Raw genomic sequence first — 104,454 nt, forward strand, 5'->3', positions numbered from 1 at the left:
GTTGTTGGTGGTACAACCTCGGAGTTAAGTGGCGGAAAGTTTGCCAATGGTGCCATTACGGCTGCAATGCAGTATGTGATGAATTGGCAGGGAGGGGGTGAAAGTGCACAAGAGAGTAATAAAGGATGGCTTTTTGATGAAAAAGGAGAAGAGCTATTTATGAGGTGGTTAAATGGCTCAGGAGAAACTCTTATTACCAATGGTGGAAGTTGGGGTGAATACATGAAAGCGAACCAGTTCCTAACTAACCAGATTAACCTAGCCTTGTATGGTGATGCGGCCAATAGATTAGGTTCAGGCTTTGTGAACCTTACAGTCCACGGAGAAATACAAAACGGGTATTCGACTGGATATGAAATGTTGCATGGCACTCATCGTGGTTTAGGGGACTTATCCATAATTGGATTTGCTGAGCTGTTGTCAACTGGCGGATATGCTTACAATGTTACCGTTACTTGGAATGATAGAATCGACCCCAACCCAATCTATCTGGGTGATAGGGTTAGGGCTGGTATTTTAAACACGATATTTAGCCCTGCAGATTACGATGTTCATATTAGCTGGCAGCATTCAAGGGATACAAGATATACTGGAGGGAATTAATGTGCGAAGAATAAAAAGCAACCTTCTTTTTTTTGTTTTATTTTTACTGTTGGTTGTTGGCTGTAACCAAGTGGTTGCCAGTGGAAAGGCGATAACAGAATTTGGAGAATATGCACTTAATGATCGTTTGCAGCTACAGGTTGAAAATGTTTCAGGTATAGTTAAATACCACCTTGTGAATAATAGTGGTGAAACACTTATTTTATCTAAAGATAGAGCTAGCGTATACCAGCGTTGGGTGATTGTTTGGGATGGTGATCGTTTGTGGTTTTCTAGCAGTGATATTGGGGGGGTTGTTTGGATTAAGGAAAAAGACGGAAGTTATAGCTCTACCGAATATTATAAAAATTCAGTGCTTCAGAAAGAGATCCCTCAAGCTATCAAGGAGTTTGAGGGCTAGTTTGCACAAAAGGGGAATGAGGTGGTCGGTTACGACGAAAATGAAGTCCCTAGTTTTGACGAGTCTCATCCAAGATTTCACCATTCGTACGACTCTAACTCTTGTGCAAAGGCGATTGTAATAAATGCAAGGGCAAATACAGCTCCCATTGACGTTCATACCATTAGTATATATTCAGATAATTTCAAAAGTGAAGGGTTTTTTACTGGCAAACAGTATTATCAAGATCCAATATATATTGATTATGGCGACAATGTTTTCAAGTATCAAACCAACGAGTTTGGAGTAACTAAGTGCACCGTCTATTCTGCTTCATCATGTTAGTTCTTGCAGGATGTTCTGACAAAGGTTCAACTAATAACGTAGTGTCAGTAGATTATTTGCTTTCTGAACCGGAGAAATATTTTTCTAAAGAGGTTGCTGTGCGGGGGTATTTAGCTGCACATACTGCTGGAGGAATATTCCTTTATCCAAGTAAAGAATATTCTGATATCGATGGAAGGTTTTTATGGGGCAGCGCTTTGTATATGGCCGATAAGCCGCCTAGTAAGTATAAACCCTGCCTAGGCAATTACGTTGTAGTGTATGGTAAGTTAGGAACCTTAAGTGGAAATATTGTTATGAAAAAACCGAGATTGACTGAAACATTGGAGCACAATGCAAAAATTTGCCACTAATTATAATAACTAATAATTGGGGTCAGAGTAGAGTGACACTTACTTACGTGCAAGGTATTAAAATAATTGAAGAAAGTTGATCGACTGGGTGGTAGGTTTTCCATCGCAAGCAGCGGCTTATGCGGAGAAGCCTATAGTCATCGATGATTGGATCTGGGCCCAACGGGCCAGTTGCCAACTCGTGCCGTTTGGTACCAACGCCCGCACTTACTTGAACCTTGGTCAATCTCTACGTCCTATAGCAGGACCAAATTTGGTTTGCTGAAGCGGATGAATTGCGGTCCTGGTCCTGTGAGCCGTTACCAGAGTTGGGCATGGACATAGTAGTGTGTCGGCTACTGTCAGGCTTTACCGGCGCCGTGCAGACTCTGGACCTACACCAGAATCCATACATGACTGGCTTGTCCGGTGACCTTACGCCACCTACCTGGTGAAGGCCGGTCGATGATTGGTCATGGAATCCATCACGGCAGCTTGTTGGTGGTTGACCGCAGTTGTGACCTGTATGACGGTGCTATTGTCATCGCGGGTTCTGCTGATGGTTTTTTGATCAAACAGTATCGTGCCAACCCTGCCCGCCAATATTCCTATATCAGGTCACTCAGTTTCGGTAGTTTCAGTGATCCAAACCAACGAAGGCGCAATACGGTGATGGGTTGCCTGTTCATAGCCGTAGGCTGCCTCGATCAATAGCGGCTCGGTATTTGCACCGGAGAAAAAGGAGATACCGACGGGCAAACCCTCCACAAAACCCATTGGCACCGTGATATGGGGGTAGCCGGCTACCGCAGCGGGGCTGCCGGCCGAGCCCTGAAATTTATCGCCACTCTCATAATTGGTCTGCCAGGCCGGCCCCACGGTGGGTGCAATCAACAGGTCTACATCGCAACGATCCAGTGCGGCATCGATTCCCTCTTTACCGGCCAGGCGCTTGGCGCTTTCCTGCGCCTCTATATAGGCGGAATCGGTTAACGCTGGCGCTTTAAGTGAATATTCGAACAACTCCTGGCCGAAGTGGACAAGTTCCCTGTCGGCTAGCTGCTTATTGCCCTCCACCAGCGCCTCAAGATTATTCACCTCGGGCAGGTCCGCCTGAGCCAGATACCCATTGATACCCGCCTTGAACTCCGATAACAGTACGGTGAATTCCTGTTCCGAGAACTGGCCAACCGTGGTGATGTCACAGTTGTCCACCAGCTGTGCGCCTTGCGCCCGCAGTGCTTGTAATTCCGCATCAAAGGTATTGTCCAGATCTTGGTTGTAGCCCATCAGGTTGCGGACCACACCAATACGCTTGCCCTGCAAGCCGTCTTGCTTGAGTGCCGAACTGTAGTCAACACTATTGTCGGTCATGGATTCCAGCAACAGGGTGGCGTCGGCAACGGTGCGCGCCATTGGCCCTGCGGTATCCTGACTGTGGGCGATAGGTATAATACCGCTCTGGCTGATGAGGTGCAGGGTTGGTTTGATAGTGACAATACCGTTGATGGCTGCCGGGCAGGTCAGAGAGCCATCAGTCTCGGTGCCCACTGATACTGCTACTAAGTCGGCGGCCACGGCAACCGCTGAACCACCGCTGGAGCCACAGGGGTTTGCGCCCTCTTTATAGGGGTTGAGCACCTGTCCACCCATCGCGCTCCAGCCACTGCTGGAGGGATGGGCGCGAAAATTGGCCCACTCACTCAGGTTCGCCTTGCCCAGGATAACCGCACCCGCGGCGCGGAGCTTTGCTACCAGTGGGGCGTCCTGCTCGGGCAGGTTATCCTTCAGCAACAGAGACCCGGCTGTGTTTGGCATCTTATCGGCGGTATCAATATTGTCTTTTAACAGTACGGGGATACCGTGGAGAGGGCCCCGGGGCCCTTTTTGTGCCCGCTCCTCATCCAGTTGCCTGGCGATATCGAGGGCGTCGGGATTGACCACAATGATTGAGTGTAAGCCCTTTTCACCAGTATCGTATTTGGCGATACGCGCCTGATAGTACTTCACCAACTGCACTGAGCTGAGTTGCCCTTCGGACATCATCGTCTGTAGTTCGGTGATGCTCTGCTCACTCAAGTCTGGCGTCTTGAGCCCACTGCAGGCTGCCAGTGAGAATACTGCCCCAGCTGCTATCACTTTTATCCACTTAAACACGACATAACCCTCCTCTTGTTATGATTGGCTCAAATCCTGCCCGCGCTGCTTGGATCATATCCGTTGCAAGCTACTTGATTTTGTCGGTTTTGTCGATAAGAGGGATTTTCGCCTGAACAAATACGGGCGTTGACGAAAATGGTACAGGAACCCGGCTATGCAGGTATACAGATTTATTGGGGTCGAAGTAAAATTCTGACATCAGCTTCATTTGAAGGTTGGGCGTTGGATAAGACCCGATTCGCAGTGGGAATTGCACAAAATCCCAGAAAAAATGCAGGTGAGCGAGTTAAGATTGAGCGTGATAAAAAAGATGTCAAAATAGTACTCTGACTGCAGCAAAAATGTAGCGGCAGTACGAATAGATTACTCTGCCGTTTTATATATCTAGAAATACGAAATTCTAATAAATCCAGATTTAACTAGTCAGTGTAACTCAACCGATCGGAATGGAGAGCAAACTTCGGTAACATCACCGCTTTTCGTACCGGCAAGGAAGAGAAGGACAGTGGCAGCTATGATCGCCGCGGTCATCTTCGTCACCGGGTCTCTATCGAAGAGCCTCCGAAAATTGTAGAGCCCCCGAAGATTGTAGAGAACCGTGCCGACCTCGGTGACTGGGAATTCGATACCATTATTGGCAAGCATCACAAGTGAGCCATCGTTTGGTTGACAGGGCGCAAATCGCGATTGGCGCTCACCGCCAAAGTACCCGCCCAAGAAGCCAAGGGTATCTAGGGTACGGTGATAGCGATGCTCTTACCTTGGTCCGAGCATGTCCATACCATCACCTCGGACAACGGCAAGAAATTTGCTTGTCACCGAGCCATTGCCGAAGCATGCGACATCAACTTCTACTTTGCGCACCCTTATGCCTCCTAGCAGGCTGTTGAAATTCGCAGAATTTCGACGCCTGGTACCGGAATATGGATGTTCCGGCAAAATCGACGACGCCTAAGTCGTTGATTTTGGGAGAAAAGTGAAAATCACATTTTTCGCTTTTCGTGTTTTGAAACAGGCAGGATGCCTTTTTCAACAACCTGCTAGGACCGTGGATTAAATGAAAATAACAACGGTCTTATCCGGCAGTATTTTCCCAAGGATTGCACTTTAATCACTATCCCTAGTCAGCGTATAGAGCGCGTTGTGGGTAAACTCAACAAGTGAGCGAAGAGTGCCTTGGCATGAAAACATCAAATCAGATATTTTTTGGCACCAACTTACCTACTGCACTAGCAGGCTGTTGAAAAAGTCCTTTTCAGCAGCCTGCTGTCTCGAACAGGGATGTTCGGGCCGCAAATCAAGCATGTAACTGCTTGATTTGTCGTGGAGGGTTTGCGGACATGAGCCGCAAACCCGGGTTGAGGGAAGCCAGGGAGGGCTTTCTCAACAACCTGCTAGGGAGCTGTATCCAAGTAACCAAATACTTGTCAAAAGCCTAAAGAATCGCAAAAGGGCTAAGAAAGCATGGGTCCCTCTTCATGCAACGCAAGTCGATCACTTGATCCGCAGTAAGGGGCGTTCATATACAGTCGCTATAAAAAAAGTTTTTTATCATTAAAAAAACCAATTGGATATTTGTGATCTCTATCACATTTAAGTATTGAAAAACACATAAATAGCTATATTGTTATTTATGACATGTTAGACATATTGAGCAAGAGAGTAACTGAGCAGGCTAAGTCTTAGTCATTAAGTCGATCGCCCTGTATTGCCATCTCTTGTCTATTTTTCTCGCTGCTTAACTGACAGCACAGTAGGAAAAAAACAGTTCGCATATGATCTATCAACAATCTGGAGGAGATCTTGCAATCCTAAAGATTAATTATTAGTCAAAAATTTCATTACGCAACTTTACGAAGAAATCATATTTGTAATCAGTTTTTAGGCGCTCGTATATTTCTTGGTAATGCTGAATCCTCGTTCAGTCGAGGTATACCGAATCCAGGCTAAGGCAGCGCTACTTGAATTTTTCAGCATGGATTGATCAGGGTGTTAATAGAGTTGGAGAAAATGCGTAAGCATAGGTTGCAAATTAAAAAGAGAGATTCAAAGTTTTCTTTGTATAAGTACATGTTTTTTTTGGAGCGCCAGAAGTCGCATTTCAAAGGTTGTTTTTTATGGGGTGAATATTGTTGAATAGCTAAGAGTAAGGGCAAAGCATGAATAACTGTAATGATTCATTTATTCCGTTCAATACCGCAGGTAAAGCAGAAGTTAACAAATCAAGACGTGCCTTTTTAAAGCAATCCAGCATTGCGGCAGCGACGACGGGCCTTGCCTCGCTTGGTATTGCCGGTTCACGGCCTGCGATCGCTACAGAGCAAAGTGGATTCAGCCGTTTGTCGACAAATTCAATGGGATATAATGGCCATCGCCAGGATCCTGTGAGTGGATTGTACCATTTAGGTAACGGCTATCGGGTATATAACCCGGGATTAATGCGGTTCCATGCCGCAGATTCGATGAGTCCTTTTGGTAGAGGTGGCGTAAATAGTTATGCCTATGCATTAGGTGATCCCATCAACCTACGTGACCCCAGTGGGCATTTTGCGTTTTTCAGTTTGCTCATTGGTGCCATTATAGGCGCGCTGGTTGGAGCAGCAGTCTCCGCTGTAGCGGAAGGAATCAGGTCGGCAGCTACGGGTGACGAATTTGATTTAAAACAAGTCTTTATCGGCGCGGCTCTCGGATTTATCAGTGGCGGGTTTGGTGCTGCAGCTATTGGAGCTAAAACAGGCGTTCAGGTGGGCTTAGCGGTGGCGGATGCTGTGGTTTCGGGTGCTGCAGATTTTGGATTAAGTACGGCCACAGGCACAAACATTAAAGATGCTGGTATTAACGCAGGGATAGGTGCGGCTATCGGCTTGATTACATTTGGAGTTGGACTGGGAGCTAAACGAATTGGACAGGGAGCTAGAAAATTAGCCCATCGGAGTATAGGAGTCGGACAGCAAGTTCAAAAGCTAGCACAGAGAGCTAGAAGAGCGAACTCCTCCTCTCCCTACAGGATAACACAAGAATCCATTGCTAATTTAGAAAACGGAGCCATGGGGAGATCTTTTGTTGGACTTGTTGATATTGAATCAAGGAAAGTTGCCTTGGCGCCGTTAGCGTCAGCAGAATACTTAGCAGATTTCCCTGGGATAAGCGCAGAAAGACACCTAGGAAGAGGCTTTGTAGTTATGGAACCAGATCTAGGAGCTTTTACAATAGGTAAAAAGAGCATTGAACCCATTCTGCATATGGAGGCAGGGATAGCATCTCATAAACAGTTGTTTGGCCAGCTTAATCTCAGAGGTGTTAGTGGTTTTCGGCATCGCACAAGTCGAGGTTTTGCACTAACAAAGTTTGGTTTAAATGAATATTTGATTAATTTTAACTCCCAATCATATAATGCTGTGGGTACAAGACTTCCGGAAATTTCTGTAAGAAGAAATTTAATCGAAACCTTATCTGCTCGCTATGGCATTGTAGACTTTTAAATAAGAGCGATATCGAGCGTAAGCTCTTCAACCATAGATTGTGACTGCCTCAGCTTATAGAAAAAGGGATTTATAGGTTTTGATAAAAATCTGGATTAAAAGAAGAAATCCTAGTGTTTTCCTATAAGGAAAAATCTGACAGCAGCGAGACGGAATTATATTATGGAGATAAATTCAAGAAAAATTCATTACAGATTGAAAGAAATGAAAGGGGGTAAAACCGTGGATTTTTATGGTTTTCATTCTGCTCCTATCAATTAGTCTGTGCAATTTACAATAACCACTCATTTGTTGCCAACAGTTTTTGGCTGGCTGTTGGTATTGTGTGCCTTAACTGGTCTGGGTTTGCGAAAATAAAATACACGATTTTTAAATCCAAAGAGGGAAATATTTTCGTAATTCAGGATAAGTTTCACGATAAAATTTTAAATGAAATTTTACTAAGACGTAAAGCACAGATGTTGCAATGGTATGGGGAAGTAAATACAGAGAATGAATTGGAAAAAGAGATAGAAAAATTTAAGTGGCTGGGAGAGCAGGAGGTTCTTTCTGAAGCCGAGGTTATGCAAAAAATCTCTGAGGCGGAATACTTGTTGAGCAAGGAAGACACTGCTCTCACTTTACAGTAAACTAAAATTAATTTTTTACAAAAGAGCATTGTAAGCTGGTATCAGCAACCTATTTCCGAAGGGCTAATCTTTTGTATTTCACGGAGTATGCCACATAAGGAATTCACTTAGCTACCAAAAGTAACAATAACCTTTTAAATTTAATCATATCATTTCTTGGGATTTGATTGCGCACTGAATAATGCGGCTGCAGATTGTGCTGTAATAGATTAAGATAGATCTCTTAACCAAATAACTAAAACTTTCATTTTTAACGCAAAAGGATGGGGCAATGAATGCTGATATAGCCAGGCAGATATTACTATATGCATTATTATTTATTACGTTTAGCATCTGTGTTTGGGTTGGTTGGTCAGACCATGAATTTATCAAGCCGGAAATTTCACAGGAAGAGATACGGGAAGGTATCCGGTATTATATAAGAAGGGGAATTCAGGTTTTTATCCAATTTCTCATTCCATTGGCAATTCTCGGCTACTTTGGTAAAAAAATATTTGGCCATCAAGATGATTCTTAAAGTAACTATATCCGAAGATGTCGTAGTATTAAAAACCAATTTATTTTTTGGCGGCAGAATTTCCTCAGACGAAATTAACTAAGATTGTGCAAAACTTAATCTGCTTTTGTGAAATTTTCGTAAAAAAATTTCTGATTATTTTTAGATATATGGACAAAATTTCTTTAATTAATGTAATTCGCTGGTTGCGCCGTTCGGTTATTAGTTTGGGCTGTTTGATTTTTATAGCCTTCCTGCCTGGGTGCTCCTCAATGATGGGGCACTATTTGGCAACTTCGGATAGCTACCCTTATGCAGACATTGGAGAGGTAGATCGCATAGAATCATTGGGGTTTGTCAAACAAAAATATTGCCAAACATCTTCAGGCATCTGCATGAGTTATTTTTTGGGTCAACCATTGGGTAATAGAAAGCTCAGTTATAATGTTGAGTTGGATGGTGGGTCGACGGCTTCCCAAGTGCAATTGGCGCTGGAGCGGGAGACGGAATCACCACAAGAGAGAGGCACTGTGGTATTGATTCACGGATTCCGTATCTCCAAAGAATTCATGATAAGTTCCGCACTCTATTTCCGTTTCCTGGGCTTTGATGTAATCCTGCCCGACTTGCTTGGGCATGGGGAGACTCCCGGTGAAAAAGCCTATGGAGTAGGGGATAGCTATATTATCAATGATTTGATCAATATTGAGGTTGAGCAGGGGGAAGCTCTCTATTTGGTAGGGAATTCCATGGGGGCTGTCTCCGCGATGTATATTTCGTCGATGCGGGAGGATATCAATGGCATAGTTCTGCAGGCGCCAATGATTGCTTTTGATCAGGCAGTATTGAGTTATATGCACAGCAATCACCCTTTTCTCTCGTTGTTTTTAAGTGATCAGGATATTCTGGATGCGGCCAGTATTGCGCTTGAGAAGGCGGACTTAACGGTCGAGGAAACAGATATAGGTCCATTTTTGCGGCGCTCCAAAACGCCGGTACTAATTCTGGCTTCAGAAAGCGATCCTGTTGCGCCTTACAGTGGCTTTACTCCTTTTGAATCTGATGTTGTTTCTGTAATGAAATTTTCCGATCGGAACCACCCGAGTATGGCGGTAATTGGTAATCGAGCCCATCAGCGCATAGCGCAATGGCTTGCCGGCAAGTAGAGGCCTATCAGGCGTTAGATTGACTGGTCAGACTAAATCGAACAATAGGGGAGTTTCGGGCACTAAAAGACAAACCCCGGCGCGTCACTCCTTGAATAACAGTTATTTTTCACCAGATCAAAAAGTGATAAAAGTCTATTTAGGCAGGGTAATTTGTCGGGTTCAAAGGTGTTAGTTTAAATTGAAATGCCGTCCAGAAACTCTATTGATTAAGCAATCAAATCGCCATAGACTGTCATTTAAATCAACATTCAGATTTTGAGCCTTTGGGGAGACTGGATGTGTCATCGCTGGAAGAAAACTTTCGACCAGTATAAGTCAGAATTAACCAAGCTGAGTGAATAGATAAATATGAATGCCAAAAATCTTTTGACCCCATCCAATATTTTTAAGGTCGTAGTAGTCCTTTTGGCCTTGATGGCAATTATCAATTCCTATTATATCGTGATTGAGGGGCATGTGGGTGTGGTAAAGCGGTTTGGGGAGGCCAAGGATCAGCAGAACCCGGGTCTGCATTTTAAGATTCCCTTTATCGAAACAGTGGAAATGATCGAGGTAAGAACCAGGAAAAACGCTGAGAAGATGGCATCCAGTACAAAAGAACAGATGCCCGTAACCGTGGAAGTATCGGTCAATTGGACGGTGAACAAAGAAGCGGCGCTGGATTTGTTTAAGAGATACGGTGGTCTGAATCAATTTGAGCAGAGGATTCTCGATCCGCGCTTTCGTTCCGCCACTAAGGATACGATTCCCCAGTTCGAGGCGGAGCAGCTGATCCAGGACCGGGCATCAGCGATTCAGGGAATAGAGCGCAGATTGACTGATGAAATGGAAGGCTTTCCGGTGGTTGTAGACAATATTCAAATTGAAAATATCTCACTGCCGCAGAAATATATCAATTCTATTGAGATCAAGCAGACTGAAAAGAATTTGGCGGCAGCCGAGGAACACAAGCTGGAGCGCCAGCGTCTGGAAGCGCTGCGGGCGGTGAACACCGCGGATGCCAAGGCCAAGGGCATTTTAAAAGTTGCAGAGGCGGAAGCACAGTCGATATTACTAAAAGGTAAGGCGGAAGCCGAGGCCATTGAAGCGAAGGCCAAGGCGCTTAAAAATAATCCTTTGATTGTAAAACTTACGGAAGCGCAAACCTGGGATGGCAAGTTGCCCTCTACTGTATTCGGCCAGGGTACCATGCCGATTATGGATATGCGCACCGCCAAAAACGAAAATTGAGAGGTCTATATAGGGTAATTTTCGATTTAAGACTAAAGCTAAAGTCTTAATTGCGGAGAATCTTGGTGGTGCAGCAGTGGGTGGATGCCGATTGTGAAATAAGGTATAGGCATTCGCCCGGCTCTCCGCCATTACCGTCAGTTGACTAAAGACTGTATCGCCGCAGTTTCAAGGGCAGAGTTTGGATTCCGGGAAATTGACCGGCAAGGTATTAATTTAGCTATTTAAGTGGGGTTTGGACGTGAGAGCAATCGTCTTTATTTTGATGCTAATGGTGGGTTTTGCTTATGCTGAAGAGTCCTGTGAGCTAAAGGATATTGGTTTAAATCGGGGGTCCCCCCTCATAGAAAAGTATTATTACCTGGGGACATGTCAGTTTCGCAATGAGGAATATGCCAAGGCAGCGCAAAACTGGACTGAGGTTGCCGAACAGACTGAAGTCAAACCAGGTTTCGTTGAGCTTCAGCTCAATGCCTTTAATAATCTTGGGTACCTGATGTTCTTTGGGTACGGTGTTGATAAAAACCAAGAGGAGGCTATTGAATATTGGACCAAAGCGATTGCACTTGGTCATGAAGAAGCTGAGTACCATCTATGTCATGCTTATGGCGATGAAAAGCAGAGCACCTATGATCCCAAAAAAGCCATTCCCCACTGTGAAAAGGCGAGATTTTTATATCAGGGAGATCAGTCAATCGATCAGACTAATGATTTTATTCTTAACCAAATCAAAGGTTATTTGGCTGAATTAAAAGCTGTTAATTAGAGGTAAGACTTATAAATTGGTGTCTGAGTTACTACAAATTAAAGCTCTGATGCCCACTTTCTACCAATCTTTTGGCAATCTGGGATCTTTTCTTCTTATATGCCTGTACTTTTCATTCCTGACTCTGCGCTCGACTTCCTCGCGTCTTTTTTCCACTAAACCCCTGTGCCACTTATCGCTGATTTTGCACTCCAGGCTTGTCCACATTCTATACAAACCGGTGACGCGTAAAAAAGATCGTAAACCAAAACCTAAGAAAAGCAGGAAACCAAGGTAGTAAAGAAATTTATCGGGCCATATAAAGGGTACGATAATCGTCAGGGCTATAAGAGCGTGGAATATGCCTCTTGCGACTGGGCCATATTCGAATTCAACTTCTTTCATCTCCTTCCCCGCCTAAGTTTTGCGCAAAAAACTATTGGTAGAATAGCAACGCGGTCAATTACCTGTATCGTTGCCCTTGAACACTACTGCGATTAGGTGATATCGCTTGTTGATCAGGGGTTCGCCGGGTTAAGAATACACTGTATTTAGTGTGTGGATTGCCAACTGTATAGGTCATCAGGTTTTATACCGCTATTATAACAGCTGCACTCTTCCCTTGATTCCCGTCGTCTGACCCGTTTCTCCGGCCTGCGCTGGGAGTTATCGATCCTGCCAAAGATTGGCATTAGACGCCACTCGACGGAAGTTACAGGTCAGTAGCGTTAATCCTGATTTTCGTCTCTTTAATCACTTCTGTGGCATAGGGTGCCGAGTTAACAATGTATCGGCTATTGGTAGATTAGGTCACTGTTTTTGGTCTATGACCGGCAGGGGGCTAGGGTCTATACTGCTTTGTGACCGAAATGTTACAGCGGTTCAAAAAATAATAAACAACAGACATTGGTGAGAATAAAATGAAAAACACACCTCTAGTGGCGCTACTCTGTGGCGTCCTGCTGTCAGCGCATGCCTGGTCGGCCCCCCAGTATATCGCCGATGTGGATATCGCTTCATTTGACGGTACCCTGCTGGACGCCAGCCTGTTTATTCCCGAATCACCCCCGCCGGCGGACGGCTACCCCACAGTGATTTTTACCAACAGCTGGGCCCTGGAGAAGAACCAGTACTATTTTCAGGCGAAGGAATTGGCGCAAAACGGCTATCTGGTGTTGAGTTACTCCACCCGGGGTTTTGGCTTTTCCGGCGGCCTGGTGGATGTGGCGGGCGACAATAGCATTGCGGATGTGGGGGTTCTGATCAACTGGCTGGAGGACCGCTACCCGGTGGGCAGGTTGGGTTTGTCGGGTATTTCCTATGGGGGCGGTATCTCCCTGTTGAGCGCGGCCCGCTATCCGCGGGTGAATGCGGTGGCGGCCCTGTCCGGGTGGGCGGACGTGATTGAGGCGCTCTACCCAAATGAAACGGTGAACCTGGTGTGGGGCAGCCTGCTGGTCAATACCGCCATGCGTAAGGAACCGGTGATAGATCAGATATGGGGTTCTTTGCGCAGTGGTCAAAATCTGCCCCAGGTATTGGCATTCGCGGCTCAGCGTTCGGCGCTCAGTTATGTGGATGAATTAAACCGGAATGGTACTGCGGTACTGGTATCAAATAATTTTGCCGATTACCTGTTTAAGCCCAACAGCATGACGGATTTTTATTCGCTGCTGGAAGGTCCGAAAAAGCTGCTGCTGAATCCGGGTACCCACGCCGTTACCGAGGTGCTGACCGGCAACGACGGCCATATCTGGTCCACCAGTTTCCGTTGGTTCGACCACCACCTGAAGGGTGAGGACAATGGTATGGACCGGGAACCGAAGGTGGATATGACGGTGCGTATCAGCAATAAGCTGGAGCGATACGAGGATTATCCGGTCACGGAGAAGAGCACCACCTGGTATCTGCGCCCGCGCCTGACCCTGTTCGACAGCGGCAGCCTCAAAGGCAGCCCTTACTGGGGCTGGGGCTGGACCAACTCGTTTAACGGCGGCTGGGATACCTTTGCCGGCACCGGCATTCCGCTGCTGTCCGATGCCCTGGAAGGGTTCGGCATTCCGGTTTACACCCCGATGCTAGCCATCAATGGCTACTATGCCATCGACTACGAATCCCCCTATCAGTGGCAGACCCTGAAGATTCGCGGGGCGCCCAGACTGGAAATGTGGGTTGAGCCCACCAAGGCGGAGGCGCAGTTGAATATTCATCTCTACGATGTGGGCCCCCTGGGCCTGGGCCGCCTGATTACCCATGCGCCGGTCACGGTGCACGGTGAGCCCTACAGGGCACAAAAAATCGACGTGGAGCTGTTTACCACCAGTTACGATGTGCCCTTCGGCCACTGGCTGGTTCTGGCGATCGATACGGAGGGCCTGTTGTACCAGAAGCCGGCAGATACCAATTACACTGTCCGGGTGCCTTACAGCAACAGTAAGTCCTCCAGCCTGACGGTACCGCACCTCTAGCAGCTTGTCGAAAAAGGCTACTGCCTGTTTCAAAACACGAAAAATGTGATTTTCATTTTTCTCTCAAAATCGACGACTTAGGGTCGTCGATTTTGCCGGAACCTCCATATTCCGGTAGCAGGCTAATGCAATTCTTCGAATTGCAACAGGCCCTAGCAGGTTGTTGAAAAAGGCATCCTGCCTTTTTCAAAACACGAAAAGCGAAAAATGTGATTTTCACTGCTCTCTCAAAATCGACGACTTAGGGTCGTCGATTTTGCCGGAACATCCATATTCCGGTAGCAGGCGCCGAAATTCTTAGAATTTCAACAGCCTGCTAGAACAGGTGGCTGTTAAAAGCGCAGTGAGACGCCGACACCGCCTTTATATTCATTGTGATAGCTGGCGGTAAAGGACAGGAAATCCGAGTACCAGTAATTGAATTCAATCACATACTCCGATTTGGAGAAGGAATCATATTCGTACTCGAAGCCGGCGAAAAATCTGTCGGTGATCATCACTTCCCGGTCGAGGGTGATGCGGCCGTTGCCGCGGTCATCCGCCCAGAGCAGGCTGTTTATTTTGAAGGGCAACAGGTAGTAAAAGCCGGCCACGGCGCGAGTGCGGTCCGGTGCCAGGCCGCTATCGGTATTTACCCCGACAAAACCGGAGAAGAAACGGTTGTGGTAGCGGTAGTAGCCCAGTGTTGCCTGATAATCGTCGTTCCAATCGCTCTCCCAGGTGAGGGCCAGGTCGTTGCGATTGTTGCGCGTTAGAATTGTGCCGGTATTCATATTGGTTTGCAGGCTGATATCGGCCCAGGCATACCTTAGGTCCTGCAGCGCCTTGTAGCGGATTGCCTGAATCTCCGGCGACACCTGGGTGCCCTCGTAATGCACGATGCGCGCCATCCCGGATTCCAGGTGATAGAGTATGTGGCAGTGGAAAAACCAGTCTTTCTCTTCATTGGCGGCGAATTCGATCATGGTGGTACTCATGGGTGCCACGTCCACCGTGTGTTTTAGCGGTGAATAATCCCCCTGGCCGTTGACCACCCGGAAAAAATGCCCGTGCAGGTGCATGGGGTGCCGCATCATGGTTTTGTTGATCATTACAAAGCGGACATTTTCCCCCTTTCTGATACGGATATAGGCATCCTGGTTGAGGGTCTTGCCATTCATGGACCAGACATAGCGTTTCATGTCGCCGGTCAGCGTCAGCTTTACCACGCGGGTGGGGGCATGCGCGGGCAGGGCGGTGGAGGCAGGCGAGCGCAGCTGCCGGTAGGGGGCTGGTGGGCGCTGTTCCACGTTGCCGCCGGTGAATACCGGACCCTCAATGGTGGTGATGGTGTCGGCATCCGGCATGTGCATCCCCTGCGGGTGCCTGCGCCGCATTTTGATGCCCTTGATCATCTGATCACTCATCCTGGCGGCGTATCTGTAGATGTTCGGCCTTTCGATATCCGGTGCATGGACTTTGGTGCCGTGCCCTATCCAGCTGGAGGTGTGGTTGGAGCCATCGAAGTTGGTGGCCCGAAATTCCAGACTCCTGCCGTGGGGGACCGTGACCAGTATGTCGTAGGTCTCCGCCACGGCAATCAAAAGGCGATCCAGTTTGACCGGCTCCAGGTCCTGGCCATCTGCGGCAATCACTTCCATGGGGCCGCCGGCGTAATTCAGGTAGAAATAGGAGGAGGCGCTGCCGTTGATAACCCTCAAGCGCACTTTGCGGCCCGCCGGTTGATCCAGGTACCACTCCGTTGCGCCATTGGTGATGACGGCGTCGTAGGCGATATCGGAGACCTCGGCATTTATCAGGGAATAAAGGTTGCGCCGGAAGACGCTGCCCATAGTGCCGGCCTCTATGGCTCCTGTCAGGGTCTGTGCATTTCCGGTGCGGATGGCAAAGCCTTCGTTACCGCGCTTGAGTTTCCTCATAGTCTCTTCGGGGCGCTCATCATTCCAGTCCGCCAGCATGATGATCTCATCCGCGGGTGTGTCCGTGGACGGCTGCCTGGGGTGGATAATGATGGGGCCGCTGAGGCCATACTGCTCCTGTAAACCAAAATGCGAGTGATACCAGTAGGTGCCGGCCTGCCGGATGGGAAACTCGTAGGTGAAGGAGTGGCCGGGCATTATGGGGGCATTGTTGACGTAGGGCACACCGTCCATATTGTCGGGCACCAGTAGGCCGTGCCAGTGGATGGTGATGGGCTTGGGCATGCGATTGACCACATGCATCACCGCGTAATCGCCTTCGATAAACTCCAGTGTCGGCCCCGGTAGCTGGCCGTTGATGGTGATGGCCTGCACTGGGTTTCCGGTGATGTTTCTGAGCTGGCGATCCACCACCAGGGTGTATTCCACACGCTCTGCTACTACCTGTGGTGACGCTAATATCGACAAAAACCAAATTATCGCCAGCGGCAGAGCTTTCATATCCCGCAATCAGTTGGTAACTACATACTTTTTTATAGACTATCGGGACTGCCGACCCGGTTGCGGGGTCAGGGCGGCGCGGGAATATTCGCTGAAAAGCCGGGACCGGCGGAAACTCCCGTTTTACGCGGCTGCGATGATATCACCAGGGAATCTCGGATGAATTCGGCTTGCTCGCGCCGGAAGATTTCCTGGCAGGCTGAAAAAAAGTGTTTTTCAGCAGCCAGCTGTTCCGAACAGGAATATCTGGGCCGCAAACCCGGGTTGGGGAAAGCCGGGGAGGGCTTTTTCAACAAGCTCCTAGCAGGGCCAACTCAGTTAGTGTCAACAGGCCCTGGCGAAAGTCTCCGCTTGCGTTTGCCGCGCGCGACCTCGGTGGCCAGGGCGTCCAGCTTGGGTTCCCAATGGCTGCGGAAGCGGTCGAGCCACTGGTCTATCTCCCGCAATGGCCCCGTCTCCACGGCATAGATGCGCTTGGCGCCTTCAGGCCGCACACTGGCAAACCCGTTTTCCCGCAATACGCGCAAATGCTGGGAAACCGCCGCTTGTGTGATGCCGAACTCGGCGTGGATGACTTCAACGACTTGGCCGGATGAATGTGCATTTTCGGCCAGAAGCTCCATAATTCTGCGCCGAACCGGGTCGCCGAGAATGTCGAGGGCGTGCATATGTGGTCTAGTCCTGTTGCGAGGTTTCGCCGGTGTAGAAGCCCGCAGTCCGTTTTGATGCAGCCTCTGCCTGGGCCGGGTCTTCGCCGCGTGCGATATCCGCCTCGCCCCAGGCCGACGCACTGTGTTGCATGAATGCCTTACCTTCGGGGGACTGCGCGAACACTTCCTCGTCGATTTTGGGTGTTTTGGGGTCGATCAGGTGCAGAGCGAGGCCGGCGAGGCCGAGTTCCCAGCCAATGCCGGTTGCCCCGGGTCCGTACTGATCCCAGAACGGATCGACAATGGCTGTATGGGTCAGGGTCAGGCGGGTCCGGTTGTCGCCTTGGGCCGCCAATTGGACATGGACCCAACTGACATTTCCCTGCCATATCCAGGTCACCGAGAGATACTTAGGCGGTTCACATTCGCTGATCTCGCCCCCGGCATTGCCTTTGAACTGGTACCGGCCGCCTAACCGCAGATCGCCCTCGATGGGCAGGAACCAGCGGGGAATGCGTTCCGCCGTGGTCAAGGCGTCCCAAAGATCGTCGATATCGGTGTCATAACTGCGCGAGAGTGTAACCGCGCGCGCAGGCTTTCCTTCTTTCTGCAGATCGGCGACCGAGCGCTCAACGCAGCCGAGATGATGCTCGATATCAAAGTTCATGCCTGCCCCCATAACTCTATACGAATATAAGCAAAAACTTATATCAGGGTGCAAAGGAATTCAAGTCAAGGCATCCCTGGATTTGATCGAACGAGAATGCCCTATGGTCAGGCCACAGAGGCCGCCCGCTGCGTTGCAGTCGATTGAAAGGCAAGCAGCATTCCTACGCGATTCCGTCGAAATCATGAAACGTGTGGAGGTTCCCGCGCCCACAATGGTCGCTGAAAAACAGCAGGTTTGGAATTTAGAAGGCGGGTCCGCGGAATGGCCCACCCGAGAGGATTCGAACCTCTGACCTCTGCCTCCGGAGGGCAGCGCTCTATCCAGCTGAGCTACGGGTGGGTAATATTGAAGGCTGTGGGCCGCTGGCCCTTTTACCGCCGGTCGGAAGACTCTGGCGGAGACAGTAGCCCCTTAACCCAACAGCGCTGCACCGCCTCTGGCGATCGCGCCGGCGGATTATACAGAAGGGCCGGAGTGCGGCAAAGCGGAGATTTGGCATTTGCCCCACTGGCGCCTTTCGCAGCGGGTCGCGCAAAGACTATAATGCGCCACCACCAATGGGGCGACTTTGAGGCGATCAGGCTGATCGCCGCCTGTGTAATAGCGGGCCGGCCGCCGGAACCATTGGTGCTTCAAGGGCTAGCGCCAGCCGGCCACGGCAGTTCCCGTGCCGCTGGTATCAACAGTAGTCGTATAAGTATGCGGCCCATTTGGAAGGTGTTGCTAGCGGAGGTCCAGAGGCGGCGCCGGCAGTTGTTAGGAGGATTGGGAATGAAAGCGGTTTTGAGTTTTGTAGTGGCGCTGGCCGTCGGTTCTGCCGTAGCCACAGCGCAGTCGGTGGATGAACAGATCGCCGAGCGTATCGCGCCGGTGGGCGAGACCTGTATGCAGGGCGACGAGTGCGCCGCGGCGGCACCGGCCGCGGCTGCCACTGCCGGTGGCGGTAGCCGCAGTGGTCAGGAGGTATACGATAGTTCCTGCCACACCTGCCATGCGGTGGGCGTTGCGGGGGCGCCGAAATTTGGCGACGCGGCATCCTGGCAGAAGCACATCGACAAGGGCCTGGAAACCCTGTACACCAATGCCATCAACGGTATCAATGCCATGCCCCCCAAGGGCCTGTGTATGGATTGCAGCGACGAAGAGATCAAGGTCGCCGTGGACTATATGGTGAATAACAGCCAGTAAGCCAGGGGTCCAGCGACCCAATCGGTGTCTGATACTCTTTGCAAAGCCGCTCCTGGAGCGGCTTTTTGCTTTTTTAGGGCGGCGGTCCACTGCTGCGCCCGCCGTCGGTTTCCACTCCCTGGCTCTGAAGGGGTAACCTGTGCTGATGGGCTTTCCCACCGATCAGTCAAACATGCTGAGCAGCGACCCCAGGGTTTCCTCCCCCTTGGCCTGATTCTGCTCCGGGGTGGTCTTGCCGAACCCCTCCAACACTACGTCCTCCTCCGGCAGTTCATCCAGAAAGCGGCTGGGTGTGGTGTCCTGGGTCTCCCCGAACTGTTTGCGCCGGCTGGCCAGGGTCATGGTGAGGGTGCGCTGGGCGCGGGTGATGCCCACATAGGCGAGGCGGCGCTCTTCTTCAATATTGTCGTCGTCGATGCTGTTGCGATGGGGCAGCAGGTTTTCCTCCATGCCGATCATAAACACATGGGGGAATTCGAGACCCTTGGCGGCGTGCAGGGTCATCAGGCTGACTTTGTCGATGGCCTCCTCTTCCTCCTGGCGGTCGAGCATATCCCGCAGGATCAGTTTGGCGATGGCCTGCTCCAGGCGCAGATCTTGCTCCAGCTCGTCGTCGGAACCCTGCATGGTCTTGTTGAGGCTTTCCAACAGCCAGTAGACATTCTCCATCCGCTTTTCCACCACCTTCTCACTGCTGGCGTTCTGGGCCAGCCAGCCCGGGTAGTCGATATCGTCCAGCATCTCCCGCAGGGCACTGTCGGCGCTGGACTCGCGGCAGTTGCGCTGCACACTCTGGAGCCAATGGGCGAAACGGTTGAGGCGCTCATAACCCTGCTCGTTGATATGTTCTTTGAAGCCCACCTCGGTGCAGGCGGCGAACATGGAGATTTCCCGGCCCTTGGCGTAGTGCCCCAGGGCTTCCAGGGTGCTGGTGCCTATCTGGCGGCGGGGCGTGTTGATAATACGCAGGAAGGCATTGTCATCGTCGGGATTGACCAGCAGGCGCAGATAGGCCATCACATCCTTGATCTCGGCGCGGGCGAAAAATGAGGTGCCGCCGGACATCTGGTAGGGGATCTGGTGCTCCTGCAGCTTCAATTCCACCAGGCGCGCCTGGTGGTTGCCCCGGTAGAGCACGGCGAAATCCATGAACTTGCAGCCGCGGCGACTCTTTTGCAGGTAGATCTCGTTGGCGATACGTTCCGCCTCCTCATTTTCGTTGGCCACCTTGAGAATGCGGATCTCCTCCCCCAGGCCGCGATCGGACCACAATGCCTTGTCGAACTCGTGGGGATTGTGGGCGATCAGGTGGTTGGCCACCTTGAGGATACGGCTGGTGGAGCGGTAGTTCTGCTCCAGCTTGATCAGGCGCAGGTTGGGGAAATCGGTCTTGAGGCCGCTCATATTCTCCGGTCGCGCGCCGCGCCAGGCGTAGATGGACTGGTCGTCGTCCCCCACCACTGTGAGGCCGCCACGGCCCCCCACCAGGAGCTTTACCAGCAGGTACTGGGAATTGTTGGTGTCCTGGTATTCGTCCACCAGCAGATAGCGGATCTTCTTGCGCCAGCGTTGCAGCAGTTCCGGGTCGCTTTCGAAAAGCTGCACCGGCAGCAGAATCAGATCGTCAAAGTCCACCGCATTGTAGGCCTTGAGAGCCTCGCAGTAGCGGTGGTAGGCGATGGCGATGCTCTGCTCACCGGGGCTCTGGGCCTGCTCCAGGGCGAGACGCGGGGTGAGCAGGTCGTTCTTCCAGTTGGAGATCTGGTGCTGCACCCGGTCCAGCAGATCTGTGTCCAGCTCGCCGTCCCGCAGCATCAACTCCTTGATCAGGGCGCGGGCATCCTCGGCATCGAAAATGGAGAAGCCGGGCTTGAAGCCGGCGGCGCGGTGCTCTTTGCGGAGGATATTCAGCCCCAGATTGTGAAAGGTGGACACGGTCAGGCCGTGGCTCGCCCTGGAACGCTTGCCACCCGGTCCCGCCAGCAGCCTGCCAACCCGCTCCTTCATCTCCCGCGCGGCCTTGTTGGTGAAGGTGAGGGCGGCGATATTGCGCGCGGCGTAGCCGCACTGCTCAATCAGGTAGGCAATCTTGCGGGTGATCACGCTGGTCTTGCCGGAGCCTGCGCCGGCCAGTACCAGACAGGGGCCGTCCACATATTTCACCGCCTCAGACTGGCGGGGGTTGAGCTGGGTCATGTTCGGGACTGCATCTTCGCATGGCGGGAAAGCGGGGGATTCTATCAGCCTTGGCTCGGATACTCCCAGCACCGGTGGGAAGCCATGGCCAGGCGTATACTTTGCGCTTAGGATTGGCTATAACTGCGCATCTTTTCCGGTTATCCCCATGCAGCAACCCATCACCGGTTATCACCTGGACCAGGAGCACCACTGGGTGGCCGAACTGGCCTGCGGCCACTTCCAGCATGTGCGCCACGATCCGCCCTGGACCTGCCGGACCTGGGTCATCACCGAGGCGGGTCGAAAGTCCATGCTGGGCCATCGGCTCAGTTGCGGCAAGTGCGATGAGGGTGCGCCGCCGGACAGACTCGAAAAGGCTGTACAACCATGACAAAACTCTGGGTCGATGCCGATGCCTGCCCGGTGGCTATCAAGGAAATCCTGTTCCGCGCCGCCGAGCGCACCGCCACTGAACTGACGCTGGTCGCCAACCAGGCGGTGCGGGTGCCCCGGTCCCGCTATATCCGCTCGCTGCAGGTAACCGCGGGTTTCGATGTGGCCGATAACGAAATCGTGCAGCGCTGCGACCCGGGGGACCTGGTGATTACCAGCGATATCCCCCTGGCGGCGGAAGTGATCGACAAGGGGGCCGAGGCCCTGAATCCCCGCGGCGAGCGCTACACCAAGGCCAATATCCGCGCGCGCCTGAATATGCGCGACTTTATGGATACACTGCGTTCCAGCGGTGTGCATACCGGTGGCCCGCCGGCACTCAGCCAGGCGGACCGCAAGGCCTTTGCCGATCAGCTGGACAGGTGGCTCGCAAAGCGTCGCCAACAGACCTGAGGGACTGACGGTGACGGGGATCAAGCTGGAGCCGATGGGGGAAGGGCAGATCACAACCCTGATGTCCTGGCTGTCGGACCGGCAGCAATGCCTGCAGTGGGGCGGTCCGAATTTTCGCTACCCTTTCGACAGGGCGTCCTTTTTAGAGGATTGTTACTGGCGGGAGTTGCAGGGTTATGTGATAAGCAATCCCGAAGGCGAGATGTTGGCTTTCGGGCAGTATCACGAGCGTCGGGGTCGCTGCCACCTGGGCCGCTTGATCGTCGCCCCGGAGCACCGCGGAGCCGGGCTGGGGAAAATTCTGGTAACCCTGCTCGCGCAAACCGGCAGCCGGGCCCTGAATGCCGCCGAGTGCTCGCTGTTTGTACTGCGCGCCAATTTGCCGGCGAGGGGGCTCTACGAAAAACTGGGCTTTGTTGAAACCGCCTGTCGCGAACAGAGCGAGCGGCCCCATCTGTGTGATTTTATGGTGGCTCCGGTTGAAGCTATATGCAATAACGAAAAACTGTTAACCGGGCAACTCAATAAGTTGCCGGGTTAACAGGGTACAAGGGTGTACCACCGTCGGACGGAGGCCGCCGCGAGTTCTTGAAAGGCCAGCGACTCCGCGTAATTACGCAGGTTTTTAATGAGGTCAATCCATTGGATGAGAGGGCTATCCACTGGATTGCCAGGTTAATGGCATCCAATGACTACTTTAATACAGCCAATCACTGAACGTCTGCAGTTGCGCCAGTGGCGCGAGGAAGACAAGCCCGCTTTCGCTGCGATGAATGCAGATCCCCGGGTAATGGAGTTTTTCCCCGCACCGCTTACACGAAAGGAAAGCGATGCAGGTGTCGACCGCGGCCGCAGCTATATTGAAAAGCATGGCTGGGGTTTCTGGGCGTTGGAGCTTAGGGAGACCGGCGAATTTCTCGGTTTAGTGGGTATAAAAAACGTAGGCGATGAGCTGCCGTTCGCCCCGGCCGTAGAGATTGGCTGGCGACTGGCCCACCCTTATTGGGGGAAGGGTTACGCTGTGGAAGCCGCACGCGCCTCTCTGGAGGTGGCTTTTGCGGTGTTGCGGCTTAGTGAGGTGGTGTCCTTTACGGCGTTGCAAAATAGTCGCTCCATGCGGGTAATGGAGCGGCTTGGTATGCAGCGCGATCCCCAAGTGTTCGAACATCCTCAAGTGCCGGTTGAAAGCCCTTTACTGCGCCATTGTTTGTACCGGTTGCGTGCAGATCAATGGTACAGGGATAACCCTGAAAAATAATCCGGCCGCTGTATCGGGTTGAGCCCCGATGGAAATTGGAAAAGCAAAACGAGACATTTAAATGCCTATTAAAATCCTCCCCGCTATAGCTCTGCTTGGAACAATTTCCGGGCTGGCTGGCGCGGAAGAACTGGGTCCCCTGCCGCAATTGGAAGCCTACCAGGTGCCCGAGTCCTGGCTACAGCCGGTTCCGCCGTTAAAGATAGCGGACAATAGCTGGCAGATTGGTACGGAAGCTATCACGTCCCTGTTGCTCAAAGACCCTGCAGGGGCCGTCCTAATCGACGGGGGCATGGCGCAGACCGCGGATCACCTGCTCGGAAATCTCAAGGCGTTGGGATTGCAGCCTTCGGACCTGAAATTGATTCTGCACAGCCATGCCCATGCGGACCACGTCGGCTCGCTCGCGGCTTTACAGCGCGCGACCGGCGCCCGGGTGGTGACAAATGCGGAGTCCGCGATGTTGCTGGCCAGCGGCGGTGCCGATGATATTCACTTCGGCGACAACCTTTTGTATCCCCCTGTACAGGCGGACCGCATTCTACACCATGGGGAACTGGTAACGCTGGGCAAACTCAGGCTGCAGGTGCATTTTATTCCCGGTCACACGCCCGGGAGCATGGCCTGGACCTGGCAGGATAAGGTGGATGGCAAAACCATGAATATCGCTTATGTGGACAGCCTCAGCGCGCCGGATTACCAATTGGTTGATAATCCCCGTTATCCGGATATTGTGCAGGATTATCGCCTTAGCTTTGAGCGGGTGGGCCAGCTGCCCTGCGATCTGTTGATCACTCCCCATGCCGGCGCAAGCGGTTGGCACTATAAGGCCCGGGCGGAACAGGAAAAGCCCATCGGTTGTCGCGCCTATGCGGAGCGGGCGCATAAAAAACTGGAGCGGCAAATCTCAGCACAAAAGGTAATGCAAAGTGCCAGGGGGCAGGCCGGGCCCTAAACTGGTGAGCGGTGGTAATAGAATTCAGGGAGAGGGTATACGGTCCTGCTAATCCGGTAATCCAGCGGCATTATTCTGCGATGAGCAGCCTGTAGCCAGCTTCCGATTAGCACCCTCGACAATCACCTGCCAGTCGTCGTCACCCTGTTGATGCAATTGTATATCTGCTCCCAATATGTCCCGGATTACCTGGATATTGGTGAGTAGGTGCTGGCTGGGCTTCAGAGTCCGAAAACAGCCACCAGAGCCCAGGACCATCGGCAGTAACAGCTGGTCAGCGAGGTGCTCACCCACCGGAACCCCCGCATGGCGGTAGCGCTGCATCTGCCCGATGGCCCTTCGGGCCACATTTTCCGCGGTTACACCCAGTTCGGCCATCGCGTCGAAGACTTCGCTCAGATGTTCCCAATGCAGCCGCAGGGAAAGGACATTGCCGGGGCCTGCAGAGGAAACAGACTGCTGGTGCAGACACTCCGGTGCCCAATCGCATTTCTTCCGCACCTGGGCCAGTTCCCGTTGGGCAATATGGCCCGGAATGTTGGCGCTAGTGGCGACGGCTTCAAAATCCAACAAGGTACCGCGCTCACTCAAATCGAGTGAAGACAACCGGGGCAGGGGCTGGATATGCGCAAAGATGCTGCCACCACCAGCTGGGTAGAAGCCATACTCGTGCAACTCCACGGATACCTTGGCACCCATACGCGCCAGCAGCGGTAGATAGGCGCGGGCGATAAAGTCGAAGCTGGGTGCTTTTTTATTGTGCGTGCCGCCTTCGAAGTGAATCTCGCTGACACCATCAGCATAGAGCAACGGCAGCAGCACCGTCTGAAATACCAGACTGGTGCTGCCGGCGGAGCCCACCGCAAAATGGTATTTGCCGGACTCGACCTTCCCCGGCATAAAAACCACCTCGCGAGAGCCCAACTGCTCGCCGCTGACTTGGGCGTGACTGATGGCCTTGGCAGCCCTCAGGCAGGCCAGGTGCTGGCGCAATAGCCCGGGCTTTTGCCGACCCGCACGAATATTTTTTATCCTTACCGGCTCTTCCAGGCATAGGGACAGGGTCAGGGCGGTCCGCAGGATCTGCCCGCCACCCTCACCCTGGGCACCATCTATCTCAATCATGGGTCAATTCCCTTATACAAATACACAAATTTGCGGCATGCCGCACAGCTCATTTGCCAGAGCCCAGGTTCACCAGGTTATTCAGCACACTATCGAGTCCGCCGTATACGGAAATCTTGTCGATGCGCGTACTGACCCGCTCCAATGCCTCCAGTTCCTTCAGGCGCAAGAGCACCGGGTTGTTGTCCATCATCTTGGCTGTGTTGTGCAGGGCGCGCATAGCCTGGGTTTCCTCCCGGCGTTTGATAAGGTTGGCCTCCGATTCCTTTTGTGCCTCCACCACCTGATTCAGGATCAGCTTCATATCACCGGGCAGGATAATATCCTTCAATCCAACACTGGCAACCTCGATACCGTATTGCGCCAGTTTGTCGCGGATACCCGTAGCGATGGCAATATTCAGGTGGTCCTTGCCCGCAAGTAAGCTATCCAGGGTATGAGTGCCGACTGTTTCGCGTAAATGCAGTTGTAACCCCCGATAGATAAACGCCTTGCTGTCATTGAGCTTTAAAGACACCGTTTGCGGATCGGTAATTCTATAGGTTCCGGTCAAATTGATGCGCAGGCTGACTCGGTCCTTGGTCAGGATCTCCTGGTCATTTACCTCGACAGTGTGCAGCCGCAGGTCCAGCAATTTTACGGTCACAGAGCGGTTGTATTTCCAGTAGCCGTAACAGCCCGGCTGGAGCAGTTGTTCCAGTTTGCCGTTGACCGTGAGCAAACCAACATGTTCATCGGGGACTTCGTTATAACTGATGGCGTAGGCGGCCGTGCGAATCTTTCCGATCGCTAAACCCCGGCCGAGGAGGCCCAGCAGTTTTTTGTCGATCGTGTAGTCCTGGGTAATATCCACTATGTCCACACGCACTGAGTCACCGCCTTTCCAAATAGCGCGGAAACTTCCGGGCGGCCAAATATCCACCAGGTGATTGTCCCGGTAAAAAAGCCCGACTTGATGGTCGGACAGTTCGTAGGCGTGCAGGTGATCGGCAAAGAGGTCCCCATAGGTTTTTACCAGAAATTTTGCCATGGCTTCATCGAAGGCACCTTGGGTGATATCGTGGGTCTGCACCCGCACAGGACCGCCGAACAGTGGAATCCTACTGCGCCCTGGGCCCAATACTTTTTCGAAGCGGTTGCGGCGAAAGACCAGCGCCCGCTCGTGATCCGCCACATCGACGGTTTTCCAGAGTTTGAATAAAGACTTCATAACAGAGTTCTTTTTTAGTAATTATATGTTCGGGTGGGGCCCGGCCGGCTACAGTGTGGCCTATCGCTTGTACAGGATGGAACCTGGAAACAGCGGTTTTAGAGGGACTCCCGCTCGGCTCGTCCTGAGCCCGGGAGTTGCTATCCCTGGCCTCAGGAGTCCCTTCTTAAAACGTATCGCCAGGTCGCATCGTGCAAACCCACGAAAGGCGACACTGCAGCCAGCTGGCCGCTTCATATGGGCCGCCAACCTGTGAAGGTTGGGTTTCCAATACTGAAAACGGCATCCGGGCCCCGGTTAGATTTCAACAAGATATTTCAGCTTGTGGGGATTCGAACCCCAGGCTCTCGCCTTTACCAGGGAGTCGTTTTTGAGACGACGGTACTTTGGCAGGAATTGAACCTGCGACAGATCGATCCAAGTCGATTGCTCTACCCAACTGAGCTACAAAGTTGATGTTTGAGGACTTATCCCATCGGTACACCCGCTGTCAGTGACAGTGGTGCCGGGCCGGTATACAGAGCCGGTTCCGCTGACTGAACAAGGCCGCCCAAACGCTGTTGTGGGAGCGGTAACCCTAGCAGGCTGTTGAAATTCGAAGAATTTCGACGCCTGCTACCGGAATATGAATGTTCCGGCAAAATCGGCGACGTCTAAGTCGTTGATTTTGGGAGAAAAGTGAAAATCACATTTTTCGCTTTTCGTGTTTTGAAACAGGCAGGATGCCTTTTTCAACAACCTGCTAGTGACTGCCCGCTCCCCCATTCCTGCTGTCTATGCCCCTGTGCCAACAGGCGGGGGGTGGATTAACCTTTGACGCAAACCACCTGCTTTAGGGTGTAAACGATTTCCACCAGATCCCTCTGTGCCGCCATAACTTTCTCGATGGGCTTGTAGGCTGAAGGGGTCTCGTCGATCACGCCGGCGTCCTTGCGGCATTCCACATCGGCGGTGGCGGCGAGGTGTTCTTCCAGTGACACCAGTTTTTTTGCCTTGGTGCGGGACATGACCCGCCCGGCACCGTGACTACAGCTACAAAAGCTCTCTTCGTTGCCCAGCCCGCGCACAATAAAAGATCTTGCGCCCATGCTACCGGGAATAATGCCCATTTCACCGGCGCGCGCCCGCACCGCGCCCTTGCGGGTCACCAGTACGTCTTTGCCGTAGTGGTGCTCTCGGGACACATAGTTGTGGTGGCAATTCACCGCTTCCTGTCGCGCGTCGAACTGCATACCCAATGCCTGGGTCACGGCACCAATCACCCGTGCCATCATTACTTCGCGGTTGATGCGGGCGAAGTTTTGCGCCCACTCCACTGCCTGCACATACTCGTCGAAGTGCTCTGTGCCCTCGGGGAAATACGCCAGGTCTCTGTCCGGCAGCTGAATATGCCAGCGCTCCATATCCCGCTTGGCCTGTTCGATAAAGTAGGTGCCGATACGGTTGCCTACGCCACGGGAACCGCTGTGCAACATCAGCCATACACTGCCGTGCTCATCCAGGCACATCTCGATAAAGTGATTGCCGGTGCCGAGCGTGCCCAGATGGTTGATGTTGTTGGTATTTTTCAACACCGGGTGCCGCTCCTTCAGCGCTTCAAACCGGGCCGCCAGGGGTGCCCAGCCAGCTGACACATCTTCCGGCACATCGGCCCAGGCGCCCTTGTCCCGCCCTCTTTTTCCCCGCAGGCCCGCGCTGCGGCCGTGGGGCACGGCGCGCTCAATCGCACTGCGCACCCCGGCCAGGTTGTCCGGCAGCTGTGCCGCGCTGAGACTGGTGCGGACCGCCATCATGCCGCAGCCGATATCCACGCCCACCGCGGCGGGGATCACCGCACCCAGGGTCGGTACCACGCTGCCGATAGTGGCGCCCTTGCCCAGATGCACGTCAGGCATAGCCGCCACCCATTTGTGAATAAACGGCATGCGTGAGATGTTGCACAGCTGCGCCTTCGCCTCCTCCTCGAAGGGCACACCCAGGGTCCAGGACTTAATGGGTACCCCACCCGCCTGCATGACCTCATACGACATGGGTGTCATGGTGTCTCTCCTTTTGATAATGCTCTGCTTGTTCATAGGTTTGGTTTGTCACTGATATAGCGAAAAGGATGCCAACCTGCGCAGTTATTTTCTGATTGACCATAACTATATGTTTTTTATGGATATTTTTTTCATATGAAATTACGTAGAGCAATTTGTAGACAGGTGATAAGTCCTATAAATATATCTTTTTTGATAGATGTCTTATATTCTGGATAGCATGAAAACAATAGCTATCAGTATTCTCGGCACCAGTAAGGACCGGCGCGGTAAGGGCGACAAGCGCTGGGACAAGTGGCGACCCAATATTTCCATGTGCCAGCACGATGACCTGTTGATCAATCGGCTGGAACTCCTGTTCGACAACCACGCTCAGGGCCTGGCAAACCAGGTTACTGAAGATATAGCGCGGGTCTCCCCGGAAACGGAGGTGGTCCACCACCGGGTGAACTTCCGCGACCCCTGGGATTTTGAAAGCGTTTATAGCAACTTACTGGATTTCGCCCGCGCCTATACCTTCGAGCCCGAATACGAGCAATACCTGGTGCATATCACCACTGGCACCCATGTGGCTCAAATCTGCCTGTACCTGCTCACGGAAGCCGGCTATTTTCCCGGGCGTTTGTTGCAGACTGCGCCGGCGCGCAATAACAGTAATCTGCCTGGGCAATACCAGGTGATCGACCTGGATTTGTCCAAGTACGACCAGATCGCCTCCCGTTTCCAAAAGGAGCACCGTGAGGGCACCAGCTACCTGAAAGGTGGAATCGAGACCAATAACCCGGCTTTTAACCGCATGATCGAACAGGTGGAGCAAGTGTCCATCCGTTCCGATGCGCCCATCCTGATCACCGGCCCCACCGGTGCGGGCAAGTCCCAGCTGGCGCGGCGAATCTTTGAGCTGCGCAAACAGCGCGGGCAGCTGGAGGGCGGTCTGGTGGCGGTTAACTGCGCTACGCTGCGGGGTGAAAATGCCATGTCGGCCCTGTTTGGCCATCGCAAGGGTGCCTTTACCGGCGCCACCACCCAGCGCCCCGGTTTGCTGATGGAAGCCGATAAAGGCTTACTGTTTCTCGATGAGATCGGCGAAATGGGGTTGGATGAGCAGGCGATGTTGCTCCGTGCACTGGAGCACAAGTGCTTTATGCCTTTTGGCGCAGACCGGGAAGTGACAAGTAACTTTCAGCTTATTGCCGGCACCAACCGGGACCTGGCCCAGCTCAGTTGCGAGGGGAAATTCCGTGCGGACCTGTTGGCACGTATCGACTTATGGACCTACCGGTTACCCTCCCTGCGCGAACGTATCGAAGACCTGGAGCCCAATATCGAGTTTGAGTTGGAGACCTTCGCAAGAAAATCCGGTTATGCTGTGTCCTTCAGCAAGGAGGCGCGGGCAGCTTACCTGCGCTTTGGTTGCTCGCCGGAAGCCACCTGGCCCGCCAATTTTCGCGATCTCAATGCCAGTATTGTCCGTATGGGCACCCTGGCTGACGGCGGTCGCATCACTACCGCCGTAGTGGAGGAGGAGATTCAGCGGCTGCGGCACAAGTGGCGAAGGCGCGATCAGTCCCCGGCGGATTTGCGGCAATGCATCGAGAGTTTGCTCGGTCCCGGGTGCTGCGAGACTATGGATTATTATGACCAGATCAAGCTCGCCGGTGTTATCCAGGTATGCCAGGCGTCCAACTCCATGGCGGAGGCCGGAAGAAAACTCTTCGGGGTGAGCCGGATTGCGAAGAAATCCAGTAACGACTCCCACCGGGTGCGTCAGTTATTGGAGAAATACGGGCTCAGGTTTGAACAGCTGTCAAAAGCCAAAACTGATGGCTGAGTGGGTTTGCGTCGGCATTCGCCCGGCAGCGGTACATCTTTGTAGCAGGTTAAGCCGATAACTTATGTAGCAAGTCAATATTGGGGAAGTTCTGAAATGACCAACTATGGTAGCGCTGGCGATTTTTATCCGCTATAGTTGCAGCGATTTTTTGGAGGAAGTTAGTGAGAAATTTACGTACGCATATAAATTCAGGTGTTGACACCGCCCCGGCCGGGCAGCGGTGGCACCTGATATGTGTGGAGATAAATCCGCGTTAACTGCCTTCTGTAACTCGGGAGGCTGCGAGCCTTTTGGAGTTGGTAGTAAAAACCCCCGCAGGTTCGCCTCCGGGGGTTTTTGTTTGTTAAGGTCCGATAGCTCATCGGGTAAGAGCGCCCGCCTCATAAGCGGGGGGAAGCAGTTCGAGTCTGCTGCGGACCACCAATTTTTAAGGACACAATGCCGACGAAAATATCCAAAACGGGACAAACCTGAGCGCATGAATCAGCGCCGCAACTGGCCCCGAGCCCAATTTTCAAGATGCTGGATACGGTAGGTTATTATTCGGCTTGCAAATGATTAACTTGTTGAAAAATATATATTTTTTATAGAAAACTGTTGTTCGGTGGAATTTCTGTGTTAACGTAAAAATAGAAATCGGAGACTATAGGTTCAGCGATTTGAAAATGAAGCCGAGGCCGAAAAGAAAAAGTGCTTTAAAAGCCTCGCAGCAACTTACATTGAGAAAGTTAATGAGAAGTTTATCTGTGCATATAAATTCAGGTGCTCGAACCGCCTCGTCCGGGCAGCGGTGCTGTCTGAGATGCGTGGAGATAAATCCGCGTTAACTGCCTTCTGTAATTCGGGAGGCTGCGAGCCTTCTGGAGTTGGTACTAAAAACCCCCGCAGGTTCGCCTCCGGGGGTTTTTGTTTGTTGAGGTCCGATAGCTCATCTGGTAAGAGCGCCCGCCTCATAAGCGGGGGGAAGCAGTTCGAGTCTGCTGCGGACCACCAATTTTTAAGGACACAATGTCGACGAAAATATTGAAAACGGGACAAACCTGAGCGCATGAATCAGCGCCGCAACTGGCCCCGAGCCCAATTTTTCGAGATACCGGATACGGTGGGGTAGCACTCGCTTGTAAATAGTTAAATTGTTGAAAAATATAAATTTTTTTATAGAAAAACTGTTACCAGGCAAAATTTTTGTGGTAACTTAAAAAGCAATTGACAGCAAGTGGTTGGCTTGCTGGAGTAAAGTTGAAGCCGATATCGGCAGCGCGAGTTTTTAAGGTGACAGCAGTGTTTAACAGACATCAGAAATTATGCGGTAAGACCCGGGGCCTGGGGCTAAACTCCTGTACCCGTTTGCTGCCCAATCGTTTTATACATTGGCCATCTAATCCTGGGAAAGGGATCAGGATTCAGAATGGTTTTCACATAGAAGTGTAGCTTGGCCTGTCCGGTCGGCTATACGCCAACCGGATAAGATCGCAAAAAACGATTGAACCCGGTTGGCTCCCCGCCATCCGGGTTTTTTGTTGGCGGGCTAAAAGTGCGCTGGCACTGACACCCAGCTGTTTTTTTACAATTTGGTCGCTTTTTTAGTATGGGGCATTGGCCTGTTATGCCCGGTTCGCGTAGAGGCTTTTCGCATCTACCCGTCGAACAGGATACCGCGGGTTCGAATCCCGCGCCGGGCATCATTTTAGAGCGCAGCGTAGGAGGTTGGCCGATCGGCGCTAGGCACCGGAGTTTTAATCCGGCACAGGCGGGTTCGATTCCCGTGCCTCCTACAGTGTGATTTAAATTACGTCGGTAGTTCAATTGGCGGAGCGGCGGTTTCCAAAACCGCAGGTTGCAGGTTCGAGACCTGCCCGACGTGCCAATTGTTGGCGAGTAGCAGAGTGGTAATGCGTCCGGCTGTTAACCGGGAGATCGGCGGTTCGATCCCGTCCTCGCCAGCCAGTTTTGTGGTGACCTTGGCCGAATGGTTAGGCGCGGGATTGTGGCTCCCGTATACATCGGTTCGATTCCGGTAGGTCACCCCATATTTTCGTTTGATCTCGTGGCCAAACGGCAAGGCACCAGCGTGCGAAGCTGGAGATTGCAGGTTCGACTCCTGCCGGGATCGCCAGATTAGCAGCGAAGTGCTTCTCCCGAAATTGTTGCCCGGGGGATTGCTGATGAGCAGAAATCGTTTTTCGCATTGGTGGGGCGAGGGCAAAATCTACACGAATAGTGGAGCTGGGAGGTCCGCTGGATCCTTTACGGATACAGTAATTTAGAGCATATAGGTTTCATTGAATGGTGGATAGGTCTATGAGGCTGACTCAAGCCTACTATTTTGGGACAAATTTCCCCGCGCAAACAATTTAACAGCCCCGGTGGTGGAATTGGCAGACACGGCGGTCTTAGAAACCGTTATTTGAGGGTTCGACTCCCTCCTGGGGCACCAGACAACTGTTTGTTGTCCCGAACAGGGATGTTCGGGCCGCAAATCAAGCGTGTAACCGCATGATTTGTCGTGGAGGGTTTGCGGACATGTGCCGCAAACCTGGGTTGAGAAAGCCAGGGAAGGCTTTTTCAATAACCTGTAATGGGCAACACACGAGGCTTTGACCCTCGAATTTCCGGTTCAAGTCCGGAACCGCCAGCCAATTTCCTGTCCGGTTGGGTGAGAGGCATAGCCGATGGACTGCAAATCCATTCTACGTCGGTTCAAATCCGGCACCGGACTCCAATATTTGGACTTGTCGTGTTTTCAACAGAATGCCTGCTTTGAAGGCAGGAGGTCGCGAGTGCGACTGCCTCGGCCCCAATTATTTTCGGTGCATAGCGCAGCCGGGTAGTGCGTCGGCCCTGGGAACGGAAGGTCGGAGGTTCAAGCCCAGCTGCACCGATCAATAATTACGCTCTTGTTCCAGTAGCTGAAGTGACTGGCTTTAAGTAAATTCGATTCTCTAGCAGGTTGTTGAAAAAGGCATCCTGCCTATTTCAAAACATGAAAAGTGAAAAATGTGATTTTCACTTTTCTCCCAAAATCAACGACTTAGGCATCGCCGATTTTGCCGGAACATCCATATTCCGGTACCAGGCGTCGAAATTCTTCGAGTTTCAGCAACCTGCTAGGTTCACTTGAATCTATTTGTGGCTCGGCGTGGTGGCAATATGTCATTCCTGTTAGCCCTACGATCGTCCCCTTTTCTATACGCCCATGTAGCTCAATTGGCAGAGCGCCTGATTTGTAATCAGGAAAATGCGGGTTCGAATCCTCGCCCTGGGCTCCAATTTTTATAGCCCCGTACCTCAATTGGTAGAGACCTTGGCTTCGAACCAGGTGGTTGGGAGTTCGAGTCTCCCCGGGGCCGCCATTCCAGATCTCGTGGAGGATTTGTCATGCGTCTTGTGATCACTTCTTACTGCGACGGCAGTGAGCTTCAGGTTACCAATTATGTAACCGCAAAGCAGTTATTGAAAGAGCGACCAATTTCGGTGGTGCAAATCCTGCAGCCGCTAACCTGTCGGGAGAACCTGGTGGAATTTCTATCCTGGGCGAATGGTCAGCATCGATTGCCCCGTCAGGTCATTCTCAACCAGGTCTCGCCAGCAGAGCGGAGACTGGCGGCACTGTACCTACTTAACCAGGGATACCACAGCGTGGACCAGGTGACCTTCTTAAAACTCCCGTAGCGCAATTGGCAGCGCAGCGGCCTTCTAAGCCGTCGGTTGCAGGTTCGAGTCCTGTCGGGAATGCCAAGCAACAATCGCATTAAGAATAATTGACAGGGCCAAGGTGATGGAACAAGTACTCTATCTAGACGCCGCTGGAATGCCACAGTCGTGGATGAGGCTCGAAGAGGCTGCCCGCCTGTACGCCAAGGATCAGGTTTTGTGGGAACTGGGCACCTTCACTACCGTACTGCGCGGTGGTACTCGCCGCTGTGGCACCCGTTCGGAGTTGGCCGTTGCGTCAGTGATTGCCGGTCGCGGAATCCAGGGCCGCAGTTTCCGCAAAACACCGACACTGACCAACGCCAATCTTTTCGCAAGGGATCAGTATTTGTGTCTCTATTGTGGTGACAAATTCCCAGCCAGGGCATTGACCCGCGATCATATCATCCCCACTTCGCGCGGGGGTGCCAACAGCTGGGAAAATACATGTGCTGCCTGCCGTCGGTGCAACAATGTAAAGGCTGCGAGAACACCGGAAGAAGCTAAGATGGAACTGCTGGCATTGCCCTTTACGCCCAACAGGTTTGAGGCATTACTGTTGCAGGGTCGAAATATCATTGTGGACCAGATGGAGTATTTGCGTGCTGGCCTCAGTGACAATCGCAACTGGCTGGCCAGCTGACCCTTCCATCGCACTATGAAGTGTTGTCACAACAGGGCCCAAACAGCTGTGGCTACCTAGCAGGTTGTTTGGGCCCTGTCCAGATTCCGGTAGGCCAGTGCCTCTGCAATCTGCTCGGTGCCGATATTTTTCATATTGATGAGATCCGCCAGGGTGCGGGCGACTTTAAGCACCCGGTGGTAGCTGCGGGCAGACAGTCCCAGTTGCTCCAGCGAACGGCTTAGCAATGCCCGCTCTCTGGGCCCCAGTGGGCAGTACTTATCCAGTTCGGCGCCGGCCAGTTGGGCGTTGATTTTCCCCTGCCGTTCCAGTTGCCGTGTCCTCGCTCGCGCGACCCGCTCCCCTACGCTTGCGGAGGGCTCACCGGGTGGCGCCTGCTGCAATTCACTGGCGGGTAAGCTGGTGACTTCGACATGCATGTCGATGCGGTCCAACAAGGGCCCTGAGAGTTTGCCGCGATAGCGCTGTATCTGGTCCGGTGTGCAGCGGCAGCGGGCTTCACCCAAATATCCGCAGGGGCAGGGGTTCATGGCCGCCACCAGTTGGAAATCTGCGGGGAAGGTGACCTGGGCCCGCGCCCGGGAAATCCGTACTTCGCCACTCTCCAGCGGTTCCCGCAGTATCTCCAATGCGTGACGGGGAAACTCCGGTAATTCGTCCAGAAATAATACGCCCCGGTGGGCCAGGGAAATTTCTCCGGGTCGCGGGTCGCTGCCGCCACCAACCAGGGCGGCGGGTGAGGCACTGTGATGGGGCGCGCGAAAGGGCCGCTGGCGGAGCTCCGCCAGTCCCGCACTGGAATAGACCGCCGCGACTTCGGTCAGCTCGCGGCGGCGCAGGGGCGGCAGTATGCCCGGAAGACGGCTGGCGAGCATGGTTTTGCCGGTACCCGGCGGACCGAAAAACAACAGGTTGTGACCGCCCGCGGCGGCCACTTCAAGGGCGCGCCGGGCGCGCAACTGGCCCCGGACCTCGGCCAGGTCAGCACATTGGGGTACAGCTTGAGTGTCGCGCGCCGCCGCAGCGGGGAGGGCTTCGCGCCCATGTAGCTGTGCGCAAACCTGCAACAGGGATTGGGCGGTACGGCATTCACCTTCAGCGAGGGCGGCTTCCGCACCGGATTCCTCTGGGACGATCAGGGTTCGCCCGGTTTGGGCGCACGCAATGGCAGCGGGCAGTGCGCCGGGCACGGTGCGCAGAATACCGGTCAGGGCGAGTTCACCGATAAATTCGCATTCCTGTAGCTGTTCGCCGGGCACCTGCCCGGAGGCCGCGAGAATTCCGAGTGCTATGGCCAGGTCGTAGCGGCCACCCTCTTTGGGCAGGTCAGCCGGGGCCAGATTGACAATAATGCGGCGCTGGGGAAATTCGAACTGGCTGTTGACGATGGCGCTGCGCACCCGGTCGCGGCTCTCGCGTACTGCCGCTTCGGGCAGGCCGACGATATTAAAGGTGGGCAGGCCATTGGCGAGGTGGGTTTCCACGGTCACCAGTGGGGCGGAAACCCCGTGCTGTGCGCGGGCGTAGGTTATGGAGAGACTCAAAATGTCTTTCCCGAGTGTTGCCGGGCAGCGGCCCGTACCGGTTAGGTTTTGGGCGACGACTCCTGCCGCTGGTCGGCCAACGCCTGCTCAAGGGTTTTCAGCTCTTCTTCCATTCGCGTCAGCTTTTCCCGCGTTCGCTCCAGTATGGCCACCTGGGTGTCGAACTCCTGCTGTGATACCAGCGGCAATTTTCCCAGTGCCACGGAAAGTGCGTCGCGCAGGTCGCCGCTGACCACTGTGCCCTGCCGGCGCAATTCGTCGAGTAGTTGTTGCAATTTGTCTGTAGGCACTGGTGGATCCCGGGCAATAGAAACAGAGATGTCGCTGTGGGCGATGAGACGCTGTGATTGTAGCCCAGGGAGGCGGTGGCACAAAGAGATGCGGCCAGATTGGGGCGCGCCCGAGGCAATGCCGCACTCTATGGCCGCTCTGCAACGCGACTGCCTGAGGTGCCTGAACCCAGCGCTCCCCTTTTTGGGGCGGCAGTCGAATCCTTATCACGATTTTGGTGCGTTTGTCCCACCGTCACTTTTTCCCGTTGCCCCTCCTGTTGCCAAATCGAAATTCAACTTATTGATTTTTATCAACTTTGCGGAATTGGCATCAAGTCTGCAACTACACCAGTGCAGGCGGCTTTCAGCGACCGGGCATTGCCGGTTCACACGGAAAGAGCTTTCGGTAGGGCGATATGCCCGTGGCCGACCCCCGAGCTGAAGCCGGCTGTAAACGTAAAAAAGTTACCGCAATCTCAGAGATGGAGGAGAACCAAAGTGGCACACACGATAAAAAAAGCCGCTGTTGCACTGGCGGCAGCGATCCTGACTACAGGGGTATCCGCCACTGCAACCGCTGCCGAAAGCGGTATTTCCGTCAGCGCCAATCTGGGGCTGGTGACGGATTACAAGTTCCGTGGTGTATCGCAGACCGATGGCGGTGCGGCCATTCAGGGCGGTGCCGACCTGGAGCTGGAAAACGGCTTCTACCTGGGTACCTGGGCCTCCCAGGTGGATTTCGCCTGGGGCGGGGATGAGACCGACTATGAGCAGGATTTTTACGGTGGTTACACCGGTGAATTCAGCACGGGTGTGGGCTACGACCTGGGTTATATCTACTACGCCTATCACGGCAGTGACCGGGACGAGGATTACCAGGAAGTCTACGGCAGTATCGCTATTTCCAACCTGACACTGGGCGCTGCCTACTCCGATGACTACTGGGCCGGTACCGGCAAGTTTTTATACGCCTACGGCGAATTTGGCTTTGAGCTGCCTGCTGCCTTGAGCCTGGATTTCCATCTGGGGGCCAATCTGTTCGAAGAAGAAGGGTTCCTGTTCGGGGCGGATTCTTATGTGGATTATTCCTTAACGCTGAGTCGGGCCTTCGGCGGCCTGAGCCTGAGCGCGTCACTGGTTGGAACCGATATCAGCGACCGTGAGTGTTATGGACTGGACTGGTGCGAACCATCGGTCCTCGCCGGCGCCACCTATAGCTGGTGACTGCTGGGGAGTTGAGCGGCGGTCAAACACCTGGGGGAATACTGATGAAACTGGTTACGGCAATTATAAAGCCTTTCAAGCTCGGCGCTGTGCGCGATGCCCTGGCCGAGGCGGGGGTCAAGGGTATCACCGTGGGCGAGGTGAAGGGGTTTGGGCGGCAGAAAGGGCACACGGAACTCTACCGGGGCGCCGAGTATGTAGTGGATTTCCTACCCAAAACCCTGTTGCAGATAGCCGTGCAGGAGTCACAGCTGGACACAGTGCTGGACGCTGTCAGCCGGGGGGCGCACAGCGGCAGGATCGGCGACGGCAAGGTTTTCGTCACTACCCTGGAGCAGGTGGTACGAATCCGTACCGGCGAAACCGGTGCGGACGCTATTTAAGCTTTCCATCCGGCCCTGTAAGCGGGCCGGCCAACAAGGGTTCAATAATTTTTTACCACTCTGGGGACTGAACGGAGCAAAAGATGGAAAATCAAATTTTTCAATTGCAGTACGCAATTGATACGTTTTATTTCCTGGTGTGCGGCGCACTCGTTATGTGGATGGCAGCCGGTTTTGCCATGCTGGAGGCCGGCCTGGTGCGCTCGAAGAACACCACTGAAATTCTAACTAAAAACGTGGCTCTGTTCGCCATTGCCTGCATTATGTACCTGTTGAGTGGATACGCGATCATGTACGATGGCGGCTGGTTGCTGGCCGGTATCGAGACCTTTGATATTGAAGAGGTGCTGACGGAATCCGCCAAAAATGGTTTTTCGGGGGACTCGGTTTACTCGGGCGCTGCCGATTTCTTTTTTCAGACGGTTTTTGTGGCGACCGCCATGTCCATCGTGTCCGGAGCGGTGGCGGAGCGGATGAAGCTGTGGAGCTTTCTGGCCTTCGCCGTGGTCCTGACTGGTTTTATCTATCCGCTGGAGGGTTCCTGGACCTGGGGAGACCGGGATGTGTTCGGCCTCTACAACCTCGGCGAGCTGGGTTTTTCGGACTTTGCCGGCTCCGGCATTGTGCATATGGCCGGCGCCGCCGCTGCCCTGGCCGGGGTGCTGCTGCTGGGCCCCCGCAACGGCAAGTACGGTCGCAACGGGGAGGTCTATGCGATCCCCGGTGCCAATTTACCGCTGGCCACTCTGGGCACTTTTATCCTGTGGATGGGATGGTTCGGCTTCAATGGCGGATCCGTGCTGAAGCTGGGCGATGCCTCCAGCGCTCATTCCGTCGCCAGGGTATTTCTCAACACCAATGCCGCTGCCTGCGGCGGCGCCATAGCCGCGCTATTTACCGCGCGCATCCTGTTCGGCAAGGCGGACCTGACCATGCTGTTGAATGGCGCCCTGGCCGGGCTGGTGGCGATCACCGCCGAGCCGGCCACCCCGACCCCAGTACAGGCGACCCTGTTCGGAGCCTTGGGCGGTGTGCTGGTGGTGCTTTCCATTGTCGCCCTGGACAAACGCAAAATCGACGACCCGGTGGGTGCCATCTCGGTGCATGGGGTGGTGGGTTTGCTGGGGCTGATGCTGGTACCTGTTACCAATGACAGTGCTTCGTTTGCCGCCCAGTTAATCGGCGCCGCCACTATTTTCGGCTGGGTATTTACCGCCTCCTGGGCGGTGTGGCTGCTGCTCAAAACCGTCACCGGTATCCGCGTTGGCGAGGACGAGGAGCAAGAAGGTGTTGACTTGCTGGAATGTGGAATGGAAGCTTATCCGGAGTTTATGGGCAAGTAGTCCGCCTGGGGCAGTGCGCTGGCCGGCCCGGTCGGACAAATCCTCCATTGGCGACAAGGGCGTCGCCGGGTGCGGCAAAACCAACGGGGTTCGAGAGCGAGAGCCCGGAGCAGGGGAAAGATACGCAATGAAATTGATTACTGCGGTAGTTAAACCTTTCAAGCTGGACGATGTGCGCACTGCACTCTCGGAGGTGGGAGTGCAGGGTATGACCGTGACGGAAGTGAAGGGCTTTGGCCGCCAGAAGGGGCACACCGAGCTCTACCGGGGCGCCGAGTATGTGGTGGATTTTCTGCCTAAGGTGAAACTGGAACTGGCAGTTGACGACAATATGGTGGACAGCGCGGTGGAGGCGATCACCAAGGCGGCACAAACCGGAAAGATCGGTGACGGCAAAATCTTTATCACCGCACTGGAGGAAGTGATCCGGATTCGCACCGGCGAAACCGGCAGCGAAGCGGTGTAGACACCAAACTTCAAAGCTGACTGGCTGGGCGTGTATTGACACGCCAAATTTCCCAAAGCCCCGTCCGGGGTTTTTTCATTTCGGAATAATCTTTCCCACCACAGCTGCGATTGATGGAGTTGTTTTCTCTGTCTATGGGCAGTGGCCTCCGCAGGCATAACCAAGCGCGATAAGCGTCGCGGCAATCAATGAAAAAAGCTCTACGCCAGACGCGGCGAGTCGCTGGCGCTACCGGCTGAATCCGCCTATATATTATTCGCCGTGCGGGGTGACACAGTGCAACTCCATTGCACAGACGGCGCGTGGCATTGAGGTACCTCCCCAAAGGCGGGAGCGGTAGTGACAAGGTATCAGTGATGAAAGATGGTAATGATGATCAGAGCAGTAACCCACGCAACAACAAAGGTGGCGATGATTCGGCTGAAGAGCGCAGCGTCACTTCCCGCAAGCGGGCCCGACACAGGTTGAGTGAGGATGTGGAACAATTCCTTGCCAGTGGTGGCGCCATCCGCGAAATCGACCCGGATGTGACCGCCGATCCGCCCCGCAAACCCCAGCCAAAATACGGTAGCCGCCCGATTTGAGACTCGCAGTGGAGCAGCGATAACCACCTTACTGCGGTCGGATAGCTGCTCCCCGGCTCGCTGTGTGGTTGCCGCGGGTAATCCCGGAGGACTTCAACGGCGACAGGGTAATCACAAGATCCGTGGACTGGGCGGTGCGGGGACAGTTTTAGCGCGACGCCGGGGTCAGCAATTGTGGCAGCAGTCGCTCCAACACCTCTCCGATATAGGTGAGAAACAGGGTGCCGAGGCTGCTGCGGTAGTGTTGTGGATCCTTCGATCCCACCGCCAGGACGCCCAGCTGGTTGGCCAGGGGCACCACTGCGGCGGAGGCGATCCAGTCGGCATCTCTGGCAAACAGGAACTCCGTTTCCGTCGGGCGCAGCACGCCGCAGACGGTGCGTCCGTTGCGCAGTATGGAGCCGATGGCACTCTCGGCAGCGGTGCGCGAGCTGGAGACTACCTCGCCGATGGGGCCGTGCCCCGCCGGCAGGGGGGTAAAGATTGTGAGGGCAACGGCCTCCACGCCGAAATCCTGGCGAAAGCTCCGGTAAAGCGCCTCTCCCGCTGAGGCCACACTGTCGGCTTCCAACAGTTGCAACACCAGATGGCGAATATGCAGAAATAGCTGATCATTCTCCCGCGCATTGTGCAGCAACTGGTCGAGACGCTGGCGCATCTCGATATTGCGTTCGCGCAGCAGATTGGTCTGGTGGGTCATCAGCGATACAGTTTTGCCATTTTCCCGCGGCAGCTGGATGGTTTCCAGCAATTCCATATGTTCTGCGAAAAACTCCGGATTCTGCGCCAGGTAGCGAGCCACCCGCCGCGCCAGCAATTTCTTGTCGCGCTGGCTTTCGCTGCCGTCGTCTGGGGTGAGGGTATCCCGGTTTTGGGTGGCGTCGCTTTGTTCTGTCATTGCCGCAGTGCTGTCGCCCTTGATCAGAGATTGATATGCCCGTGGTACACGGTGGTTGCGGGCCCCGCCATGGTAACCGCCTGGCCGGGTCCGCTCCAGTGAATTGTCAGGGCACCGCCGGGCAGGCGGACCTTGACCTCTTCGTCCACCAGATCGCACAGGCGCGCGAACACCACGGCCGCGCAGGCGCCGGTACCGCAGGCGCGGGTTTCGCCAACACCCCGCTCGAATACGCGCAGGCGCACTTGGTCAGGGGATTCAATCTGCAAAAAACCCACGTTTACGCGTTGGGGGAAATGCGTATGCCGCTCTATTTTCGGGCCCAGGGTTTCGACCGGTGCCCTTTCCACGTCGTCGACCAGCAGTACCGCGTGGGGGTTGCCCATGGATATGGCACCGATGGTGAACACCTCTCCGTCTACTTCCAGGGGGTAGGTATCGGCGCGATGCTCGGCCGCGAAGGGGATATCGGCCGGCTCTAGAACAGGCGCGCCCATGTTGACGCTGACACTGTTGTCATCCAGGAGGGTGAGGTGCAGCAGGCCCGCGGCGGTTTCCACGCCCAGCCGGTCTTTGCCGGTCAGGCGCCGCTCGCGCACGAAGCGCGCAAAACAGCGCGCGCCATTGCCGCAGTTTTCCACTTCACCGCCATCGGCGTTATAGATGCGATAGCGGAAATCCGCATCCGGGTTGCGCGGCGCCTCCACCACCAGTACCTGGTCACAACCGATACCGGCACGGCGGTCGGCCAGGCGGCGGATCTTATCGCGCGATAAATTGATGCGCTGGCTGATGCCGTCGAGTAATACGAAGTCATTGCCGAGGCCGTGCATCTTGCTGAATTTCAGGCGCATGGGGTTTCCTGGGGTCTAGCCGAAAAAGCGTCACTGCTCATTAGCCAACGCTTGTTTGTAGCAACCAAATCTCTTTCCCCTTGTCTCGATTGGCACTTCTTGTATCACAACAGGGCCAGCTGAGTGAGTGCGAACAGGCCCCGATTTGCTGTCAGGTTTTTTCCGGTGCTGCGCTCTCCCCGCGCACCAGGTCCGCCAGTGTCTCCCGCGCGCGCACCTGATAAAAGCGATCGCCGTCCACCAGGATTTCCGCTGCGCGGGGACGGGAATTGTAGTTTGAACTCATGGTAAATCCATAGGCGCCGGCGGACAGCACCGCCAGCAGTTGTCCCGTCTCCAGCGCCAGTTCGCGGCGCTTGCCGAGGAAGTCGCCGGTTTCGCACACGGGTCCGACAATGTCCCAGGATGCCTCCTCTCCATTGCCCGGGCACACCGGGACGATATTCTGCCAGGCCTGATACAGGGCCGGGCGCAGATTGTCATTCATGGCCGCATCGACGATGGCGAAGTCGTGTTCCTCGGTGCGCTTGAGGTACTCGACCCGGGTCAACAGGAGTCCGCCGTTGGCGGCGATGGAGCGGCCCGGTTCGATGATCAGCGCCAGCTCACGGCTGCTGAGGCGGCTCTTGACCGCGGCCAGATAGTCGCTCTCCAGAGGTGGTTCCTCATTGCGGTAGCGCACGCCCAGGCCGCCGCCCAGATCCAGGTGGCGCAATACAATGCCTTCCTCCGCCAGCTGGTCAATCAGTGCCAGCAGTCGTTCCAGGGCGTCCAGAAAGGGGGAGAGTTCGGTCAGTTGCGAGCCGATATGACAGTCGACTCCGATCACATCGAGGTGCTCAGAAGCGGCGGCCAGCCGGTAGACATCGATGGCACCGGCGATGGCGATACCAAATTTGTTTTCCTTCAGACCGGTGGAGATATAGGGGTGGGTTCCGGCGTCCACATCCGGATTGACCCGCAGCGAGACAGGGGCGCGCACACCGGCCTCGGCGGCGACAGCCTCCAGCCTTTCCAGCTCCGCGCGGGACTCGACGTTGAAGCAGTGCACCCCGACCTCCAGTCCGCGACGCATTTCCGCCGCTGTTTTGCCAACACCGGAAAACACCACCCGCGCGGGATCGCCACCGGCCATCAGCACGCGCTCCAGCTCGCCGCCGGAAACTATGTCGAAGCCGGCCCCCAGCTGAGCCAGCAGCGATAATATGCCCAGGTTGCTGTTGGCCTTGACGGCATAGCAAACGAGGCCCGGATGATCGCCAAGGGCGTCCGCATAGGCCCGATAGCGGGCTTCGAAGTGTGCGCGGCTGTACACATAGGTGGGGGTGCCGTACCGGGTGGCAATCTCTTCCAATGGCACCTGTTCGGCCCACAGACTGCCGTGGTTATAGTGAAACTCACTCATTTTTCTATCACTGGCTCACGGTCTTCGGCGCTTTGTTGGGTATCCTCCGCATCGGTTTCGTCCTGGGTCGGCTGCTGTTCCCCGCCGGGTTTTGGCGCGCTCGCTGCGGGGGCTCCCAGCGATGGCGAGCTGCCGGCCGGCTGCGCCGGTACGGCGGCGTCCTGGGGCAGATAGAGGGGACCTTTCTGTCCGCAGGCGCTGAGCGCGGCGGTGACAAGTATCACGGCTAGAGCGGAAGAGACTGGGTGTGGCATCGGCGTAGTCCCGCAGCTTGGTGGGTGGAAAAGCCTGCTAGTATAGCGGTCTACCGGACGTCGCACAGTACACCGTAACAGAAGCAACAAATTATGAGTCAAAGCGAATTCGACACTGCCATCGAACAGACCCTGATCGCGATTGAGGATGCAATCGATGAGTGCCGTTGGGATATCGATTACGAGCGCAGCGATGCGGTGCTCACACTCACATTGGAGGAGAATGGCAGCCAGGTAATTCTCTCGCGCCAGTCCGCCAACCGCGAACTCTGGGTGGCGGCCAGGTCCGGCGGCTACCACCTGGCCTTCTGCGCCTCCGGTACCGGCTGGAAGTGCACGTCCACGGGTGAGGACCTGCCGACCCTGCTGCAGCGGGTGCTGACAGAACAGCAGGGGGAGCCGGTTGTTCTGAATATTCAGTGAGCCCCCTGACCCCCGCCGGGTTGTATCAGCGGGCGGCGATCAGCGCCCGGGCGCGCTCACAGGCGGCGCGCACCTGGCTGGGGGCGGTGCCGCCAATATGGTCCCGTGCCGCTACAGACCCCTCCAGGGTCAGCACGTCGAAAACATCCGCGTCTATGGCGGTGGAAAACTGTTGCAGCTGCGCCAGGCTGAGTTCCGCCAGATCCTTTTGCTGTGCGATAGCAAAGGCCACCGACTGGCCGACGATTTCGTGGGCATCGCGAAAGGCGATACCCTTGCGCACCAGGTAGTCGGCGAGGTCTGTGGCGGTGGCAAAACCCCTGGCGGCGGCGGCCAGCATATTTTCTTTTTTGGCGCGCAGTGATGGCACCATGTCGGCAAAGGCGCGCAGGCAGTCCAGTGCCGTGTCGGCGGAGTCGAACAGCGGCTCCTTGTCCTCCTGGTTGTCTTTGTTGTAGGCCAGCGGCTGGCTTTTCATCAGGGTCAGGAGTGCGATCAGGTGGCCGTTGACGCGTCCGGTCTTGCCGCGCACCAGCTCCGGCACGTCCGGATTTTTCTTTTGCGGCATAATCGATGAGCCGGTGCAGAAGCGGTCCGGCAGGTCGATAAAGTCGAACTGGCTCGAAGCCCAGAGTACCAGCTCCTCGCCGGCGCGGGATAAGTGTGTGAGCAGCAGGGCGCTAAAGGCACAGAATTCGATGGCGAAATCCCGGTCGCTGACCGAGTCCAGGGAATTTTCCGTGGGCGCGTCGAAACCCAGCAGCTCCGCGGTGCGGGCGCGCTCGATCGGGTAGCTGGTGCCGGCCAGGGCGGCGGCACCCAGGGGCGAGCGGTTGAGCCGCTTGCGACAGTCCTGCAGCCGCTCGTAATCCCGCTGCAGCATTTCGTTCCAGGCCAGCAGGTGGTGGCCGAAAGTTACCGGCTGTGCCGATTGCAGGTGAGTGAAGCCGGGCATGATGGTGGCCGCTTCACGCTGTGCCAGTCCCACCAGGCCGCTCTGCAGGCGGGTCAGCTCCGCGGCGATTTCGTCGATGCGCCCGCGCAGCCACAAGCGTATGTCGGTGGCCACCTGATCGTTGCGGGAACGCCCTGTGTGCAGTTTCTTGCCGGTGGCTCCGATGCGCTCCGTGAGGCGCGCCTCGATATTCATATGAACATCTTCCAGTGCCAGCTCCCAGGGGAAGTCGCCGGCGGCGATTTCGCCGGCAATGTCATGCAGGCCGGCAGCTATGCGCTGGTATTCATCGGTGGTGAGCACGCCCACTTCGGACAGCATCCGCGCGTGTGCCAGTGAGCCCTGTATATCCTCCAGCGCCATGCGCTGGTCGAAAGTCACTGAAGCGGTGAAGCGCTCTACGAACGCATCGGTGGCCTCGGTAAAGCGGCCGCCCCACAGTTTGGGGGCGGGTTTGGCACTGGAGGAATCGTCGTTACTCATACTGTGCTTCCCGGTTGCAGGGTGGATAAGGGCGATGGATGGCGGTATTGTCGCAGACAGCTTTCGAGGGCCGGTTAAAACAGATAACAAACCAAATTAAGACTGGACGCGGTATGACGTACCCGGAACCCGCTCGGTCGGCGGGCATTATAAAGCAGCAGGTTGGCAATGGTGGCGGTCCCGGCAAAAAAACTGTACCGGCCCAGTTTCTGCCGGATCTCTGCAGTGTGTCCGCCCTGGCGGTGCTGGTATTGACCGGGGAACTGCTGGCGCTGGTGCTGGTGCTGGCGATGGGGGGGTTGCGGGACTTCAGCTGGCAGCGCCTGGGGGCCGTGTCGCTCACGGTCCAGTGGGTGGTGCTGCCGGGGGCGGCGCTGCTGTGCCAACTGCGCCCACTGCTGGCGCGATTGCCCCACAAGGCGGCGGGCGGGCTGAGTTTTGCGGTGACGCTGCTGGTACTGGTGACGGTACTGTCGGCCCAGGAGTGGTGGCGGGCGAGTATCAGCCGCCAACCCTTCGACAGCTGGAGTCTGGCAGCCAATGTACTGCTGGGGGCAATCTGTGCCGGGGTGGTACTGCGCTACGCCTATCTGCAACAGCTGCTGCACAATCAACAGCGCGCGGAGCTGGAGGCGCGTATCAATGCGTTGCAGTCGCGCATTCGCCCACACTTTCTGTTTAACAGCATGAACAGCCTCGCCAGCCTGATCGCCGTCGACCCGCAGCGGGCCGAGCGACTGGTGGAAGATCTGTCGTCGCTGTTTCGCGCCAGTCTGGCAGACGCGGGTCTGGTGCCGGTACAGCAGGAGGTGGCACTGGCCAGGCGATATCTGCAAATCGAGTCCCTGCGCCTCGGCGCCCGGCTGCGACAAAGCTGGCGCCTGGACGACGACCTCGACGGCCTGCGGATGCCGTCCATGATGCTGCAGCCACTGTTGGAGAACGCTGTGCTGCACGGTGTGGCGCGCCTGCACGAGGGAGGGGAGATCTCGGTCACGATATCCCGCGACGGTGGGCGGTTGCGGCTCAGGGTTGAAAATCCGATTCCACCCGCCGGGGTTGCCCGGCCGCAACGGCCGGAGGCCAACGGCATTGCCACCGAGAATATCCGCCACCGTCTGGCGGCGCATTACGGCAACCGCTTTCGGTTTAGCGCTCTGGTCGACGGCGACCGCTATCGGGTGGAACTGCTGTTCCCCGGGGATATGGGCGCGGTGGAGAAAACCGCGGAGGCGGAATTGTGATGCCACTGGGTGTTTTGGTTGTCGACGACGAACCACTGGCCCGGGCGCGCCTGATCCGCCAGCTGCAGTCCGTGCCGCAGTGCCGGCTGCTGGGGGAGGCGGCGGATGCACGGGAGGCCATGGCACTGGCGGTGTCGCTGGCCCCGGACCTTATCCTGCTGGACATAGAGATGCCGGGGGACAGCGGCCTGGATCTGGCGCACCAGCTTTCTACATTCGATCCGCCCCCGGCGATTGTCTTCTGCACTGCCCACGACCAGTTCGCCCTGCCGGCCTTTGCCACGGCCGCGGCCGGCTACCTGCTGAAGCCTGTGTCTGGGGAACAGTTGTGCGCCACCATAGACAGGGTGCAACAGCTTAACCGGCCCCAGCGGCGCCTGGTGGAGCCGGCCCGGGAGGGCCCTTGTGGGCGCAGCCGAATCCAGGTGGTCAGCCGCCGGCGGGTGGAGTTACTGGATGTGGCGCAAATCCGCTGTTTCGTCGCCGACAGTAAATATGTGGTCGCCCACCATCCGGGAGGCGAAACGATCCTGAGTGAATCGCTGAAAGAGCTGGAAACGGAGTTCGGCCGGCAGCTGCTGCGGGTGCACCGCAATGCCCTGGTGGCGGTGGACTTTATCCTCGGTTTGCACCGGGATGGCGCCCACTACCGGGTGGAGCTGGACGGGGTCGACTGGCGGCCGCTGGTCAGCCGCCGTCTGCTGCCGTCGGTCAAGGCGTTGATCGCGGGCATGGCTTGAGTCCACCCAAGTGGTTGATAGGGTGGAGACATAAGCGGGAGGACCCCTCTATCCGTGTGCCGCTGCCAGGCACTCCCAAAGTGCCGCCACTATGCGGGACGGCTTTGGCGATAACCGCTGGATGGCGACAAAGTCACACTGGTAGTGGTATTCCTGTGGGCTCACCGGGCGGATTTCCCCCTTGTTCACAAAGGCTTGGGCGTAGTGGTCCGGCAGATAACCCAGATAGCGGCCCGACTGCAGGCAGTGGACTATGGCCTCCTGGTCGTTGACAGTGATATCCCGTTCCAGCCCCAGGCGATTGCCCACCTCCATATTCGGCGAGTGATAGCCGAGACCGGCGTACTTGCAGCGGCGGACCTGGTCGTGGGTAATTGCGCTGCAGCCAAACAGCGGGTGGCGGTGGCCACAGTAGAGATACATCTGCTCGTAGAAGAGGTGCCGGTAGTCCAGGCTGGGTGAGGTGCGGTGGGCGGGGATCACCCCCAGCGCAAAGCGGCCTTCCATCACCCCGCGCTCAATCTCGTTGATAGGCTCGATATGGATATCCAGGCTCACTTCCGGTGCCAGGTCGTCGAATCTGCGCAATGCCTCGCCGATGCGCGCGGCCGGGTTGGTGGCGGTCTTGTCGAACAGGGCGATGGCGATATGCCCGGTCATGCGCCGGTGCACATCCGCCACCCGGCCGCGGAAGCTGTCCAGCGCCGCCAGCAACTGCAGTGTCGCCGCGTAAATCTGCCGCCCTTCGTCAGTGAGGGAGAATCCGCCGCGGCCGCGCTGGCACAGGGTCACGCCCAGGCGCACTTCCAGATCCTTGATATGCCGGCTGATGGTGGAGCGGCCCACATTCAGTTCCAGCTCGGCGGCGGAGAAGCCGCCGGCCTCCGCCACCGCCCGGAAGACCTTGAGCAGGCGCAGGTCGATATCGCTCAGCTGGCCAAGCAGCGCGGCTTGTTTGCGCCCCATCGTTGAATCACTCCCACCGGCTCCAGCCCCAGGTATCCGGTATAGGTAAGTTGTGGTTTTATGAAACTGAAGATCGATAAACTGCAGTTTATGCAACTTTAATGCCGACCTAAAGTGCTTCCTTTCAGCGCAAACCCGGGTTCTCTGGGGAAATCTGAAGGGGAATGGGAATGAACGACAAGTTCGCGGGGCTCACCCAGGCACAACTGGACGCCCACTGGATGGCCTATACGGGCAACCGGCAGTTCAAGAGGGATCCGCGCATCGTCACCGCGGCCGAAGGGTGCTACTACACCAGTGCCGACGGCCGCCGTATCTTCGATGGCCTGTCCGGTCTTTGGACCTGCGGCGCCGGTCACAACCGTGTCGAGATCGCCGAAGCGGTGGGCCAACAGCTGCGCAGCCTGGATTACGCGCCGGCATTCCAAGTCGGCCACCCCGGGGCATTTGAGCTGGCTGAGCGCATCACCCAGTTTATGCCGGAGGGGCTGGACCGTGTTTTCTTCACCGGTTCCGGCTCCGAGTCGGCGGAGACTTCACTGAAGATCGCCCGCGCCTACTGGCGCAAGCGGGGCATGCCCACCAAGACCAAACTGATCGGCCGCATCAAGGGTTACCACGGGGTCAATTTCGGGGGCATCAGCGTCGGCGGTATTGCCGCCAACCGCGCGCTCTACGGCAATGCCGTGGAGGCTGATCACCTGGCCCATACCCTGCTGCCGGAAAACCGTTTCAGCAAAGGCATGCCGGAAGAGGGGGCACACCTGGCGGAGGAGCTGCTGGAGCTGGTGGCTCTGCACGATGCTTCCAATATCGCCGCTGTGATTGTGGAACCCATGGCCGGCTCCGCCGGTGTGCTGCCGCCACCCAGGGGCTATCTGCAACGCCTGCGCGAAATCTGCGATGAGCAGGGGATACTGTTGATCTTCGATGAGGTGATCACTGCCTTTGGCCGTATGGGCGCGGCTACCGGTGCCGAGGCTTTCGGGGTGACACCGGACATCCTCAACACCGCCAAGCAGCTGACCAATGGCGCCGTGCCCATGGGGGCGGTGGTCGCCAGGCGGGAGATCTACGACACCTTTATGGAGCAGGGCGGTCGCGAGTATTTACTGGAGCTGCCCCACGGTTATACCTATTCGGCACATCCAGTGGCCTGTGCGGCGGCACTGGCCACGCTGGATATTCTGCAGCGGGAAAACCTGTTCGCCCGCGCCGCACAACTGGCGGTGGTACTGGAGGAATGTGTGCACCAGCTGCGGGGCGCCCCCCTGGTCGCCGACATCCGCAACTGTGGCCTGGCGGCCGGCCTGACCATTGAGGCGGCACCGGGCGAGCCGCTGCTGCGTCCATTTCAGATCGCCATGAAAATGTGGGAAAAAGGTTTTTACGTGCGCTACGGTGGTGACACGGTGCAGTTGGGCGTGCCCTTCGTGGCGCAACCGGAAGAGATAGATACGCTGGTGAGCGCACTGGCTGACACCATTGCCGATGTCGCCACCGGCTGAGTCCCTCGGCATTGCCGATGCGCCCGGGGGAGTGCGGGGAAAAGCTGCACAAGAAATTTTCAATCAGTTTTTATCAGTTTAAAGAACGGAGAGATCCGACCATGAAGATTGTGGGACACCATATCAACGGCCAACTCAGCGAAGCCGCCGAGCGCACTCAGGACCTGTTCAACCCGGCTACCGGAGAGGTCATCAGACAGGTGGCCATCGCCGGCGAGGAAACGGTAGAGGAAGCTATTACCGCCGCCCGGGCCGCCTTCCCCGCCTGGCGCAGCACGCCCCCTGCCAGGCGCGCCAGGGTCATGTTTCGCTTCAAGCAACTGCTGGAGGAGAACGCCGGGCAGATCTGCGCGATGATCGGTGAGGAGCACGGTAAGATTTCTCACGACGCCATGGGTGAACTGACCCGTGGGATCGAGAATGTTGAATACGCCTGCTGTGGGCCACAACTTCTGAAGGGCGAGCACAGCCGCAACGTGGGTCCCAACATCGACTCCTGGAGCGAAATGCAGCCGCTGGGGGTTGTGGCGGGAATCACGCCTTTCAATTTTCCCGCCATGGTGCCGCTGTGGATGTTTCCGCTGGCGATTGTTTGCGGCAATACCTTTGTGTTGAAGCCGTCCGAACGCAACCCGTCCGTGGCCCTGTACCTGGCGCAGCTGATGCAGGAGGCGGGACTGCCGGACGGTGTGTTGAATGTTGTGAACGGTGACAAGGTGGCGGTGGATACCCTGCTGACCGCGGTGGATGTGGAAGCGGTGAGTTTCGTCGGCTCTACGCCTATAGCATCCCATGTCTATACCACAGCCAGCGCCCACGGCAAGCGCTGCCAGGCCCTGGGTGGGGCAAAAAATCACGCTATCCTCCTGCCCGATGCGGATATGGACAATGCCGTGGCGGCGCTGACCGGTGCCGCCTTCGGTTCTTCCGGTGAGCGCTGCATGGCGCTCTCGGTGGCGGTGTGTGTCGGCGACAGGGTCGCGGATGCGCTGATTGAGAAAATGTGCGGCGAAATGCGCAAGCTGAAAGTGGGCGCCTACACGGACAGCAGCAATGACTTCGGCCCACTGATCACCGCTGCGCACAGAGATAAAGTGAACGATTATATTGCCAGTGCCGCCGAGCAGGGTGCCACCATCGTGGTGGATGGCCGCAACCCCAAATTGCCGGGTGGTGAAAAAGGTTTTTTCGTCGGCGGTACTCTGATCGACAATGTGAAGCCCGGCATGACCTGTTACGAAGAGGAGATTTTCGGCCCGGTGCTGCTGGTGGTGCGCGTCGACAGCATGGCCGAGGCCATGCAGATGATCGACAGGCATGAGTATGGCAACGGGACCTGTATCTTCACCCGCGACGGTGAGGCAGCGCGCTACTTCAGCGACAATATACGGGTGGGCATGGTCGGCATCAATGTGCCCCTGCCGGTGCCTGTGTCCTACCACAGTTTTGGCGGCTGGAAGCGCTCTCTGTTTGGCTGCCTGTCCGCTTATGGCCCGGACGGTGTGCGCTTCTACACCAACCGCAAGACCATCACCCAGCGCTGGCCGTCCAGCGGCGTGCGCGAGGGTGCCCAGTTCTCCTTTCCCAGCAACTGATGTGATGGACTTGGCGTCGCGTGTTATAAACGCTGCAGAGCAAGCGTTAATAACGATGTATGGGAGGGCGCGTGGATTTCCATATCAGTAATTTTTTACCGGTTTCGGAGATGATCGCCACCTCGGGACAGCCGGAAGAAAATGATTTCGGCGATATCGCAGAACAGGGATATCAGGCGGTGGTCAACCTGGCCATGAGCAGTTCTGAGGGCGCCCTGCCCAACGAGGGGGATATAGTTACCAGCCTGGGTATGGGCTATGTCCATATCCCGGTACCTTTCGACCGGCCAACCCCACAGCACTTTGAGCTGTTCGCGGCAGTAATGGCCCACTACCAAAACAGGCCGGTCTGGCTGCACTGCGCGCTGAATATGCGCGTATCCGCTTTCGTTTATTTGTACAACCGTATTTACCGCGCCCTGCCGGACAGTGATGCCGGGCCACTACTGGCCGCCATCTGGCGGCCGGACAGTACTTGGCGCGCATTGATTGAGGAGATTCTTAGCAGCCATGGACTCACTTTGCGTTGATACTTTGCAGGTCGGCCTGGTCGCCAGCGATGGGGAATTGGAGGCGGCGGCCGATGTATTGCTGCAACTGCGCAGTTTTCTGACCCGGGGGCAGATACTGATACGGATCAGACAGCAGATGAGCGCCGGTTACCAGCTCGCTATCGCGACACGGAATAATCGGGTAATAGCTGTTGCCGGTTTCGTTGTCGTCCGCAAGCTGGCCTGGGGGAAACACATCTATGTGGACGACCTGGTCACCAGCGCAGACTGCCGTTCAGGCGGCGCCGGCAAAGCCCTGATCGACTGGTTAAAAGCCTTCGGCAGAGAGCAGGGCTGCGAACAATTGCACCTGGATTCCGGGGTGGAGCGCTTTGCTGCACATCGCTTCTATCTGCGTGAGGGCTTCGCGATCACCAGTCACCATTTCGCCCTTTCGCTGTAATGAACACCGCGGCTCAAGCGCGGCAACCGGTCGCAATGCCGGGATAAATGCCCTTACCCCAGACGGCAAACATGTTATAAGTGGCGGTTTGCAAGCCCGGCACTGTGTGCTGCCGGGCCGGCAACACGTCTGCCACTAAAATTTCATGGGTCTAATAAGCAATTCGCTTGGGGGGGATATGAACAGAAGCGGGAAATTTACTGCGGTGCTGCTGTGCAGCGCGATTCTCGTGGCTTGCGGCCAGGATACAGACCAGGAGTTGGTCGCGCCGGGCGCTGGCCAGGAAACGGTCGTTCGCGCGCAGGTACCCGGCCTGTCCGAGGACTACGCCAAGCTGCGCAAACAGCAGGTGGCGTCCGTGGACTACCGGCTGTCGGTCACCCTGGATGCAGAGCGGGATCACTTTTCCGGCCAGGTGATCGCGGATACCAGGTTAAACGGCAAGCCGACCCAGCCCCTTACCGTGGATTTCAGTGGTGGCAGCGTGGACTCGGTCCGCGTGAACGACAGGGAAGTGCCCTTCACTTACAACGATTATTTCATCAGCATCGCGCCGGAGTACCTGCGGGCAGGGGAGAACGCCATTGCCATCCGCTACCAGCACCCCTATTCCACTGACGGTTCCGGGCTGCACCGGTTTAGGGATCCGGAGGATGGCAATGTCTATATGTATACCGACTTCGAGCCCTACGATGCCAACCGCCTGTTTCCGCACTTTGACCAGCCCAACCTGAAAGCGCACTACACCCTGGATGTGACAGCGCCGAAAGACTGGACCATCATCACTTCTGTGCGCGAGCAGAAAGTGGAGGAAAAGGGTGACAAGAAGCTCTGGCAGTTTCCCCAATCGGCCAAGTTTTCCTCCTACATTTTTTCCCTGCACGCGGGGCCCTTCAGGGTCTGGGAAGACGAGACGGACGGTATTCCGCTACGTCTGATGGCCCGCCGGACGCTCGCGGAGTATGTGAAGCCGGAGGACTGGTTTAAATTTACCAAGCAGTCGTTCGAATTCTTTCAGCCCTATTTCGACATCGATTATCCGTTCGTCAAGTACGACCAGGTGATTGTGCCTGACTTCAACGCCGGCGCCATGGAAAATGTGGCCGCGGTAACCTTTAACGAGGCCTATGTGTCCCGCGGGGAGAAAACCGAGGCCCAGCGTATGCGCCTAGCCAATGTTATCGCCCACGAGATGGCCCATATGTGGTTCGGCGATCTGGTCACCATGAACTGGTGGGATGACCTGTGGCTGAATGAGAGCTTTGCCACCTATATGGCCAACCTGTCGCTGGCCAGAAACAGTGAATTCAAAAATGCCTGGGAAAACTTCTACCTGGGTACCAAGCAGTGGGCCTACCGGGCCGATCAGTTGCCGACCACCCACGCGATTCAACTGCCGGTGCACAATACCGACGAAGCGTTTGCCAACTTCGACGGTATCACCTATGGCAAGGGTGGTTCCATTCTCAAGCAGCTGCCTTACTATCTGGGGGAGGAGAAATTCCGCCTGGGGGTGAGCAATTATCTGAAGGACCTGTCCTACAGCAATTCCACACTGGATGATTTTATGGGCCACCTGGGCAAGGCTGCCGATAAGGATTTACAGCAGTGGCAGCAGCAGTGGTTGTACCAGCCGGGCCTGAACACATTGAGCGCACAGTTCCAGTGTGACAACGGCAAGGTGGCCGGCCTCACCCTGATCCAGACGGGGCCGGAAGAGTATCCGACCCTGCGCGAGCAGCGCACTCAACTCGGCTTCTACAACCTGGAAGGCGGGAGTATGGTGTTGAAGGAGGTACTGCCGGTGATGTATAGCGGTGCCAGCACTAACGTCGCTGCCGCCAAAGGTCTCGATTGCCCGCAGATTCTCAATCCCAACGAGGGCGACTGGGCGTTCGTGAAAGTAAATCTGGACTCCACTTCGGTGGACAATATGAAACGGCACATCAACGATATTGAAAAGCCGTTCACCCGCCTGATGCTGTGGCAGAACCTGTACGACAGCTTTTACGATGGGAAACTGCCGCTGAATCAGTACCTGCATTTTGTGCTGGAAAACGCCGGTACAGAGCGCGATATCAATGTTATCCGCCTGGTGGCCCGCCATCTGGGTTCCACCTTCAGATACCTGAATCAGGTGGACATGAACGAGAGCCGCCGCGAGGAACTGCAGCTGGCGATTGAAACCTTCGTCTGGCAGCAGTTGCAGCAATCCGAGGCGGGCAGCGACGCCCAGAAAACCTGGTTTGGTACCTTCACCGACGTAGCGAAAAGCGACGGGGCACTGGCCAACGCCCGGGACCTGCTGTTGGGCGAGCGAAAGTTGGACGGTTTAACGCTGGACCCGGACCGGCGCTGGGACCTGATTTATCTGCAGAATGCACACCTGTATTCCGACTACCAGCAGGCGATAGATCGCGAGCTGGCCCGGGATAATTCCGACCGCGCGCAGCTGAAGGCAATTGCCTCGGAGGCCGTGCGCCCCCTGCCGGAAGCCAAGGCCAAATGGCTGCAGAATATCCTGGAGCACCGTGAGGATTTCAAGCTGAGTCAGCTGAGGTATGCAGCCGACAATTTGTTCCCCGCTTCCCAGGTCACACTGTACGATGACAATGCCGAGCAGATCATCTCCGCTATTGGCGCCGTCAATGCCACCGCCAGCCCGGAATATATCGGCACCTTTACCGATCTGTTTCCTCTCAACTGTAGTGAGGCGGGTGTGCAACAGCTGACGGCTATTCTGGAAGGTGGCGAGCAACTCAATCCGTTGATGGAGAAATCCCTCAAGAACCGCCGCTACGACAACCAGCGCTGTGTCGATATGGGCCAGCTGCTGACCCATGCCAGCGCAGATTAAAATGCGGCTGCTAGGGCCAACTCAGTTAGTGTGAACAGGCCCTAATCCGACAATCCAATCGTTGGCTCCCCACCGATTGGATCGTCGCCCTAGCTGCCGGTGCTTTTCACTTGTTTGTGTACCAGTCGGGCAGATGCTTTAGCTTCCTGTCGATGACCCTGCTGTGCCCGCATCTCTGCCAGCATGGCTTTGATCTGCCGGTGGGATTCCTCGTCTTTCAGCTCCAGCAATAAAGGTTGTGCAACGGTGGTAAAATACTCGGCGTCTTTCTTTTCGTAAAGCTCCCGTGCCAGCCACTCGGCGATGTAAATTTGTCGCGGTGCGCGAAAATAAGCCTGCTCCAGCATCTCTACGTATTTGTCCCGGGGATAACCCAGCATATCCATTGCCAGCGCAAGGCCATACCAGTGGGATGCGTTGTCGGAGTCATTGTTGACCAGATAGACGAACTCATCCCGCGCTCGTTTCAGCGACTCGCGATCGCGTGATTTTTCCGGTGTGTGTATCTGACGGGTGAGTTCGAGCCAGGCGTCTACGCCCTGATACCAAAATTGTTTGCGCTGCTGGGGCGGAATAGTCTCCAACAGCCGCTGCGCCTGGTCAAAGTTGCCGAGACGGGTTTCGGCGTCGGCCTGAACAGCAGTCAGTTGATGGCTGTAGATACCCTTCTTGTGCGCATAGTGCAACAAGTCGTCCAAGCCACCGACGTTGTAACCGGACATCACCAGAAAGCCGGCTATCTCGGTAACGGCGCTCTGCTGGGAAAGCAGCTGCACCTGCGGCTGCGCCTCGCGGAAACCTGCTGGGATATCGCCGGTTACCATGGCGAAATTGCCGTGTTCGAACAATTGCTTGTAGCGCTGCTTCACATCGGCCAGCTTTACTCCCAGGGCAGTCTCCAGTGTTTTGACCGGATCTGCTCCGCGGTTGTAGCCGCGCACATAGTCTTTGAATTCTTCCGTCTTGCCACTTTCCATGATCAGCCAGTGGGCCAGCATCCAGCCGCTGGCGTACAGGCGCGCCTTGTCGTCATTGGAGGTGTTGTAGATAGTGGCGGTTAACAGCCGCTCCAGCGGCATAGGGGCCATATAGTAGAGGGTCGCGGCGCGCTCCGACGGGACTGCGCCCAGTTGATAGCGACCCGGTGCGGGGAAGGTCATGGTGGACATGAATTCCGCGAAACCTTCACTGTACCAGTAGGGGTAGTAGGTGGTATTGCGGTGATAGCTGAGAAAATGTGTGTATTCGTGAAATAGAAACTCCCGCGCACGCTGCTGCGAACCGCCCTCATCGCTCTCCAGGTTCACAAGGGCATAGCTACCCTGGGCGGTGGTGTCGAACAGGCCATTGGTAACGTCGGCCAGTTCATCCCCCACCAGACTGGCGTAACTGTCGCGGTCAGCGGTGGCATAGATTGTCAGCTTCTGTCCGTCGCCGTTGGCACCCAGTAACTGCAGGGCGACAGTCCGGTAGCGTTCCAGGTCCTGAACAAGGACTCTTACCCTGGCCGCATCGCCATTGGTAACAACGCGGAAATTGGCACTGTCGATCTGGTGCCAGCTATCCCGGCCGGGATTGTGGGATGCTGCCACAGCAGACAGCGAGAAACTGAACAACGAAACCAATAGGGCGAGTGTGCGAGCGAGCATAGTTTTACCACTGCGTCAGCGACCGCTGACCCTCCATAGAGGAATAAATCAGACGCCACACTACAGGGTTTTGCTGTACAAAAAAAGAACAGCTAGAGGCCGTGTATGGAGACCTGGGAGAATCCTGTTGACACATATCCGGCCTTTCGCCGAATAATTTCCGCATTGAAATTTCCCCAGCGCAATTCCATCCAGTGAATTTCGTTTTCTATTGGGATGGGGTTTCAAAGCGGTTTTACGTGACTGTCGCGACATTTTATGACTGATTGGTCATCCCAAGGCTGACCTTATGGGCACAGAGGGGAGCGGGTGGATGATTCCGTTAGGGAGCCTCTGATTAAGTCAGTACTGTCTCAGCGGAGCCTGTGGCACCGCTTGGCAAGGCGCTGCGCGAAGGTCAAGGCTGGTTGTCTTTGATGAGCGCAGCAACAAAGTCCAAGTGGCGCCACAGGCCCGCCCTGCGGGGCTTTGCGTCGAGTCCGCCCGCTGCGTTGCAGCCCCTACAAAGGTAGCCAGCATTCCTGCGCAACTGCGCCTAACTGGCAAACTCGACGCAAAGCCTGAGATTGCACTGACTTAATCAGAGGTTCCTTAGGATATCCGTCGGTATATAGACCCGAGCCGGCGGTAAAAGGGCGGCAACAACCGTTACAATAAGCCTTTTGCCACGCGACGATCCACTATGACCAATCATCCTCTGCTCTTCCTGCTGGCGATTCTTGTGCCCATGCTGACCGCCTGCGGCCCGGCTGAAAATACCGGCAATGGCCCCGCACCTGCCGCCACTGCCGATGCTGCGGCGCCCCCGGGCCGGCTGCCCGCCGGGGTGACCCCCCTGTTCTATCACCTGGATCTTTTGCTCGACCCGCGTCGCGACGACTTTTCCGGCAGTGTGGCAATCGATATTCAGCTGGATGATCCGGCACAGCAGATCTGGCTGCATGGCAAAGACCTGCGCGTAAATAGCGTCGTCGCAACCGTTGCCGATGGCCGCCGGATCACCGGAAAATATGAACAAGTACTGGACAGCGGTGTTGCCGAGGTGAGCTTTGCGGAGACACTGCCCGCGGGAAGGTTCAAGCTGCGAATGGACTATGAAGGGGACTTCGATCGCAATCTGGCGGGCCTGTTCAAGGTAGAGGAGCAGGGCGACGCCTACGCCCTGGCAAAGTCGGAATCCATTCAGGCGCGCCGGTATCTGCCGGGATTCGATGAGCCGGGACTCAAGGCGCCGTTTGCTATCGGTCTCACCGTGCCCGAGGGCTATGCGGCCATCAGCAACGGCCGCGAGATCAAGCGGGAGTCCATTGGGAACGGGCTTGAAAAGATCACCTTTGCCACCACGCGTCCCATGTCCACTTACCTGCTCTCCCTGTCGGTGGGTCCTTTTGACAGGGTCGAACGGCCGGCCATACCCGCCAGTGAGTTCCGTCAGGAACCAATTCCACTGACTGGATATGCCCGCCGGGGCCGGGGTGCGGACTTGAACTATATCCTCGACATAACGCCGCGCATGGTGGAGATTTTCGAATCCCAACTGCGGCGCCCCTACCCCTTCGAAAAACTGGATATCGTCGCTGCACCCCAGTGGCCCAGCGGTGCCACAGAGCTGTCCGCCGCGATTACCTATCGCGAACAGCGGATACTGGTAGAGGGGCAGGAGCCCGCCCCCGGGGCGCGCCTGGCACTGCTGGGAGTTCACGCCCACGAGATTGCCCATATGTGGTTCGGCAACCTGGTCACGCCGCCCTGGTGGGACGATCTGTGGCTCAAGGAGGGTTTTGCCACCTGGGGCACGCCACTGGCGCTGACGCTGTTTGAGCCGCAAGGCGGTCACGACCTGAATGCAAGGGTGCGGGCTATCGGCGCCATGCAACTGGATTCGCTCGCCAGTACCCGCGCCATCCGCGAGCCAATCGAAGATAATAACCAGATTCGCAATGCCTATGACGCGATCACCTATGCCAAAAGCCTGGGGGTCATCGGCATGGTCGACCAGTATTTTGGTGCGTCGCGCTTTCGTCCCGCCCTGGGGCGTTACATCGAAGCCTTTGCCGATGGGGTGGCCGCATCGCCGGATTTCTATAGCGTCATCGGTGAGGAGACCAATACCCCGGAACTGACCGAGACTTTTCGCAGTTTCGTGGAGCAAAAAGGGGTACCGCAACTGGAGCTGGCACTGGACTGCAACCGGGAGGAGGCCGTAGTGGCAATCAGTCAGGCCCGCTACAAACCGCTGGGCTCTCCCATTGGCGACGCCCCTGTGCAGTGGAGTATTCCGCTGTGTCTGCGCAGCGAGGCCGGCACTCAGTGCCTGATGCTGACTGAACCGCAGCAGACGGTTGCACTGAAAAACGGGCAGTGTCCCAACTGGCTGCTCCCCAACGCCGATGGCAGTGGTTACTACCGCTGGAATTTGGCGGCTCCGCAGTGGCTGGCACTGCTGGATCACTTTTCCGAGTTGACCCCGGCCGAGACACTATCGGTTATCGACAGCGCTTTTGCCGCTTTTGAAGCTGGCACCCTGGCAGAGGACACGTTGCTGGATGTGGTGCGAAAGTCCGCCGCCAGCGACAAGCGCCAGGTGGTTGTGGCGCCGCTAACCTATTTGCACAAGTACCGCAGCAACTATGTCAGCGGCGCTTCCGCAGCCGCCTTTCGTCAGTTCGCCAGTGCGCTTTACCAGCCGGTGCTGGACAGAACCGCCGGTAGTGCAGACAACGAGGATAAATTGCTGTACAGCGAGCTGCTGAGTTTTATGGCACTCAGTGCAGGGGATCGGGCAGCGCGCCGGCAGTTGACCGAAAAAGCGGCCGCCTTTACCGGCTTTCAACGCGACCGCGAGCCTTCGGCGCTCGATTCGGATCTTTACCAGGCGGCCCTCAGCGTCGCGGTGCAGGATGCCGGTCAGGAGTTTCTGCCGCATCTGCTCAGGATGCGCAGCCAACTGGATGACCCGCGCTTTGACAACGCCAGTGCCAATGCCATCGGCGCTGCTGACAAACCTGCGCAGCTGGACACAATCCACCAGTTGGCACTCGGCGATGCCGTGGGTGCGAGGGAGGCCTTTGGATTGATAGCCCGGGCGATGGCGGAGCCCACACTGCGACAACAGCACTGGCGGTGGCTGAGAGACAATTTCCCCGCGGTTCTCAACAAGATCCCCGTGCAGTGGCGCCGGCAGGCCCCCGCCTTCGCCCGCAGCTTCTGCGACCGCCAGGCACTGGAGGAATTGCGGCAACTGTTCGAGCAATATGGCGACCTGGCCCCTGGATATCAGCGCAGCCTCGCGCAAACGGAGGAGAGAATCCGCCTGTGTATGGCCCAGAGGGAGCAGGGGGCAGCTCTGGTTGCAGCGCTGTGATCAAGCGATCAATCCAGTTGATGGCCCTTTATCGATTGGATTATCACCCTTGAGAACCTGCGCAATTGCGCGGAGGTAGGGGCTTGCCCTGGCCTCCGCCCGGCGGGGCACGCCTTTGTGTCACATTAACCCGGTAATTTATTTAGTTGCCGGGTTAGCAACCGCCGGCGAATAACCCGGCGCGGTTATTAGGGCGGATACCCGTCGGGATTCTGGGATTGCCAGCGCCAGGTATCCGCCACCATCCGCTGCAGGTCATACTCAGCCCGCCATCCCAGTTCCCGCGCAGCCGCCGAAGGGTCGGCGAAGCTGGCGGCGACATCCCCGGGGCGGCGCGGCAAAATAGCGCAGGGTATTTTACGGCCGATAACCCGCTCGAAGGCGCGCACCACCTGCATCACTGAGCTTCCGCTTCCGGTGCCCAGGTTATAGGTGTAGCAGCCGGCAGGGGTCCCGGGTTGGCTGAGCTTGCGCAGCGCCGCCAGATGGCCGCGGGCCAGGTCCACCACGTGAATGTAATCCCGCACGCCAGTGCCATCCAGAGTGTCATAGTCGTCGCCAAAGACGCGTAGTTCCGGCAACCGGCCCACCGCCACCTGGGCGACGTAGGGCAAGAGGTTATTGGGGGTGCCGCGTGGATCCTCACCGATAGTGCCGCTTTCGTGGGCGCCGATGGGGTTGAAGTAGCGCAACAGGCTTACCTTCCAGGGATTGTCCGGCGTTGCACATAGGTCCCGCAGAATATTCTCCACCACCAGTTTGCCGGCCCCATAGGGGTTGGTGGCGCCGGTGGGAAATTGCTCATCCACTGGCACCGAGGCGGGATCCCCATAAACCGTCGCCGAAGAACTGAAAATCAATTGCCGTACACCGAATGCCTGCATGGTTTCAAACAGGGCGAGACTGCCGGCAACATTGTTGTAGTAATAGCGCAAAGGTTGCGCCACTGACTCGCCAACGGCCTTGAACCCGGCGAAATGCATCACTGCCTCTATGGGGTAGCGGGAAAAAACCTCTCCCAGAGCCGCCCTGTCCCCGATATCCACCCGGTGAAACGCCACCGGTTGCCCGGCGATGGCCGCGACCCGTCTTAGTGATGTCGCGTTGCTGTTACTCAGGTTGTCCACCACCACTGGCTCCATGCCTGCAGCCAGCAGCTCCACGCAAATATGGCTGCCGATATAGCCGGCACCCCCGGTGACCAGAATTTTCATTTGCGTCCGCCAAATCGATCCGGGTTTCTGTAGAGGCCATCAGTAGAGCGTAAAAGTGCCACTTAATTCAACCCGTTGTCAGGGTCCGGCGGCGCCTGAATCTTAGGGAAAGCTATGCTGATTAAGCGGGATAAATGTATCTGTGCCCAACCCAGGACTGCACAGCGGCCCGCTGCAACTGGTGATAAAGATAGTATTTTGCGCGCAGGCGCAGCCCGGCAGGCGCACTCGCTGTCCGGCGGAGCTGCGCTAATGTCGGCGACCGGTCGAAGTGAATGCCATTTACGTTGCAGGGCATTTACTGCAAAGCGTCGCCAGACACGCCACAGGGAGCCGTGCACCATGACGATTTTCAATCATTATCTGGAGAGATACGAGGCCATTAGAGAGGAGGAGCTGGGTATCCAGGATTATCTGGAGCTGTGCAGATCCGATCCCAGCGCCTATGCCTGGCCGGCCGAGCGGATGCTGATGGCTATTGGCGAGGCACAATTGGTGGATACTTCCCGCGATCCCCGCCTGTCGCGTATTTTTTCCAACAAAGTGATCAAGCGCTATGAAGCCTTCAGCGAATTTTTCGGTATGGAGGAGGCGATTGAGCAAATAGTGTCCTTTTTTCGTCACGCCGCCCAGGGGCTGGAGGAAAAGAAGCAGATTCTATACCTGTTGGGCCCTGTAGGCGGTGGCAAGTCCTCCCTGGCCGAACGCCTCAAGGCGCTAATGGAGAAAGTGCCCATCTACGCCATCAAAGGTTCGCCGGTGTTTGAATCGCCTTTGAGTCTGTTTTCACCTGACGAAGACAGCCGGATATTGCAGGAGGACTACGGCATAGCGCCGCGCTATATCAACACCATCATGTCACCCTGGGCCGTCAAGCGCCTGCACGAGTACCGGGGCGACATCAGCCGGTTCCGGGTGGTCAAGCTCCGGCCATCTATTCTGGACCAGATCGCCATTTCCAAAACTGAGCCCGGCGATGAAAACAACCAGGATATTTCATCGCTGGTGGGCAAGATAGATATTCGCAAACTGGAGGATTTTCCCCAGAATGACCCGGATGCCTACAGTTTCTGCGGCAGCCTCTGCCGGGCCAACCAGGGCCTGTTGGAGTTTGTCGAAATGTTCAAAGCACCTATCAAGGTGCTGCACCCGCTGTTGACTGCCACACAGGAAGGTAATTACAACAGCACCGAGGGCCTGGGCTCCATTCCCTTTACCGGCACAATACTCGCTCATTCCAATGAGTCGGAGTGGCAGTCTTTTCGCAACAACCGCAACAACGAGGCGTTTCTGGACCGCATTTATATCGTCAAGGTTCCCTACTGTACCCGCGTCCAGGAAGAAATAAAGATCTACAAGAAGCTGCTGGAAAACAGTTCCCTGGCCAAAGCGTCCTGTGCTCCTGACACGTTGCGCATGCTGGCACAGTTCTCGGTTTTGTCCCGGATCAAGGATCCGGATAATTCCAGCGTTTATTCCAAAATGCGTATCTATGACGGAGAAAATCTCAAGGACACAGATCCAAAGGCAAAAACCATCCAGGAGTACCGTGATAATGCCGGTGTCGATGAGGGTATGAGTGGGCTTTCCACCCGTTTCGCCTTCAAAATACTGTCCAAAGTATTTAATTTCGATGCAACCGAAGTGGCGGCCAACCCGGTCCACCTGCTTTATGTGCTGGAACAGCAGATTGAACAGGAACAGCTGGCTCCGGAGGTGCAGGAGAAATACCTGGGATTTATCAAGGAATACCTGGCCCCACGCTATGTGGAATTTATCGGAAAGGAAATCCAGACCGCATATCTGGAATCCTACGCTGAATACGGGCAGAACCTGTTTGATCGCTACGTCACCTATGCGGATTTCTGGATCCAGGACCAGGAATACCGGGATCCGGAGACTGGAGAAATTCTCGACCGCGGTGCCCTGAATGAGGAATTGGAAAAGACGGAGAAGCCCGCGGGAATTTCCAACCCGAAGGACTTCCGCAATGAGATTGTCAATTTTGTATTGCGCGCCAGAGCCAACAATCAAGGTCGCAACCCGGACTGGCGCTCCTATGAAAAACTGCGTGCGGTGATAGAGAAGAAGATGTTCTCCAATACGGAAGATCTATTGCCGGTCATCTCCTTTAATACCAAAGCATCGGCGGACGACAAGAAAAAACATGCGGATTTTGTCGCCCGTATGGTGGAACGCGGCTATACCGAGAAGCAGGTCCGCCTGCTGTCGGAATGGTACCTGCGCGTGCGCAAGTCCCAGTAGGGCGTTAAGCCAAGGCAGTACAGCGATGAGCTATATCATAGACCGCCGCCTGAACGGCAAGAATAAGAGCACCGTAAACCGACAGCGTTTTCTGCGACGTTATCGGGCGCATATCAAGAAGGCGGTTGGAGAGGCGATGAACAGCCGTTCAATCACCGATATGGACAAGGGCGAGCAGATAGGTATTCCCACGCGGGATCTGGGCGAGCCGGTATTCGCCCACGGCTCAGGTGGCCATTTGGAACGTGTGCTGGCGGGCAACCGGGAGTTTGTCACCGGTGACTGTATCCCGCGACCGGAACAGCAGGCGGGCGGTGGCGGAGCTGGCAGCGATGCCAGTGACAGCGGGGAAGGAGTCGATGACTTCGTATTCCAGATTTCCCAGGAGGAGTTCCTCGATTTTATGTTCGAGGGCCTGCAGCTGCCGAATCTTATCAAGCGCAAACTGACTGGTAATGAGGCGTTTCAGGTGGTGCGCGCCGGTATCAGCAACGAAGGGACACCGGGGCGTATCAACGTCATTCGCTCACTGAGGGCTGCCAATGCGCGACGTATCGCCCTGAGCAGCGGCAAGAAGCGCAACATTCGCGCGATGGAGCAGCAATTGGCGGCGGAGGAGGAAAAAGATCCGGTACTGCGCGACCAGCGCGCGGTTGAAACCCTGAAGCGCAAAATCGCCGACCTGCACGGCCGCATCGAGCGAATTCCGTTTCTGGATGATTTTGACCTCAAATACAATCTTTTGCTGCGGCAGCCCAAGCCCCGCTCCAAAGCCGTCATGTTCTGCCTGATGGATGTATCCGGTTCCATGAACCAGGTCACCAAGGACATGGCCAAACGGTTTTTCCTGTTGCTCTACCTGTTTCTCCAGCGCAGTTATGAATATACCGAGGTGGTGTTTATCCGCCACCACACCAGTGCCAAGGAAGTGGACGAAGAGGAATTCTTCTACTCACGGGAAACGGGCGGCACTATTGTTTCCAGCGCTCTGAAACTTATGCGCCGCACCATGGCGGAACGTTACCCCGCCAGCGAGTGGAATATCTATGGAGCACAGGCATCCGACGGCGACAACTGGAACGACGACTCCAGTACCTGTCACAAAATCCTGATCGACGAAATCATGCCCCAGGTGCAGTATTTTTCCTATGTGGAAATCACCCCCCGGGACCACCAGGCCCTGTGGGAGGAATACGAGAGTGTGCGCACCCTGTTTCCGGACCATTTCGCCATGGAGCAGATTGTTGATGCGCAGGATATCTATCCCGTATTCAGGCAGTTGTTCAGCCGCAAGGTGGCCAACTGATGCCCGGTCTATCCCCTTCATCGCAGCAAACAGCCAAGCCCAGCGGCCCCATCTCCACCAGTTCCGAGTGGACGTTTGATTTGATCCGGGACTATGACCAGGCGATCTCCGAACTGGCCGATGCATTTGGACTGGATACCTACCCCAACCAGATAGAAGTCATCAGTTCCGAACAGATGATGGACGCCTACTCTTCAGTTGGCATGCCGGTCGGCTATCACCACTGGTCATTTGGCAAGCAATTTATCAGCGTGGAGAACAACTATCAGCGGGGGCTGATGGGCCTGGCCTACGAAATCGTCATCAATTCCAATCCCTGCATCGCTTACCTGATGGAGGAGAACACCATGGCCATGCAGGCGCTGGTGATAGCGCACGCCTGTTACGGCCACAATTCCTTCTTTAAAGGCAACTATCTGTTTCGCAGCCTGACCGATGCCGGCAGTATCATCGACTATCTTATTTTCGCCAAGAATTACATTGCACGTTGCGAAGAGCGTTACGGGATCGATGAAGTTGAGGCCCTGCTCGATTCCTGCCACGCGCTCATGAACTACGGTGTGGACCGCTATAAGCGGCCCTATCCCATATCTGCGCTGGAGGAGGAGCGCCGACAGAAAGAGCGCGAGGAGTATCGTCAGCGACAGCTCAACGACCTGTGGCGCACCATTCCCAAGCCGGCCGCCGGCCAGCAGCGGGATTCCGAAACGCGTTTTCCCGAGGAGCCGCAGGAGAACCTGCTTTATTTCATCGAAAAAAACGCACCCCTGCTACATAACTGGCAGCGGGAACTGGTGCGTATAGTGCGCAAACTCGCGCAGTATTTTTATCCCCAGCGCCAGACCCAGGTGATGAACGAGGGCTGGGCCACCTTCTGGCATTACACCCTAATGGGTGAATTGTACCGGTGTGGTCGTGTGACCGAGGGTTTTATGCTGGAGTTTTTGCAGAGCCACACCAACGTAATTTATCAGCCACCGTTCGACAGTCGCAGCTACAGTGGCATCAACCCCTACACTCTGGGGTTTGGTATTTTCTCCGACCTGCGCAGGATCTGTGACCAGCCGACCGCCGAGGACCGGCAGTGGTTTCCGGATATTGCCGGCAGCAACTGGCGGGAGACACTGCAATTCGCCATGCGGGATTTCAAGGATGAGAGCTTCATTCAGCAGTTTCTGTCGCCCAAGGTCATACGGGACATGAAGCTGTTCAGTGTCTGCGACGATGATCGCGAAAAGGAGATCCGGGTCAGTGCCATTCACGACGAGGAAGGGTATCGGGAGCTGCGCGCTAATCTCGCCGGGCAATACAATCTGGGCGACCAGGAGCCCAATATACAGGTGTACTCAGTGGACACCCGAGGCGACCGCTCCCTCACTTTGCATCACACCCAGCACCGGCGCCGCCCTCTCGGCAGGGACACCAGTGAGGTGCTGAAACACTTGCACCGGTTGTGGGGCTTCGACGTTCATCTGCACAGTCTGCACGGTGGAGAAATCAGCGCCAGCTACCATTGTCCAGATCAGGGCCCGGGCATCCGCGACCAGGAAGAGGAATCGATGTTGGTGCCCAAGCCAATCTGACCTTGTGTGCCGCTGCTGGCTTTACTGTGTTTCCAGCAGCAACTTCACTTTGCCGGCGAGTTCATTACTGTCCACCGGACTCGCCACCGCGGCATCCGCACCGGCCTTCAGCCAGCGCTGCAGGTCGTTCTCACCAGCCGGGGCAATCAGCAGGATACGCACGCTGGAACTGTCGCTGCTGGAGCGCAGGTGGTCGAGAATCTGGAAGCCGTTTACACCCGCCACATTCGTGTCCAGTAACACCAGCGCCGGCTTGCAACCCGCCAGGAGTGTCCCGGCGACAAAGCTGTCGCCCGCCACTTCGACCTCGCAGCCCGCCTGCTGCAGGGCCTGGCGCGCTGCTCCCGTCAGCTCCGGGTCCTGGGCCACCATCAGGACCTTGCGACTGGCCGAAGCCAGTTCGCCCGGTACCGGCATGGCGTTGTTGCGCAGAAAACCGACAAAATCCTCGACGCATATACGGTGATCGCCGCGCCCGGGCAGCTTGTACGCCTTGAGCTGTCCCCGCTCGATCCAGCGGATAACCGTGCGGAAATTGACTCCACAGTACCTGGCGGCCTCGCCAGTGGTGAGTACATGCAACTGATTCATTCTCTTTGATTCCCCCAAACAATCCATGGTTTGTGCAGACATGCCGGTGAAATCCAGTGCTCGCGCGAATCGCTGGCAATGACAGCTTTCCGAGAGAAACCCTAAAATTTCCCGCCACCCTTACTAATTATCCTGCCTGCACCTGTAAACCCAGGTTGAAACTCGGCACTAATAGCCTGTTAACGAACGAGGGGGAAACTACCTCAAAAAAACAAAAGCAACAATTGACATCTTAGGCAGTTTGAGTAGTATGGCGACTATTGAAGACCTTTCAGACGCACCTGCCAGCCGCACCTGAGCGCCTGGCGGTGATCGAGAATCTTTGTAACGGCGAGTGGTTATTTTCCAGCCACACTAATACCCTAAGACCCTGGGCCCCCTTGTCTTTTTGGGGCCCTTTTTTTATCTTGTCAAAACTCCTTTAACCTGCCGCGGAGCGGAAAGCGACGGCGTGGACATATTTGCGGCCGCAGTCAGCTTCGACCGGTATCTCGTCCCGCAACGAGCGGTGGTGTCGTCGTGAAAGTCTATCTGGTCGGCGGTGCCGTGCGGGACAAACTGCTGCGTCGCCCCGTCTGTGAGCGGGACTGGGTGGTTGTCGGTGCCGACGAAGAACAGATGCGGCGGCAGGGCTTCAAGCCGGTAGGGCGTGACTTCCCGGTATTTCTACACCCGGACACCGGCGACGAGTACGCCCTGGCCCGCACTGAGCGCAAGCGGGGGCATGGCTACGGCGGCTTTGACGTGCAGGCTGTACCGGAAGTCACCCTGGAGCAGGATCTGCTGCGCCGCGACCTCACCATCAATGCCATGGCCGAATCCGGCGATGGCGAACTGATCGACCCTTACGGTGGCCGGGCAGACCTGCAGGCCCGTATCCTGCGTCACGTATCCCCCGCGTTCGCCGAAGATCCGCTCCGTATACTGCGCGTGGCGCGTTTTGCCGCCCGCTACCATCATCTGGGATTCACCATTGCCACCGAGACCATGGCCCTGATGCGCCAGATGGTGCGGGCCGGCGAGGTGGAGTATCTGGTGGCAGAGCGCGTATGGAAAGAGGTCAGTCGCGCCCTGGTCGAAGCGGACCCGGATGTTTTCGTGCGGGTATTGCGCGAGTGCGGGGCCCTGAGCGTTCTGTTGCCGGAACTGGACCGGCTGTTCGGTGTGCCGCAGCCGCGGCAACACCACCCGGAGATAGACACGGGGGAGCATGTCCTGTTGGCCCTGAGCGCCGCCCCTGCGGAGCTGCCGGTGCGCTTTGCCGTGTTGCTGCACGACCTGGGCAAGGGAGTGACGCCGCCGGAGATGCTCCCGGCCCATCGCGGCCACGAGGTGGCAGGCCTGCCTCTGGTGCGGGCCGTGTGTGAGCGCTGGCGCACTCCCAGGGAGCTGACAACTCTGGCCCTGGGAGTTTGCCAGTACCACTTGCACTGCCACCGCGCCCTCACCCTGCGCCCCCAGACCCTGATGAAGCTGTTGCGCGGCCTGGATGCCCTGCGGCGCTCCCAGCGATTCGAGAACTTTCTGCAGGCCTGCGAGGCGGATGCCCGCGGGCGCCGGGGGCTCGGGGAGCGGGATTATCCACAGGTGGACTTCCTGCGCCGCGTGCGACAGGCTGCTGCCGAAGTGACCGCCGATGCCCTGATTGCGCAGGGCTGCCAGGGCGCGGAGTTGGGCAGGGCCCTGGATAGGGAGCGGGTGCGGGCTATTGCCAAAATGAAGGAAGCCTATCTTGCGTAATGTACTGATTACCGGCGCCGCCGCGCGCCTTGGCAGTGCCATGGCCCGCGAAATGCACCGGGACCACCGCATAGTGATTCACTATCGCAGCTCCGGTGACGCCGCCAAAAGACTGGAGCAGGCGCTGAACGCCATACGCCCGGACTCCGCCGCGGCCGTGCAAAGCAACCTGGACACTGCTGACGACTGCACACAGCTCGCCAGGCGCGCCGAAGAGGTGTGGGGCGGGATCGATGTGCTGGTCAACAATGCCTCGGCTTTTCACCCCACCCCGGTCGGCAGTGCAACGGAGGCAGACTGGGACCAATTGGTGGGCAGCAATCTAAAGGCGCCTTTTTTTCTCAGCCAGGCACTGGCGGAATCACTGGCGCACAACGGCGGTTGTATTGTCAATATGGCCGATATCCATGCCGAGCGTCCCATGCCTGGGCACACCATCTACTCTGCAGCCAAAGCCGGTCTGGTGATGCTGACCAAGAGCCTCGCCCTGGAGCTGGCCCCGGGGGTGCGGGTCAACGCCATAGCCCCGGGTGCCATCCTGTGGCCCCAGGGGGGGGCCGGCGACGAGCAAAACAGGGCGCAAATCCTACGGCGCATACCCCTGGGCCGCACCGGCTGTGCAAGCGACATCGCCAGTACCCTGCGCTTTCTCGCCTGCGACGCCCCTTATATCAATGGGCAGGTGATCGCGGTCGACGGTGGCCGCAACCTCACCACCTGACTGCTATCCCCTCTGTTTCGCCACCTTGGAGGGCTGTTGAAAAAGCCTCCCCCTGGCTTCCCTCAACCCGGATTTGCGGCACAGGCCCGCATCCCCTCAAGGACAAATCAAACAGCTACATGCCCGATTTGCGGCCCGAACATCCCTGTTCGAGACAGCAGGCAGCTGAAAAATACTTTTTTCAACAGCCTGTTAAGGCCTGGTGACAGCAGCTTCACTTCAATTTCACCACCGGGATGGCAGAATGGTCCGCATTTGCGCAACCATAAGATTTACGACGGTGCACCCGCTGAAAATTCTTCTGATTGAGGACAACCCCGCGATCGCCCGCCAGATTGCCGAGTTTCTGCAAATACAGGGCTGGCAGGTCGATTTCGCCCATTGCGGCGCTCTGGGGGTGCAGCTGGCGGTACAGCAGATTTTCGACCTGGTTATCCTCGACCTGGGGCTTCCAGACCTGGATGGCCTGCAGGTATGTGAATCCATCAAAACCCAGGCCAGCGTGAATATGCCCGTACTGATGTTGACGGCGCGGGATGCCATAGCGGATAAGGAACTGGGTTTTGGTATCGGTGCCGATGACTATCTGTGCAAGCCCTTCGACCCGCGGGAACTGGTTCTGCGTTGCGGCGCGCTGGCCCGCCGCCACCAGTTGCATCGATGCGATTTGATTCGGGTGGGCAGTCTGCAGATAAGCCACCGCAACCGGCAGGTTCACAGAAACGGGCAGCCACTGCGTCTCACTGCCATCGGATTTCGTATTCTCAGCACTCTCGCCCAGGCATCTCCCGCCCCCGTGAGTCGCTCCGCCCTTATCCACCAAATCTGGGGCGACGAGCCCCCGGGAACCGACGCGCTGAAGTCCCATATTTACAGCCTGCGCCAGGCTGTGGACAAACCCTTCGACACCCCCATGTTGAAGACTATCACCAACCTGGGGTATCAGCTGGAGCCCGGCGATGAGGGCTAATAGCAAATTACAGCGGCGCGTGTTTGCGGTTTTTGGTGGCTTTACCCTGCTACTCTGCCTGATATTTTTTGCTATCTGCCTGCTGGCAGCCTATGTGATTGAGGACCAGTTGCTGGACAACCTGCTGGAGGGGGAGGTGCGCTATATAGAGCAGCAGCTGCAGTTGCACGGCCGCCTGCCCGAGCCGCGGCTGCCCTATCTGACCCTATACACCGATCCGGAGGCAGTGCCTGCCGGCCTGCTCGGCGCACTTCCGGGCGATACCGTCAGGGCCGAGTGGTTCAGTGACGCTGAACATCACTTCCATCTGCGCAGGATTTTGCAGCCGGACGGCGGGAGGGCAATACTGGCGGCCGAGGTGAGTGGGCTGCTTACTGTTACACGACAGTCGACCAAACTGCTGTGGTTGTTTGGCGCTGCGTGTATCGTCACCATGCTATTGGCGCTCTGGTGTGCCTACCGCATTTCCTGCAAAACCATAGCCCCGGTCATTGCCCTGGCCGAGGCTATCCGGCGGCAGAAGTCCCTGGGCAGCCAGGTGCACCTGCCCCACAGTGGCGACGACGATGAAGTCGGCTATCTGGCCGCAACTCTCGAGCAAACCATCAACCAGTTAAAACAGGCTCTGCAGCGGGAAACGGAATTTACCCGCGATACCAGCCACGAGCTGCGCACGGCGCTGACGGTTTTACGCGGCACACTGACACTCTGCCAGCAGCGGGAAATGACAGCCGCTGAGAGAGAAGAACTGCTGCAGACAGTCGCCGACATGGAAGAGACGGTGGCGACTTTGCTGGCATTGGCCAGATCGGAATCCCTGCAGCGGCAGGCCTTCGAGGTTCGCCCATTGCTGGAGGAGCGTCTGCTGGCACGGCACCGGGAGATTACCGGGGTAAATTTCAGGGTGTGCCTGAGCCTGGGGAGGGATGTGAGGATTGTTGCCAATCGCCATTTGGTGTCGCTGCTTTTCGACAACCTTATCGGCAATGCCCTGCAACATGCATCCACGCCCAAACTGCGTATTTGTTCCGCAGGGGATTCACTGCTGTTTGAAAATTCGATCGCTGATGGCTTCGACGCCAGTTCGTCCCTGTTGCCCGGTCACAGGGGAAGCGGCAGTCGCGGTATTGGCCAGGGGTTGTTTCTGGCAAAAAGAATCTGCTGCGCATTGGACTGGGAAATTACTGTCCGGTGCCACCGGGGGATTTATCAATGCCGGATTTCCCGCCTTAACCCGCCCGCCACAGATCGCTCCCAGCAAGAGAATCTCACCTGGATTTCACCTGCAGGCCATTAATCTCTCCAGTGAAAAGCCGGGCATCTGCCTTGTCTTCAGAAAATCACTGTTGCGGAGATTGTCATGTTAAAAAAATCCTTTATTGCACTGCTTATGGTGAGCGGCCTGTGTTTGGGATTATTTCTTTGGCTCAAGAGTCTGATCCCCCAGCCTGATCAGGATTTTTCCCAGATACAGCCCGGCGAGCTGCGTTACTTAAAACAGAAGCCCAGTCAGTCTCGCGGGAAGGTGCTGGTAGTGGTGACCAGTACCGGGACCATGGGTGCATCTGGCAAAGCGGCCGGCTATGAGTTGACCGAACTGGCCCGCCCCTATTATGTATTTCTGGCCAACGGGTTTGGCGTCGATATCGCCAGTCCTCAGGGCGGCCAGCCACCGGTGGTGATCGACCGGGACGATCTGGGGCCTTTCGACTATGCCTTTCTCAATGATCCCCAAGCCCAGTACAAGGTCAACTACAGCATTCCCATAGCGCAGGCATCCGCCAAGGACTACCAGGCGATTTTTTTTGTCGGGGGTAAGGGCACCATGTTTGATTTTCCCAACAATACCAGTATTCAAGTATTAGTCCGGGATTTTTATCGCAGCGGCAAAGTGATTGGCGCTGTCTGTCATGGACCTGCTGCACTGGTCCATGTTCGCATGGAAACTGGTGAACCGCTGATTGCCGGCCGCCGGATCAGCGCTTTTACCAATGAGGAGGAGCTGTTCCTCATTCCCGACGCTGAGCAACAGTTGCCCTTCCTGCTTGAAGACCGCCTGCGTGCCCAGGGCGCTATTATGCAGCCTGGTCCCGCCTACCTGGAACAGGTCAGTGTGGATGGACAATTGATTACTGGGCAAAACCCCTGGTCTACCTGGCAGACCGTCGAGCGGATGGTGGAGGCAATGGGTTACACCCCGGTACCGCGCCAGGTTACGCCGGCGGAGTATACCGTAGAGCTGCTCTTGGCCTATGAACAGGGTGGCTTCGCGCAGGCGGCGCAAAAGTTACAGCAGTTGAACAGTGATCAGAGCACTGAAATCGATCGTCGCTTGTTGGCCATGCACGGCATAGTCGCCGCCATGCGCTGGGAGCTGGGTAAAACCCTGGATCTGCTCAGGCTTTTGCGGCGCAGCAAAAAGTAGCCGGACGATTCAACCGGTCCGGTCCAGCGGCTGGCCATTGGCGACCGTTAACAGTATATTCCGGATGGTCAGGGCGTCTTCCTGCGCGCTCTGGGCCTTCCCTTTCGTTCCAGCGCAGCTTCCCCACCCGCATAAAAAATAAAGCCCTCCCTGGATTTCCTTGGCCCGGTTTTGCGGCGCATTTTCGCAAATTATCCACGACAAATCCGGCAGTTATACGCTTGATTTGCACCCTGAAAATTGGGGCTGCAGGCAAAGGCTTTTCCTTTGCCTGCTGGTAAATCAAAGACCTGGGGTTTCAGAAATTAAAAAAGCTGCTTGGCTGCTATATAAATGTCTTTGCCAAGCCGGCTATCAAGGCCAAATAAACTCCACCGGCCACAGCTTTTGTGAAGCCTGGTCGTACTCGCTCCACAACTGGTGATAGGTCTTGTTCTCGACAGGGTGCACCGCATCCGGTGCCAGTTCCGCCAGAGGCTGTAACACAAAGGCATTCTTGGTGATTTCCCGTCGCGGTAGCCTTACTCCGTCGACAGTACCGGTGAGGTCGTTATAGACCAGAATGTCGATATCCAGGGTACGCGCACTGAACTTAGGGCCAGCCCGCAGGCGGCCGTTTGCGTCCTCGATCCCACGCAGCTGGAAAGCCAGCCGTCCTACCGGCAGGTCCGTGCGCAGTCCTACCACCAGGTTGTAAAAATTATCCCCCTGAAACCCCACTGCCTCGCTCTCGAACACACGGGAAACCTGCAGTTCACCGAATTGCGCGGCCAGGGCGTCCAGCGCCGCGCGAATGTGTTGCCCTCGATCGATATTGCTGCCGAGGCTCAGATACACCTGTGCCACTGTCATAGCTCCGCGGCGGCGCCACGCTGCGGGCGCTCACCGCGCTCGATGATCACACCCACGTCCCGGGAACCCCGCACGGCTCCGGGTTTGGACAGCCGCAGGCGCAGCCAGGGCACCTTGAATTCCTGCCGCACTATACCGGCGGTCTGCTCTGCCATGGTTTCCACCAGCAGAAACTCGCTGTTTTCGATAAAGGCGATCAGGCGCTTCGCCACCGCCTTGTAATTGAGGGTATGCTCGATATCATCCGTGCGCGCCGCTTCACTGATATCGAAAGCCATTTCCAGGTCGAGGCTCACCGTCTGGCGAACCTCCCGCTCCCAGTCGTAGATACCAATGATGGTATCCACCTTCAGATCCCTTATGTAAACAATATCCACCGTCAGTCCAAAAGCTCAGTTAGATGCCGCTAGCGGCCAGCGCGGCCGCACTTCAACCGCCAGATCCTCACATTCCCCCGCCGTTAAGCGCAGGCAGCCGGCATAGGCGATCATGGCCCCGTTGTCGGTACAGAATTCATGCCGGGGGTAGAAAACGCTGGCGCCCTCCCTGCCCAGGCTGGATTCCATCTGTGCGCGCAACCGTTTGTTGGCCGAAACGCCGCCCGCCACTACCAGGGTTTTGTGGCCGGACGCCCGTATGGCGCGGCGGCACTTGATCACCAGTGTGTCCACTACCGCCTCCTGAAAGGCTGCGGCAATATCCGCGCAGGTCTGCTGGTCCGGCAGGCCGTCGTCCCCGGCATGCTTGCGCACTGTGGTCAGGGTATAGGTTTTGAGGCCGGAAAAGCTGAAATCGAGGCCCGGCCTGTCGGTCATGGGGCGCGGAAAGGAAAACCGCCCGGGGTCGCCGCTCTCTGCCAGTGCCGCCAGGCGCGGGCCCCCAGGATATTCCAGGTCGAGCATCTTGGCCGCCTTGTCGAACGCCTCTCCGGCGGCATCATCCAGCGACTCCCCCATCAATACATAGTCTCCCAGACCTCTCACCTCCACCAGCTGGGTGTGGCCACCGGAGACCAGTAGGGCCACAAAGGGAAAGGCCGGGGGGCTGTCCTCCAGCATTGGCGCCAGCAGGTGACCCTCCATATGGTGCACAGCCACTGCCGGGACACCCCAGCCGTAGGCCAGGGCGCGGCCGGCACAGGCGCCCACCATCAGTGCACCGATCAGGCCCGGCCCGGCGGTATAGGCCACACCACCCAGGTCTTGTGGACTGGTATGGGTCTGCGCCATTACCTGCCGCACCAGCGGTAGCAATTTACGCACATGGTCCCGACTGGCCAGTTCCGGCACCACACCGCCATAGTCGGCATGCAGGTCGACCTGGCTATAGAGGGCGTGACCCAGCAGCCCCGCACGGTTGTCATACAGCGCGACGCCGGTTTCATCACAGGAGGTTTCTATGCCGAGGACGCGCACTTCGATTCTCTTGGAACAGCTCCGGGGGGCGCTATGATACCTGAAAAGAGGCTTGCGATTGCAGCTCCTACTGTTTAGAATCTGCGCCCTCGCTGTAAACCGGCCGCCGGAATCTGCGAGAGCAATTGCCGGAATGGCCGAGAGAAACAAATTTTTACAGGTAACCTATGCCCTCTGTACGGATTAAAGACAACGAGCCCTTCGATATCGCCCTGCGCCGCTTCAAGCGCTCCTGTGAGAAGGCAGGCGTGCTGTCTGAGGTGCGTCGTCGCGAGTTCTACGAGAAGCCCACTACAGTGCGCAAGCGCAAGGCTGCCGCGGCGGTGAAGCGCCATGCCAAAAAACTGCAGCGCGAAAACCGCAAATTCCAGCGCCTCTACTAATCGCCTGAAACGGCGACCTCATCAGGGGTGAAGGTCCCGGACAGCCAGGCTGGCTCCGGTGGCGCCAAGAGCGGCGTGCGAGTGTAACTCGTGCGCCGTTTTTCGTTCTACAGCCGCATTTTCCGCAGGGGTCGGACGCGCTATGCTTAGCAGCCCAAACCCGTCATCAACGCAACCCCGGAACCCCCACTATGAGCACCCTCAAGGAAACACTGGCTCAGGCCACCAAGGACACCATGAAAGCGAAGGACAGAGCGCGTTTGGCGACGATGCGGCTGATCAACGCTGAAATCAAGCGGGTCGAAGTGGACGAGCGTATCGACCTGGATGACGCCCGCATCCTGGCGCTACTGGACAAAATGACCAAGCAGCGCCGCGATTCCATTGCCCAATATGAAAAGGCCGGGCGCGCCGAACTGGCTGCCGTGGAACAGGCGGAGATCGAGGTTATCCAGGAGTTTCTACCGGAGCAGCTCAGCGATAGCGAACTCACCGAAATCGTTGCCGCGGCGGTGAGAGACACCGGGGCCGGCGGTATGGCGGACATGGGCAAGGTGATCGCCCAGGTCAGGCCGCAGGTACAGGGCCGCGCGGATATGGGCGCTGTGAGCAAACTGGTCAAGGCACAGCTGGGCTGATTGCCGCCACCAGCGCCATGTCCAGCAAAATACCCCAGCACTTTATCGACGACCTGCTCGCCCGGGCGGATATCGTCGAGCTGGTGGACAGCCGGGTAAAGCTGCGCAAAACGGGCAAAAACTACTCCGCCTGCTGCCCCTTTCACGACGAGAAAACCCCGTCCTTCACCGTTAGCCCCGACAAGCAGTTCTACTACTGTTTTGGCTGCGGTGCCAACGGCAATGCCATCGGCTTTCTGATGGAGTATGACCGCCTCGGTTTTCCCGAGGCAGTGGAGAAGCTGGCCGCGACCCGCGGCCTGGAAGTGCCGCGCGAGCAGCTGGCACCTGGGCAGGAGAAGCGCCAGCGGGAGAGCCAGCCCCTCTACCAATTCACGGAACAGGCGGCCGACTTTTACCGCGCTCAGTTGCGCAGCCATCCCACCGCCGGCCACGCCGTGGCCTACCTGCGCAATCGCGGATTGTCCGGGGAGGTTGCCCGGGCTTTTGGCATCGGCCTGGCACCGCCGGGTTGGGACAACCTGCTGAACGCCCTGGCGGATACCCCGGGCAAAGCCGAACAGCTCGAACTGGCGGGTCTCGCCATCCGCCGCCGGGATAGTGACGGTAATGCCAGGCCCGGTATTTCCAGGCACTATGACCGCTTCCGCAACCGCATCATATTCCCGATCCGGGACCAGCGCGGCCGCACCATCGCTTTTGGCGGCCGGGTACTGGGGGACGAGAAGCCCAAATACCTGAATTCCCCGGAAACGCCTATCTTCCACAAGAGCCGTGAACTCTATGGCCTCTGGGAAGCGCGCCAGGCCAATCGCGAGCTGCAGCGCCTGATTGTGGTGGAAGGTTATATGGATGTGGTGGCGCTGGCGCAGTTCGGCATCCGTTGCGCCGTGGCCACTCTGGGCACCGCCTGCGGCGAAGAGCATATCCAGTTGGCCTTCCGTCACACTGCGGAGATTGTTTTCTGTTTCGATGGCGACCGGGCGGGTCGCGCCGCCGCGCGCCGCGCTCTGGAGTCCGCATTACCGCAGATGCAGGACGGCCGCAGCGTGCGTTTTCTGCCGCTGCCGGAAGGTGAAGATCCCGACACCCTGGTGCGCCAGCTGGGTGGCGAGCGCTTCGAACAGTTGGTCGACCAACAGGCGCGCCCCCTGGAGGACTTCCTGTTCGACCTGCTCGGGGAAGGTATCAACCTGCGTACCATGGACGGCCGCGCGCGGCTGTCCAAACTGGTGGCGCCGCTGCTGGACCTGTTACCCGCCGGTGTCTACCGCCAGCTGATGTTCCAGCAGCTCGCCGCCCGCACCGGACTGGAACAGGCCACACTGGAAGAGGTTATCAGTGCCGAGCGGGCCCGCGCTGCCACTGCCGCCTCCCAATCCGGCGCTCAGTCTGCACCCGCTCCAGTAGCCGGGGATGCACATCAAAGCGTCGGCGATTCTATCCCCTCTGGACAGCCGTCGCCCTATGATCCGCAAGTTCCCAGTGGCGACCCCGCGCCCCCAGACACTACGTCGGTGCCGGTCAGGCGGCGCGGCAGTTATCGCCTGCCCAACGAGCGGATGCTGGTCGCCCTGTTATTACACCATCCGCAGCTGGCGGCACAGATTGCCGACTGCACGCCCTACCTCAACCACAGCGACCCGGATCTGCGCCTGTTTGGCGAAGTACTGGAAGTCATGCAACAGCGGCCCGACTGTAACCGCAATCAGTTTTTTGGTTTCTGGATGGCGCATAAGGACAAAGCATCTCTGGAAGTTCTCTCCCGACTGGCGGGGAGCCACCCGGTGGCCGGAGTACAGGGTCAAAGGGTGGAATACGACCCCGAAGCGGAGTTCGCCGGCTGCCTGGAGCGACTGGAAAACCGGGCCGAAAAGCAGCGTAATCGCCACCTCCTGGCGCAACTGCGCGACTCAGATGGCCAGTTGAGTCCCGAACAGCTCGCGCTTCTGGCCAACTGGCGCCGCGAGCCCTAGCGGCTGTGACACCAGTTGGTGGCAACGGCAGGGTACTCGCGACCTTCAGCTTTGCAGCCCTTGACTTTCCTCCGCCCGCCTCCATATTCTGCTCCGGGTGATGTGGACAGGGGGCCCTCGACCTGTACCTGTCACGAGCCCCGTGTCTCCGCAGATGCAGTGGTTACTGGCATCGCAAGTGCGCTATAATCTCCCGTCTTTGTCCCGTTTTTTTCCACTTTTCAGGGTTGTGCATGACTGACAAAACCCAGCAACAGACCTCCCGTATTAAGGAACTGATCGCCCGCGGCAAAGAGCAGGGCTATCTGACCTATGCCGAGGTGAACGACCACCTGCCGGAAGATATTTCCGATCCCGATCAGGTGGAGGACATCATCGGCATGATCAACGACATGGGCATCAAGGTGTTCGAAAGCGCGCCAGATGCCGAAGAGTTGTTGATGGCCGAAGGCGATAGTTCCGCCGATGAAATTGCCGCTGCCGAAGCCGCCGCCGCGCTGGCTGCAGTGGAATCCGATGTGGGGCGCACCACCGATCCGGTACGCATGTACATGCGTGAGATGGGCACTGTCGAGCTGCTCACCCGCGAAGGCGAGATCGCCATTGCCAAGCGTATCGAAGAGGGGCTGCGCGAGTTGATGGCCGCGCTCGCATACTGGCCCGGCGCTGTGCAGCACGTGATTGACGAGTATCGTCTGATCGAAGGGGGCGAGCGCCGGATACCCGATGTGGTCGCCGGCTGGCTGGACCCGGCCGAGGATGTCCCCCCCGGCGCACAGGCAGGTCAAGCCAGCGCTGCTGGCGAGGACACCAAGGGTAAAGACAGCGAGGGCGGCGACAGCGACTCCGATGAGGAGGAAGAGGAAAATGTCGGCGGAATAGATCCGGAAGAACTGGCCGAGCGGATGGACAAACTGATTGCGGCGCAGAAGAAAGCTGACGCCGCGATCAAAAAGCACGGCCGGGATTCGAAAGAGGCCGGTGCAGCAATGGAGGCAGTGGGGGATGTATTCCGCTACTTCAAGCTGGCGCCGCGGCAGTTCGACCCCCTCTATATCGAAGTCCGCAGCATTCTGGACGATGTGCGCGCCCAGGAGCGCAGCATCATGAATCTGTGTATCCGTCGGGCGCGCATGCCCCGCAAGACTTTCATCAAGGAGTTCCCCGGCAACGAGATCAACGAAAGCTGGATTCCCGCAATCATCAAGAAAAAGCGCGACTACTCCGACAAGCTGCGCCAGGTTGCAGAGGATATTATTCGCGCGCAACGTAAACTGGCGCTGTGCCAGGAGCGCGCCGGCCTGGATGTGGGCCAGATCAAGGAAATCAACCGCCGCATGTCTATCGGCGAGGCCCGTTCGCGCCGCGCCAAGAAAGAGATGGTAGAGGCCAATCTGCGCCTGGTGATTTCCATCGCCAAGAAATATACCAACCGCGGCCTACAGTTTTTGGACCTGATCCAGGAAGGCAATATTGGTCTGATGAAAGCCGTAGACAAATTCGAATACCGCCGCGGCTACAAATTCTCAACCTATGCCACCTGGTGGATTCGCCAGGCGATTACCCGCTCCATCGCCGACCAGGCACGCACCATCCGCATACCGGTGCATATGATTGAGACTATCAACAAGCTCAATCGCATCAGCCGCCAGATGCTGCAGGAAATGGGCCGCGAGCCCACCCCGGAAGAGCTTGGTGAGCGCATGGATATGCCGGAAGACAAGGTGCGCAAAGTCCTCAAGATCGCCAAGGAACCCATCTCCATGGAGACGCCCATCGGCGATGACGAGGACTCCCACCTGGGGGATTTTATCGAGGACCAAAATCAGTCCTCACCGGTGGATACCGCTACCCAGACCGGTTTGGATGAAGCCACCCGCTCGGTGCTCTCGGGTCTCACCGCGCGAGAGGCCAAGGTGCTGCGTATGCGTTTCGGTATCGACATGAATACCGACCATACACTGGAAGAGGTGGGTAAGCAGTTCGACGTGACCCGCGAGCGTATCCGCCAGATCGAGGCCAAGGCACTGCGCAAGCTGCGCCACCCATCCCGCTCTGAGCATCTGCGCAGTTTTCTCGACGAGTGAGCGACAAAGACTACCCGGCTTAGCCGGGTTTCTTTTGCCCTGTATCACGGCCGCCGCGGATCACCTGTGCAGCGCAAACACCTATAGGGAAATAAATCCATGGGGGACCAATTCGTCAACAAGCCAGGGAAAACCGGTATCTCACGGCTTATCGATGCCACCAGCTACTCCTGGCAGGGGCTGCTGGCCACCTGGCGTAACGAAGCGGCCTTCCGCCAGGAAGTCACTCTGGCTATTTTCCTTGTTCCCGCCGCCATCTGGCTTGGTGAATCCGGTGTGGAGCGCGCACTTCTGATCGGCGTCACTTTTCTCGTGATGATTGTCGAGCTGCTCAATAGCGCGGTGGAAGCCGCCATTGACCGCATCGGGCCTGAACATCATCCGCTGTCCAAAGTCGCCAAGGACACAGGTTCTGCAGCTGTTTCAATTTCTCTATTGTTGTGGCTGTTCACCTGGATTTGCGTTCTGCTGCCGCGCTGGCTTCCCTAGCAGGTTGTTGAAAAAGGCATCCTGCCTGTTTCAAAACATGAAAAGCGAAAAATGTGATTTTCACTTTCTTCCAAAATCAACGACTTAGACGTCGTCGATTTTGCCGGAACATCCATATTCCGGTACCAGGCGTCGAAATTCTTAGAATTTCAACAGCCTGCTAGCAGATTGTTGAAAAAGTCCTCACTGACCTTCCTCAACCCGGGCTTGCGGCACAGGCTGTAGGAAAGCAAGCGCTTCCGCCTAATTACGCAGGTTTTCATGGGCGACGATCCAATCGGGAGAGGTTTTCTATTGGGTGGCCGGGTGAATAAATCCCACAGGCTGGTGAATAGTCATCCCTGCGCTGGTGATAGTCCAACACCATTGGCGGTGTCAAAACCCGCAACATCTGGCGGCAGAGTTTGTGCAACGCAGCATACAACCGACTTCCCCGTCTAAACTTTGCATCTCGACGACCAATTAATAAACCGGGGATCTGTTTATGTCGCCACCGAGTATTGTCGCCGCGCAAACGCTGTCAGCCCTCTGGCTACTGGTATATTTGTCGGTCCCTGTTGCCCGCGCCGGGACCGCCGAACCGCCCGTGTCTGTTGGGCTGATAGCCCCTGCGCAAATCAAGGCGCTGGCCCAGCAAATCTCCCTGCAGGAAGTCAGCGGCTACCAACAGCGGCGGGGGGAACAGCGAATCGGTTACAGTGGCATCAGCAGCGGTAGTGCGCACATCTTTCACCGTGCATTGAACCTGGGTTGGCGCGGGACTGTGGAAAGCCAATTCGATGGCCGGTTGAGCGGCCTCCAGCTAAACAGGAATTTTTATGCCAGCCCAACCTGCCGGGGATCCCAGGAGCTAGGCCTGTTCGCCGGTACCAGTAAGGCCCGTGGTGATACTTTCGGTGGTATACCCAAGGGGGCGGATTTCGACGGCGGCCGCATTGAGCTGACCAGTTACTATGGCGGCGTTTACTTCAGCGACTATCGTCACGATCTCAGTTATTTGGATGTGGTGGCAAAAGTTGGCTATGTCACAGCCTCCATGCAGCCCCCTTCTGCAAGTCGCAGCCGCGTTACCGGCCCCCAGCTCACCCTGTCGGCAGAGCGCGGTTTCGTACTATCGTTCTCGCCTACGTGGAAACTCGAGCCCCAGGCCCAGTTAGTTGCGAATTACACCGGCTTTGGCACGGTTCAGGCCCTCACCGGGCCCGTGGGTATCGATAAAACCCCTGAAGTGAGCTTTCGGGGCGGCTTGCGCGGTTATCCATCCCAGAGTGCCTTTGAACTGTACCTGTTTGCCAATCTATGGCATACATTGAGGGGTAAGGATGACCTCAAATTGCAGGAGGGGCCCAGGGAAAGAATCGAACGGGGTGTTACCTGGGGCGAATTTGGTGGCGGCGTGACTCTGCTGGACAGCGCAGTTGGCAGTGTGTTCCTGAATGCCAGCTACCGCCGATCCGGGAATCGTGAAAACTGGAGCGGTGGGGGTGCCAACCTGGGCTTTAACTGGCGCTGGTAACTCATGTGAAATCCCGAAAGCCATTGATTCAAAAGGCAACATTGATTAGCATACCACCCGCTCGCAGCACCTCGGGGAAGCCGCAGGAACTCCCCACTCGGCAGAGTGGCACCAGCCCAACGATTGAGGGACGCCATAGGACCTCCATGGAGGTGTTTGCTGCTTTAGCAGGGTGTTGAAATTCGCAGAATTTCGACGCTTGGTACCGGAATATGGATGTTCCGGCAAAATCGACGACGCCAAAGTCGTTTATTTTGGGAGAAAAGTGAAAATTACATTTTTCGCTTTTCGTGTTTTGAAACAGGCAGGATGCCTTTTTAAACAACCTGTTAGGGGCCTTTAGCTCAGTTGGTTAGAGCATCCGACTCATAATCGGCAGGTCGCTGGTTCAAGTCCAGCAAGGCCCACCATCTTTATTAGCCACGCGAATCTGTGCGTGGTTAATATTATATGGCTCCCTAGCGCTCGACCGTCTCTTTTCTAGGGTGAAAAGTCCAGTTCAGCCTGAACTTCTCAATTGGTTTCATGCTCTGGCCTGCCATTCCGTGGGGGCCTCCCTTAAATGCTAATGCGAACCCTTAGGGGAACATTCGCAATCGAGTCTGCCGATAAAAAACCATGTAAAAGCGGCCAAGTTATTATTTATGCCCGTTTGTACTTCCTCCGGGGAGCTGAAGTGACTGGCCTTTACTTGCAAAAAACAAAGTATAAAAGGGTCTAATTCGGCGGGGTATCACCCTTTCCCGGCACTTGTTCTTCCAACTCATTCAAGTTGTGCTTGATAGCATCAACCTGGCTTTTGTCAAACAAGACCGCTAAATCCAACGCTTTTTTAAAAACTGAAATTGCTTTATGGCTATCGCCATTACTCGCATAGGCCTTTGCCAGTTGTCTGTAGGCAATTATAGAGTTTGGCCTGTATTCCACCCATCTCAGCGCCACGGCAATGGCCTCCTGAGATCTATTTTCTCTTAATAGCATAGTTGTTATGTAACTCAGCTTGTTTACGCTCCTCCAGCGCGTCGCTCTTGGTAGAATAGAAAAGCCGTATTCACCTGATAACGCTGTGTAAAAATTATCAATATTTTGCATAGCGTCGCCGGGCTGGGCTACTAAATCCCTATATTGAGGAGACCATTTCCTCTTTGGATAAATAAGCTCAAGAGCCGATAGCATGGCTTTGATAAAGGCATCATAGTGACCTTCATTCTCGATAACTTCGATCTTCAGTTTGAAATTATGCTCTGTATACGGCTTTAGCAGTATCCTTGCTTTGTTCAATAGTGTTGAGTATCTTTCATTTTTAGCGATGTCGCTATCTGCGATACCGAGATAAAAATTGGCATTCCTTGTGGGATTTTTCTGCATACTGTATGCAATTTTGTCGATAAAGCGCTTATCGGGAGACAAACCCATTCCCAACATATCCGCGGCGGCTAGGAAAACATGAGATTGAAAAAGTTCTGGGGTATGAAAAAATGTATACAAAGGGAATAAGCTACTGGTGGAAATACCAATAATCATTCTGTTATCCAAAGCCCTATATTCTCTTTCGAGGTAAGGAAATAACTCGTCTTTTAAAAAGTTGATGTATGCCGAAGAATCTCCTTCAGATTCGAATTTGTCAACATCTGTATGCGCCCACATGCCATTCAAGTATATGTCAGGCATGGGTCCACCGTCATTTAAACTTACAACAATGCTTTCAGGCATTCTTTCCACACTACTCAAATGCTTTACTATTCCTGTCAAAGTAAGAAAGAATTCACGTCCGTGGATGCCATTAATAAAAATAACAGGATATCTTTGATGCTTCGAAGCCTCATAAAAATTTCCAGGAAGATATATGTTCAAGGAAATATCTGAATCGAGAAAAGCAGAGTTAAAATTGACTTCCTGCGCATAACTTAGGGCTTTCTTGGCAGTGATAGTGGGAACATCTGAAGCTATTGCTTGCGCAACATCTGCAACTGATGAAATTAGAAATAAAGATAGAGATAGTAGTTTATATGCTTTCATTATTAGTTTTACTGTAATTGGTTGAATACATTAGTAAGCTGAATTGGTCAATAAAACTTAGATTGCCTGAGTTAAGATGGTTGACAGGGAGTCAACAGTCCCAGGCATTTATAAGATACTAAATTCTATCTATAGTAATTAAAAGTTTGTATTGAAACTTTTCATTCTTTCGGGCAAAAGCCCGGGGCATCAACACTCTCAAAATATATGTGCCACCGGTTTCGATAATGATAGGTTTATTATTTTCCATCACAGTATTAACAGGAGAATATATAATGACATCAAGCCTGTCTATGTCTATGCTAGTGGTGAGTTGATCATTTTCCGACAGGCTCAGTGAATACTCATCGTAGCTATAGCCCGCAATTTCTCCGGTATGCACCTCCCGGTGTATCCATTTATCCGGGTTTGACATACATCCGCTAAGTAAGAACCAGATTAACACAAGAGGAGTCAGTTTCATCTGGAATTGATCCTATACTAAAAGTCCATTACAGAATAGCGTCTCTGGTATAACCGAAGAGTTTCGACCCTGATCTGGAGCCTCTAACAGGCTGTTGAAATTCGAAGAATTTCGACGCCTGGTACCGGAATATGGATGTTCCGGCAAAATCAACGACGCCTAAGTCGTTGATTTTGGGAGAAAAGTGAAAATCACATTTTTCGCTTTTCGTGTTTTGAAACAGGCAGGATGCCTTTTTCAACAACCTGCTAATGTTATATTGATTCATACCTCGATTTTACTCTTACTTATGCTCCTCTTGGGTCGGGTAACCCAGTCGACTCTCGGAAGCCGGCACTGAGTTTGGTTAGCCAAAGTAGTTTCTGTGTCCAGGCCACAAGTCACGCCCACGGGAAGAGAAACCGAATTTATCGTCAACTATATATGGCGTTGAAATTATCCATAACTAACTACACTTGCTTGGGTGGTCATAAATCAGGCAATAAGATTTGATTGGATAATCCCAGAAGAGTCATCAAGTGCCAAAGTAACATGCTAGCGACTTTGGGCCGAAAAGAATCTAATACTCTATTTGAGGACAAGCTAAGTTTAATGACGAAATTGAGCAGGGCTAATATGAAAGAAAAATGTCAGGCTGGGCGTGGATTTATTTAGAGGCAGCTAACCTAGGTCATATATTAGAGGCTATCTATTTGTCGCAAAAAGGCAAATTGCTGAATTTCAGCAGCGGACCAGGGATTTTTCTTCGAGATTATTTGATAGATCGGCTAATGCAATAGTGCCACAAGTTTTTAAAAAAATCCCTTAGGCAGAAACCCTGTAGGTTTGATTCCTGGTCAAAAATTGTTGTGGCATTAGAGCACCGCCGGACAGCTAAGCTGCACCTGTCAGCTTCTATTGCTTGGAAGGAATTGCCAGACTTGCTCACTGTACACGGATAAGCTGCATCTATTTCGAGGATTCTGTCATAAATCTGAAACTACTGTAAAAATTTTCATTCCGAACAGCCTGTAGCCCTCATACGGGAAAATAAATGGTGATCAAGGGTGCCATTGTGGTCGTGTGAAATTGACTAGGAGCGCAAACTCCTGTAGAAATTGCACCGACATTGTGCTCTCACAATCTCGAAATTGAATTTGTACGCTGGATAATCAAATTAGTACTCAAAGCGCAGCGTACACTCAGAGAGGTGGGAAGGAATAATCAAAAAAACTGTAGGGCATTTGTGGTATGGTAGGAGAGAGTTTTTCTTGGTGGCAAAGGCGAAGTCGCGCCATTAGGGGAGCTATCCCTCGCAAACCCAACCGGTTACCTATGGTAGAAGGCAACTGCAGTGGTTGTAATTCAGGAAAGTCGGCCTGCGTGGCCGCAGTGGTCATTGACTATTCCCATAGTGCCTCAACCAATTACGACTATGAACATGGACCACTCCGTTTCAATAGCAAAAGCTCTGCCGATGAATCCAGTTCGCAGGTTGCCGCTGCAAGCCTGAGTCACAATAGGGCGGATATCTACTTGCAGTTGATGCCCGGCTGTGCCTTAGCGGGTGGCGCTAACTCCAAGCAGCTGAATAAACGTACGATCATTCAGCAGCACCCTATGGCATCAATTTATAACTTAGAGAAAGTCCTCATAAGTAGTGGATCTGTTACGGGCATAAAACCAGCTTGCTATGGGAGCAATCTAATGCTTCGTTACAGAAATAGATTCAGCTGCGGCAGCACGGGGTCATCCCAAAGGTCTTTAGATCCCAATATAAATAGCGCTAGTTCAGCCGGATTAGAGTATGCGCTTTCTGAGTTGTTGCAATCTGAACCAATTGACAAGTAAAGCATTAATGTCCGATGGGAGGTATTTTTAAATGTATCAATATGACATAGCGCTTCAAGTATTTGGTCCTCTGACTTGTAAACACGAATGTATATCATTACATATGGACGCTGAATTCTCCGATGGCTAAGCAGGACTCCAATGAGTTTGGCCGCGATAGGCTTCAGCTGAAAAGATTGGTAATTCCGAGCTGACTCAGCAGGAGTGATTGGTGTAAAACCAGCTTTGAACATAATGACATAAAGGGATGCTTAGTGCTTTTAACAGGAGGGAGTCTGTCAACGATATTTTTGGGGTGATTGAGGTATGGGGCGGTGGTATCTGCTGGGCTGCAAGCGACAACTCGAACAGCAAGCAGCAAATTTCTTAGAAAATCAAAATCACAAGATTTACTTGCCGATGATTAGTGTCAATAGATCAAAAACATTGACACCAAAAATGAAAAAGGAGCCTCTATTTCCAGGATATATGTTCATTTGGCTTAATAGTGACGAGGTCAACTGGACTGCGATTCGGTCAACTAGAGGAGTGCGGGATTTTGTCCGCTTTGGTCAATCATTGGCCACTGTGGGCATTGAAGTCGTAGAAAATATCAAGCAGCGGATCATGGTTGACAGTGCGTCAAAGCCTATGACGGCGAAGGACTTGAAAGCGGGAGATAAGGTTGCCATAGCAACTGGAAGCTTTGAGGGTGTCGATGCAATATTCCAGTGCAGCCGCGGCAATGATAGGGTCATTGTGCTTATCAATATGATAGGCAGTCTGCACCAGGTCAATGTAAGTGTTGACTCACTACGGCTATCAACCGCTTGACTACTTCACTCATATGTTGAGTCGATTATGACAGGCCATTAATTACTTAATTGCCATCAATGTATAATGCTCATTACTTGAAGCACAGCTGTCGGTTGGTATGGAAAGCTTCCTGTGCAATCAAAATTGCAGTTTTGCTTGAAGAAAGTAAGAAGTACGTTGTACTATGGCACTGATAAGCCGTGCCTAGTTGCTGGGGAGCCAAGCCCCCCCCGGCGGAAGCGTTGCCTTCAATAAAAATAGTGTAGAGCTGTGTCCTGTTGCATCACTAGATTCCACTGACCGCGAAAATCACCATTTTCGCTCTTCCAAACAATTGCCGCTTTAAGTGTCGCCTCATGAGAAAAACCAATGAAAGCAAAAGGCGGCATTCTAAGCTTTGAGCTCTAAATCACTAGCGATTCTTCTACAGGAATACCTGAGTAATTTTAGTGGTGTTTTTGAAACAGTGTCACTTTAGAACAAATAAAATTTCCAGTTAAGTTTAGTTGAAACCCTATGGAGAGGTTTAGGTTATGAATGAATTAGTGCAGCGCCTGTGCAAAGGTGAACACCCAATTGCCGCCGAGCGAAGTGAGTCCGCTATTGAACTGAAAGAACAAATTGATAGAGGGTTTGTTCTGCTGAAGTTCACAGAGACAAAGGGTGGAACAGAACTCGGAAGCCAGTTGGACAAGGAGTCCTGCAAGCTGGAGGAGGCCGACTTCGAAAACAGTACTGGACAGGTGCATTTGGTTGGGGATTTGATTCTTAACTATGACCGCGTTCGTTTGATTGCTGATGTTGATCTAAAGACTTTGAAAGGCAAGGGGCGCCTGGAGTTAGTGGAAAGTGAAGAGGAGATACTGGCTCGTGAGGCATCTAAAGGGGCAACTTCCCATTAACCGAACCCTAAGTCTTGCCCTGGTTGTGCGAATGCTGTAATAGAATTAATTGTTACATGGTAATAGTTTGAATACCTAAAAAGGGGATCTTATGTTTGGTGATGACGACGAAAGCAGAATTTTTAAAGTGGTGATGAATCACGAAGAGCAGTATTCAATTTGGCCGGCTGACCGGGAAAATGCTTTGGGCTGGAACGATGTGGGAAAAGAAGGGCTTAAGGCCGAATGTCTGGCTTACATTGATGAAGTCTGGACTGACATGCGGCCCTTAAGTTTGCGTAAACACATGGAAAAAATAGAGCAAGAAAAACAGGAAGCGTAAACCTGTTATGTATTTGGCGCCGATGTACACCTAACGCAACGAATAAGGATGATTAATAACTACATGGAAGCCAGAAGCAGCTGCTGTGTCAAATGCTCCATCAGATAAAGGGATCTCGCAGCCAGCCGCTGTTTAGTGATTGGTGTAAAAATGGTTTCTGCTATAGCCTCAGGAAGAAGGTTAATGGATCTGGCAGCGTATAGCTTCACAAATGGCGAATACCAGCAAGTCAGAGGTGCAAGTACTTCAAGGTCTCCATAGTATTTGCCCGTCATCAATAAATATTTAGCCATGACAAGCTTGGGGCGAAAAAATTCGGTTGGATCAAGAGCCTGCTGAAGTGCAGTAATTCACTGCCGCCACTCCAAGAGTGAATAGATCCATGATAAGTAGAGCGGATCTAAGTCTTATCTAGTCGGTTTATATTTACAGGTACCAAGCGGTTAATGCTTTCTCTAAAGTCGAAGAGATTCATGAAGCTAGAGGTTTGAATGTCAGTGAAAAACAATCCCTGGCTGGTTAATTACACTAATCGGCCGACGGCTGAAGTACGTCTGATCTGTTTTCATTATGCTGGCGGTAGTGCGTCAGCTTATAGAAACTGGCCAAAATTTTTGTCTGCTAATGTAGATCTTCTGGGAGTGCAACTTCCGGGTAGGGAGGGCCGGTATCAAGAGGACTTTATAACCAACTTTGATGAATTGATTGGCAAAGTGGTGGTAGCCCTTGAGCCTGTGATTGACAAGCCATATGTGGTATTTGGGCATAGTATGGGCAGCCTAATGAGTTTTGAATGCCTACGCCAGATAGGTAGCAAGGGGCTACCGTTACCATTATTCTATATCCCCGCAGGTCGTCGGTCACCGCAGTTTCCTGAAGATGAGCCACCAATTGCGCACCTTCCGGAGGGGGATTTCCTGACTGCTTTGCTGAAAGAGTACGAAGATAATCTTGGAGACGTTCTAAGAAATAAAGATCTTCGTGAAGTATTTATTCCTCAGCTCCGGGCGGATTTTAAGTTATGTGAAAATTATTGCTATAGAGAAAAAGAAAAATTAAACTGCCCAATATACGCTTTTGGAGGTGAGCAGGAGCAAAAGTTGGGGGAGAAAGAGATTCAAGGATGGGCAGCACATACGAATTGTGAATTTTTTGCTAAACGTTTTCCTGGGGATCATTTCTTTATACATAAATCAGAGTCCATGGTAGTCAGGGAAATCAATCGTTACCTGGCAATGTATAGTTTTGACCAAGTTGCAAGTTAATTTTCGCCCTAAAAGTATAAGATATAATTAGTTTATTGGAATAATTACAAGTTAACTTGATTGTATAAAGAGTTCGGGATATCCCCTGCTTTCACCAGTTGATTTTAATAGAAATGGAAATATGAAAAAATCAATTGCAATTGTCAAGAAATTCTCCTCGGGGGTGTTCGCAAGAGGGTGCGCCACTAAGTGATGTGGTTATTTCTAGTCAAAAAAGCTGTCAAATGTCGCGATAGTATCGATACGCTAAGCCACAATCGAGAAGAAATCAGGAAAGTTCTGCATAGCATTTGTATTTTCTTTTGATATGAAATTGCAAGTTTTATCATCAAGCGGGCAAAACCAGGCTAGAGTGTTATACCTATTGGTAAAGCCCGACAAGTGTGGTCGAGCGAAAGAATTCTGCCTACACTTTTCTTTGAATTATTCGAAAGCTCCGGCCAATGCGTATTGAGCGTTGAGGTGGCGACGTCAAGAATCAGGTATTTCCAGTTGAAGCCACCAACTATGCTTGACGATGCGGAACCTCGGCGGACCGCTGCAAAGTGCGTTGCTCTCCAAGCCAATAAAGCAGAACGGGTTCGGCCGTTGCGGTTAAGACCCATAGATTTGCTTGCGTCCCGTCAGTCTCCAACTGAAATAACTTTGACACTGCTGCCCAGTTAATACCGGCATACGTTAAAAACGAAAATAATTTGCTAATAACGGATGCTCCGAGTGGCTGAGCACTAAGATAGTACAGCCCCATATTGTTCCAAATCGGTTTACTATCGGCCTAAATATTCCTATCAATCGGAATTGTAAGTTGCAAATAAAAGTAATAGAACAACTAAACTTAAACAAAGCGAGGCATAATAAAATGCAAAGAGAAGAAGTATATGAGCTTATAAAAAGTTCTTTCAATGAAAAAGAAGCCATGAAGGGTATTTCGGATGACGAAAATTTTTTTAGTCGTGGCGTATCTTCCCTAACAGTAGTTGAACTGCAAATAGCTATAGAAAAATCACTCAATGTTACAGTGCAAACCAGTGACTTGATGCGAGCGCCTACTATTGGAGAATGGGTAGAGCTGTATGCATCGCAAAACGGTTAGCGCTCAAGTTCAGCTAAAATGTTCAAGCTAAATACAGTGCAATAATAAGGTTATAAGAAATGAAAAAAAAATTCAGTCTTTCAAATGTCGATCTGGACAAGTTTCGTCGTGATGGATATATAGGCCCATTTGACCTATATGATTCTAACGAAATTAAAGAATTGTATAATGCATCTCTGCGTGCGGACATGTTTGATCGTTCCAAAGCGATCTACGATTTGGATCATACCAGCAGACTTGCGGGTTATGATCGTCATTTGGATATAGACTTTTTCAGCCAGCATGTCATGCGTCGAGAAATTGTTGATAAACTGGAGCCGGTATTAGGGCCAGATATAATCTGCTGGCGTTCAGAAATGTTTCCAAAATACCCTGGAGATGAAGGCACTGATTGGCATCAGGCCGATAATTTTGGCCACGCCTCGGGCTCGGCGCAAATTGAATGGCCCAATGGCTCAGATTTTGGTGGTGCAGTGACTGTATGGACGGCGATTACCGACGTAACGGAAGAGACCGCGTGTCTGCGCTTTATTCCAGGTACACAGGAAGAGATGTTCTACGACGAATCCAAGGAAATGATCTATTCGCCAGAAAACGAGAATAAATTAGAAAAAGGTGGAATGAAACGGGGTTTCTTTGGTTACGATTACCGTAATTTACAAAAGGATCCAGATTGGACTCCGGACGACAATTTGGCAGTATCTATAGAGATGAAGGCCGGACAGTTTGTAATATTCTGGTCCACTTTGATGCATTCTTCTATGCCCAATTCATCAAAAGACAAAAGCAGACTCGGATTTACTGCGAGATATGTGCCTACAAGCGTTAAAATCTACCCAAATACGAAGACGATCTCAGAGTATGGTACTACTTTGAGTTTGGATAAGTATGGCGTGGTCGTTGTCTCCGGTGAAGATAAGTTCAAACAGAATCGTGTGGTTGCAGAAAGCAATCGTGGTTACAAATTTGCACTTTAAGAAGAATCAAAGTCATTAGAAGGGATGCAAAGGCTTGCAAACTTCAATATTTACCGGCGGATAGCTGGAGGTTATTTTGCCGTTATCCCAATTGAATTGACCTGCCTGTATAACTAGGAATCGGAAGACCATCGCGGCGATCAAATACCATATATTGGAAGAGGTCGTCGCGAAGTATGGCAGGTTAATATATAAAGCAGTCAGGTGACGCGGTATAAAGGTATGATGGGCCAAGTCGAGATAGCTAGACAGATATTCTGTTGTCAATGTAAGCCGTAAGGCGGCAAAAGGCCCGTTTAGCTAAAATCATCCAAGGGACATGAAAGCGCGTATTTCCTCCCGCCTAGCATGTCATCTTTCAAAACAGTATAAATCCATGTAAGGAAGCCTTTAGGTTGGTGGTTCTGACAAGAAATGTTTGGCTGTCTAGATGATTGACCTTCCAAGAAACTATGTTTTATAAAGTTATCGTCAAACTGCGGCTTAAAGAAGCGGCAAGCTTTTAATTAAAAATTCTTAGCTATGTTGGTAGGAGTATATTAATGTTTAATGATGAAGATGAAGATCGTATCTATAAAGTCGTATTGAATCATGAAGAACAATACTCGATTTGGCCTGCCGACAGAGAGAACGCTTTGGGTTGGAGGGATGCAGGTAAAGAAGGTAAAAAGTCCGAGTGTCTCGACTACATCGAGGAAGTCTGGACCGATATGCGCCCCTTGAGTTTGCGTAAACATATGGAGCAGTTAGATAGTAAAAAGGAAGTTGCTGAAAAGTAAGCTGCTTCAAAGTGCAAATAATAGACGCGGTCACTTATGAGATATTGCCAGAAGGCCCTAAATAGTTTTTTTGCCGCAATGGAATGGAAAAATTTTATTCCCGTTTCACCGAGAAAAATTATTGGGTCAACTAAGCGTAGTTAAATAAACTGCCGTATAGATGGAAACCACAGGACACAGCTACCTGAGCGGAAGCTTGCTTTACCGAGGCTTGTGTAAAGAATTTAAGCTCATCGTCTTTAGCCTTATAGATATCCTAAACCTTGTTCGAATAAATCATGTACTATTTTTGACATACGGTATGAGCTGCGTGCTTAGCTAAAAATGGCTTAGAAAAATAAACGGCAATAGGTGACGTCACCTCCACAGTTTATCGTCACCGATCGACTGGCATATCATTCCCCAAACTTGGCACCTACTATATAAAGCTCTCCGGTGAGTTGCTTTTCTAAAGCTTTACTGAAGGTTTAAAAGGTCGAATATGCGCTAGCCCCCAGTAGTCAAATACTTAATCAGGTTGTAGCCACCCCAATCAGAGTTGCCATTGATCCGTGCTAAGCACGCAATCATCGACTTAACGCAAACTATTCGATCTTTGCCTATGCGGAAGAAGAGATAGAGAAAATGTCTAAGGAAAGGTCGCCGGCTAGAAAGCAGCATAAATCCACGATTTGGCAAGCGGCACGCATTCTCAACCCTAATTTATCGATTAAGAGTGAGGAGCGTCTGGTGTTCCATATTATGCATTGGTGGGTTTAACGCAGTTACTGATGAGTAAATTAAAATATATAGGTCGAAATAAAATGAAACAAGATGCAATAAAAAGCCATGACGGCATAGAACTTCATTATGCCGTAACTGATATCAAAGAAGACAAGCCCTGGATTGCCCTTATTTTTCCTTTTGGTTTAAAGTTGGACCTGGCCACACCATTTCTGCAGTTTTTTGAACCCCAATACAATGTAGTCGTGTGGGAAACGCGCTCAATCCTGGAGGATTCAACACGTGAAGTTGGGAAGGAAGAATTTTCTATAGAAAATCACCTATCGGATATGAAAACTATCCTGGACTTGTTCCCCAGTGAAAAATACATTGTAGTGGGTTACTGTTCAGGTGCTGGTATTGCATTGGGTGCTGCAAACCGGTATCCCAACCTGATTAATGATCTGCTGTTGGTCCACGGTGAATACACGATGCTAAAGCTCGAAGAGTGTACAACCAATTTTGCCAGGGAAATCGACAGCTTGCTTTCCATGGCTGGAAAGGATGAAAGTTATCTACAGTCCGTATTCGATAAGATAAAGCAGGAACGTTTGGAAGAGACATCCAACCGGCCAGATGGCATAGACATGCCATTTACCCGTCTTGAATTTTTACGTCGCCATTCGGCAAACTATTTATCTTATAAAGCCAATGATTTTGAGCATCTCGCTCAATGGGTGCCTCATAAAACTTTGTTGATGAGTGGAGAGCTGGATGCTCAGGCAAATGTTGAAAGCACCAAAAGGATTGCATCGCTCATTCCTAATGCGGAAGTCTATATCGATCCCGACGCAGATCACTATGGGTTGTTGCGCGAAGATTCCAATACATTAATCACCATTTGGAATTATCTGTATGGACAACAAGCAAATGCAGCTTGAGCGTTACCCTTCGATTCCTGAGCGTTTTAATTGGATATGTGCGCACAAACCCGATAATATCGCGATCAAATACCTCAATCGCAGTTTGAGTTATCGAGAGCTCGAAAAATGTTCGAACTATCTGGCTAAACACCTGTCTGAATGTGGCGTTACTTCTGGAGATATTGTCGCTATCGCCTTGCCGAGAAGTTTTGAGATGGTAATTTCAATGATAGCCATTCTCAAATGCGGTGCCGCCTATTTTCCGCTAGACGAATCCAATCCCATTGCCCGGAACCATTTATGTCTCACAATTTCCAAGGCGAAACTGGTTGTGTGCAATGCAGCTTCAAGAGTTCAATATGCAAAGCATTGTTCTGTAGTCAACATCGACGACGTTGATGTCTTTCAATCTCAATATGAACTTGGTCCTGAACGAGATATTCACGAGGAAGATAAAGCCTACGTCATGTTTACCTCGGGTTCCACCGGGAATCCAAAAGGCGTTATTGTGCCTCATCGAGCTGTATCGCGGCTGGTCATCAAAACCAACTTTATTGAAATCAACGAGTCCGATGCTATTTTGCAATTCGCGCCTGCGTCGTTTGATGCCTCGACATTCGAAATCTGGGGCGCGATACTAAATGGCGCCACGCTTGTATTGTATTCAGGTGCCGTATTGGACCCTAATTTACTCAAACGGGAGCTTCTGGACAATAAAGTCACGATAATGTGGCTCACAGCGGCGCTTTTCCATTTGGTATCCGAGAGATTTATCGAAGCGTTGAAGCCTTTGCGAGTAATGCTCGCTGGAGGTGATGTGTTAAATAGCAAAAATATTTTAACCGTTCTTGAGAGTATTCCTAATATTACTGTTGTGAATGGCTATGGACCTACAGAAAATACCACATTTACATGCTGTCATAGAATGACTGCTAGCAACCCTCCGGGGATGCATGTTCCTATCGGTAGAGCCGTTAGTGGTACATCTATTCACATCTTGGACGAACAGGACAGGGCGGTTAACCCGGGTGAGGTGGGCGAGCTAATCGTTAGCGGTGCCGGAGTAGCACTCGGTTATCTTGGTGACAGCAAGTGTGCTAATGCATTTTTTACTAATAGCGATATTGATGAAGGCTTACTTTATCGAACGGGTGATCTTGTGTGCGAAAATCCGTCGGGTGAGCTCTCATTTATTGGTCGCCGGGATAATCAGATAAAGATTCGTGGCTATCGCATATCGCTAGAGGAAATTCGCAGTGCCATTGCCGCTATCTCTGAGGTTATTGATGCACTTGTGATTCGAAAGGTAATGGATTCAGGAGACCAAATCTTAGTTGCATATATCGCTATTGGTGAAACTAGCGAGCTTACAATAAAAATAATTCGCGAAAAATTACTTAAGATTTTGCCCGCATATATGATTCCCGATCAAATTATAGTGAATTCCGATCTCCCTATAAATTCCAATGGTAAAATCGACAAGGCAAAGCTTCAATCCGCCGATATGAATTGAAATTATATAGCCTAAAATGATTAAAAAGGAGTGGGCACATAATTGTTTCAATTTTTAATGACAGGGAAGCAATGCTAAGGTTGCTGATAAAACTAATTTTTTAGAACTCGACGTACCATCATTGAAAATCGTGAGATTTTAAAAAAGCCATCTTCCGTGCGCCTAAACTATGGAAGAGTAAAAATTGCTCTATTTTTAAAAGAAAATTACCCTAAACTTAAGGCTGTGGCTTGGCTGACTCCGTATCCACTGCAGAGCAGAGCATCAAGATAATTTTTTGGGCATAAGATGGCAATGGTGACTTGGTCTTCTACTATGAGACCGCTTTGAGCTGCGATAAATACCGTATGATGTTGGTTTAAGCTAGAACAAGTTCGATCATAATCGGATAGTCAGCAAGGGCGCACACAATTATGTTCTTTTTAAAGATCCCCTAAACCCATTAGAAATCTGCTATGTCAACATCTCGTAAATCGGTCTACTTGCTGGCAGATAGCCATCAATTGTTCTGGCCGCCCCAGGATAATTCACTTATTTCAATGATTAGAGAAGATCTCGATGTCAACAGTGATAAGACATTTAAAGCCGCCTACTTAGGTATGTCAAACGGTGATCAAACAGAGTTTTACCAATTATTTCAGGCAGCAATGAATAATATTGGCGCTCACGAAGCACGTATGGTAAAAGCCGATGCAGCGGATGAAGATCTGGACTTTCTTAAGGAGGCGAATTTACTACTGCTCGCTGGAGGCGAAGTCGGTCTAGGATGGTCAGTTATGCAAGAAGCGGGCTATGATGCGATTTTTACTGAGCGATTTCTGGCAGGCTCAGTACTCGTGGGAGTATCGGCGGGAGCGGTGCAACTTGGTATGGGATTTAAGGAAGAGGGACAGTCTTTTATTTCCACAACAAAAATTGTTCCCTTCTATATCGATGCACACGACGAGCAGAGGCAGTGGTGCCGTCTGAAGTCTCTGCTTGGCGGTCAGGAGGATTTTGCAAAAGGCTATGGTATCCCTAAGGGAGGTGCTATGGTAGTCCATGCAGATACGATACTGGAGCCTATACAAATACCTGTAGAGGAATTTTTCCGGGAACCTTCCGCCGATGCAGTTCTGCGGAGCAATATATTGATGCCGAGAGGAGTGCGGTCTGACGATGTCAGTTAATTGGACCGAGTGCAGCTTTAGACAGGCAGCATGGTACGAGAGCAGATTTGCTAGCCCGCTATATGCATTTCCCCTTTTATTTAAATGTATCCTATAAATCCAGAATATCATGATTAACTCTCGTTGTTTAACAATAAGGTCGCGATTATGAGCGCAACGGCAAAACCCGAAGTGGTGGTCCAGGAAGGCATCAATACGTTAAAAAAGCTGCTTCCCTATTTTTCAAGTCATACGTCGCTACTGGTGATCGGCCTGTTGTCCATGTTAATTGGTATCGCAATGTCGTTCAGCGTGGGTTTTTTGATCCGCTATGTAGTTGATGCATTTCCGGAAACCCAGTCAGAAGCTGTGCAATTTCTTGATAACGCACTGCTGGTAGCCTTTGCCTACATTATTGTGTCAGGTATTGCTGGCTTTGTTGCCGGTGTGTGTTTAAGAAGATTGTCACAGAATATTGCCCGTGATGTACGCAAGGATATATTTAAGAATTTAATTAATCGAAGTATGGCCTATATTGGTCAACAGTCTAGTGGTGACATTCACACAAGAGTAATCGCGGATGCCGGTGCGGTTGGTCGTTTTCTTGCTGAGCAAGTGCCAACGATTATTACGGCAGGATTGACCATGTTAGTGGGCGTAGTGGGTGCATTGTTCATCAGTACCAAGCTGACCTTGATCGTGCTTTGTGCTTTGCCCTTTGTGTTTCTCCCCGTAATTTTTGTTAGCAAACGTTTGCGCATACTCGGGCGGGAGGTGCAGACGGCAATAGCAACACTGGGATCCTTTACCGGTGAAGTGTTTCGCAATATTAAAGTTGTGCGCGCCTATAACCGGGGTCGGGAAGAATCGCATATTTTCGGAAAAAAAGCGCAGAATGTTGTCGATTTTCGAATGAAAACACTGCACGTAGAGCTCAGTGTTTCACTTTTGGTTGAATCTCTTGCCTTGATGGCTTTTGTCGTACTGTTGTGGTCTTCTGGCAAGGATATTTTTACTGGTGGTATGACTGTTGGCCAGCTTATAGCCTTTGCTTACTTTTCACTAATGATCGTTCAGTCCGGTATGCGTTTTTTGAAGGTGGCTACCTCTTTAAATGTTGCTGTGGGCACATCTAAAAAGGTCTTGGAGTATATCGACGATGAAAAGGTGGAATGGCCGACGTCGGTGGAAGCAAGTGAATTTGTTGGGATGGTCGAATTTAAGAATCTGTTTTTTCGCTATCCGGAAAGACCAGATGTGGAGGTGCTAAAAGGTCTGAATCTCAATATTCAGCCCGGAACCCATCTAGCACTTGTCGGACATTCCGGCGCTGGAAAGTCCACATTGTTTGAACTCTTATTAAAGCTTTATGACGAATACGAAGGCGAAATCTGTGTCGATGGCAAAGACCTGCGATTGGTTGACACAGTTGCATTTCGCTCCGCCATTGGCTATGTACCGCAGTCGGAAAGTTTGTTCAGTGGCAGTGTGAAAGATAATATCGCGTATGGTTCCGACGGAGTGAGTGAAGAGCACATCGTGGCAGCAGCGCAAATGGCTCAGGCTGACGAGTTTATACGCAATCTACCTGCAGGCTACGAGACAGATTTGGGCGAAGTGGGAGGGAGACTCTCCGGTGGTCAGAAGCAACGAATAGCACTGGCTCGTGCGCTGTTGAGAGATCCGAAAATATTACTTCTTGATGAGGCGAAAAGCGCTTTGGATTCAGAAAGCGAACGCCAGGTGGCGCAGGCGATAAACCAATGGGCGGAGTCGCGTAATGCGACCGTTATTTCAATTGCACACAGGCCGTCGACTATTCGTGAGGCCGATACGGTGGCGGTGGTCGATAAGGGAGTGGTTGTTGATCAAGGAGATCACGATAGTTTACTCAAGCGCTGCCCAATATATGAAAGATTGGTCTTCGAGCAATCGGAAAAACTTGAAGCGTCAGAGGTCCCTGACACAATGGAAACGTAATCCATTGTGGCGACAAATGCATTGGAACAATTGCCTTTTATTCAAACTATAAGACGCAGTTGAACGCGGGGTTTGTGTTGATACATAACGACATGAGACGAGGCGTTGATCACAGGTAAAGGCTGTGCCCCTTACCTGGAGCGACAATACTGCTTTCCGGCTTTAAGTCCAGTTCAACGCTGTGGGGCGCTATTGAATTAGTCCGATATGTGAGCATACATCCGAATGTTTTATGTACAATTCAAGGTGTTGTGAAAGGTATCAGTAGTCAACAGTGGTGTGTAGATTTAAGCTAGTCCCTTCTGGATGAGAGCTGGTCTCACGCAACACACAACAACATAGGTGTCACTATGAGTTCAGAAAACAAGCATGAAAAAGAAAGTAAGCATATGGCCTTGGCGATGTCTTATGGTGCCTCTTTTGGGCTCACGATCGGTCTTATGGTCGGGCTCTTTGCTGGGAATATTGGTTTGGGAATTGCTTTTGGCGCTGGCTTTGGCTGCACCTTGGGGCTACTGTACAGCATCATATTTAATCGCCGTTAACGCTATCACATAAAAGACAGCGGAACTTCAGCGGCCGGCGGCACGCCGATTAAATTCCGTCTTTCGAGCGCAATAGCGGTATGACACTCTATAGGTGAATGATGAGTGATAAAACTCTTTATCTTAGGGAAGACGTTTATTTCGAGCCCTTGTTTAATCAGTGGTACTGCTGGTCGATGCTAATTCCACCGGTAACGGCGGCGCGCTACACGGTGAGTACGCATCGAAGGATTATGAAGTCTTTTGTCAACAACTACGACCTGCATATTAGTGCGGTTAAAGAGTCGGTGGTTACGGGAGGCGATTTTCTCAATTGCACGAAGGAGCAGGTGGGTGATGTTCAAGCCCTGATTGATCACATAGATCGGGATCTACCTGATGTGGTGGCTATAGCCAACGCCATCCGGGATGTCGACAATATGCTTGTTGAACATACAAATGGACACAGCATAGAATATTTTTATGAAAAATTGCCCGCCGAACTAAGCGGCTACATCGAGCTGGTGATGGACCTTCAGCATCGCCCCACCTATCGTTTGATTGAGCCCCTACTATACAAAAGTTCCTACTATAAACCTGAGTTACAGGCGCTTTCCTTCGGGATGTGGTCCAAGGTGGATGATCGGCCCTTTGTGTTGAGTACGCCACGCTTGCCTGATAATAATCATCTTGAAGTGAAACAAAGCTTTAACGCCTCTCTTGTTGATGCTTTATTTCGCGCTCGCGAATTTCCGGTCTCACAACAGTGTGTAGAATCCTGGTTTGCCGACGTAAAAATCCGCGGCGGCCTAGACTACCGCGAACTCTTTACGCAACAGACGAGTAACCATCCCTATACCCCGGTTGATCAGGGCGTGCGTGTACAATATATGGGGCACGCCGGCTTTATGCTTGAGTCGAGAAATACTTGTGTGTTGATTGACCCAGTGATTGCCAGTCGAGGAGAAAGCTTTGCCAATGATGTGTGCAGTTTCAGCCAAATTCCACCAAATATTGACTGTATCTGTTTGACGCATAATCACCAGGATCATGTGAATATCGAGTCATTGTTGCAACTGCGATACAAGACCAAAAAAATTCTTGTGCCAAAGAATAACGGAGGTTCCCTTGCAGATCCCTCTCTTAAGCTGATGTTGCAGCAGCTGCAATTTGACGTGGTGGAAATGGACGAGCTGGAAGTCTTTACATTAACTGGTGGGCAAATTACCAGCATCCCTTTTTTAGGTGAGCACGGCGATTTAAACGTACGTAGCAAAACCGCTTGGTTGGTTGAGCTTGAAGGGAAAAAGTGTTTCTTTGGGGCCGATTCTGCAAATCCCGATATAAATCTGTATCGACACATGCGTGATTTGCTCGCCGACCTTGACGTTTACGCCATCGGAATGGAGTGTGTGGGTGCTCCCTATACTTGGCTCTACGGCGCTTTGCATACAAAGGTGGTAGCAAAAACGATCAAGGAATCGCGGCGACTCAACGGCTCTGACTGTGAGCAGGCTCTTGCCGTTGTTGAATTGCTTAAGCCTGCGCGGGTGTATCTGTATGCTCTCGGTATGGAACCCTGGTACAAGTACTTTATGGGCCTTGAGTACGATGGCGATTCGAAGCAGATCGTCGAATCGAATAGGATGTTGCAAGCCTGTGCGGACCGCGGCATTCATGCGGAAACCATGTACGGCAAGCATTTGACCTTACTTAAGTAATCTGAATTGTTTTAGATGTTTTTGCCCAGGTTGCAGCTAATAACTGGGCCATCCAATCTCGCTTAAAGACGCTGCCGGCAAATAATTCCCTCTAATGTGCTGGCAGTTTATGAAAATCTCCTGAAAGCGAATATTCATAGTGCAGTCATTTCCCATCGAACGCGTGACGCTCAGCGATTTTTTTGAGCGGTGTTATGCACAGTCTTATCCTGTTGTGATCACGGACGTGGTACAAAAGTGGCCTGCTTTCGATTGCTGGTCGCCGGAGTATTTTGTCCATACCATGGCGGAGAAGCGGGTCCAGGTGGCCTATACCCAGGAAGATACCTTTGCTTATCAAAATGGCGAGCCCAAATATGGTCGGGTGAATCTACCTCTCGCTCAAGCTCTTGAAAAGGTATTGCAAACTCAACCAGATGGTGTTCGTTTTTTTCTGATGCAGCAACCCATGGCCAGCGCCTATCCGGAGTTGATGGATGACATACGTATTCCAGATTGGCTGGACGAAAACCTGATTACGATCAATTTTTGGGTGGGGTCCAAAGGCGCGTTTACGCCCCTTCATTTTGATACGGAAGACAATTTTATTGCCCAGGTATTTGGTAGAAAACGCTTCACGCTCTATGATCCGGCACAGTTGGATTGCCTCTATCCAAATGATAAAACAGATAAGTACTCACATTTAAGTCGCGTCAATATCGCACATCCTGATCATCACGCTCACCCCCAATTTCATCATGCCGAACCTATTACTGTTACTCTGGATGCTGGTGAAATGCTGTATTTGCCATCGCACTGGTGGCATGCAGTGCAGTCGATAAACGTCAATGCCATGGTAAACTTTTGGCAGCAGAGTAATGATTTGAAGCTGTATCTGGAAAATCCCACAGGTATCCATTCCCTCTGGTATCTGTATCAGGACAACCTTCTACAGTCGCTCGATGGCCTGCTAGATGCGAAAAATACGTCATTTTTGGCCTGCGCAGAAGTGATGCTGAATCGTGATAGACAGGCGGCGGTATTGCTCGCCCATGCCGGGCTGATCGACGCATTAATGCGCCTGGACTTATGCGAGGGCGAAACCAAAAAAAGTCCCAATGAGTTACAGAACTTGATTGGCGAGTTCTATCGACGAGGACGCCTATCGGACGTCGACCTGGAAAAAATTCAGAATTGGCGATTCCTCGCTCTGCAGACATTTACCGACGAGGTTGGGCCGGCTGATGCCGCGGCCATGGTCGACGATGTGAAATTATTTCTCCAGCAGCTTTAATCCACTAGATTTCTCAATGAGTGACGACCCTTCAGTGAACTTTGTTCTGGATTCCGCGCACGCGCAAAAGCGCAGCGGTACACCCCTACTACTTTCCCCCATTCAGAAGCGCCTTTGGTTTCTTTCTCAATTTACCGGTCCGTCTCACATACTCAATTTATTTCGCGCCTGGCAATTGCGGGGCAGTACCGGCGGCTCTGAGCTTGAACAGCAACTGAGAAAAATCATCGAGCGGCACGAGCTGTTGAGGGCACGTTTTACAGTAGAAGCGGGAGCGATCTGCCAGGTGTTTGACAGGCCTGTTGACGCCTGTGTGTTCATGAAAAGCTGCCGCGAGTGCGAGGTGAAGTCTATCGTGCAGCGCGAGCGCTCGCATGTGTTTAATGTCAACGAGGATGCCCTTTGTCGATTGATGGCACTTAGTTGCATCGATACCGGTCGGGTGTATGTGCTCATCACCCTTCATCAATTAATTGCAGATGACCGCTCATTGACTCTGTTGGCGGATGACCTTCAGAAGTACGCTGCCGATGTGGCACAAACGCCTAAGGGATCATTTAGCAAGTATTCTATGGAGCAAAATGCGCTTGCTGAACAGGAAGAGTACCCGTCGCTACTGACCTTTTGGCGGGTGTCTTTACAAAATATTCCCGCGCTGCTGACGTTACCTGCGGAGCGCGCACGTCCACCCGAGCGAACTTATCGCGGCGGGCACCTTACCGCTGCGCTAAGGGGCGACTTGATCGCTGGACTTCCACAGCTGGGTCACAGTCACGATCTCCATCTCGATGATGTGTTTCTGGCGGCCTTTATGGTTCTGCTCAATCGTTACACGCGGCAGGAGCATATTGCCGTGGGTACGGCTATTGACTATCGCACGGGGGAGGACGCTAGGGCGGTGGTGGGCCCGCTGACTAATACACTGCCGGTATGCGGCTGTGTGAGCGACGATCCAAGAGTACTGGATTTTATTCGCCAAATTGCCAGGGTTCGGGAACAAGTTTGTCGACACGGTAAGCTGCCCTTTGAGCAGTTGGTGGATGAGTTGAGTATGGAGCGCAACCTGAGTTATGCGCCTGTATTCCAGGCGCTGATGACTGTGGAAAGAGACCATGAAGCTGGGCCAGCTCAATGGTCTCCTGTGGATAGCTCTTTCGAAGGCAGCGCCTGTATTGCCCTGTACGATCTTGCGCTGAAAATCTCAATGTCATCGGGGGGTGTTTCGGCTCGTCTGGAATACAGCTGCGACCTGTTTGAGGCGGATTGGGCGGAGGGCTTGTTGGCCCACTATCAGCAGTTGCTTGCCGCCATGGTGGCCACGCCCGAGCGGCGGCTGTCGCAG

Annotated in this window: 88 protein-coding genes and 14 tRNA genes; 76 read left to right on the plus strand and 26 right to left on the minus strand. The window is 54.0% G+C overall.

Annotated elements, in window-relative coordinates:
* The 4 genes from ABVT36_RS12015 to ABVT36_RS12030 all read left to right on the plus strand — a co-directional run.
* A partial coding sequence (locus tag ABVT36_RS12015; RefSeq protein WP_368456800.1) for a hypothetical protein occupies positions 1–603 on the plus strand: 603 nt, incomplete at its 5' end.
* 1 nt (position 604) lies between these two features.
* Positions 605–1,003: a hypothetical protein gene (locus ABVT36_RS12020; protein WP_368456801.1), complete on the plus strand. Its 399-nt coding sequence runs from the start codon at positions 605–607 to the stop codon at positions 1,001–1,003.
* Between the two features lie 293 nt (positions 1,004–1,296).
* Complete coding sequence (locus ABVT36_RS12025) at positions 1,297–1,680, plus strand: hypothetical protein (protein WP_368456802.1); 384 nt, start codon at positions 1,297–1,299, stop codon at positions 1,678–1,680.
* 408 nt (positions 1,681–2,088) lie between these two features.
* Positions 2,089–2,373, plus strand: a complete 285-nt coding sequence (locus ABVT36_RS12030; protein ID WP_368456803.1) for a LexA family protein — start codon at positions 2,089–2,091, stop codon at positions 2,371–2,373.
* On the opposite strand, the gene ABVT36_RS12035 is transcribed toward ABVT36_RS12030, so the two are convergent.
* Positions 2,278–3,816 carry an amidase gene (locus ABVT36_RS12035; RefSeq protein ID WP_368456804.1) on the minus strand — a complete coding sequence of 513 codons (1,539 nt, stop codon included), beginning with the start codon at positions 3,814–3,816 and terminating at the stop codon, positions 2,278–2,280. The genes ABVT36_RS12030 and ABVT36_RS12035 overlap by 96 nt on opposite strands.
* 2,162 nt (positions 3,817–5,978) lie before the next feature.
* Here ABVT36_RS12035 and ABVT36_RS12040 point away from each other — a divergent pair.
* The 6 genes from ABVT36_RS12040 to ABVT36_RS12065 all read left to right on the plus strand — a co-directional run bounded on the left by ABVT36_RS12040 (position 5,979) and on the right by ABVT36_RS12065 (position 11,591).
* Positions 5,979–7,301 carry an RHS repeat-associated core domain-containing protein gene (locus ABVT36_RS12040; RefSeq protein ID WP_368456805.1) on the plus strand — a complete coding sequence of 441 codons (1,323 nt, stop codon included), beginning with the start codon at positions 5,979–5,981 and terminating at the stop codon, positions 7,299–7,301.
* Between the two features lie 323 nt (positions 7,302–7,624).
* Positions 7,625–7,930: a hypothetical protein gene (locus ABVT36_RS12045; RefSeq protein WP_368456806.1), complete on the plus strand. Its 306-nt coding sequence runs from the start codon at positions 7,625–7,627 to the stop codon at positions 7,928–7,930.
* A gap of 271 nt (positions 7,931–8,201) precedes the next feature.
* On the plus strand, positions 8,202–8,447 hold the full coding sequence (locus tag ABVT36_RS12050) for a hypothetical protein (protein ID WP_368456807.1): 246 nt from the start codon (positions 8,202–8,204) through the stop codon (positions 8,445–8,447).
* Between the two features lie 47 nt (positions 8,448–8,494).
* Positions 8,495–9,592 carry an alpha/beta hydrolase gene (locus ABVT36_RS12055; RefSeq protein WP_368456808.1) on the plus strand — a complete coding sequence of 366 codons (1,098 nt, stop codon included), beginning with the start codon at positions 8,495–8,497 and terminating at the stop codon, positions 9,590–9,592.
* A gap of 351 nt (positions 9,593–9,943) precedes the next feature.
* Positions 9,944–10,825: a prohibitin family protein gene (locus tag ABVT36_RS12060; RefSeq protein ID WP_367151932.1), complete on the plus strand. Its 882-nt coding sequence runs from the start codon at positions 9,944–9,946 to the stop codon at positions 10,823–10,825.
* A gap of 241 nt (positions 10,826–11,066) precedes the next feature.
* On the plus strand, positions 11,067–11,591 hold the full coding sequence (locus ABVT36_RS12065) for a sel1 repeat family protein (RefSeq protein WP_368456809.1): 525 nt from the start codon (positions 11,067–11,069) through the stop codon (positions 11,589–11,591).
* A gap of 60 nt (positions 11,592–11,651) precedes the next feature.
* Here the strand turns inward: ABVT36_RS12065 and ABVT36_RS12070 are convergent, their stop codons facing one another.
* Positions 11,652–11,975 (minus strand): hypothetical protein, encoded by a 324-nt coding sequence (locus ABVT36_RS12070; RefSeq protein WP_368456810.1) that lies wholly within the window; start codon positions 11,973–11,975, stop codon positions 11,652–11,654.
* Between the two features lie 515 nt (positions 11,976–12,490).
* Between ABVT36_RS12070 and ABVT36_RS12075 the strand changes: the two genes are divergently transcribed.
* Positions 12,491–14,038, plus strand: coding sequence for an alpha/beta fold hydrolase (locus ABVT36_RS12075; protein ID WP_368456811.1), 1,548 nt, complete (start codon positions 12,491–12,493; stop codon positions 14,036–14,038).
* Positions 14,039–14,370: 332 nt separating this feature from the next.
* Here ABVT36_RS12075 and ABVT36_RS12080 read toward each other — a convergent pair whose 3' ends face one another.
* From ABVT36_RS12080 to ABVT36_RS12095, 4 genes are all read right to left on the minus strand, one after another.
* The gene (locus tag ABVT36_RS12080) at positions 14,371–16,386 is read right to left on the minus strand and encodes a multicopper oxidase domain-containing protein (protein ID WP_368456812.1); all 2,016 of its coding nucleotides are present in this window, start codon (positions 16,384–16,386) and stop codon (positions 14,371–14,373) included.
* Positions 16,387–16,772: 386 nt separating this feature from the next.
* The gene (locus ABVT36_RS12085; protein ID WP_368456813.1) at positions 16,773–17,126 is read right to left on the minus strand and encodes an ArsR/SmtB family transcription factor; all 354 of its coding nucleotides are present in this window, start codon (positions 17,124–17,126) and stop codon (positions 16,773–16,775) included.
* Between the two features lie 7 nt (positions 17,127–17,133).
* Positions 17,134–17,775 carry an SRPBCC family protein gene (locus ABVT36_RS12090; protein ID WP_368456814.1) on the minus strand — a complete coding sequence of 214 codons (642 nt, stop codon included), beginning with the start codon at positions 17,773–17,775 and terminating at the stop codon, positions 17,134–17,136.
* A 265-nt stretch (positions 17,776–18,040) separates the two neighbouring features.
* A tRNA-Arg gene (locus tag ABVT36_RS12095) sits at positions 18,041–18,117 on the minus strand.
* 432 nt (positions 18,118–18,549) lie between these two features.
* On the opposite strand from ABVT36_RS12095, the gene ABVT36_RS12100 reads away from it, so the two are divergent.
* Positions 18,550–18,966 carry a cytochrome c5 family protein gene (locus ABVT36_RS12100; protein ID WP_368456815.1) on the plus strand — a complete coding sequence of 139 codons (417 nt, stop codon included), beginning with the start codon at positions 18,550–18,552 and terminating at the stop codon, positions 18,964–18,966.
* Between the two features lie 162 nt (positions 18,967–19,128).
* On the opposite strand, the gene rep is transcribed toward ABVT36_RS12100, so the two are convergent.
* Positions 19,129–21,162, minus strand: coding sequence for a DNA helicase Rep (gene rep, locus ABVT36_RS12105; RefSeq protein ID WP_368456816.1), 2,034 nt, complete (start codon positions 21,160–21,162; stop codon positions 19,129–19,131).
* A gap of 148 nt (positions 21,163–21,310) precedes the next feature.
* On the opposite strand from rep, the gene ABVT36_RS12110 reads away from it, so the two are divergent.
* The 5 genes from ABVT36_RS12110 to bla all read left to right on the plus strand — a co-directional run bounded on the left by ABVT36_RS12110 (position 21,311) and on the right by bla (position 24,203).
* The gene (locus ABVT36_RS12110) at positions 21,311–21,535 is read left to right on the plus strand and encodes a DUF3565 domain-containing protein (protein ID WP_367151950.1); all 225 of its coding nucleotides are present in this window, start codon (positions 21,311–21,313) and stop codon (positions 21,533–21,535) included.
* Positions 21,532–21,990 (plus strand): YaiI/YqxD family protein, encoded by a 459-nt coding sequence (locus ABVT36_RS12115; protein WP_368456817.1) that lies wholly within the window; start codon positions 21,532–21,534, stop codon positions 21,988–21,990. Before ABVT36_RS12110 ends, ABVT36_RS12115 begins: the two co-directional genes overlap by 4 nt.
* Positions 21,991–22,000: 10 nt before the next feature.
* The gene (locus ABVT36_RS12120) at positions 22,001–22,531 is read left to right on the plus strand and encodes a GNAT family N-acetyltransferase (protein WP_368456818.1); all 531 of its coding nucleotides are present in this window, start codon (positions 22,001–22,003) and stop codon (positions 22,529–22,531) included.
* Positions 22,532–22,678: 147 nt separating this feature from the next.
* Positions 22,679–23,248: a GNAT family N-acetyltransferase gene (locus tag ABVT36_RS12125; RefSeq protein ID WP_368456819.1), complete on the plus strand. Its 570-nt coding sequence runs from the start codon at positions 22,679–22,681 to the stop codon at positions 23,246–23,248.
* A gap of 61 nt (positions 23,249–23,309) precedes the next feature.
* Positions 23,310–24,203: a subclass B3 metallo-beta-lactamase gene (gene bla / locus ABVT36_RS12130; protein WP_368456820.1), complete on the plus strand. Its 894-nt coding sequence runs from the start codon at positions 23,310–23,312 to the stop codon at positions 24,201–24,203.
* Between the two features lie 48 nt (positions 24,204–24,251).
* Here bla and rtcA read toward each other — a convergent pair whose 3' ends face one another.
* From rtcA to ABVT36_RS12145, 3 genes are all read right to left on the minus strand, one after another.
* Positions 24,252–25,328 carry an RNA 3'-terminal phosphate cyclase gene (gene rtcA, locus ABVT36_RS12135; protein ID WP_368456821.1) on the minus strand — a complete coding sequence of 359 codons (1,077 nt, stop codon included), beginning with the start codon at positions 25,326–25,328 and terminating at the stop codon, positions 24,252–24,254.
* 49 nt (positions 25,329–25,377) lie between these two features.
* The gene (locus ABVT36_RS12140; protein ID WP_368456822.1) at positions 25,378–26,538 is read right to left on the minus strand and encodes a slipin family protein; all 1,161 of its coding nucleotides are present in this window, start codon (positions 26,536–26,538) and stop codon (positions 25,378–25,380) included.
* A gap of 806 nt (positions 26,539–27,344) precedes the next feature.
* Positions 27,345–28,577: an RtcB family protein gene (locus tag ABVT36_RS12145; RefSeq protein WP_367151962.1), complete on the minus strand. Its 1,233-nt coding sequence runs from the start codon at positions 28,575–28,577 to the stop codon at positions 27,345–27,347.
* Positions 28,578–28,797: 220 nt separating this feature from the next.
* Between ABVT36_RS12145 and rtcR the strand changes: the two genes are divergently transcribed.
* From rtcR to ABVT36_RS12220, 15 genes are all read left to right on the plus strand, one after another.
* A complete protein-coding gene (rtcR, locus tag ABVT36_RS12150; RefSeq protein ID WP_368456823.1) occupies positions 28,798–30,408 on the plus strand; it encodes an RNA repair transcriptional activator RtcR in 1,611 nt (536 codons plus the stop codon).
* A 350-nt stretch (positions 30,409–30,758) separates the two neighbouring features.
* Positions 30,759–30,834: transfer RNA gene (locus ABVT36_RS12155), tRNA-Met, on the plus strand.
* Between the two features lie 494 nt (positions 30,835–31,328).
* Positions 31,329–31,404: transfer RNA gene (locus ABVT36_RS12160), tRNA-Met, on the plus strand.
* A 615-nt stretch (positions 31,405–32,019) separates the two neighbouring features.
* Positions 32,020–32,093 (plus strand) — tRNA-Arg (locus ABVT36_RS12165).
* 19 nt (positions 32,094–32,112) lie between these two features.
* A tRNA-Lys gene (locus ABVT36_RS12170) sits at positions 32,113–32,186 on the plus strand.
* A 16-nt stretch (positions 32,187–32,202) separates the two neighbouring features.
* Positions 32,203–32,278: transfer RNA gene (locus ABVT36_RS12175), tRNA-Trp, on the plus strand.
* A 5-nt stretch (positions 32,279–32,283) separates the two neighbouring features.
* Positions 32,284–32,358 (plus strand) — tRNA-Asn (locus ABVT36_RS12180).
* 8 nt (positions 32,359–32,366) lie between these two features.
* Positions 32,367–32,441, plus strand: a tRNA-His gene (locus tag ABVT36_RS12185).
* An 11-nt stretch (positions 32,442–32,452) separates the two neighbouring features.
* Positions 32,453–32,527: transfer RNA gene (locus tag ABVT36_RS12190), tRNA-Arg, on the plus strand.
* 244 nt (positions 32,528–32,771) lie between these two features.
* A tRNA-Leu gene (locus ABVT36_RS12195) sits at positions 32,772–32,848 on the plus strand.
* A 209-nt stretch (positions 32,849–33,057) separates the two neighbouring features.
* Positions 33,058–33,133 (plus strand) — tRNA-Cys (locus ABVT36_RS12200).
* Positions 33,134–33,603: 470 nt separating this feature from the next.
* Positions 33,604–33,680: transfer RNA gene (locus ABVT36_RS12205), tRNA-Thr, on the plus strand.
* A gap of 109 nt (positions 33,681–33,789) precedes the next feature.
* Complete coding sequence (locus ABVT36_RS12210; RefSeq protein WP_368456824.1) at positions 33,790–34,083, plus strand: hypothetical protein; 294 nt, start codon at positions 33,790–33,792, stop codon at positions 34,081–34,083.
* Positions 34,074–34,149 (plus strand) — tRNA-Arg (locus ABVT36_RS12215). Before ABVT36_RS12210 ends, ABVT36_RS12215 begins: the two co-directional genes overlap by 10 nt.
* A gap of 40 nt (positions 34,150–34,189) precedes the next feature.
* Positions 34,190–34,747, plus strand: a complete 558-nt coding sequence (locus ABVT36_RS12220) for an HNH endonuclease (protein ID WP_368456825.1) — start codon at positions 34,190–34,192, stop codon at positions 34,745–34,747.
* A 56-nt stretch (positions 34,748–34,803) separates the two neighbouring features.
* Here the strand turns inward: ABVT36_RS12220 and ABVT36_RS12225 are convergent, their stop codons facing one another.
* On the minus strand, positions 34,804–36,291 hold the full coding sequence (locus tag ABVT36_RS12225; protein WP_368456826.1) for a YifB family Mg chelatase-like AAA ATPase: 1,488 nt from the start codon (positions 36,289–36,291) through the stop codon (positions 34,804–34,806).
* Between the two features lie 41 nt (positions 36,292–36,332).
* Positions 36,333–36,581: an accessory factor UbiK family protein gene (locus ABVT36_RS12230; protein ID WP_367151966.1), complete on the minus strand. Its 249-nt coding sequence runs from the start codon at positions 36,579–36,581 to the stop codon at positions 36,333–36,335.
* Positions 36,582–37,061: 480 nt separating this feature from the next.
* On the opposite strand from ABVT36_RS12230, the gene ABVT36_RS12235 reads away from it, so the two are divergent.
* From ABVT36_RS12235 to ABVT36_RS12255, 5 genes are all read left to right on the plus strand, one after another.
* The gene (locus ABVT36_RS12235; protein ID WP_368456827.1) at positions 37,062–37,787 is read left to right on the plus strand and encodes a TorF family putative porin; all 726 of its coding nucleotides are present in this window, start codon (positions 37,062–37,064) and stop codon (positions 37,785–37,787) included.
* Positions 37,788–37,831: 44 nt separating this feature from the next.
* Positions 37,832–38,170, plus strand: coding sequence for a P-II family nitrogen regulator (locus tag ABVT36_RS12240; RefSeq protein ID WP_368456828.1), 339 nt, complete (start codon positions 37,832–37,834; stop codon positions 38,168–38,170).
* Between the two features lie 83 nt (positions 38,171–38,253).
* Positions 38,254–39,513 (plus strand): ammonium transporter, encoded by a 1,260-nt coding sequence (locus ABVT36_RS12245; protein WP_368456829.1) that lies wholly within the window; start codon positions 38,254–38,256, stop codon positions 39,511–39,513.
* A gap of 127 nt (positions 39,514–39,640) precedes the next feature.
* Complete coding sequence (locus tag ABVT36_RS12250) at positions 39,641–39,979, plus strand: P-II family nitrogen regulator (protein WP_368456830.1); 339 nt, start codon at positions 39,641–39,643, stop codon at positions 39,977–39,979.
* A gap of 356 nt (positions 39,980–40,335) precedes the next feature.
* On the plus strand, positions 40,336–40,563 hold the full coding sequence (locus tag ABVT36_RS12255; protein ID WP_367151012.1) for a hypothetical protein: 228 nt from the start codon (positions 40,336–40,338) through the stop codon (positions 40,561–40,563).
* Between the two features lie 148 nt (positions 40,564–40,711).
* Here the strand turns inward: ABVT36_RS12255 and ABVT36_RS12260 are convergent, their stop codons facing one another.
* The 4 genes from ABVT36_RS12260 to ABVT36_RS12275 all read right to left on the minus strand — a co-directional run bounded on the left by ABVT36_RS12260 (position 40,712) and on the right by ABVT36_RS12275 (position 43,974).
* Positions 40,712–41,461: a DUF484 family protein gene (locus ABVT36_RS12260; protein ID WP_368456831.1), complete on the minus strand. Its 750-nt coding sequence runs from the start codon at positions 41,459–41,461 to the stop codon at positions 40,712–40,714.
* A gap of 23 nt (positions 41,462–41,484) precedes the next feature.
* A complete protein-coding gene (gene dapF / locus ABVT36_RS12265) occupies positions 41,485–42,315 on the minus strand; it encodes a diaminopimelate epimerase (RefSeq protein ID WP_368456832.1) in 831 nt (276 codons plus the stop codon).
* Between the two features lie 151 nt (positions 42,316–42,466).
* The gene (lysA, locus tag ABVT36_RS12270; RefSeq protein WP_368456833.1) at positions 42,467–43,720 is read right to left on the minus strand and encodes a diaminopimelate decarboxylase; all 1,254 of its coding nucleotides are present in this window, start codon (positions 43,718–43,720) and stop codon (positions 42,467–42,469) included.
* Positions 43,717–43,974 carry a lipoprotein gene (locus ABVT36_RS12275; protein WP_368456834.1) on the minus strand — a complete coding sequence of 86 codons (258 nt, stop codon included), beginning with the start codon at positions 43,972–43,974 and terminating at the stop codon, positions 43,717–43,719. The genes lysA and ABVT36_RS12275 overlap by 4 nt, the downstream gene beginning before the upstream one ends.
* A gap of 93 nt (positions 43,975–44,067) precedes the next feature.
* Between ABVT36_RS12275 and cyaY the strand changes: the two genes are divergently transcribed.
* On the plus strand, positions 44,068–44,397 hold the full coding sequence (cyaY, locus tag ABVT36_RS12280) for an iron donor protein CyaY (protein ID WP_368456835.1): 330 nt from the start codon (positions 44,068–44,070) through the stop codon (positions 44,395–44,397).
* 25 nt (positions 44,398–44,422) lie between these two features.
* Here cyaY and argH read toward each other — a convergent pair whose 3' ends face one another.
* The gene (gene argH / locus ABVT36_RS12285; protein ID WP_368456836.1) at positions 44,423–45,835 is read right to left on the minus strand and encodes an argininosuccinate lyase; all 1,413 of its coding nucleotides are present in this window, start codon (positions 45,833–45,835) and stop codon (positions 44,423–44,425) included.
* A gap of 113 nt (positions 45,836–45,948) precedes the next feature.
* Between argH and ABVT36_RS12290 the strand changes: the two genes are divergently transcribed.
* Together ABVT36_RS12290 and ABVT36_RS12295 are read left to right on the plus strand one after the other, a co-directional pair.
* Positions 45,949–47,079, plus strand: coding sequence for a sensor histidine kinase (locus ABVT36_RS12290; RefSeq protein ID WP_368456837.1), 1,131 nt, complete (start codon positions 45,949–45,951; stop codon positions 47,077–47,079).
* A complete protein-coding gene (locus ABVT36_RS12295) occupies positions 47,079–47,819 on the plus strand; it encodes a LytR/AlgR family response regulator transcription factor (RefSeq protein ID WP_368456838.1) in 741 nt (246 codons plus the stop codon). Before ABVT36_RS12290 ends, ABVT36_RS12295 begins: the two co-directional genes overlap by 1 nt.
* 48 nt (positions 47,820–47,867) lie before the next feature.
* Here the strand turns inward: ABVT36_RS12295 and ABVT36_RS12300 are convergent, their stop codons facing one another.
* On the minus strand, positions 47,868–48,785 hold the full coding sequence (locus tag ABVT36_RS12300; protein ID WP_368456839.1) for a LysR family transcriptional regulator: 918 nt from the start codon (positions 48,783–48,785) through the stop codon (positions 47,868–47,870).
* 170 nt (positions 48,786–48,955) lie between these two features.
* Between ABVT36_RS12300 and ABVT36_RS12305 the strand changes: the two genes are divergently transcribed.
* From ABVT36_RS12305 to pepN, 5 genes are all read left to right on the plus strand, one after another.
* On the plus strand, positions 48,956–50,293 hold the full coding sequence (locus ABVT36_RS12305) for an aspartate aminotransferase family protein (protein ID WP_368456840.1): 1,338 nt from the start codon (positions 48,956–48,958) through the stop codon (positions 50,291–50,293).
* Between the two features lie 101 nt (positions 50,294–50,394).
* A complete protein-coding gene (locus ABVT36_RS12310; RefSeq protein WP_368456841.1) occupies positions 50,395–51,888 on the plus strand; it encodes a CoA-acylating methylmalonate-semialdehyde dehydrogenase in 1,494 nt (497 codons plus the stop codon).
* Between the two features lie 71 nt (positions 51,889–51,959).
* The gene (locus ABVT36_RS12315) at positions 51,960–52,418 is read left to right on the plus strand and encodes a protein tyrosine phosphatase family protein (protein WP_368456842.1); all 459 of its coding nucleotides are present in this window, start codon (positions 51,960–51,962) and stop codon (positions 52,416–52,418) included.
* Positions 52,399–52,842 (plus strand): GNAT family N-acetyltransferase, encoded by a 444-nt coding sequence (locus ABVT36_RS12320; RefSeq protein WP_368456843.1) that lies wholly within the window; start codon positions 52,399–52,401, stop codon positions 52,840–52,842. Before ABVT36_RS12315 ends, ABVT36_RS12320 begins: the two co-directional genes overlap by 20 nt.
* Before the next feature lie 178 nt (positions 52,843–53,020).
* The gene (pepN, locus tag ABVT36_RS12325) at positions 53,021–55,699 is read left to right on the plus strand and encodes an aminopeptidase N (protein ID WP_368456844.1); all 2,679 of its coding nucleotides are present in this window, start codon (positions 53,021–53,023) and stop codon (positions 55,697–55,699) included.
* Between the two features lie 89 nt (positions 55,700–55,788).
* On the opposite strand, the gene ABVT36_RS12330 is transcribed toward pepN, so the two are convergent.
* A complete protein-coding gene (locus ABVT36_RS12330; protein ID WP_368456845.1) occupies positions 55,789–57,348 on the minus strand; it encodes a hypothetical protein in 1,560 nt (519 codons plus the stop codon).
* A 682-nt stretch (positions 57,349–58,030) separates the two neighbouring features.
* Here ABVT36_RS12330 and ABVT36_RS12335 point away from each other — a divergent pair.
* The gene (locus ABVT36_RS12335; RefSeq protein ID WP_368456846.1) at positions 58,031–60,712 is read left to right on the plus strand and encodes a M1 family metallopeptidase; all 2,682 of its coding nucleotides are present in this window, start codon (positions 58,031–58,033) and stop codon (positions 60,710–60,712) included.
* A gap of 188 nt (positions 60,713–60,900) precedes the next feature.
* Here ABVT36_RS12335 and galE read toward each other — a convergent pair whose 3' ends face one another.
* Complete coding sequence (gene galE / locus ABVT36_RS12340) at positions 60,901–61,926, minus strand: UDP-glucose 4-epimerase GalE (RefSeq protein ID WP_368456847.1); 1,026 nt, start codon at positions 61,924–61,926, stop codon at positions 60,901–60,903.
* A 342-nt stretch (positions 61,927–62,268) separates the two neighbouring features.
* Here galE and ABVT36_RS12345 point away from each other — a divergent pair, with 342 nt between their 5' ends.
* Genes ABVT36_RS12345 through ABVT36_RS12355 form a run of 3 tightly spaced genes read left to right on the plus strand, consistent with a single transcriptional unit; the run spans position 62,269 to position 67,080 of the window.
* Positions 62,269–64,191, plus strand: coding sequence for a PrkA family serine protein kinase (locus ABVT36_RS12345; protein ID WP_367150989.1), 1,923 nt, complete (start codon positions 62,269–62,271; stop codon positions 64,189–64,191).
* 25 nt (positions 64,192–64,216) lie between these two features.
* Positions 64,217–65,497 carry a YeaH/YhbH family protein gene (locus ABVT36_RS12350; protein ID WP_368456848.1) on the plus strand — a complete coding sequence of 427 codons (1,281 nt, stop codon included), beginning with the start codon at positions 64,217–64,219 and terminating at the stop codon, positions 65,495–65,497.
* Positions 65,497–67,080: a SpoVR family protein gene (locus ABVT36_RS12355; RefSeq protein WP_368456849.1), complete on the plus strand. Its 1,584-nt coding sequence runs from the start codon at positions 65,497–65,499 to the stop codon at positions 67,078–67,080. The genes ABVT36_RS12350 and ABVT36_RS12355 overlap by 1 nt, the downstream gene beginning before the upstream one ends.
* 21 nt (positions 67,081–67,101) lie before the next feature.
* Here the strand turns inward: ABVT36_RS12355 and ABVT36_RS12360 are convergent, their stop codons facing one another.
* On the minus strand, positions 67,102–67,671 hold the full coding sequence (locus tag ABVT36_RS12360; RefSeq protein ID WP_367150986.1) for a response regulator: 570 nt from the start codon (positions 67,669–67,671) through the stop codon (positions 67,102–67,104).
* 519 nt (positions 67,672–68,190) lie between these two features.
* On the opposite strand from ABVT36_RS12360, the gene ABVT36_RS12365 reads away from it, so the two are divergent.
* From ABVT36_RS12365 to ABVT36_RS12385, 5 genes are all read left to right on the plus strand, one after another.
* Complete coding sequence (locus tag ABVT36_RS12365) at positions 68,191–69,411, plus strand: multifunctional CCA addition/repair protein (RefSeq protein ID WP_368456850.1); 1,221 nt, start codon at positions 68,191–68,193, stop codon at positions 69,409–69,411.
* Positions 69,404–70,132 carry a pteridine reductase gene (locus ABVT36_RS12370; RefSeq protein ID WP_368456851.1) on the plus strand — a complete coding sequence of 243 codons (729 nt, stop codon included), beginning with the start codon at positions 69,404–69,406 and terminating at the stop codon, positions 70,130–70,132. Before ABVT36_RS12365 ends, ABVT36_RS12370 begins: the two co-directional genes overlap by 8 nt.
* Before the next feature lie 280 nt (positions 70,133–70,412).
* Positions 70,413–71,102, plus strand: a complete 690-nt coding sequence (locus ABVT36_RS12375) for a response regulator transcription factor (RefSeq protein WP_368456852.1) — start codon at positions 70,413–70,415, stop codon at positions 71,100–71,102.
* Positions 71,092–72,399 (plus strand): histidine kinase dimerization/phospho-acceptor domain-containing protein, encoded by a 1,308-nt coding sequence (locus ABVT36_RS12380; RefSeq protein ID WP_368456853.1) that lies wholly within the window; start codon positions 71,092–71,094, stop codon positions 72,397–72,399. Before ABVT36_RS12375 ends, ABVT36_RS12380 begins: the two co-directional genes overlap by 11 nt.
* 63 nt (positions 72,400–72,462) lie before the next feature.
* Positions 72,463–73,527: a type 1 glutamine amidotransferase domain-containing protein gene (locus tag ABVT36_RS12385; RefSeq protein WP_368456854.1), complete on the plus strand. Its 1,065-nt coding sequence runs from the start codon at positions 72,463–72,465 to the stop codon at positions 73,525–73,527.
* Positions 73,528–73,881: 354 nt separating this feature from the next.
* Here ABVT36_RS12385 and folK read toward each other — a convergent pair whose 3' ends face one another.
* From folK to tsaD, 3 genes are read right to left on the minus strand one after another with little or no spacing between them, the layout of a single operon-like run.
* Positions 73,882–74,373: a 2-amino-4-hydroxy-6-hydroxymethyldihydropteridine diphosphokinase gene (folK, locus tag ABVT36_RS12390; protein ID WP_368456855.1), complete on the minus strand. Its 492-nt coding sequence runs from the start codon at positions 74,371–74,373 to the stop codon at positions 73,882–73,884.
* Between the two features lie 2 nt (positions 74,374–74,375).
* Positions 74,376–74,756: a dihydroneopterin aldolase gene (gene folB / locus ABVT36_RS12395; protein ID WP_367150976.1), complete on the minus strand. Its 381-nt coding sequence runs from the start codon at positions 74,754–74,756 to the stop codon at positions 74,376–74,378.
* 15 nt (positions 74,757–74,771) lie between these two features.
* Positions 74,772–75,794: a tRNA (adenosine(37)-N6)-threonylcarbamoyltransferase complex transferase subunit TsaD gene (gene tsaD, locus ABVT36_RS12400; RefSeq protein ID WP_368456856.1), complete on the minus strand. Its 1,023-nt coding sequence runs from the start codon at positions 75,792–75,794 to the stop codon at positions 74,772–74,774.
* Positions 75,795–75,961: 167 nt separating this feature from the next.
* Between tsaD and rpsU the strand changes: the two genes are divergently transcribed.
* The 7 genes from rpsU (at position 75,962) to ABVT36_RS12435 (ending at position 83,293) form a co-directional block, all read left to right on the plus strand.
* A complete protein-coding gene (rpsU, locus tag ABVT36_RS12405; RefSeq protein ID WP_367150974.1) occupies positions 75,962–76,177 on the plus strand; it encodes a 30S ribosomal protein S21 in 216 nt (71 codons plus the stop codon).
* Positions 76,178–76,368: 191 nt separating this feature from the next.
* Complete coding sequence (locus ABVT36_RS12410; protein ID WP_367150973.1) at positions 76,369–76,815, plus strand: GatB/YqeY domain-containing protein; 447 nt, start codon at positions 76,369–76,371, stop codon at positions 76,813–76,815.
* Positions 76,816–76,832: 17 nt separating this feature from the next.
* Positions 76,833–78,791 carry a DNA primase gene (dnaG, locus tag ABVT36_RS12415; RefSeq protein ID WP_368456857.1) on the plus strand — a complete coding sequence of 653 codons (1,959 nt, stop codon included), beginning with the start codon at positions 76,833–76,835 and terminating at the stop codon, positions 78,789–78,791.
* Between the two features lie 233 nt (positions 78,792–79,024).
* A complete protein-coding gene (gene rpoD / locus ABVT36_RS12420) occupies positions 79,025–80,878 on the plus strand; it encodes an RNA polymerase sigma factor RpoD (RefSeq protein WP_368456858.1) in 1,854 nt (617 codons plus the stop codon).
* Positions 80,879–80,977: 99 nt separating this feature from the next.
* The gene (locus ABVT36_RS12425; protein WP_367150970.1) at positions 80,978–81,367 is read left to right on the plus strand and encodes a diacylglycerol kinase; all 390 of its coding nucleotides are present in this window, start codon (positions 80,978–80,980) and stop codon (positions 81,365–81,367) included.
* A gap of 484 nt (positions 81,368–81,851) precedes the next feature.
* The gene (locus ABVT36_RS12430) at positions 81,852–82,883 is read left to right on the plus strand and encodes an autotransporter outer membrane beta-barrel domain-containing protein (protein ID WP_368456859.1); all 1,032 of its coding nucleotides are present in this window, start codon (positions 81,852–81,854) and stop codon (positions 82,881–82,883) included.
* A gap of 333 nt (positions 82,884–83,216) precedes the next feature.
* Positions 83,217–83,293: transfer RNA gene (locus ABVT36_RS12435), tRNA-Ile, on the plus strand.
* Positions 83,294–83,600: 307 nt separating this feature from the next.
* On the opposite strand, the gene ABVT36_RS12440 is transcribed toward ABVT36_RS12435, so the two are convergent.
* A complete protein-coding gene (locus tag ABVT36_RS12440) occupies positions 83,601–84,902 on the minus strand; it encodes an alpha/beta hydrolase-fold protein (RefSeq protein ID WP_368456860.1) in 1,302 nt (433 codons plus the stop codon).
* 118 nt (positions 84,903–85,020) lie between these two features.
* The gene (locus ABVT36_RS12445; protein ID WP_368456861.1) at positions 85,021–85,365 is read right to left on the minus strand and encodes a hypothetical protein; all 345 of its coding nucleotides are present in this window, start codon (positions 85,363–85,365) and stop codon (positions 85,021–85,023) included.
* 2,136 nt (positions 85,366–87,501) lie between these two features.
* Between ABVT36_RS12445 and rfaH the strand changes: the two genes are divergently transcribed.
* The 15 genes from rfaH to ABVT36_RS12520 all read left to right on the plus strand — a co-directional run.
* The gene (gene rfaH, locus ABVT36_RS12450; RefSeq protein ID WP_368456862.1) at positions 87,502–88,008 is read left to right on the plus strand and encodes a transcription/translation regulatory transformer protein RfaH; all 507 of its coding nucleotides are present in this window, start codon (positions 87,502–87,504) and stop codon (positions 88,006–88,008) included.
* A 515-nt stretch (positions 88,009–88,523) separates the two neighbouring features.
* Positions 88,524–88,892 carry a hypothetical protein gene (locus ABVT36_RS12455; protein ID WP_368456863.1) on the plus strand — a complete coding sequence of 123 codons (369 nt, stop codon included), beginning with the start codon at positions 88,524–88,526 and terminating at the stop codon, positions 88,890–88,892.
* Positions 88,893–88,983: 91 nt separating this feature from the next.
* Positions 88,984–89,214 carry an MbtH family protein gene (locus ABVT36_RS12460; protein WP_367152589.1) on the plus strand — a complete coding sequence of 77 codons (231 nt, stop codon included), beginning with the start codon at positions 88,984–88,986 and terminating at the stop codon, positions 89,212–89,214.
* A 491-nt stretch (positions 89,215–89,705) separates the two neighbouring features.
* Positions 89,706–90,479: a thioesterase II family protein gene (locus ABVT36_RS12465; RefSeq protein ID WP_368456864.1), complete on the plus strand. Its 774-nt coding sequence runs from the start codon at positions 89,706–89,708 to the stop codon at positions 90,477–90,479.
* 805 nt (positions 90,480–91,284) lie between these two features.
* Entirely contained in the window at positions 91,285–91,572 is a 288-nt protein-coding gene (locus tag ABVT36_RS12470) for an acyl carrier protein (RefSeq protein ID WP_367152593.1), read from the plus strand.
* A 59-nt stretch (positions 91,573–91,631) separates the two neighbouring features.
* The gene (locus ABVT36_RS12475; RefSeq protein WP_367152594.1) at positions 91,632–92,549 is read left to right on the plus strand and encodes a chlorinating enzyme; all 918 of its coding nucleotides are present in this window, start codon (positions 91,632–91,634) and stop codon (positions 92,547–92,549) included.
* Positions 92,550–93,091: 542 nt separating this feature from the next.
* Positions 93,092–93,328 carry an MbtH family protein gene (locus ABVT36_RS12480; protein WP_367152596.1) on the plus strand — a complete coding sequence of 79 codons (237 nt, stop codon included), beginning with the start codon at positions 93,092–93,094 and terminating at the stop codon, positions 93,326–93,328.
* Positions 93,329–94,098: 770 nt separating this feature from the next.
* A complete protein-coding gene (locus ABVT36_RS12485) occupies positions 94,099–94,971 on the plus strand; it encodes an alpha/beta fold hydrolase (protein WP_368456865.1) in 873 nt (290 codons plus the stop codon).
* Complete coding sequence (locus ABVT36_RS12490; RefSeq protein ID WP_368456866.1) at positions 94,946–96,466, plus strand: amino acid adenylation domain-containing protein; 1,521 nt, start codon at positions 94,946–94,948, stop codon at positions 96,464–96,466. Before ABVT36_RS12485 ends, ABVT36_RS12490 begins: the two co-directional genes overlap by 26 nt.
* A gap of 455 nt (positions 96,467–96,921) precedes the next feature.
* Positions 96,922–97,635, plus strand: a complete 714-nt coding sequence (locus ABVT36_RS12495; RefSeq protein ID WP_368456867.1) for a Type 1 glutamine amidotransferase-like domain-containing protein — start codon at positions 96,922–96,924, stop codon at positions 97,633–97,635.
* Positions 97,636–97,782: 147 nt separating this feature from the next.
* Positions 97,783–99,594: an ABC transporter ATP-binding protein gene (locus ABVT36_RS12500; RefSeq protein ID WP_368456868.1), complete on the plus strand. Its 1,812-nt coding sequence runs from the start codon at positions 97,783–97,785 to the stop codon at positions 99,592–99,594.
* Positions 99,595–99,944: 350 nt separating this feature from the next.
* On the plus strand, positions 99,945–100,139 hold the full coding sequence (locus ABVT36_RS12505; RefSeq protein WP_367152443.1) for a hypothetical protein: 195 nt from the start codon (positions 99,945–99,947) through the stop codon (positions 100,137–100,139).
* Positions 100,140–100,240: 101 nt separating this feature from the next.
* A complete protein-coding gene (locus tag ABVT36_RS12510; RefSeq protein WP_368456869.1) occupies positions 100,241–101,839 on the plus strand; it encodes an MBL fold metallo-hydrolase in 1,599 nt (532 codons plus the stop codon).
* A 139-nt stretch (positions 101,840–101,978) separates the two neighbouring features.
* A complete protein-coding gene (locus ABVT36_RS12515) occupies positions 101,979–103,112 on the plus strand; it encodes a cupin-like domain-containing protein (protein ID WP_368456870.1) in 1,134 nt (377 codons plus the stop codon).
* 16 nt (positions 103,113–103,128) lie between these two features.
* Positions 103,129–104,454, plus strand: a 1,326-nt coding sequence (locus ABVT36_RS12520; RefSeq protein ID WP_368456872.1) for a condensation domain-containing protein, incomplete at its 3' end; no start/stop codon positions are given.

Source organism: Microbulbifer sp. TYP-18, assembly GCF_040932045.1.
Classification (GTDB): domain Bacteria; phylum Pseudomonadota; class Gammaproteobacteria; order Pseudomonadales; family Cellvibrionaceae; genus Microbulbifer.

Bases quoted from the DNA above. Each gene is read 5' to 3' on its own strand.
- ABVT36_RS12100 (WP_368456815.1), top strand. From the start codon at position 18,550: ATGAAAGCGGTTTTGAGTTTTGTAGTGGCGCTGGCCGTCGGTTCTGCC.
- galE (WP_368456847.1), bottom strand. From the start codon at position 61,926: ATGAAAATTCTGGTCACCGGGGGTGCCGGCTATATCGGCAGCCATATT.
- pepN (WP_368456844.1), top strand. From the start codon at position 53,021: ATGAACAGAAGCGGGAAATTTACTGCGGTGCTGCTGTGCAGCGCGATT.
- ABVT36_RS12345 (WP_367150989.1), top strand. From the start codon at position 62,269: ATGACGATTTTCAATCATTATCTGGAGAGATACGAGGCCATTAGAGAG.
- ABVT36_RS12260 (WP_368456831.1), bottom strand. From the start codon at position 41,461: ATGACAGAACAAAGCGACGCCACCCAAAACCGGGATACCCTCACCCCA.
- ABVT36_RS12510 (WP_368456869.1), top strand. From the start codon at position 100,241: ATGAGTGATAAAACTCTTTATCTTAGGGAAGACGTTTATTTCGAGCCC.
- ABVT36_RS12050 (WP_368456807.1), top strand. From the start codon at position 8,202: ATGAATGCTGATATAGCCAGGCAGATATTACTATATGCATTATTATTT.
- ABVT36_RS12320 (WP_368456843.1), top strand. From the start codon at position 52,399: ATGGACTCACTTTGCGTTGATACTTTGCAGGTCGGCCTGGTCGCCAGC.
- ABVT36_RS12110 (WP_367151950.1), top strand. From the start codon at position 21,311: ATGCAGCAACCCATCACCGGTTATCACCTGGACCAGGAGCACCACTGG.
- ABVT36_RS12310 (WP_368456841.1), top strand. From the start codon at position 50,395: ATGAAGATTGTGGGACACCATATCAACGGCCAACTCAGCGAAGCCGCC.
- ABVT36_RS12220 (WP_368456825.1), top strand. From the start codon at position 34,190: ATGGAACAAGTACTCTATCTAGACGCCGCTGGAATGCCACAGTCGTGG.
- dapF (WP_368456832.1), bottom strand. From the start codon at position 42,315: ATGCGCCTGAAATTCAGCAAGATGCACGGCCTCGGCAATGACTTCGTA.
- ABVT36_RS12145 (WP_367151962.1), bottom strand. From the start codon at position 28,577: ATGACACCCATGTCGTATGAGGTCATGCAGGCGGGTGGGGTACCCATT.
- ABVT36_RS12480 (WP_367152596.1), top strand. From the start codon at position 93,092: ATGTTTAATGATGAAGATGAAGATCGTATCTATAAAGTCGTATTGAAT.
- ABVT36_RS12500 (WP_368456868.1), top strand. From the start codon at position 97,783: ATGAGCGCAACGGCAAAACCCGAAGTGGTGGTCCAGGAAGGCATCAAT.
- ABVT36_RS12305 (WP_368456840.1), top strand. From the start codon at position 48,956: ATGAACGACAAGTTCGCGGGGCTCACCCAGGCACAACTGGACGCCCAC.
- ABVT36_RS12355 (WP_368456849.1), top strand. From the start codon at position 65,497: ATGCCCGGTCTATCCCCTTCATCGCAGCAAACAGCCAAGCCCAGCGGC.
- rtcA (WP_368456821.1), bottom strand. From the start codon at position 25,328: ATGATTGAGATAGATGGTGCCCAGGGTGAGGGTGGCGGGCAGATCCTG.
- argH (WP_368456836.1), bottom strand. From the start codon at position 45,835: ATGAGTAACGACGATTCCTCCAGTGCCAAACCCGCCCCCAAACTGTGG.
- ABVT36_RS12245 (WP_368456829.1), top strand. From the start codon at position 38,254: ATGGAAAATCAAATTTTTCAATTGCAGTACGCAATTGATACGTTTTAT.
- ABVT36_RS12090 (WP_368456814.1), bottom strand. From the start codon at position 17,775: ATGAACTTTGATATCGAGCATCATCTCGGCTGCGTTGAGCGCTCGGTC.
- dnaG (WP_368456857.1), top strand. From the start codon at position 76,833: ATGTCCAGCAAAATACCCCAGCACTTTATCGACGACCTGCTCGCCCGG.
- ABVT36_RS12275 (WP_368456834.1), bottom strand. From the start codon at position 43,974: ATGCCACACCCAGTCTCTTCCGCTCTAGCCGTGATACTTGTCACCGCC.
- ABVT36_RS12070 (WP_368456810.1), bottom strand. From the start codon at position 11,975: ATGAAAGAAGTTGAATTCGAATATGGCCCAGTCGCAAGAGGCATATTC.
- ABVT36_RS12485 (WP_368456865.1), top strand. From the start codon at position 94,099: ATGAGTAAATTAAAATATATAGGTCGAAATAAAATGAAACAAGATGCA.
- ABVT36_RS12125 (WP_368456819.1), top strand. From the start codon at position 22,679: ATGACTACTTTAATACAGCCAATCACTGAACGTCTGCAGTTGCGCCAG.
- ABVT36_RS12240 (WP_368456828.1), top strand. From the start codon at position 37,832: ATGAAACTGGTTACGGCAATTATAAAGCCTTTCAAGCTCGGCGCTGTG.
- ABVT36_RS12410 (WP_367150973.1), top strand. From the start codon at position 76,369: ATGAGCACCCTCAAGGAAACACTGGCTCAGGCCACCAAGGACACCATG.
- ABVT36_RS12140 (WP_368456822.1), bottom strand. From the start codon at position 26,538: ATGAAGTCTTTATTCAAACTCTGGAAAACCGTCGATGTGGCGGATCAC.
- ABVT36_RS12250 (WP_368456830.1), top strand. From the start codon at position 39,641: ATGAAATTGATTACTGCGGTAGTTAAACCTTTCAAGCTGGACGATGTG.
- ABVT36_RS12085 (WP_368456813.1), bottom strand. From the start codon at position 17,126: ATGCACGCCCTCGACATTCTCGGCGACCCGGTTCGGCGCAGAATTATG.
- rpsU (WP_367150974.1), top strand. From the start codon at position 75,962: ATGCCCTCTGTACGGATTAAAGACAACGAGCCCTTCGATATCGCCCTG.
- ABVT36_RS12505 (WP_367152443.1), top strand. From the start codon at position 99,945: ATGAGTTCAGAAAACAAGCATGAAAAAGAAAGTAAGCATATGGCCTTG.
- ABVT36_RS12335 (WP_368456846.1), top strand. From the start codon at position 58,031: ATGACCAATCATCCTCTGCTCTTCCTGCTGGCGATTCTTGTGCCCATG.
- ABVT36_RS12440 (WP_368456860.1), bottom strand. From the start codon at position 84,902: ATGAAAGCATATAAACTACTATCTCTATCTTTATTTCTAATTTCATCA.
- ABVT36_RS12360 (WP_367150986.1), bottom strand. From the start codon at position 67,671: ATGAATCAGTTGCATGTACTCACCACTGGCGAGGCCGCCAGGTACTGT.
- ABVT36_RS12330 (WP_368456845.1), bottom strand. From the start codon at position 57,348: ATGCTCGCTCGCACACTCGCCCTATTGGTTTCGTTGTTCAGTTTCTCG.
- ABVT36_RS12465 (WP_368456864.1), top strand. From the start codon at position 89,706: ATGTCAGTGAAAAACAATCCCTGGCTGGTTAATTACACTAATCGGCCG.
- ABVT36_RS12380 (WP_368456853.1), top strand. From the start codon at position 71,092: ATGAGGGCTAATAGCAAATTACAGCGGCGCGTGTTTGCGGTTTTTGGT.
- rpoD (WP_368456858.1), top strand. From the start codon at position 79,025: ATGACTGACAAAACCCAGCAACAGACCTCCCGTATTAAGGAACTGATC.
- ABVT36_RS12350 (WP_368456848.1), top strand. From the start codon at position 64,217: ATGAGCTATATCATAGACCGCCGCCTGAACGGCAAGAATAAGAGCACC.
- ABVT36_RS12430 (WP_368456859.1), top strand. From the start codon at position 81,852: ATGTCGCCACCGAGTATTGTCGCCGCGCAAACGCTGTCAGCCCTCTGG.
- ABVT36_RS12295 (WP_368456838.1), top strand. From the start codon at position 47,079: ATGCCACTGGGTGTTTTGGTTGTCGACGACGAACCACTGGCCCGGGCG.
- ABVT36_RS12040 (WP_368456805.1), top strand. From the start codon at position 5,979: ATGAATAACTGTAATGATTCATTTATTCCGTTCAATACCGCAGGTAAA.
- ABVT36_RS12495 (WP_368456867.1), top strand. From the start codon at position 96,922: ATGTCAACATCTCGTAAATCGGTCTACTTGCTGGCAGATAGCCATCAA.
- ABVT36_RS12115 (WP_368456817.1), top strand. From the start codon at position 21,532: ATGACAAAACTCTGGGTCGATGCCGATGCCTGCCCGGTGGCTATCAAG.
- ABVT36_RS12385 (WP_368456854.1), top strand. From the start codon at position 72,463: ATGTTAAAAAAATCCTTTATTGCACTGCTTATGGTGAGCGGCCTGTGT.
- ABVT36_RS12060 (WP_367151932.1), top strand. From the start codon at position 9,944: ATGAATGCCAAAAATCTTTTGACCCCATCCAATATTTTTAAGGTCGTA.
- ABVT36_RS12425 (WP_367150970.1), top strand. From the start codon at position 80,978: ATGGGGGACCAATTCGTCAACAAGCCAGGGAAAACCGGTATCTCACGG.
- rfaH (WP_368456862.1), top strand. From the start codon at position 87,502: ATGGGGCGGTGGTATCTGCTGGGCTGCAAGCGACAACTCGAACAGCAA.
- ABVT36_RS12445 (WP_368456861.1), bottom strand. From the start codon at position 85,365: ATGAAACTGACTCCTCTTGTGTTAATCTGGTTCTTACTTAGCGGATGT.
- lysA (WP_368456833.1), bottom strand. From the start codon at position 43,720: ATGAGTGAGTTTCACTATAACCACGGCAGTCTGTGGGCCGAACAGGTG.
- ABVT36_RS12475 (WP_367152594.1), top strand. From the start codon at position 91,632: ATGAAAAAAAAATTCAGTCTTTCAAATGTCGATCTGGACAAGTTTCGT.
- bla (WP_368456820.1), top strand. From the start codon at position 23,310: ATGCCTATTAAAATCCTCCCCGCTATAGCTCTGCTTGGAACAATTTCC.
- ABVT36_RS12255 (WP_367151012.1), top strand. From the start codon at position 40,336: ATGAAAGATGGTAATGATGATCAGAGCAGTAACCCACGCAACAACAAA.
- ABVT36_RS12455 (WP_368456863.1), top strand. From the start codon at position 88,524: ATGAATGAATTAGTGCAGCGCCTGTGCAAAGGTGAACACCCAATTGCC.
- rep (WP_368456816.1), bottom strand. From the start codon at position 21,162: ATGACCCAGCTCAACCCCCGCCAGTCTGAGGCGGTGAAATATGTGGAC.
- ABVT36_RS12290 (WP_368456837.1), top strand. From the start codon at position 45,949: ATGACGTACCCGGAACCCGCTCGGTCGGCGGGCATTATAAAGCAGCAG.
- ABVT36_RS12300 (WP_368456839.1), bottom strand. From the start codon at position 48,785: ATGGGGCGCAAACAAGCCGCGCTGCTTGGCCAGCTGAGCGATATCGAC.
- cyaY (WP_368456835.1), top strand. From the start codon at position 44,068: ATGAGTCAAAGCGAATTCGACACTGCCATCGAACAGACCCTGATCGCG.
- ABVT36_RS12210 (WP_368456824.1), top strand. From the start codon at position 33,790: ATGCGTCTTGTGATCACTTCTTACTGCGACGGCAGTGAGCTTCAGGTT.
- rtcR (WP_368456823.1), top strand. From the start codon at position 28,798: ATGAAAACAATAGCTATCAGTATTCTCGGCACCAGTAAGGACCGGCGC.
- ABVT36_RS12460 (WP_367152589.1), top strand. From the start codon at position 88,984: ATGTTTGGTGATGACGACGAAAGCAGAATTTTTAAAGTGGTGATGAAT.
- ABVT36_RS12075 (WP_368456811.1), top strand. From the start codon at position 12,491: ATGAAAAACACACCTCTAGTGGCGCTACTCTGTGGCGTCCTGCTGTCA.
- ABVT36_RS12490 (WP_368456866.1), top strand. From the start codon at position 94,946: ATGGACAACAAGCAAATGCAGCTTGAGCGTTACCCTTCGATTCCTGAG.